This is a genomic window from Lentzea sp. NPDC054927 (assembly GCF_053610285.1).
The window spans coordinates 1-88,143 of the sequence record NZ_JBSGXZ010000041.1; the positions used below are offsets into that span (position 1 = coordinate 1).

An 88,143-nucleotide genomic window follows, 5' to 3' on the forward strand; every position below is an offset into this window, starting at 1 on the left:
GAGACACACCCACAACCTGGCGGGGGTGTCAAACGGACGAAAAGCGTGTCCGTTTGACACCCCTGCCTGGTTGCAGCAAGTGCTGGGCACGACTCGTGACGGGGACCCGCCCGGAGCGCTGTTACAAGCTAAGGACGCCTCGGCTTCGCCATCGGGACTGCTCGCCTGCGGCTTCGCTTGGGGCCTCGCCTGCGGCATCGGCTTGGCTCGCCTGGGCGTCGCGCGGGTTGCGGGGGCCGCTTGGCGCAGGGGGTGGGCCGGTGGTCGTCTGTGCGCCGAAAGAGGAGCCGGAGTTGGTGCTTGGCGTGGGAAAATTGCTCCGATTGAGCGAGTAAAGGTTGTAACGCTGCGAGATGGCTGTACGCCCGTTGGGGGGAATGCCTCCGCGCATTGGGACGGTGTGGTTTGCTGGCGGTAGGCTTCCGCACCGTTGCTCGCCGAGCAGGTCAGGTGGATCGATTGCCGAGCCAGGACGACGCGAGATCGTCGCGCCCGTTGGGACGTGACGAGCTGGCGCGCGACTGGGCGATCAAGGTCAACGGGACTGCTTACATACCGTTGTCGGCTGTTCGGTTGACTGCGGAGCTGCGTGAGTTGCTTGACGTGGTGGCTGAGGCTGTTGCTCAGGATCCTGGTGTTGCTTCCCAGGTTGGGGTGCGGCTCGTTGAGATGCACTGCGTTGGTGCGGAGAGCTTGCGGAAGTCGGTTGAGATTCTTGCGCGGTTCGTGGCGCAGGAAGGGGCTGATGCTGAGCAGGCCGCGTTGGTCATCGGGATGGTTTCGGCGGCTTATACCGGGGCGATTCAGGCGTTTGTGCTGGAGCAGCAGGAGAGTGTCAGTCAGGCTCTGTTGAGGGCCAACCGGGCTGTTCAGTTGGACTTGCAGGCCAGCGAGGAGCGGTTCGAGGACATCTTTGCTCACTCGTCCACGGGTATTGCGATGGTGAGCCTTGGTGGCGAGTTGGAGCGGGCCAACGAGGCGTTGTGCAACATCCTGCGGCGTGAGGATGTCGACGGGATGACGCTCACGGATTTGATTGCGCCTGTGGATTTGCCGCTCATCACGGATGCGCTGGCGAGTCTGGAGCACGGGCGGCTGCGGCGGGTTGAGGAACGGCTTCGGTTGATCGACCGGGATGGTGAACACTTTCGGGTGTTGCTCGCGGCGACTCTGCAGAGGGACCCTGAGGACAATCCCAAGCATTTTGTGGTGATGATTGATGACGACAGCCAGCTCACGTTGCTCGGTGGGCGGTTGCAGTACCAGTCGTTGCACGACGCGTTGACCGGGTTGCCGAACCGGCAGTACCTCACGACGCGGCTGGAGTCGTTGTTGCACAGCGACATCGAGTACGGCGTGACGTTGTATCACCTTGATTTGGATGCTTTTGCGGTGATCACGGACGGGCTCGGGCGCGAGGTCGGCGACAAGGTGTTGAAGCTTGTTGCCGAGCGGTTGTCGACGGTGTTCGCCAGTGAGAAGGCCATGGTCGCGCGGCTCGAGGGTGACGAGTTCGCCGTGCTGATCGAGAACGGGCCGGAGACTCCGGACGTGGACACGACGATCCGGATGATCGAGCACGAGCTGGCTGAGCCGGTTTACTTCGACGGGCACGGGGTTGCGGTGTCCACGTCGATCGGGGTGTTGCCCCGGTTGCATCCTGGGGGCAGTCCGGCGGAGGTTTTACGGGCGTCGGACATGACGTTGCGGCGGGCCAAGCGCAGTGGTCGTCGGCAGTGGGGGTTGCACGACGCCACGCTGGACAAGCGGGAGCAGGAGGAGTTCGCGCTCGCCGCTGTGATGCCCGGGGCTTGGGAGAGCGGCGAGATCGAGGTCGTGTTCAACCCCGTCATGCGGCTCGACGGGGTGGCGCGGGTGTGCGTCGAGGCCGAGTTGAACTGGCGGCATCGGGATGCCGGGCTGATCGCGCACGAGAAGTGCGTGTCGATGGCCGAGCACACCGGGTTGATGTTGCCGCTCGGTGAGTGGATGTTGAGGACGGCTGCCGAGACCGCGTGTCAGCACGACGAGATGCTCGCCGTGTGTCTTACCGCGAGCATGGCGAACAGTCCTGACCTGATTCGGGACGTTCGGCGGGTGCTGTCGGACACCGGGTTGCAGGCGGAGAGGCTATTGCTGGGCTTTCCGGTGCACGTGCTCGCGTCCGAGGACAGCGAGGCGGCCGACAACCTCGATCTGTTGTCCGACATGGGTGTGCACATCGGCGCGCGGGACTTCAAGGGGTCCACCGCGGAGATCGAGCTGGTTCGCTCGCTCGGGGTGAAGGCCGTGCGGGTGAAGGGGCGCGCTCAGAAGCCGGACGAGTTGGTGTCGCACGTGCTCAGCGACCTCGTCGTGTTCGTGCACGAGGCCGGTGGTCTCGTGGTGATCGACGCGATCGAGGACGCTGAGCAGCGGGAGTGGTGGGGTGAGCTGGGCGCCGACGCAGGGGTCGGGCCGGTGTTCTGCCGGGAGCCGACTACTGCGTGGCCCGACGCGGACTGAGGTGCACGAGGATCAGCGCGAAGCCCGCGATGGTCACCATGCGCAGGGCGGCGGTGATGCCGTTCCAGTCCTTCGACTGCCACATGGCGAACCACTCGCCGCCGATCGTGATGAAGCCGCCGAGGAACAGCGCGACGATCATCAGCAGGCCGGCGGACGCGAACTTGCGCGCGCTGTCCTCCCGGTCGCGGAGGTAGGCGATGGTGCCGGCGGTCAGCAGGACCGCGGAGATCGCCTCCCACAGGATGATCGCGACGTAGACGATCGTGACGATCGCGGGACTGGTGATGGCCCGCCACTTCAGGCCCTGTCCGAACGTGGTGTCCATGGCGAGCACGTGCTGCACGAACGCCTCGTTCGTGCCGTAGTCCGTGACGTTGCCGAGCACCACAAGAAGCATGTTGAGAGCGATGAACCCGACGGTCACCGCGACGACCGCGCGCAAGCTGCCGACCCGAGCAAGAAGACGCATGGAGCGGACAGTAATCGATGGGGTGCTGCCGGTAGGCGCGGTTGGCCGGACTCCCAGGGGCTGGGCCTGGTCAGCACGGGTTCTTGAACGTCACCTGGGGCAGGCGGGCCTGCCACAGCTCCTCGGTGAGCGCTCCGCGGGTGGTCGTGCAGATGCGTTCGGCCTCGTGCGCGACGTCGAGGTCCCACAGGCGCAGCACGCCGTCACTCGCGCTGACCATCAGCACACGGCTGTTCGGTCGGAAGTGGACGAACGGCTCGGCTCCCGAGGCGAGCGCCATCGGCTGACCCAGTGCGGTCGCCTCGGCGGGATTGTCGATGTCCCACAGGCGGAACGTCTTGTCCGAGCTGCCGCTCGCGAGCATCTTCCCGTCCTGCGTCACCGAGAGCGAGCTGACCTGCTGGGTCTGCCCGGTGAGCACGCTGAGCGCCACCGGCTTCTCCCGGTCGCGCACGTCGAAGATCCGGATCGCCTTGTCGGCACCTCCGGTGATCAGCGTGCGGCCGTCCGGGGTGAAGACGGCGCGCTGCACGGGCTCGTGGTGGTCCTCCACCGGCTTGCCCAGCAGGCGTGGTTTCGTGACGTCGGTCATGTCCCACAGCCGGAACGTGCGGTCACTGCTGGCCGTCACCATGGTCTTGCCGTCCGGGCTGAACGTCACGTCGTTGATGTACCCGTCGTGTCCCGTCAGCGGATCGCCCAGCTGGACCGGGTGCGCGGGATCGCTGACGTTCCACAGCCGCACCGACTTGTCGTCGTTGCCGGTCACCATGGTCCTGCCGTCGGGCGAGAACGCGAGCGGGTTGGTGAACCGGGTGGGGATCATGATCGACGGTCCGAACGGCACGATGTGCGCGGGATCGCTGGTGTTCCACAGCCGCACCGTCCCCTCGCCGGAGGCGGTGCCGAGCACCTTGTTGTCCTGCGTGAGCTTCGCCTTGACGCCTGACCGGTCCGGGCCGGCCTGCACCGATCCGACGGGCTTGAGAGCGAACGGGTCCGTGTTGTCCCACAGCTGCACCGTCTTGCCGCCGTTGCCGCTCACGAGCAGCTTGCCGTCCGAGCTGAACGCGGGAGGCCCCACGTTCGTGGGGGCGATCGGCACCATGTTCTGCGGCAACGACCACAGCCGCACCGAGTTCTCGCCCGCCCCGGTCGCGAGGCTGCGGCCGTCCGGGCTGAAGCCGACCGCGAACACTCCGCCGCTGGGTGCCGCGAGCGGTTTGCCGATCTGGTTCGCGTTGGGCGGGTCGGTGACGTTCCACAAGCGGGCGGTGGCGTCCGAGGCGCCGCTCGCCAGCACATGGCCGTCGGGGCTGAACTTGACCGACCACACGCCGCCGGTGTGGCCGATGAGCGCGTCCCCGACCGGATTCTGCGTGGCCGGGTCCCACAGCCGCACGGTGTTGTCGTCGCTGCCGGACGCGAGGAGCTTGCCGTCGGGGCTGAACGTCACCGAGTGCACGCCGTTGGTGTGGCCGGTCAGCGGCTTGCCGATCATGGTCCTGGTCGCGACGTCCCAGAGCCGGATGTTCTGGTCGTCGCCGGACGTGGCGAGCGTCCTGCCGTCAGGGGTGAAGGCGAGGGTCCTGACCGCCGCGGTGGCGCCCCGCAGCGGTTCGCCGAGCGGTAGCGGGTTCGCGGGATCGCTGACGTTCCACAGCCGTGCGGTCTTGTCCTCGTTCGCCGCCGCGAGCGTCTTGCCGTCGGGGCTGAACTCCAGCAGGTAGCTGGTGCCGTTGCCGGTCTGGACGGTCTTGAGGTGCTTCGGGTTCGCCCGGTCGGTGATGTCCCAGAGCCTGATCGTCTTGTCGTTGCCGGTGGTGGCGAGCACCTTGTCGTCCGGGGAGAACACCGCGGAGGTGAGCCAGTCGGTGTGGCCGGTGATCACCGCGAGCGGTTTCGGGTTCGAGCGGTCGCGCACGTCCCAGAGGCGTGCGGTGCGGTCGTAGCTGGCGGTCGCGAGCACCGTGCCGTCCTTGGTGAACGACGTCAGGTACACCGCGCCGGTGTGCCCCTTCAACGGCACGGCCAGTGGTGTCTGCTGGGTCGCGATCAGCTTGGACGCCACGTCCTGGTCGTCGGGCCGCGTCCGGTGCGCGGCGAGCAGCATCTGGGCGGCCAGCGACGGGTCGGTCTCGGTGATCCGGTCGGCCTCGGCCACGACCTGGCGGAACACCGCGTCGTTGCGCTGCCGCACGGCGATCACCGCGGCGCTGACCGCGATCAGCGCGAACACCACCACGAGCGAGACGGCGCCGCGGCGCAGCCAGACGCTCTTGCGGTGCTGGTGCTCGGAGGCCTGCACGAACTCCTTCGCGAGCGTGGTGACCTGCTGCTGTCGCGCGCCTTCCAGCCGTGCGCCGCGGTAGAGCAGCGACGAGTCGCGTTCGCTCGTGGCCCACGTCGCCGCGTCCTCTTCCAGCCGTTGCCGGGCCAGGTTGCCCGCGCGGTCCTCGTCGATCCAGCTGCGCAACCGGGGCCAGGCGTGCAGCAAAGCCTCGTGCGTGATCTCGACGCTGCCGGCGTCGACCGTGATCAGCCGGGCGCGGGTGAGGACCTCGAGCGCGCGTTCGGTGGCGGGGAGGTTCGTGCTCGCTTCGAGCAGGCTGTGGCGGCTGGACCTGCGGCGGGTGTCCTGGGTGTCGTCGCCGACCCGGACCAGGCGCAGGAGCAGCTGTTTCGCGGCGGCGCGCGCCGGTTCGTCGAGGTCGGACCAGGCGCGTTCAGCCGTGGTGGCGACGGCGCCCTGGATGCCGCCGGCCGCCCGGTAGCCGGTGATCGTGAGACGGCCAGCCTGCCTGCGTTGCCACGTGACCAGCAGGGCGTGGCTGAGCAACGGGAGCGCGCCGGCGTCGTAGGCGTCCTTGCCGCGGCGGTTGTGCGCGCCGAGGTCGCGCAGCAGGAGGTCGACCAGGCCGGGTTCGAGCTGCAGGCCCGCGGCCTTGGCCGGGTTCGTCACCGCGTCGCGCACCTCGGCCGCCGACATCGCGCCGAGCACCATCTGCCTGTTCTGCAAGGCCTCGGCGAGTTCGGGGAAGTCGAGGCAGCGCGCGTAGAAGTCGGCCCGCACGCCCAGCACGACCGCGGTCTTCTCCGCCGCCGCGTGCAGGGCCTGCACGAAGATCCGCAGCCGGTTCTCGTCGCCGCCGAGCGTGAACGCCTCCTCGAACTGGTCGACGACCACCACCCGGCTGCCGACCGCGATCTGCACCTCGTGCGCGAACTCGGTCAGCACGTCCGAGTCGACGGCCGACTCCAGCGTGAGGATCAGCTCCGGCACCTGGAGTGCGAACTCCTTCAGCGGATCCGTGCCGGGGGAAATGACGATGGCGTCATTGCGGAGGCGGGGCAGGACGCCCGCTTTCATCAAACTGGACTTGCCGGCACCGGACGCGCCGACCAGCATTGTGATGCCGTTTTCCGTCAAACGGGCGAGCAGGGCGTTCGTCGCTTTTTCCCGGCCGAAGAACCAATTCGTGTCCTGCGGTCCGAACGCGCTCAGGCCCATGTACGGGCAGACCGCGCCCTCTTCAGGAGGGGGTGTGTCCGTGTCGGTGACCGGGCTGGCCAACGCCTCTTCCCAGAGCCTGCGCCAGACGTCCAGGTCGTACAGGCCGTCGATCGCGGGCTGGGGCTTGCGCTTGCGGGCCTCACCGACGAGGACCTCGAGGACCGCGCTCAACCCGCTGAACTTGGCGGGCACGTTCCGGCCGCGCCGCCAGTCGCTGACGCGTTGGGAGGGGACGCGGACCGGTCTGCCCTGTTCGTCCGTTCGGCGGGCACGGGTGACCGACTCCGTGACCCTCTTCAGAGGAGGGTCGCCTGCCTCCGCGTAGAGCAGCGCGAAGCGCTCCGCGAAGACGCCACGGGGTCCCAAGCGGCCTCCACCTCGTCCGGACCGGAAAACGTGGACCACCCGTCTGAGCTGCGGCGCACGCACCGGAGAGGCGGTCTGAGACCCACCCTAACGAGGTGGTCTGACAACCTCGACTCCACGTCCTTCACAAGACCGGGAGACCGTCACAGTGGCAGTGACCGACTGGGGTAGAACTTCCACGGCTGAGGAGCGCTGGGGGTCTCCTCAGCCGTGGCCTCGCCCAAGCGAATGGCAAGGGGCAGCCTGCTAGGTCAGGCGGCCTGCCAGAGCGCATCCGCTTCTGGTTGCTTGGGCTGAACCCGGTTCGGATCCGGCAGGTAGGACTCGGTCGGCAGCGTCACGTAGGTGATGCTCTCCGGCTTCAACGCGGTGAGTTTGCCCGCGAGGTCGCCCAATTTCGCAATTGACCCGAGTTCGGTGTCCGTGACGATGGACTTCGTCAGGATGTCGGCGAGCTGGAGCGTTTTCTGCGGGCTGGCGAGCCAGTTCTCGTTCGCGAGTTTTTCGCTCAGCGCCCGCATGAACAGCTGCTGGTTCTTGATTCGGTTGAGGTCGCTGCCGTCACCGATGCTGTAGCGCGTCCGCACGAATGCGAGCGCCTGCGTTCCGTCGAGCTTCGTCGGACCGGCCGGCACGTGCAGCCCGCTCTTCTCGTCGTCGATCGCCTCGGGCATCGTGACGTCGATGCCGCCGAGCCGGTCGATGACGTCGCGGAAGCCGTTGAAGTCGATCTGCACGAAGTGGTCGATCCTGATGCCGCTCATCTGCTCGACCGTCGCCACCGTGCACGCCGCGCCACCCGTGGAGAAGGCGCTGTTGAACATGGCGATGGACACGGGCGGGTTGGTCCCGCACTGAGGCCTGGGCACCATCGTGTCGCGCGGGATGCTGACCACGCGCGCCTGGTCGCCGGCCGCGTTGAGCTGCACGACCATGGCGGTGTCGGACCGGCCGTCGTCCTTGCCGATCAGGAGGATGTTGAGCGGGCGGCCAGGCGTCGACGGAGGCCTGGGATGGGTGATCTCCTCGGCCAGATCGACGGTCTTGAGGTTGCTCTCGAGCTTCCAGTAGGAACCCCCGACCACGACGCCCGCCGTGATGACCACGGCGGCCCCCGAGACCGCGAGCCATCGTTTCAAGTGGACGTTCATACCTCTGACGGTCCCGGTCGTTTGTCCGGATCCCGTCGGGGGTTTGTCAGGGTTGTGTCACAGCGTGCCTCAGCTGGTCGAGGAAGACGCCGTTCTGCGCCGTGACGGCGTACTTGGCCTTCGTGCGTTCGGTGGCGACGTCCCGGTCGAACGGGCTGCCTTCCGCCAGGAACCGCAGGTCGGCGACCAGCGCGCCACGGGTGTACCGGCCGGTGAGCTCGATCGCGAACCGGTCCTCGTGGTAGGTCGCGAGCTCGGGCTGGAGCAGGATCGCCGCCGCGAGCGGGTCGTGCGGCACGAACCCCGGCTTGCCCAGGTAGCTCTCGTAGAAGTCCGCGTAGAACCCGAGGAACTGCCGCGCGTAGTTGTCCTGTGGGAGCGCTTCCAGCCACTCGCCGGGCGCGTGGTTCGCCATCGTGACGTCGAGGCCGACGATCGTCAGGTCCTCGAAGCCGGCGCCGAGCACGAGGTCCGCGGCCTCCGGGTCGTGCCAGAAGTTGGCCTCGGCGTACGAGGTGATGTTGCCGGGCACGTTGAGCGCGCCGCCCATGACCACGACCTTGCCGAGCAGCTGCGGCAGCCGTGGCTCGATCTGCACCGCCAGTGCGACGTTGGTGAGCGGGCCGATGGCCAGCAGGTTCAGCTCTCCGGGGTGTGCCCTGGCCAGGCGGGCGATCTGCTCGGCAGCGCTCTCGTCCGTGCAGGTCGTCGTGGGGACGTCGCCGGCGAACCCGCCCAGGCCGTCCTCGCCGTGCACGTTCTCCGCGGTCATGAGGGGCTGTGCCAGCGGTTTCGCGGCCCCCATGGCGACAGGGGTCTTCAGGTTGAGGCGTTCGACGAGCCTCAGGGCGTTGGCGGTGGCCTGCTCGACCGGCACGTTGCCGTGCACCGTGCCGATAGCGACTATTTCGGTGTCCTGTTGCGCGTGCAGGTAGTACAAAGCGAGGGCATCATCGATGCCTGGGTCCGCGTCGACGATGATCCGCATGTGTCCGATCATGCCATTGGGGGATGACATGACAGTCAGGCTCGCAGTTGTTTCCGACGCTGCCGCGGTGGCCTCTGTGCACGTGCGGACCTGGCAGGCCGCGTATCGGGGCCTGGTCCCGGATTCGGTGCTGGACAACCTCTCCGTGGAAGAGCGCACGTCGATGTGGGAACGCAGCATCCCGCACGGCGGAGTGTGGGTGGGTGTCGTCGACGATGTGGTCGTCGGGTTCGCGGCGGCCGGCCCGTCTCGTGAGCCTGATGCCGATTTCCAGCTGTATGCGATCTACGTGCTGCCCTCCGCGTGGGACAGCGGTCTGGGTTTCTCGCTGGCTTCCGCTGCTGTCGGCGACTCGCCGGACGTGATCGTCTGGGTGTTCGACGAGAACCCGCGGGCCCGGCGTTTCTACGAACGGTTCGGCTTCCGCGCCGATGGCCTCTCGAAGACGGAGACCATCGGCGGGGCCACGTTGAACGAGATCCGCTATCGCCGGGTCACGACCGCCGAACGGTGATCTCGTCGATCAACACGCCGTCCTCGTCCAGCGCGCGGACCGTCATCCTGGCCGGTGCGCCGTTCGCCTTCGGGGTGACGTCGACGGCCGTGATGCCGTAGCCCCGGTAGCGCACCCGTGACCAGGTGACCTTGGTGTCCGTGTAGCTCGAGCTGTTCTTCTTGTAGCAGCGCATGGTCGGGGTGCCACTCGTGTTATCGTTGTCCAAATAGGACTCCGGCGCGTTCTGGTACTGCTGACGGCCTTCCCAAGGTGCGGCGAGACCGTGAACAACGTCCCCATCTCCTGCCACGCCAAGTCACTGCTGAGGGCACGAACGTCGGCGGGCAGAGCTTCCCCGTACTCGCCAGGCTTGCCGCCCGAACGGCCTGAGCGTGCCCCCGTTCGCGCTGTCCTACCATCGAGTCACCCGACGTCAGGTGGGAGCTGCCATGGTGTTCCGCCGCAACCTGGAGTCACGCGAAGCCGAGATCGCCCGCGAGGTGTTCGGCGACGCCTTGGACATCAGCGCCCTCCGCTTGGCAGAAGGCGGCCTGCTGGGCAGCTTCGGCGTAGCCCGCACGTTGCCGAGGCTGGTCACCTTCCCCAAGGGAGTCCTGACCGAGCCGCAACACCAGGCGCGCTACGAGCGCTGGCTGGTCCACGAACTGACCCATGCCTACCAGTACCAGCACGGCCGCAGCGTCCTCAGCCTGCTGCCCACCGCCATGGCCGGCTTCTTCGTCAAGGGCCTCTACGACTACGGCGGCGCGGAAGGCCTGCGCGGGAAGACGTTCGCTGACTTCAACACCGAGCAGCAGGCCAACATCGTGGCCGACTACTACTACCTGAGTACCTACGAGCCGCACCGCGACCTGTCGGCTTACGAGCCGTACATCAAACACGTGCGGTCAGGCGCCTGACACCGCACCGCGCCTTGAGCTGCAAGGCGCGGTGCGGCCGGTCTGGGTCAGCTGAGCAGATAGGTCATGGACCTGGCCATCACCTCGTTGCGGATCGCGACGTTGCTGATGCCCTCGAAGCCGAACCCGAAGTACAGGGTGTCGGCGGTCTTCACCACGGCGCCCTCCGGGAAACCGGCGGCGGTGGTGCGGGTGAAGTTGTTGCCGTTCGGTGCACTGCCCGGAGGCGGTCCCGTGACAGCCCAACCGTCCATACCGGACTCGAACGACGTCGAGCCTTCGCCGGTCGTCACGACGACGTCGTCGACGAACACACCGAGACCCTGCGAGGACCAGTCGCTCGCGTAGGCGATGGACACCTCGACCTGGGTGCCCGCGTAGGCGGTCAGATCGACGTTCCACTGCTGCCAGCCGCCGGAGCCCGCCGACGCCGCGTTCCAGGCGCCGGTCGTGCCGGTGGGCGAGCAGGTGCCGTCGGCGTTGAGGGTCTGGTAGTGGTCGAGCTGCGGGTGCAGATCCCGCCAGCCCGCCGGGCAGCTCTGCCCGGTGCTGGTCGTCGTGTGCCCGTTGATGTCGGGCAGCGTCGTCCAGTTGTCGCCACCCGCGGTGCGGGCCTCGACGAACAGGTGGTCCCACTCGGGTTCGGTGTCGTAGGACGTCCAGAACGACAGTTGGGCACCACCCGCGGGGACGCTGATCGTGCGTGTCAGACGCTTGTACGACACGTCACTGATCTGCGAGTACATGTACATCTCGCCGGAGTGCGGCGCGAACGGCCCGCCCGGACGGTCCCACGCCGCGGTGACGTTGCTGGCGAACTGCGGATACTGGTCGACCGGCAGCAGGCCACTCGTCGTCAGGAAGGACGCGGTGTGGTCCTGGTTCTGTGCGCTGTCGAGGCCGTTCAGGCCCCACGCCAGCCCGGTGTGAGGATCCGCGACGCCCTTGACGCCGAAGGTGTCGCCGTTCTCGTCGTGACCGGCGCCCTCGTTGATGATCGACGCACCGAACCAGTACTCGATGACGTCGTTCACGTTGTCGCCGGACCCCGCGAGCGGACGACACCGCAACGCGGCGTCGGCCAGCGTGCTGCACTGCGCGTTCGCGAACGGGTCGTAGAGCTGCGTGCCGTGCCCGGACGCGTACTGGTGCCCCGCGTACTTGCCGGTGTAGAGCACCTTTCCGCCCTCGTTGAGGTAGTCGCGGACCTCGAACAGCTCGGTCTGCGCCAGGCTGGACGCGTTGCCGGGGCCCCAGCCAGGTTCCCGGGTGATGACGTCGTCGCCGGTGTACCAGACGACGGCCCGGTAGTGGCTGAGCACGCCGAGCGCATCGGGTGCCTTGCGGCCGTTGGCATCGACGTCGTACACGTCGTGGCTCAGGCCTGCCGCGGTGAGTGCGTCCGTGTAGTAGGACAGGTACTTCGGTGCCGTCACGCCAGGCATCGCGGGCGAGGCGCCGGTGTAGTCCTCAGCGGCGAGGACGAGCACGTCGTCGCCGGTCTCGGAAACAGCGCGGTAGGTGAACGAACCACTTGTCTGGCCGCCACCCTCGAACCACACCTTGACCTGGTCACCGGGGCTCGTCCCGCTCACCACACCGCGGACGACGTGGTAGTAGTTCGCGTTGCCGGCGCCATAACGTTCGCCGCCGGTCCACTCGCTCGTCGGAGCGCTCTGCACCGGCCCGTTGCCGATCTGCCACTTCGCGGTGACGGCGCCGAGCGACTTCTTGGCCAGCACGCGGACTTCCTGCGGATCGCCGTACGACACGTCGAACGTGAAGTCCAACATGGACAGTGGCGTGTTCTCGACGTCGGCGTCGGCCTGGTCGAGGTAGAACGGCTGGACACCGATGCCGACCGCGGACTTCGGGTTGGCCGGGTCGACCGCGGACCGCGCGAGCGACATCGAGAACGGCAGCGTCTTCTGGAACTCCGCCTCGACGAGCGCCTCGTCGTCGGGGAAGACGAACCCGCAGCCGTCACACCCTTCGCTGAGCTCGGGCGTGAACGACACGGTCCCGTTGCGAGCGTCGGCGTAGTCGGTGGTCTCCCCGTTCGTCACGTACAGCTCGTCGGAGCTGATGCCGGGATCGAACCCGGCGATCGCGGGCTTGGCGTCAGTGCCGGCCAGCGCGACGTAGATCGGGTTGTCGGCCTCGGGGGATCCGGTCTGCCACCCCTGCGGGTAGAGGATCCACTCACCGGCGGAGTGCCAGTTGGACTGGAACTTAGGCTTGATCCGGTCCAGCAACCCCTGCATCGCCTTGGTCTCCGGCTCGGAAGCCTTCGACGGCCCGCGATAGGTGTCACTCGCCGCTGTACTCGACGAACCTTCGTTGTCGTAGTTGAAGTGCTCGTCGAAGTTGCGGTTGGGGTCCACGCCATCGCCAACGCTGATCACGCCGTTGCCGTCGTTGTCGCGCAGGTTCTTGCGCCACAAGCGCTCCGCGTCGAACGAGTACTCGTAGCCGTCCGGGTTGGCGACGAGCACGAACCACAGCTCCGTGCTCTTGAGCAGATCCTTGATCTGCTGGTCGCCGGCCTTGAACCTGTTCACGAAGTGGTGCAACAACCGCCGGTTCACCTCGGTGCTGATCCACTCCCGAGCGTGCTGCGTGGACGAGTAGAGAACCGCGGGCCTGCTCCCGTCCACCTGACCGCTGGCTCCCTGCGTCACCTTGACCGCGATGAGCTCACGCCCCTGCCCGGTCTTCCCGAGCACCTCGAGCTTCACGAGGTTGCGATTCTCCCGCGCCAACGCGTAAAGCTGGTCGCGAATCCCACCGACCTCGTCGAAGGACCGCCAGACGCTGAACCCGTCAACAGCCTGCTCAGCCGCGAGCTGCCGCGCGCTCTTGCCGTCCTTGTTCTTCTTGAGCTTCGCGTCGACCCCACGCTTCGCGAGCTCCTTCTGCTGGCTGGCCGCGAGCACCAGCTCCACTTCGACCTCGTCACCGACAGCTCGGCCGCCAGTGATGTCGAAGCCTTGTCTGGAGAGTTCACCAGCCTGCTCTCCAGTCACCTGGGCGACGTAAACGTCCATCGGATCGTCGCTCGGAACGGCAGCGGCGGGCGACACCACCACACCGCCGAGGACGAGCACCAATGCGGACAGGGCTATCGCGGACCGCTTCATTGCGTTCCTCCGGCACGTGCGTGGTCGACGCAAAGACCAGCCGACGCTACGCCGATCAGCCGTTACGACAACAGGCCTTTCGGCCCTACTCGTTGCCCTGAAAGGCATTGCGCCGTGTAGCCAACCGGACGCACCGCGTAGCTGACGATCTTGTCGGTGCTGCGGTCAGCTACCCACACCATTGCCGCAGCACGGGTATCGCCGACCAACTTCTGCTTCCACTGTTGACTGGGCGAGGATGCTGGCGACGGCCGTCCACTCGGGAACTCTGGAGCGCACCGCCATGAAGTACACCGTCTCGATCGAGATCGCCCTGCCGCGGGACAGGACGGTCCAGCTGCTCGCCGACCCGGCACACATGCCGAAGTGGCTGCGGGGTCTGGTGCTGCACGAGCCGCTGAGCGGCGTGCACGGCCAGGTCGGCACCAAGTCTCGGGTCGTGATGCAGACGGGCAAGCAGAAGTTCGAGGCCACCGAGACCATCACGCGCCGGGAACCGGCAGACCTGCACGAGATCCCGGCAGGAAGCGTCGTTCACTTCGAGCGCGAGATCGTCGGCAAGGGCATGTGGAGCGCCGCGCGCGAACGGCTGACCGAAGCCGGTCCGGACACGACGCTGTGGGTGAGCGAGAACGAATACCGGTTCAGCGGCATCCTGATGCGGCTGGTAGGGGTCCTGATGCCCGGTGCCTTCCGCAAGCAGTCGCTACAGCACATGCAGGACTTCAAGGCATTCGCCGAGCTGGGAAAAGACGTCCGGGACGATGACGGCAAACAGGGGCAGATTCTCGCTGACGGTGACTGACCGAAAAGATCAGGGCCCGACAGCGTTTCAGCATGTCAGGCCCTGATTTCACCCGGCGAAAGGTGGTGCCCCAGGCAGGATTCGAACCTGCGACACACGGTTTAGGAAACCGATGCTCTATCCCCTGAGCTACTAGGGCTGGCGACAGCAGTCTACCGGGGTGCCGCCACCGAGTTGACCAGTGCCCCCGGCTAGCAAGGAGCCGGGTGGTGCTCACGCTCGGTGAGGGGGCGGCGGGGACGACTGCGGCCGTTGGAGGGAAGTGAGGCAGGCCACCTTCTGCCGGGCACAAACGTCAGGTACGCAGGGCGTGTGAGCAGACCCTGGCCCGACTTCCGTCCTGGACCGCTTGGCGCCCTCAAGGCTTGGTGGCGGCGGCGGGTGCCTAGGCGTGCGGACGACATCACGTTCGTGCCGCCGGTGAGCAGTCATCAGCACGAGTTCGAGACGCCGTTGCCCAGTGCGGTGTACGGGTTGGATTTTCAGGTCAAGTTCACGGTTGTGTGGCGGCTTGATCTGGCTACGGGGCTCAGGCACAACTCGCCCAAGAATGCTGCTGTGCACCATGTTTTGCAGCGGGCGAAGGAGATCAGCGGCAAGGCGATGTTGGTTCATCACGCGGCGTTGCAGGTGCAGTTGGGGGATGAGCTCGCCACTGAGCGGCAGGTGCCTGGGACGCATGTGTGGGCTCGGGCTGAGCAGGTGAAGATCAGCACCGATGAGGGCGATCTCGAGATGGCTCGCAAGCACATCGAGCTCCTCAGGAACTCCACGTTCAAGTTGGCCGAGCGGGATGTTGAGCGGGCCGAGATTCGGTACCTGCGGGACGAGGTGCTGACGGACGTCGGTACGGCCACGATCTGGTGGTTGCAGCGCAACGGGTATCAGGTCGAGGAGGCGGTGAAGCTGGCCGGGCATCTGGCTGAGCTGGTGAAGATCGCGCAGCTCGAGCCGACGCGGCATTGGGCCGAGTCGCTGGTCAGCAGTGTTGAGCGGGCCCTGCCTGAGCTCGAGGATCAGCATCGGAAGGACTTGCGGCAGCATCTGGCCAAGGCGTTGAGCGTGTACGGGGGGTCGCGGGTGGCGGCTGAGTTCGCTGATCAGGTTGGGTTGCCTGCGGGCGAACAGCACACGAACGGGCACGTCTAGGCTGGTTCGGGTGTTGACCGAACTTCGCAGTGCCGCGGTGGTTGCCGGGTTGCGGGCGCTGGCCCGGCTCACGCCTTATGCCGAGGCGGAGCTCCTTGGGCTCCGTAAGATCATCAAGCCTGGGGACGTCTGCGTCGACGTCGGTGCGGCTTTGGGGTTGTACACGGTCACGTTGTCCAGACTGGTTGGTCCACTAGGGACTGTGCACAGCGTGGAGCCGTTGGTGTTCGCGCATCCCGCGTTGTCGTATGCGTTGCGGCCGAGGGAGGGGCGCAACATCCAGCGGCACTCGGTGGCGTTGGGGAACAGCCAGGGGCGTGAGGTCATGAGCGTGCCGGTGCGGCACGGGAGCCCCGTGACCGGGCGGTCGTTCCTCACGGTGGGGGCCAAGGGGCTGGGGTCCAACGAGGAGTTCGACCAGCACCTGGACGTGCTGGTCAAGGCGGACACGCTCGACCACTTCGTCGAGGAGCACGGGATCGGCAAGCTCGACTTCGTCAAGGCGGATGTCGAGGGGGCCGAGCTGCGGGTGCTTGAAGGTGCGAAAGAGACCATCGAGCGGCTCAAGCCGGCGTTCCTGCTCGAGATCGAGGAACGGCACGTCGAACGGTTCGGGTACCACGCGAAGGACGTCGCGGACTTCCTCGCCGAGCGCGGGTATCGGATGAGCACCTGGCACAAGGACGAGTGGGTGCCGACGCACAACATCGGTGACGAGACGCGGAACTACCTGTTCAGGGCCTGAAAAAGTAGAGGACGCCGACCCCTGGGGGTGGATCGGCGTCCTCATCTCGAAGGCCTACGAAACGTAGACCTCAAGCTCGTACAGGGAGTATCCGTACTGACCGGCCCGTTGGGTACCCGTCATTCGGAGGTATCTCGCGTCCTGTGGCGTGAACGCTACGACATCATCGCCGCCATCGCCACCACTTGTGGAGAAAACGTTCCGCCAGTTCGCGCCGTCATTGGAAACCTCGATGCGGTAGCCCTTGCCGAAGGCCGATTCCCACCGCAACACAGCGCGACCGATCCGTTGCACTGAGCCAAGGTCCACCTGGATCCATTGGTTGTCGCTCCAGTCGCTGGCCCAGCGGGACAACGGGTTGCCGTCCAGCACGTTCGCCGGCGGGAGGTTGTTCCAGCCCGTTTCGTGGGACGACGCGGAAGCGGTTCCAGCAGCTGCCAGGTTGGTGATGTTCTGGCTGCGCCGGGCCGGGAACTGCACGACCTGCTGGTAGGTCGGGCGGTTCTGCCAGTGGATCTTGTCCTGGGTGACGCCGCCCATGGCCCGGTGGATGATCGTGTCCGCGCACCACTGGTCGCCTGCCGCGCAGTCCGCGTCACCGGGGTAGACCTGGTTGGCGGGCTTCGCGACGGCCGCGGTCAGGGAGTCGACCATGGCGGTTCGGCAGCCTGCCAACGTGCCGCCGCCGCAGTAGGTCTGCGGGAAGGCGCCCTGGACGGGGTCGCCGAGGACCTTGCGCAGGTCCTTGTCCACGTAGCCCCACCAGCCGTACTGGAACGAGGAGCCCTTGTGCGGTGCGGCGCCGTGGGCGTCGGACGGGGCCTCGTCGACCTGGACGGCTCCGACGATGGCGTTGTACAGCTCGGTTCCCAGCGAGGACTGGAACTGGGCCTGCACCAGCAGCGGCCACCAGGCATCCAGAACTCGAATGGCCTCGGCGTGGGCGTAGGTCTTGCTGCCCTTCGCGGTCTCCTTGCGCAACGAACCGGAACGCTGCCAGTCCTTCAGCTTCTGCACGACCGGGGCCAGGGCCGGGTCGATCGCCGAAGACTCGACGACGCGCAGCAGTTCGGGCAGCACCTGCTCGGCGCGCAGGTCGGCCACCGCGGCCTCGGCCATCGCCTTCGTCAACGCAGCGCGCGTGACCTTCTGACCGGACGAAACCAGCGCCCGGACTCGGCCGTCGAGCAGGTCACCGCGGTGCACGGCGCTGTGGCCGAAGCCGCCGAACGTGAAGTCGCGCGCCTGCTTGTTGTTCCAGGAGATGTAGTAGTCCTGGTTGATCGAGTTCGGGTGCCCGGCGAACGGCATGTAGGAGGCGACGTTCTCGTTGCCGTCCCAGCCGACCCACTCGTACTCGGCCCGGCCCCACGTCGGCAGGTTCGGATCCACAGTGGACCGCCGCACCGGGTTCAGGCCCGAGTTGTAGTACGCCGTGTCACGGGAGTCCGCGTAGAACCAGTTGAACGCGTACCCGATCTTCCCGGCCGCGCGCTGGAAGTCGGTCGCCGAACGGATGGCCCCCGGGTCGTTGAGCTCCTGGAACCCGATGATGGAGTCGACCTCGTGCATGTACGTCGAACGCAACGTCGTGTACGCCACGACCTTGCCGCCAACGGTCGCGCGGCTCGTCACCAAGCCGTACTTGGTTCGCCACATCACCAACGTGTAGGAGCCGGCGGGTGTGCCGTCGGCGACCGTCGGCTTCCAGGCGTTCTTGCGCTCCAAGCGTTCCATCGGCAGGCACTGGCCGTGGAACAGGTAGGACGAAGAAGCCTTCGTGGGAGCGGAACCGTCCGGGTTGCACAGCTCGACGGCGTAGGTGTCGACGATGTCCTGGCCAGAGGAGGTCGCGCTCCACGAGTAGTCGACGCCGCGGCCGAGCTGCACGTACATCGAGACACCGGCGAACGAGACGCCGCGCGAACGGACGCCAGGCCCGTTCAGTTCCTGCAGCATCAGCAACTGCGGTGCGAAGTAACCGGTCTGCGGACCCCACACGGCGATCGGGTTCCCGCTGTCCGTGTGCGCACCGGACACCGCCAGCGCGTTGGACATGCCGTGCTTCTTGTTCAGGAGATCGGCAGGCAGGACGCCATCGGCGAAGATCCCGCGAGCCTTGGCAACGTCAGCCGGAGCCGGCACGGAGACAGCGGCTCCCGTGCCGCCCACCTCGTCGTAGTTCATCCGCTCGGGCGTGATGCTGCCGGCATCCGGCAGAGCCACACCTTGGGGCGAAGCGGGAGAAGCCGCGTAGGGGAACGACTGTCCGTTGTGGAGAGTCAGGACGGCTTCGGGGTCGTTCTGCGCCCGGAACGCCTTCCACACCTGCTCGCCGGCGGTCGCGCCGTACTTGTTCTGCGCGGCCAGCTTCACCAGCGCGGACTGCACCTCACCGCCACCACCCGCGCCGAACAGACCGCCGACGACGGAGGCGATCGCCACCATGTCGGTCGACTTGAACGGCTGGATGTCGTTCCAGTTCGTGATCGAGTCCGCGTGCCCGGTCAGCACGTACTCGCCGGGGAAGTTGCGCGCGCCGACGGACTGCGTGATGTAGGCGTTGATCCCGCTGATGTAGTCGTTGACGTCGGCCACCGCCTGCCGCCCGCGCTCACCGCCGTTCGCCGCCGCGGTGTCGATCTGCTTCTGCAGGTCCGCCTCGGTGTACGGGATCTGGTTGTAGAAGCTCTGCTCCAGCACCCGGTTCGAGGGCGAGCCGCCGGCGAACCCGGAGAGCTGACCGCGGCCGAGGTGGCGGAACAGGTCCATCAACCACAACCGGTCCTGACCGGCCGCGAAACCGGCGCCGAACATCGTGCCGGACCGCGTGGTGCCGGTGATGTGCGGCATGCCGATCTTCTTGTCGCGCACGATCGTCACGTCCGCGCGCGGCTTGATCGTGCTCTCGACCTGGTCGGACGGCACCCCGAACGACGCGTCGTTGAAGAAGTTCGTGAGCTGGTCGTTCGTCAGGCCGCTGTAGCCGTTGACCAGGGCGTCGTACTTGCCCAGCTGGTCGGCGGAGTGCGCGGGCCTGGTGCCGAACGCCTTGTGGGTCAGGATCTCGGCGAGCGTCGCGTTGCCGTTGTTGCCGGGCGGCACGATGTCGCCGCACTGCCCGAGGCAGTAGTCGTCGGCGGCGAACGCGGCGGCGCGCGGCTCCTCGGCTTCGGCGGACGGGACGAGAACGAGGGAGGCGGTGACGGCGGCGATGGCCAGCAGGGACGTCACCGGATTGGCTCTCCGCATGGCGCGAAGCTCCTCTCCGTGCAGGGCAGGGTTGCTGTGACGCACGTTACTTTCCGGTAGGGCTATTGCGAAAGACCTTCGCGTTTACGGGTTGGTCACGGTCTGCTGTATCGATCCCGAACCGTCTTGACCGATTTCCGGGGTTGTATCCGTGTTTCTGGTACGACATTCCACTGAGTGGGATTTTCGTGTTTGGTTACTCAGCGTTCTGATGACACCGCTCAGGTCCTGGTGGCATGCCTACGCAGCGAAGTCATCGCGCAATTCCGGTAACTGTGAACGCGGCTCCCGTTCTCGAAAAACCGTTACCACATGATGAGATAACTGAGAATTAACGTGACCTTCGGCGTGCGTACGCGAAGATCACGAACATGAGGGAGCACGGAACGCCAATGCGGGAGGCGTCGTGATCAAGGTTCTGCTGGCCGACGACGAGGACCTCGTCCGTTCAGGCCTTCGCATGATCCTGAGCAGCGTCGGGGACATCGAAGTCGTCGCGGAATGCGATGACGGACACCTGGTGGCCGACCTGGCCCGCCAGCACCGTCCTCACGTGGTCCTGCTCGACATCCGGATGCGCACGTCGGACGGTCTCGTGGCACTGCGGAGATTGCGTTCCATGCCGGACGCACCGCGGGTCTGCATTCTGACCACGTTCGACGTCGACGAATATGTTTCCGAAGCTCTGCGCCTGGGTGCGTCGGGCTTCCTTCTCAAGGACACCGAACCGGAACAGCTCGTCAAAGCCGTGCGTGACCTTGCGCGCGGGGGTGCTGTTCTCGACCCCGGCGTGGCGGCACGGGTTCTTGCGGCCGTCGCGGACGGCGAGCGCATGGCCGAGCCGGCGCGCCGGCTGCTCCAGAGCCTGTCCGAACGTGAGCGCGAGGTGCTCGTGCTGATCGGCCAGGGCATGTCCAACGCGGAGATCGGCGGCACCCTGCACCTGTCGGAGGCGACGGTGAAGGGCTACGTCTCGTCCGTGCTCGGCAAGATCGGCGCGGTCAACCGCGTGCAGGCCGCGCTGGTGGCCTATCGCGGCGGCCTGATCGCCTGAGGCCCGAAAGCCCGTAAAACCTGGAGAACCTCAGTTCCCCGAGACGATCTCGGGGACCTCGTCGACCGACGGTTCGACCTCGACCCTGTTCCGGCCGTGCCGCTTGGCGCGGTACAACGCCATGTCCGCGGCCGCGAACAGCTGGTCCAGCTTGGCCGGTCCCGCCGCGACGCCGATGCTGACGGTGGGCCGGCGGACCGCGCCGAGCACCATCGTCCAGTCGTGGCCGTCGACGGCCGCGCGGATCCGCTCGGCCACGTTCGGGCCGACGTCCATGTTCGGTCCGGTGTCCCCGAGCAGCACCACGAACTCGTCACCGGCCCAGCGCGCCACCAGATCGTCCGACCGGCATTCGCGCCGCAGCAACGCCGCGATCTCGCGCAACGCCGCATCGCCGGTCGCGTGCCCGGCGTCGTCGTTGACGTTCTTGAACCAGTCGACGTCGACCAGCACCAGCCACGGCACCCGGCCGCGCGCCGCCGTCGACTCCAGCAACGCCGCGGCCGCGCGTTCCAGCCCGAGCCGGTTCGCCAGGCCCGTCAACGGGTCGCGTGCCGCTGCTTCCTGTGCCGCCACCGCGAGTCGTTGTGCCTGCACGGCCACCCGGCGCTGTTCCAACGCCTGGCCAAGGCCTTCCTGCAACGTTTCCCGCGCCGTGCGCGACGCCGTCATCGACCTGCGCAACGCCTCGGCCTCGCCCACCGCGTCACCCAGTGCGTGGCAGATGTCCGCCAGCTCCGTGGAGAACCGCAGCAGCAGCGAGATGTCGTTGATGCGTTCGGCGTGTGTCACTGCACGGGACGCGAACGTGCGTGCCTCGTCGAGGTCGTCCTGCTCGCGGCGCACCACGGCGAGCACCCAGTTCCCGACCGAGATGCCCCACATGTCGGTGGCGTCCAACGCCAGCCGCAACGTCTCCTGACCGGTCTCCTCGGCCTTCTCCAACTGGCCGACACCGGCGAGCGAACGGCCCAGGGCGCCCATCAGCGCCCGGCGCATGACCTCGTCCTTGGCCAGCGAGAGACCCTCGTCGAGGTACGCCAGCGCTTCCTCGAAGATCGCCGGCGCGGCCGCGGGAGGTCCGGAGCAGGCGCGGAAGTTCAACGAACCGCCGAGGCGCTGCAGGCAGTGGGCCAACGTGTCGGTGTTGCCCGCACGGCGCGCGACCTGAACCGACAGCCGCAGCATGTCCAGCGCAGCACGACGGTTGCCGATGCCTTCCATCAGATAGCCGAGCGAGCCCATCGTCTGGGCCACGGCAGGGCTGTCCGAGCGGTCGGCGTCGAGGTCCGTCCACCCTTCCGCCGCCAATTCCAGGGCGAGCGGAATACGGCCGAGGCGCCATGCCATCACAGCCCGGTTGACCAGCACCGCTGATCGAACCCAGCGGTCGGCGCCGGGGGACACCTTGGTGACCACCTCGTCGAAAAGACTGTTCGCCTCCGGCAAGCGGCCAGCGTTGAGCAACGCGCGGACCTCTCGGTCCAGCCGCGGAATCTGGCCCGCTACCAGCGGATCGCGCTGCTCCACTCGTTCATCGACTCCGTTCCGACTCGCCGAGCGGCTAGCCAAGGCTACCGGGCCGGTTGCGTGCACATGTGGCGCAGTGCCTGGGCTCGATCGACGATCATTCCGTAGCGCAGCTTCTTGTCAACGGGGTCGTTGTGCACGTTTCCCGCCGTCACCTGCACCCCGTGCTTCCGGTAGAGCATGCTCGGCGTCGCGATGAAGTACCCGGCGGAGACCGTCTGCAGCGCCATCAGCAGTCCGGTGTCCTCTGATCGGGGCAACGCCATCCACCCACCCAGCGCCAGCAGCAGGTCCCGCCGGACGCACATCGTGCCCGGCACGACCGGCAGCCGCCATTCGTTGCTGATGAAAACGTCGAGCATCCAGCCAGGTTGCAACACCCCCTCGCCGGGATCGTCGGACGCCCAGGACACGACCTCCCCGTCCGGCAGGAGATCCTGCGCGGCAGACGTCACCCAGCCGACGTGCGCGTGCTCCACCAGAACGTCGACGTCCCGCCGCAACGCGCCTTCCATCAGCAGATCGTCGGCGTCCAGGTTCCGCACGAACTCGCCGGAGGAGCGGGCGAGGGCCACGTTCCGCGCGCACGCCGCACCTGCAGCGGGAGACGTCGAGAACGTGACGCGCGGGTCGTCGAAGGACGGTTCCGCCTCTGTCTCGCCGTCGTGCTGGATCAACCACTCCCAGCGCCACCCCCGTGGCAGCTCTTGCGCGCGCAGAGACTCATACGCCTCCGGAAGGAAACGCATATGAGCTGAATGAACGGGGGTGATGACAGAGACGGTTCGCATCAGTTCCGCCGACCGTACGAGTCGTAGTGCAGCACGTCCTCCAGGGGAAGCCGGTTGCGCCAGCCGTGCCGTTCCAGATCAGGCGTGTCGGGCAGGGATCGCACCGGTCCGACGCACAGCCACGCCACCGGACGGACCCTCGTGGGGATGTCCAGCAGCCGGCGCAGCACATCTTCTCGGTAGAAGCTCACCCACCCGACACCGAGGCCCTCCTCCGTCGCCGCCAGCCACAGGTTCTGGATGGCGAGGCACACGGAGTACAGGCCGGCGTCCGCGATCGCGTGCCTGCCGAGCACCGCGGGCGAGCCCCGGTCCGGGTCGTACGTGACGACGATGCCGAGCGACGACTCCATGACGCCCTCGACCTTGATGCGGGAGAAGACCTCCGCGCGTTCCCCGTCGAGCCCCGCCGAGAAAACGCTGCGCTCGGCCTGGACGTGATCCCGGAACGAGCGCCGAATCGATTCATCACGCACCAGCACGAAGTCCCACGGCTGGGAAAGACCGACGCTCGGTGCCGCGTGTGCCGCGGTCAGGACCCTCCGCAGGACGTCGGCCGGGATTTCCTCACCGGTGAACTCGGCGCGTGTGTCCCTGCGCCGATGCACTACTTCGTACAGGTTCATTCGTGCGATCGTGCCTCACTCGAAAGCACCAACTTCACGCTGGAGAGGTGGCGCTGATCTCACCTGAGGCGATAGACCGATCGGATGCGAAGAATGAAAGGTGGTTACGGCTCCGCGCTCGGATTCGGCGGCGGAGTCGGCGTGACCACGTTCACCGGTGCCTGGCCGATGGTTGCTCTCGTCCTGCTGGCGGCGGTCGTCGTGATCATCTCCCTGCGCACGACCATCTTCGGCGCCGGGCTTGCCGCACTGCAGTGCTGGGGCCTCTACGCGACCTTCCTGGTCGGTGTTCGTGGCGATCTGACGGTCGACGAACACACGACCTGGGTGCTCGCGTTGCTGGTGCAGCTCGCCGTGCTGGCGTTCGTGGCCAGCACGGCGATCCGCGTCATCGCCCTTGTGACGGGTACGGCAACAAGGCCATCTCCCGTGCGTTTTTGACAGCCGTGGCGACCTGACGCTGCTGTTGCGGCGTCAGGCCGGTCACCCGGCGGGACCGGATCTTGCCCCGGTCCGAGATGAACTTGCGCAGCAGCGTGACGTCCTTCCAGTCGACGGCCGTCACGCCCTCCCTCGCGAGGAGGTTCACCCTGCGCTTGAGCGGCCTCTTCTCGCGCATCACCAGCTCGCCTTCGACACGCCGGGAAGCTCGCCGCGGTGGGCCATCTCCCGCAGCCGGATGCGCGACAACCCGAACGCCCGGTTGTAAGCGCGCGGTCGTCCGTCCACGACGTCCCGGTTCCGCAACCGGGTCGGGGACGCGTCGCGCGGCAGCTTCTGCAGGCCCCGCAACGCTTCTTCGCGGGTCTCCGGATGCCGCAGCATTTCCTTGAGTTGCGCACGTCGTTCCGCGTACCGCGCAACGACCTCCCGCCGCCGCAGGTCCGCGGCGATCTTCGACTTCTTCGCCACGTCAGCGCTCCTCTTTGAACTCGACGTGCTTGCGCGCCACCGGGTCGTACTTGCGCAGCACCAGCCGGTTCGGGTCGTTGCGGCGGTTCTTCCTGGTCACGTACGTGTAGCCGGTGCCGGCGGTCGACCTCATCTTGATGATCGGCCGGATGTCGGTGCTCTTGGCCATCAGACCTTCACCCCCTGGGCGCGCAGCCGGGCCACGACGGCCTCGATGCCGAGCTTGTCGACGGTCTTGATGCCCTTGGCCGACAGCGTCAGCGTGACGTTCCGGTTCAGCGACGGCACCCAGTACCGCTTGCTCTGGACGTTCGGGTTCCACCTGCGCCGCGTCTTGCGCTGCGAGTGCGAGACGCGGTTGCCGAAGCCCGGTTCGCGGCCGGTCAGCTGGCAGTGCATGCCCACCAGGCACCTCCTAGGGGTTGAACAGATTGAAACGACATTCGTTTTCAACTACGGTACCTCAACATGGAAACCGTTGTCGTTATGGTGGCGGGGCTGGTCGACCACGACGTCGCTGTGCGGGTGTGGCGAGACCGGCCCGGTTCGGTGCTCGTGCGGCACGTAGCTGCGGAAACGTGCGTACGGCGGTGGGTCGACGGCATCGCGACCGACGTCGAACTGCTGCACGGCTGCGTGTCCTGCACCGTGCGAGAGGACCTGCGCGGGCTGCTCGGGACGTTCGCCGGACACACGGTCGTGCTGCACCTGGACCCGCTGCTGGAACCGGACGCGGTGCGCCGCAACCTGGGGATCGACGTCGAGTGCGTGATCACCGTCCTCGACGCGGCGACCTGGCTGGACGACGCCCTGGGCGACGCCTCGATGGTCAGTGATCAACGCACGGTGGCGCAGGTCGTCGTCGCCCAGGCCGAGGCCGCGGATGTGCTGGTGCTGCAGGGAGATGCGGACGAACGCACGCTCGCCGTGCTCGACCGGCTGGCTCCCGGCGCACACCGCTGCACGCCGGACGCGATCGTGGTGCGCAAGAGCACGCGGCCGCGACTGGTGCCGCTCACGCCCGAATGCGGTGTCTCGACAGCGGTTTTCACGGCTGACCGGCCGTTCCACCCGGCACGCCTGAACGCGGCGCTCGACTCGTTGCTCGACGGAACGGTCGTGCGCTCGCGCGGCCGGCTGTGGGTCGCGGACGAGCCGGACGTCGCACTGCACCTGGAATCCGCGGGCTGCGGGATGCACGTCGGCGAAGGCGGGCCGCGCGGGGACAGGACCACCCAGATCGTGGCGATCACCCTGGGCGAACCGGACGACATCACCAAAGCGTTCGGCGAGGCATTGCTCACCGACGACGAACTGTCCTTCGTGGACTCGATCCGAAAGCTGGCGATATGAAACCCGGTATCCACCCCGACTACCACCCGGTCGTCTTCCAGGACGCGTCCACCGGCAAGACGTTCCTGACCCGCTCGACGGCCACCTCGAGCCGGACCGTCGAGTGGGAGGACGGCAACTCCTACCCGCTGCTGGTCGTCGACATCACCGCCGACTCGCACCCGTTCTGGACGGGCACTCAACGGCTCGTGGACACCGCCGGCCGGGTCGAGAAGTTCAACCGCCGCTATGGAAAGCGAGAGCGCTGATGGCCGTTCCCAAGCGCAAGACGTCCCGCTCCAACACGCGTCACCGGCGCTCGCAGTGGAAGGCCACGGCGCCCGACCTCGTGCGCGTCAGGACGTTGGACGGCAAGGAGCTGCTCGTTCCCCGTCGACTCGTCGCGGCCTACAAGCGCGGGCTCATCTAGACGGGGTGCTGGACCGTTCCGTCCGGTGAGTCGCGCCACTGGTCGAAGGGGCGGTCCAGCCTCCACCCGGAGCCGTCGTGGTCGAGCACGCGGTTCTCGCAGGTGTCCACGTTGGACAGCGACTCGAACAGGTCGATGCTCCACCCGAACAACCTGCGGCACAGCAACCTGATCGTCAGCCCGTGCGACACGACCAGCACCGTCTTGGGATGTGTCTCGTCCTTGTGCAGGCGGACTTCCAGCCCGTCGAGGAACGCTGCCACCCGGTCGTCCACGTCCGCGCCGGACTCGCCGTTGGGCAGCCGGAAGAAGAAGTGCCCGAACGCGTGCCGCTGGTGCTTGAGCACTTCCTGCTGCACCGGGTCCTGGAGGTTGCCCCAGTCCTGCTCGCGCACCCGCGGTTCGGTGACGATCCGTTCCGCCTCGATGCCGAGCAGGTCGAACGTCCGGCGCGTGCGCTTGTATGGCGAGACGTAGGCCGCGACCGGGCCTTCGCCGACCAGGCCCTTGATCGTCGGACCGGCGGCGCGCGCCTGGTCCTCGCCGGTGGCGGTGAGCGGGAGGGCGTGGTCGGGGATGCGGCAGTAGGCGAGCTCGTCGACGTTGCCGAGGCTCTGTCCGTGGCGCAGCAGGATGATCCGCACCTCACCATCGTGCCTCAGCCCGGCGAGTGCTCCGGGCGTTACAGTGCTCGGCGAGTCGAGGAGGACGGTGTCACATGATCAAGTACATCGCGCTGTACAAGAAGCCCGCGGACCCCGAGGGCTTCGACGAGAAGTACTTCGAAACGCACCTGCCGATCGTCAACTCGGTGCCGGGAGTCGTGCGCGCCGAGGTCGCCAAGGTCCAGCGCGTGTTCCTGGGTGGTTTCCTGGGTGAGACCGAGCTCCACCTGATCGCGGAGATGTACTTCGACTCCGAGGAGTCGTTCAAGGCGGCCATCCAGACGCCGGAGTGGGCCACGTCCGGCGCGAACCTCGCCGAGATCGGTGGGATGGAGCTGGTCGCGATGTTCAGCGCCGAGGTCGTGTCGTGAAGGCTGTCGTCATCGGCGGCGGCACGATGGGCGCGGGCATCGTCCACGTCCTGCTCGCGCACGGTCACGAGGTCACGCTGTCGGAAGCCGATGCCGAGCGCGTCGAACAGGGCAGGCTCGCCGTCAGGCGTTCGCTCGACAAGGCGCAGGAGAAGGGCAAGCTCGCCGACGCGGAGGCGGCGTTCGCGAACCTGAACACCGGTGAGCTGCCCGCGGACGCGGAGCTGGTCGTCGAGGCCGTGCCGGAGAACGTGCCGCTGAAGCAGAAGGTGCTCGGTTTCGCGGCCGAACGGTGCCCGCTGGCGATCCTGGCGTCCAACACGTCGTCGCTGTCGATCGCGGAGATCGCCGCCGGACTGCCTGGCGAACGCGTTCTCGGCATGCACTTCTTCAACCCCGTCCCGGTGCAGCAGCTCGTCGAGCTCGTGCACCACGAGGGTGTCGACCCCGCGAACGTGGCCAAGGCGCGAACCTGGGCCGAACAAATGGGAAAAACCGTCATCGAAGTACGCGATTCCCCTGGTTTCGCGACGTCTCGACTGGGCGTCGCCGTTGGCATGGAAGCGATTCGCATGCTCGAAGAAGGCGTCGCCTCCGCCGCGGACATCGACACCGGGATGAAACTCGGTTACCGCTGGCCGATGGGCCCGCTGGAGCTCACCGACCTGGTCGGACTCGACGTCCGGCTGGCGATCGCCGAGCACCTCGCGTCGCAACTGGGTTCCCGGTTCGATCCCCCGCAGCTGTTGCGGGACAAGGTCGAACGCAATGAGCTGGGAAAGAAGACAGGTCAGGGCTTCTTTTCCTGGTAAATAGTTGTCCGTGCACATCAGGGAGTACACCGAGGACGACCTCGACGCGGTGTTCCGGCTCCGCAAGCTCGCGTTCAACTCGACCGAGCGACCGGAACGGTTGGTGAAGCCGGGTTCGCGCGGACTGGTCGCGGAGCTCGGCGGACGGGTCGCCGGTGTGCTCGGCATCGGTGAGTACGCGCAGTTCTACGGCGGCGCCGCGATCCCGATGGGTGGGATCGGCGGCGTCGCCGTCGATGGAGCCACGCGGGGCCGTGGCGTCGCCGGCGCGCTGCTCGACGCTTCCCTGTCCATCATGCGGGAACACGGTCAGCCCCTGTCGGTCCTCTACGCGACCGTCCCCGCCCTGTACCGGGGACGGGGATGGGAACGCGCCGGCCTGCTCGAATGGATCGAGCTGCCGATGGACAGGTTGCTCTCGGCCCAGCGGCCTACCGAGCCGATACCTTCGCGCCCGGCGGATGGGAGCGATCTCACCGCGCTGCACGACTGCTACCTCGAGGTGGCACGGACGATCGACGGCATGGCAGACCGCCGCCCGCCGCGGATCAACCTCGACAAGGTGCTCGAGATGGACCTGGTGAGCGTGCTGCCCGGCCCGAACGGCCTGCGCGGGTACCTGACGGCGCAACGCGAGCCCGGCGGGGACATGGGCCGGCTCAAGGTCCACGACCTCATCGGCGTCGACGTCGAGGCCCAGCTGAACCTCCTCGCCTCGCTGGCGTCCTGGGCCGGCACGCTCGAAGCGATCGACCTGCGGATCACCGACCCGGCGACGTTGAACTTCCTCGGCGCGACCCCGTTGCGCTACTCGGTGTGGACCTCCACCTGGATGTTGCGCGTCGTCGACCTGCCCGCCGCGGTGGCCGCGAGAGGCTGGCCGAGCCTGGCGAACGCCGCCGTGGACGTGGAGATCATCGACGACCACGCGCCGTGGCACGCGGGCCTGCAGCGGATCGTCGCCGAGGACGGTGCCGTGCGCGTCGAGCCCGGCGGTACCGGTGCCGTGCGGATGCACGCACGGGCGCTGGGTCCGTGGTTCTCCGGCGCGCAGAACACGCATGCCTTGCGGCGCGCGGGTTTGCTGGAGGGCGACCCGGCGGACGCGGCGGTGCTGGACCAGCTCGTCGGCGCGTCCGGCGTCCCCAGGCTGGCGGACTTCTTCTGATGGCCGACGTCTACCACGAGGTCATGCGCACGATCTGGGACCACAACCTGCACTTCGGGCTCTGGACGTCCGATGAGGACGAATCCCCCAACCGCGTCGCCGCCGAACGCATGACGGCCCTGCACATCGACAAGCTCGGCGCCCGCCACGGCTGGCGCGTGCTCGACCTGGGCCGCCGCGTCGGCACGTCCGCGTTCCGGCTGGCCGAGGCCTCGCACGCGGACATCGTCTCGGTGTCCCCCTGCGTCGAACACGTCGAACGGGCCAACACCCGCGCCGAGGCCCTGTTCGTCGACGACCAGGTCCGGTTCGTGCACGGGGATCCGCACTCGCTGCCGTTCGCCGACGACACGTTCGACGCGGCGTGGGCCGTGGAAACGTTGCCGCACTTGGGGGACAGGGTCAGCGTCCTGCGGGAGCTGGCGCGGGTGGTCAAACCTTCTGGTGTCGTGGTGGTGTCGGACTTCGTGCAGCGCAGGCCGGTGTCGCAGAGTCTGCTGGACGAGCTGGAACCGATCCTGACCACCTACGACATCGAGGAGTTGCCGACGTTCGGTGGCTACCCGAAGTTGTTGGCGGCGGCCGGTTTGCGCGTCGCTGAGCTGCTGGACCTGAGCACTGAGGCGCGCAAGACCGTGCCGCGCATGCAGGACGGCGCCCGGCGGCACTACGACGCTCTCGTTGCGGCGTACGGAGATGAGGCGCGGCAGTATCTCGACCAGATCTTGTCACCGTTGGCGATACAACCATCGTTGGGCTATTTGCTGGCCGTTGCGCGCGTCTGAGTTCGTCCGGACCGCCTCGCCAAGTAAGAATGAACGTGTGGCGGGGGACCAGGACGAGGTAAGGCATGCCTACGGCGACAACATGGGTTGGCGCCTGAAGGGCTATGCGAAACGGCGCAGCGGGGCACCGGTCAGCGTGCGGGACGTCTCCCGTGCGCAGTTCCTGGCGATCCGGCCGCTCTTCGACGCCGAGGACAACCCGTGGCTCGTCGACATGCACGAGGTCGGCCAGGAGATCCGGCCGCGCGTCGAACAGGTGCTGGGCGCGCTGGACCCCGAGCAGGACTACTACGTCACCGGACACCCGCTGGACTGGGACAAGGACCCGGTGCAGGTGGCCCGTGACCTGCTGGACGTCCGGTTCCCGCTGGCCACGGCGGCGTTCCTCGGCGGCAGCGTGGCCGCCGGCACGTACACGGCGAACTCGGATCTGGACATGGTCGTGATCGTCGACGACCTGGCCCACGCGTTCCGCGAGACGCTGGAGCACCGCGGCTGGCCGGTCGAGCTGTTCTGTCACACGATCGAGTCGTTCCAGGACTTCGTCATGCGTGACGCCATGGACCGGCGACCTCCGTTGTTGCACATGTGCGCGGAGGGGTTTCTCATGCTCGACGCGGACGGCACGGGTGCACGCATGAGGGCCGAGGCGCGCGCTCTGCTGGACACCGGCCCTCCACTCGCGACCGTCACCGAGCTGGAAGATCGCCGGTACGGGACCACCGACCTGCTCGAAGACCTCATCGGGGCGCGGGACGAGGACGAGCGGTTGTTCGTCGCGGCACGGCTGCTGACCTGCGTGGGAGAGCTGGCGCTGGTCGTGGAGAACCGGTGGCTCGGGCACGGCAAGTGGTTGTTGCGGCGGCTGCGCGACGCCAAGGAGGACGAGCTCGTGGACTCCTACCGCGCGTTGGTGCGGGGCGAGGGTGCCGAGCGGTTCATCGCGGTCGTGGAGCACGTTCTGGCGTCTGCGGGCGGGCGGCTCGAGGCCGGTTACCGCCGGGCAGCGCCACCGCGTTGACCAACTATTCTCTCCGTTCGTGCTGCTCATCGTCCTGGAGCTGATCGGGATCGCCGTGTTCGCCGCCTCCGGGGCGGTGGCCGCGGTCCGTGCTCGCCTCGACGTGTTCGGGGTGACGATCCTGGCGCTCACCACGGCGTTGGGCGGCGGGATCATCCGGGACGTGCTGCTGGGCGTGCACCCGCCGACCAGCCTGCGGAACTGGCCGTACCTGCTGGTCGCCGGCGGCACGGGGCTGATCGTCTTCTGGTTCCACCCGCAGGTCGCCAAGCTGCGCCGTTCGGTGTTGCTGCTGGACGCCGTGGGGCTGGGACTGTTCGTCACGTCGGGCACCACCACCGCGCTGGCTCTCGGCGCGACCCCGTACGCGGCGTGCCTCATCGGGATGACGACGGGCATCGGTGGTGGCGCGCTCCGTGATCTCCTCCTCCGAGAGATCCCGTTGGTCCTGAGGAGAGAGATCTACGCCGTTGCCGCCCTCGCCGGTGCGGTCGTCGTGGCGGTGGGTGAGTGGGCCGGGTTGCCGAAAGGCCTGGTCGCGCTGACTGGTGCGTCAATAATCATCACCATCAGGCTGATTGCGCTCTGGCGGAAGTGGAATGCACCTGTCGCGCGTGGCCTCGAGGGCTAACGCCGAACTCACACCCGCAGTTAGGGCCCTTCTCAGGCGGCTCTCAGATCCCTCGGCAAGACTGCCCCCATGCGCATCCTCGTTGTCGATGACGATCGGGCGGTCAGGGAGTCACTCCGCCGTTCGCTCCAGTTCAACGGCTACCAGGTCGAGACTGCCGGCGACGGCATGCAGGCCCTGGAGTCGGTGACTGCCGCCAGGCCGGACGCCATGGTGCTCGACGTGATGATGCCGCGGCTGGACGGTCTCGAGGTGTGCCGCCGGTTGCGCAGCACCGGTGACGACCTGCCGATCCTCGTGCTCACCGCGCGCGACGCCGTGAGCGATCGCGTGTCCGGGCTGGACGCCGGTGCCGACGACTACCTCCCCAAGCCGTTCGCGCTGGAGGAGTTGCTGGCCAGGCTGCGCGCTCTGCTGCGCCGTGCCGCCCACGACGACGACGCCGCCCAGCAGTCCGCCGCCGTGCTCAAGTTCGCCGACCTGGAGCTGGACCCGTCCACCAGGGACGTCCGCCGGGGCGAACGCGCCATCAGCCTCACCCGCACCGAGTTCGCGCTGCTCGAGCTCCTGCTGGCGCACCCGCGCCAGGTGCTGACTCGCAGCCGCATCCTGGAGGACGTGTGGGGATACGACTTCCCGACCTCGGGCAACGCTCTCGAGGTCTACGTCGGCTACCTGCGCCGCAAGACGGAGCTGGATGGCGAGCCGCGGCTGATCCACACGGTGCGGGGGGTGGGCTACGTCCTGCGGGAGACCCCTCCGTGATCTTCGAACCCCAGGGGCGGCTCCAGAAGGCGTCGCTGCGGGCTCGGGTCACCTGGCTCGCGGCCTTCTGCGTGGCCGGGGCCGTCGCGTTGGTGTCGTTCGGTGCGTACATGATCGTGCGCAAGAGCGTGTACGACGCGCTCGACGAGAGCCTGCGTTCGCGCGCCGCCACGGTGGCGACCGGCGGCAAGGTGACGACGCCGGACGAGGTCGAGAACTTCCCGGCGGCGTTCCTCGCGGCCGGTGACGTGAAGATGGGCCTGCTGCAGGCGACCACCGGGCAGATCCTCTACCCCAAGGGCTCCGACCGGCCGCCGACCGTCGACGAGGCCTGGGACGTCGCGCAGGGTGAGCGCCCCGACTACCTGTGGACCGACCACAAGACCGAGTCGCGGGTGATCGCGGTCAAGTACGCGCCGGGCCAAGCGGTGATCATCGCTCAGTCGATGTCGCCACAACGGACGACGTTGGCCAAGCTCAGCGTCGTTCTGCTGCTCATCGGCGGTGCCGGCGTGCTGCTCGCGGCCATCGCGGGCACGGCCGTGGCGCGCACGGGTCTGCGTCCGGTGCAACGGCTGACAGAGGCCACCGAACGTGTCGCGAACACGGGCGACCTGACGCCGATACCTGTGTCGGGCGACGACGAACTGGCTCGGTTGACGCACAGCTTCAACGCCATGCTCGGCGCGGTCGCGGAGTCGCAGGAACGACAACGCCGCCTGGTCGCCGACGCGGGCCACGAGCTGCGCACACCGTTGACGTCGATGCGCACCAACCTGGAGTTGCTGCTCGCGTCGGAACGTCCGAATTCGCCCACTCTGTCCGAAGAGGACAAGCGGGAGATCCAGTCGGACGTGCGCGCCCAGCTCGACGAACTGACCACCCTGATCGGTGACCTGGTCGAACTGGCCCGTGAGGACGCACCTCAGGTCGTGCACGAACCCGTCGACCTCCACGAGGTGGTAGAACGGTCCCTGGACCGCGCACGCCGACGGGCGTCGAACGTCACGTTCGACGTGCAGATGCAACCGTGGACACTTCTGGGTGATTCGAGTGCTCTCGAGCGCGCGGTGCTGAACCTCCTCGACAACGCGGTGAAGTTCAGCCCCTCGGGCTCAGCGGTGCGGCTGCACCTCCGTCAGGTGGGAGACGGCAGCGCCGTGGTGGAGGTGGCGGACGCGGGCCCAGGTATCGCGGATGCCGATCTACCACACGTTTTCGAGCGGTTCTACCGATCGTCCGAGGCGAGGACCCTGCCGGGTTCCGGCCTGGGTCTCGCCATCGTGAAGCAGGTGGCACAACGGCACGGCGGCACGGCCACGGCGGGCAGAGCTCCCGAAGGTGGTGCCCTGTTCACGTTGCGCCTACCCGGACGTCCGTAAGGTGGGGCGTGTGAGTCATCGCGTGAACGACGATTCTTCGTCGACCTGGGAGACGACCCCTCCCACTGGAGACGGCCCCGCCGAACCCACGTCGCGCTTCTCGACGTCCGGTTCGACCGCTTCGTCGTACGAGGACCGCTCGTCGCGTTCCTCCGCGTACGAGGACGACCCGGCGCCCAGGTTCTCCAAGAAGAAGGCGAAGAAGAAGCAGCCCTTCTGGAAAGAGCTGCTGGTCATCTTCAGCGTGGCGCTGCTGCTGACCGTCGTCATCCAGACGTTCGTCGCGCGCGTGTTCGTCATCCCGTCGGCCTCGATGGAGACGACGCTGCACGGCTGCACGGGCTGCGTGAACGACAAGGTGCTGGTCGAGAAGATCACGTACCTGTTCGGCGACCCCCGCCCCGGCGACGTCGTCGTGTTCCGCGGCCCGCCGAACTGGACGGGCGGCAAGGAGCCCCCGAACTTCTTCGTCGGCACCCTGCAGGACCTCGGCTCGATGGTGAACCTGTCCGAGCCCAGCGGCACGGACTTCATCAAGCGCGTCATCGCCGTCGGCGGCCAGACCGTCGAGTGCTGCGACGAAGAGGGCCGCGTGCTCGTGGACGGCAAGCCGCTGGACGAGCCGTACCTGAACTTCGGCGGCGGCCCGCGCCAGCAGGACTCGTTCGAGAAGGTCACCGTCCCCGCGGGCAAGCTGTGGGTGATGGGCGACAACCGCAACAACTCGGCCGACTCGCGCAAGCACGGCGACCCGACTCCCGCCGACGGCGCGATCCCGATCGACAACGTCGTGGGCAAGGCCCGCGTGATCGTGATCCCGGTGGGGCGCTGGGGTTCGATCTCGGACTACAACCCGCAGACCGGCGGCAAGTAGTTCGCTTCAGACCAGGTGAAAGCGCCCCGAGCCAGCCGGCTTGGGGCGCTTTCACGTTCCGCGATCACCTGAAGCCGCAAGCGTTTGAGACGTCTGCAAGTACCACCAACCCATGATCGAACCGCCTGTAACTACACCCAACCTGTTCGGCGTTCGCCGAACAGGTTGGGTGTAGTTGTGAGCTTGTTGATGTTGAGTTGGTGGTACTTGCAGATGCCGCGAGGCAACGTGGGCCGGTCAGCCCTTCGTCGCACCCAGCGTGAGTCCGCCGACGAAGTGCCGCTGCAGCACGAAGAACACGACCAACGTCGGCAACGCGACCAGCAGCGATCCCGCCGCGATCAGGTTGTTGTCGGTGAAGAACGTGCCCTTGAGGTTCTGCAACGCCGAGGTGACCGGCATCTTGTCGCCGTCCTGGATCAGCACCAACGCCCAGAGGAAGTCGTTGTAGATCCAGGTGAACTCCAACGTGGCCAGCGCGGCCAGCACCGGGCGGCACAGCGGCAACGTCAGCTGCCAGTACTGCCGCAGCACCGACGCGCCGTCCACGCGGGCGGCCTCGGTCAGCTCGTACGGGATCGTCTTCATGTAGTTCGACAGCACGAACGTGCAGAAGCCGGACTGGAAGGCGATGTGGATCAGCACGACGCCGATCGGCGAGTCGATCAGCGATCCGCTCGCACTGATCCACTCCGGGACCTCGATCAACCGGTACAGCCGCCACAACGGCGTCACGATCACCTGTTGCGGCAACAGGTTGCCCGCGGTGAAGACCATGAGCAGCAGCAGGTTGAACTTGAAGCTGAACCGGGACACGCCGAACGCGATCATCGAGCTGAGCAGCAGGGTGATGATCAGCGCGGGGACCGTGATGAGGAACGTGTTCCAGTAGAAGTGCGGCAGCTGGCCGACTTCCCACGCCTTCGCGAAGTTCTCGAACGTGAGCGACTTCGCGACGGAGAAGTAGCCGTTGACCGACGTGTCCTCGTACGTGCGCAGCGATGCGTAGACCGCCCACAAGAGGGGCGCCAGCGTCATCAGGCACGTGAGGATCAGGAAGGTGTGCAGCGCGACCCGCGCCGGGGTCACCGTCCGCTTCTTCTCAGCCGGCACCGCGGGCCGTTCCAGCGTGGCCGTCACGTCCGGTTCTCCTTGCTGAACGTCTGGTACAGGTACGGAATGATGACGCCGAGCGAGATCGTCAGCAGGATCACCGCGACCGCGGAACCCCGGCCGATGCGCGAAGCCTCACCGATGATGTTGTCGGTCACCAGCACCGACAACAGCTCCAGACCGTTGCGTCCCTTGTTGATGACGTACACGATGTCGAACGCGCGCAGCGCCTCGATCACCGTCACGACGGCCACCACGATGTTGACCGGCTTCATGACCGGGAAGGTGACGCGGAAGAACGTCTGCGTCGCCGAGGCGCCGTCCAGTGCCGCCGCTTCCTTCAACGCCGGGTCGACCGACTTCAAGCCCGCCAAGTACAGCAGCATGATGTAGCCGGTGTGCCGCCACGCCGCCGCGATGAGCACGGCGTAGAGGTTGATGTCCGAGTCGCCGATCCAGTCGACCGGGTTGTCGTTCAGGCCCAGCACCGAGTTCAGCAGGCCGCCGTCCGGCGTGTAGATCAGCTGCCAGATGAAGCCGACCAGCGCGAGCGACAGCACCATCGGCATGTACAGCGCGCTCTGGTAGATCCGGCTGAACCTGATCTCGCGGTCCAGCAGCACGGCGAGCAGCAGGCCCGCCGCCGTGGGCACGACGAGCAGGAACGCCAGCCAGATCAGGTTGTGCTGCACCGCCGGCCAGAACCGCGGGTACTCGGTGAAGATCTCGACGTAGTTCCCGACACCGATCCACTCGATGTCCTCGAAGCCGCCGATGCCGTTCCACCTGCTGAACGACAACGCGACCGAGCCCAGCGTCGGGATCCACACGAACAACACGTGCACGATCGTGGGGATGCCGAGCATGAGCGCCAGCACGAGCTTGTCCGTGCCGGCGAGGGCGGTGGCACGTTTTCCACGCCGACGAGGCGGCGGCCCGCTGGGGGCCACCGCCTTCGGCTTCTCCTGCAATGCGGTCACTTGAAGATGTTCTTCGCCTGATCAGCCATGCCCTTGAGCACGGAGTCGATGTCGTCGGGGTTCTTGATGAACGCGATGAGGCCGTTCGTCGCCGCCTCGCTCGCGAAACCGGGGTCGGTGTCGCGGTCGAGGAATTGCGTGATGTGCTTGGCGTTCTTGATGACCTCGGCCGACTTCTTCTGCAGCGCGCTGTAGCCGGAGGTGTCTGCCTTCTGGTTGGTCGCGATCGAGTTCGGGTCGGCCTTGAGGTACGTGAGCTGCGGCTCGGCCGTCGACAGGTACTCGAGCAGCTTGAGCGCACCCTCGGGGTTGGCAGGCTTCTTCGCCATCATGTAGCCGTCGATCGGCGCTTCGACCGTGTCGGTGCCGTGCTCCGGGTTGATCTCCGGGAACGGGAAGAAGTCGAGGTCGTCCTTGTCCGCGTCCGGGAACTGCTGGCCGACGAACGAGCCGAGCAGGTACATACCGGACTTCTTCTGCTGCAACGTCTGCGCGGCTTCCTGCCATTCGCGGCCGAGCGCGTTCTCCTGGTGGAACGGCAGCAGCCGCTTCCAGGTGTCGAAGACGTCCTTGACCTTCTTGCCCTGCCAGTCTTCCTTGCCGGCCAGCAGGTCGACGTGGAACTGGTAGCCGTTGATGCGGAAGTTCAGCTGGTCGAACGTGCCCATGCCCGGCCAGCCCTGCTTCTGGGCGAAGGCGATCGGGATCAGGCCGTCGGCCTTCATCTTCGTCGAGACAGCGACGAGCTCGTCGAGCGTCTTCGGGACCGCGTAACCGCGCTCCTGCCAGACGCTCTTGCGGTAGAACATGCCCCACGGGTACTGGATGAACGGCACGAAGTACTGCTTCTTGTCCGAGCCGGTGGACGCCTGCTTGAGCGCGTCCGAGTAGTTGCCGCCGACCTTGCCCCACAGGTCGGTGAGGTCGCCGGCGAGACCCTGGTCGGCGAAGAACCGCATGCGGTAGCCCGCGAACCAGGCGAGCACGTCGTCCGGCTTGCCCTGCAGGTAGTTGTTGATCTGCTCCTGGTACTGCTCGTGCTGCTTGGTGTTGATCGTGACCGTCAGCCCGCCCGAATTGGCCTCGAAGGCCTTCACCGCGGCCGTGATCGCGTCCTTCGGCACCTGGTCTGACAGGTTGTTGCCGAACGTGACCAGCTTGGACTCGGTGCCCGAGCTCGAGCCACCGCTGCCGCACGCCGCGAGACCACCGGTCGCGGCCACACCCGCGCCGGCCAGCATGATCCGCAACAGGGTCCGCCGGTCGAGGTGAGGTAACGGAGAGGAACCAGGCGTGTACCGAACCATCATCGCTCCTACAGGTGACACTCGCTCGTGCGAACCGAACAGGACTCAAACAAAGTTGCGCACAATGTGGTCCCAGTCATACATCCTGTCAAGTCTCGTTACGCAGCTGTTAAACCCGTGCACAGCCGGTGGACGCCACCATTTGGCCGCTTTCCCGGTCTGTGTCCCGGTCAACCGCCGAACAGACCCAAACGTGAAGTTGTGTTTGCTTGTGTTGACGTTGGGGGTTGTTGTCGGCCACGCTTGCCGCCGTGACGACTTGGCCGACGGGTATGCAGGGGCTCGCCTGGGGTGCGGACTACAACCCCGAACAGTGGCCTGAGCACGTCTGGGCCGAGGACGTCGAGCTCATGCAACGGGCCGGTGTGAACCTGGTCAGCGTCGGGATCTTCAGCTGGGCGAAGATCGAGGTCAGCAAAGGTGAGTACCGGTTCGAGTGGCTCGACCGGGTGCTCGATCTGCTGGACGCCGGCGGCATCCGGGCCGACCTCGCGACCGCGACCGCCTCGCCCCCGCCGTGGCTGACCGCCCAGTACCCCGAGATGTTGCCCGTCCGCGCTGACGGTGTGCGGCTCTCACACGGCTCGAGGCAGGCCTACTGCCCGTCGTCGCCGATCTACCGCGACCGGGCAACCGCGCTCGCGGCCGAGATGGCCTCGCACTACCGCGACCACCCCGCGCTCGCCGCGTGGCACGTCGGCAACGAGTACGGATGCCATGTGTCGCGCTGCTACTGCGACACGTGCGCCGAGTCGTTCCGCGAGTGGCTGTCCGCCCGCTACACGCTCGACCAGCTCAACGACGCGTGGTCGACCGCGTTCTGGAGCCAGGGCTACACGGACTTCTCGCAGATCCTGCCTCCGCGCGCCACGCCCACGTTCGCGAATCCGGGGCAGGTGCTCGACTTCGACCGGTTCAGCGACGACGCGTTGCTGGAGCAGTACAAGGCCGAGCGCGACGTGCTGCGGATGATCACGCCGGACGTGCCGGTCACCACGAACTTCATGGTCACCTGGACGATGGAGGCGCTGGACTACTGGAAGTGGGCCCGCGAGGTCGACTTCGTGTCCAACGACCACTACACCGAGGCCCAGTCCCCTGATCGGCACGTCGAGCTCGCGATGTCCGCGGACCTCACCCGCGGCCTTGCGGGCGGCAGGCCGTGGCTGCTGATGGAGCACTCGACGTCCGCGGTGAACTGGCAGCAGCGCAACATCGCCAAACTGCCGGGGGAGATGCGGCGGAACTCGTTCCAGCACATCGCCCGCGGCGCGGACGGCACGCTGTTCTTCCAGTGGCGGCAGTCGCGCGGTGGCGGCGAGCGATTCCACTCGGCGATGGTTCCGCACGCGGGCACCGACACGAAGGTGTACCGCGAGGTGTGCCAGGTCGGGGCCGAGTACGCCGCGCTGTCCGAAGTTGTCGGATCCACTGTGGACGCACCGGTGGCGATCCTGTTCGACTGGCAGTCCGGCTGGGCGTTGCGGCAGGACGCGCATCCGACCTCGGACTTCGAGTACCGCAAGCACGTCTACGGCTACTACAAGGCGTTGTGGCAGGCCGGTGTGACGGTCGACTTCGTGGCGCCGGGCACGAACCTGTCGGCGTACTCGATGGTGGTCGTGCCGGCGTTCTACGCCGTGTCCGACGCGCACGCCGCGGTGATCGCCGACTACGTGGCCGGCGGCGGTCATGCTGTGGTCACGTACTTGTCTGGTGTTGCCGACGAGCACACGCGAGTGCGACTGGGCGGGTACCCCGGCGCGTTCCGGGACGTGCTGGGCGTGTGGTCGGAGGAGTTCTACCCGCTGCGGCAGGACGAAACCGTCACGTTGACCGACGGATCAACGGCCTCGCTGTGGACCGAGCACCTGCACGTGCGCGGCGCTGACATCGTTGCCTCCTATGCGGACGGCCCGTTGCCCGGAGTGCCCGCGGTGACGCGAAACGCGTTCGGCAGCGGTGTCGCCTGGTACGTGGCGTGCGACCTCGATGAGAGCGGTCTCGGCCGAACCGTGGAAAACGCGCTTTCCAGTGCGGGCGTGGCGGTGCTGCCCAAATCGGTCGAACACGGCCAGATCGAGCTTGTGAGGCGCAAGGGCGACGTATCGTGGCTCTTCGCCGTCAACCACTCCGACACCGACGCGCAGATCGAGGCGTCCGGTGTCGACGTGTTGTCCGGCGAGCAGGTCTCCGGACGCCTCACCGTGCGAGCCGGGGACGTCGTGGTCCTCAGGGAAGAGGTGTGAGGTGCTGGCACGTCAACGGCAAGCGGTGATCATCGAGGAAGTCCGGCGGACCGGCGCGGTGCGCGTGAGCGACCTGGTCGTCCGGCTCGGCGTCTCGGACATGACCGTGCGCCGCGACCTCGACGTGCTCGCCTCGCGCGGCCTGGTGGAGAAGGTCTACGGCGGCGCGACCTCCGTCGTCGGGCGCTCCACCGACGAACCCGGCTTCGAGGCCAAGTCGGTCCGGCAGCTCCCGGAGAAGGAAGCGATCGCGGCGCTGGCCGCGAACCTCGTGCGCCCCGGCACGGCCATCGGCCTGTCCGCGGGCACCACGACGTGGACGTTAGCCCGCTTCCTGGACGACATCCCGGACCTGACCGTGGTCACGAACTCCATCCGCGTCGCGGACGTGCTGCAACAGAGCGGGCGCACCGACCGCACGGTCGTGCTGACCGGTGGGGTGCGCACGCCGTCCGACGCGTTGGTCGGCCCTGTTGCCGTGCAGGCGTTGCGATCCCTGCACCTGGACGTGGTGTTCCTGGGCGTGCACGGCATGGCCGAGCGTTCCGGCTTCACCACCCCGAACCTCAACGAGAGCGAAACCGACCGGGCGCTCGTCGACGCCGCCGGACGCGTGGTCGTGGTCGCTGACCACACGAAGTGGGGCACCGTGGGCATTTCCACGATCGCCGACCTCGACGAAGCACACGTGCTGGTGACCGACGAAGGTCTGCCGGACGACGCACGCGCGATCCTCACCGAGCAGGTCGGCGAGTTGGTGTTGGCACATGTACCAGGAAGTGGCGAGGAGTTGGCGTGAGGCGTACCGCGGGGAAGCTGGCGGACGGCCGGGAGATCATCTACTTCGACGACAGCGCTGAGGCACCACCGCGAGTCGCGGTGGACACCCGGGATCTTCCCGAGTCCCAGCCGATGTCCGAAGTCCGGCTGGACCCGTTGACCCGCGAGTGGGTCGCCATGGCGGCACACCGCCAGACACGCACTTACAAACCACCGGCGGATCTCTGCCCGTTATGCCCGTCGACGCCTGGCCGGCCCACGGAGATTCCCGAGGCCGACTACGACGTCGTGGTGTTCGAGAACCGGTTCCCCTCGCTGGCGCAGAACGTGCCGGACGTGCCGTCCACTGTGGATGGTGAAGCGCTGTTCGCGCGCGCGCCGGGACGTGGGCGCTGCGAGGTCGTGTGCTTCACGTCGGACCACAACACGTCCTTCGGCGAGCTTTCCGAGTCGCGGGTGCGGACCGTTGTCGACGCCTGGGCGGACCGGGTTGCCTTCTTGTCAACGTTGCCAGGGGTCGAGCAGGTTTTTCCGTTCGAGAACCGTGGCGAAGAAATCGGTGTGACGCTGTCGCACCCGCACGGCCAGATCTACGCGTACCCGTTCGTGACGCCGCGGACCGAACGGATGCTCGAAGCCGCCCTGGAGTACTACGCGGCGCACGGGCGTCCGTTGTTCGGTGACGTGCTGGAGGCCGAGCTCCGCGCGGGCGCGCGTGTGGTGGAGGAGTCCCCGCACTGGGTGGCCTTCGTGCCCGCCGCCGCGCGCTGGCCCGTCGAGGTCGTGCTGGCGCCACGCCGTCAGGTCGCGGACCTCGCCGGTCTGTCCTCTGTGGAGCGTGACGACTTCGCGTCGTTGTACCTGAAGGTGTTGCACCGGCTGGACGCCCTGTACGACCGCCCGCTGCCGTACATCGCGGCGTGGCACCAGGCGCCGGTGAACGTCGGGCGGGATGAGCTCTGGCTGCACCTGCAGGTCTTCTCGGTGCTGCGGACGAAGGACAAGTTGAAGTACCTCGCCGGTTCGGAGTCGGGCGAGGCCGTGTGGATCAACGACGTGACGCCGGAACAGATCGCGGAGCGTCTTCGGGCGTCCCTGGGAACGCACAACTGACTCCCAGGCTGGTTTAAGGGTTCTCTCAGGACGGGCCGAGAGACTATGGCCATGACCGAGAGCAACCAGCCAGCGCAGCAGCCGGAAGAGCCCAACTCCGTGCCGACCGCCGGTCAGACAGACTCCGGCGCGCGGGAGCAGGGCCCGTCGCTGCCGGAACCCGGCCAGCCGGATCCTTTGCAGGGGGGATCCGGCCAGGCCGGGGCTCACAGCGCTCCCGCGGGCCTCGGTGACGTGCCCGCCTCGTTCTCTTCGGCCCAGCCGCAGGTGCCCGCACCTGACGCGGGCCAGGCGCAGCTCGGCGGGTCCGGACCCGGCCAGCAGCTTCCTCCTCCTGGGTCCGGCCAACTTCCCCCAGGCCACCCCCTCGGCCTGGGGGCCACCACCTCCCAGTTCGGCGCCGAGGCCCCCACAGGGCCTCAGCCGACCGGTCAGTACTACCTCCCACCCGGTTACCAGCCCTCGCCCGTTCCACCGCGTCCCAAGGGCCGTGGGAAGGTCGTGGCGGGTGTCGCAGCGCTCGTGCTGCTCGTGGGCGGCCTCTCCGGTGGCCTCGGCGGCTACCTGGGCTACACGTTCGCCAACGAGTCGTCCTCGGTCAGCTCGCTCGACTCGCCCCGCCCGGCCTCGCAGACCAGCAACGCTCCCGCGGGTTCGGTCGAGGACGTGGCGAACAAGATGCTGCCGTCCGTCGTCCAGATCCAGGTCGTGACGCGGACCGGCGCCGGTGAGGGCTCTGGTTTCATCATCTCCGGCAACGGCCAGATCGTGACGAACAACCACGTCATCGAGGGCGCGGCGGCCGGCGGCGAGATCAAGGTGGTCTTCCAGGACGGCAAGACCGCCACCGCCAAGATCCTCGGTCGCGACCCCAGCTCGGACATCGCCGTCATCCAGGCGGACGGCGTCTCCAACCTGCCGGTCGTGCAGCTCGGCAACTCCGGTGACATGAAGATCGGCCAGGGCGTCGTCGCGATCGGTTCGCCGTTCGAACTGTCCGGCACCGTGACCTCCGGCATCGTCAGCTCGGTGAACCGCCCGGTCTCCGCCGGTGGCGACGCCCGCAACTCGCAGGCGACCGTCCTGAACGCGATCCAGACCGACGCGGCGATCAACCCCGGCAACTCCGGTGGTCCGCTGGTGAACATGCAGGGCCAGGTCGTGGGCATCAACTCCGCGATCTACAGCCCGAACTCCTCCGGCGGCCAGGCGGGTTCGGTCGGCATCGGCTTCGCGATCCCGATGGACCAGGCGCGCCGCACGATCGACGAGATCGTGAAGACCGGCAAGCCCAAGCAGACGGTGCTCGGCGTCGAGGTGAAGGAGTCCCCTGACGGCGGTGCCGTGATCAGCAAGATCACCGCGGGTGGTGCCGCGGAGAAGGCGGGCCTGAAGGAGAACGACGTGATCACCAAGTTCGGTGACCGTCGCATCGAGAGCTCGGACACCCTCGTCGCGGCCGTCCGCTCCAAGGCGCCCGGCGACAAGGTGACCATCACGCTGTCCGACAACCGGACCGTGGAAGCCACCCTCGGCGGTGTCGAGGTGGGATAGGTGGGGGGACGCGCCTGGTTCTGGCATCCGCCGCCCGCCAGAACCAGGCGTGACGACCTCCGAGACCGGCCCCCGCGCACCTGCCCCGCGCGGGGGTCGGTCTCTTTTCGTTTTCTTACGGATGCGAGCCGGTCCGGTGTTCGTGGCTTAGCGTTGGTGACGTGGTGGAACGGGTGTTGGTCGTCGACGACGACACGACGGTGCGGGACGTGGTGCGCCGGTACCTCGAACACGCCGGGTACGAGGTCGAACTCGCCGGGGACGGGGAGCAGGCGCTGCGGTTGATGGCGTCGCACGAGCCGGACATCGTCGTGCTGGACCTGATGCTGCCGGGCATCGACGGGCTCGAGGTGTGCCGGCGGATCCGGGAACGCGGCAGCACGCCGGTGGTCATGCTGACGGCGTTGGGCGAGGAAGAAGACCGCATCGCCGGGTTGCAGATCGGGGCGGACGACTACGTCACGAAGCCGTTCAGCCCGCGCGAGCTGGCGTTGCGCGTGTCGTCGGTGTTGCGGCGGGCCAGCAAGGCCTACGAGCCGCGGGTGGTGCGCGACGGCGACCTGGTGCTCGACGTGGCCGCCCACACGGCGACGTTGGACGGCATGCCGTTGCAGTTGACCACTCGCGAGTTCGACCTGCTGGCGTTCTTCATCGCGAACGCCGGCCGGGCGTTCGGACGTTCGGAGCTGCTGGAGCGGGTGTGGGGCTGGCAGTTCGGCGACCAGTCGACCGTGACCGTCCACGTGCGACGGTTGCGGGAGAAGATCGAGAAGGATCCGGCCAAGCCGATGCGGCTCAGCACCGTGTGGGGCGTGGGTTACCGGTACGACAGAAGTTCGCTGTGAACATCTTCGACCGGCTGAGCCGGGTGTCGCTCACGACCGCGATGACCGTGATGGTGATCGTGCCGGTGGTGGCGACTATCAGCGGAGTGCTCGCGGTCAGCGGGTTCATGTTCACGCCGATGCTCACGGCCGCCCTGACGGTGTGCGCGGTGGTCGGCGTGATCACCGTGCCGTTCTCGATCATGCTGGGACGCGCGATCGCGCGGCGCAGCGTGTGGGAGCGGGAAGCGGAGGCGGCGCGGCGGCAGCTGGTGGCGTGGATCAGTCACGACCTGCGGACACCGCTGGCCGGCATCCGGGCGATGACCGAGGCGCTGGAGGACGGCGTCGTCTCCGAGCCGGGCGAGGTCGCCGTCTACGCGAAGCAGATCGCCCAGGAGGCCGACCACCTTTCGAAACTGGTCGACGATCTGTTCCAGCTGTCCCGGATCACCGCCGGTGCACTGAAGCTGACGTTGCACGACGTGCGGCTGGCGGACGTCGTCAGCGACGTGGTCGCCGCATCCCGCCCGGTCGCTCAGCTCAAGGGTGTGCAGTTGCGCGCGGACGCTCGCGAATGGCCGGTCGTGCGCGGCTCAGATCCGGAACTGATGCGTGTCGTGCGCAACCTTGTGTCCAACGCCATTCGGCACACGCCCGAGGGCGGCACGGTGGCCGTCCAGGTCGATGTGGACGGAGCCGAGGCCGTGGTGCGGGTGGACGACGCGTGCGGCGGCATACCCGATGACGTGCTGCCACAGGTGTTCGACGTGGGATTCCGCGGTTCGTCGAGCCGCAATCCCTCTGGCGCCGGACTGGGCCTGGCGATCGCGCGCGGCCTCGTCGACGCACACCTCGGACGAATCAGCGCGCACAACCACGGTCCTGGCTGCCGCTTCGAAGTCCGACTCCCGCTACGGTGATCGCATGGAACGCAGCGCGCAGCGCCTTGGCCGCGCTTTGGTCGTGATCGTGGACGACCGGGTGGCGCACGGCGAGCAGGACGACAACTCCGGCCCTCTCGTCACCGAACTTCTGGAAGAAGCGGGCTTCATCGTCGACGGCACCGTCGCGGTCGAGGGTGAGGTGGTCGACATCCGGGCCGCCCTCAACACGGCCGTCATCGGTGGCGTCGACCTCGTGGTCACCGTGGGCGGCACAGGCGTGTCACCCCGCGACGTGACCCCCGACGCCACACAAGGCGTGCTGGACCGCCCCATCCACGGCATCGCCGAGGCACTCCGCGCCTCCGGCCTCGCCGCGGGCGCGGTGGACGCGGGCATCTCCCGCGGTCTGGTAGGCGTCTCCGGCAGCACCCTGGTCGTGAACCTCGCGGGCTCGCGCTCCGCGGTCCGCGACGGCATGGCAACGCTGTCGGCTCTGGTGCCCTACGTGATCGAGCAGCTGAGCGGTCTTGACGAAGAGTGATTCTCCGAAGCCGGCCGACGACGACGCCGTAGCGCGTCGTCGCCGGTTGGCTGAGGTGTTCGGGGACGTGCTGCCGGAGACCACGTCGGATGAGCGTGGTTCGGCTTCTGGTGACGGTTCGGGGGACCGTGAGGCCTGGTACCGCGAGAACAGGCCGCCGCACCACGGGGGCTGAGGACCTTTGGACGGGTCGGCTTGCGTTGGCGAGCGGCGGTTGGCACCGTGCGGGTCGGCTTGCGGGCGGATGGTCACGTTCCAGCGGGGTGGTCGCCTGCCGTGCGAGTGGTCGCGTTCCAGCGTGGTCCGTCAGGCATTGACGAGGCGTGGGAGTCCATCGCCGCTGCGCGACGATTGCGATTGGGGCTTGACCTTGAGCCTCTGGCGGGATGCTGGACGGCCTCCAAAAGCCGGGGTGAAAAGCGCCCCGGCCGAACCCGAACAGCGAAGCATCCCGCCCCCTCAAGATAAAGCCCCAATCGCAAGGCGTGGGGCTACACCGCTACCCAGCCGTCCACCGGCAGCGGGCTCACCCAGCGCGGCAATACCGACAGAGTCCCCAGCGTGGCAATACCGACAGAGCACCCAGCGCGGCATCACACGCGGCTTACCCATCGAGGCATCGGGCCTTGGGTGTGCCTGGCGTGGCAACACCACGTGGCGTGCTCATCTCGGCATCGCCACGCGGTGCTGCTGGAGCGGACCTCGCTAGATCTTCGGGCCGCGCACGTCGGTGGTCGTCGACGCCGGCGGCTGCTGGCCCTGCTGAGCCGCGAGCAGGTCGCGGATCTCGATCAGCAGCTCGACGTCGGTGGGCTCGGACGGGCCCGCCTCCTCGCCGCGCTTGCGGCGTTCCTGGATCTTCTGGATCGGCAGGACGAGCACGAAGTACACGACTGCCGCGACGATCACGAAGTTGATCGCCGCGTTGATCACGTTGCTGAAGTCGAGGTACGTGTCCTCCTTGCCTTCTCGGAGTTGGATGCCGAGGCCCTTCGTCTCGGTGCTGCCGAGCGAGGCGATGAGCGGTTTGATGAGGCTCGTGGTGAATGCGGTGACGATCGCGGTGAACGCCGTGCCGATGACCACGGCCACAGCCAGGTCGACGACGTTTCCGCGCATCAAAAAGTCCTTGAAACCCTTCAGCATCAGCGGAGAGTAACGGCTAACGCATGCTCCAGTGACATCGCGGCCACACGAGTTGCATTAAGTCTCGGCAACGTGAGCACAACGACTTGTCCCCGTGTCTCACGCACGGATGCGTTCTCCGCGAGCACTTCTGCCGATGGCGACACCACGTCGACGCGGTCGCCCATCCGCACCACGTCGGCCAGGCCCTGGTCAGCCACTCGCACAGCCACCGAGACCTGATCTCCTGACGTGGCAGCAAGATCGAAGTCCGTCAGCGGGGTGCCCTCACGTGCCGCGTCGCGCAAGGGTCGGCCCACCACGGCGTGGACTTCTGGGAAGGAACCGGAAATCGGCGCGGTCAGCGACACCAGGCGGACGTCGGCTGCCGACAGCGGCACGCCGGCCGGTAGATCGCGGGAGGCGACGACGGCGGGATGGCCCACGTCGGGCCAGAAGGTCGTCAACGCGGCTATGAGGGCCAGGCCCAGAGCCAGAAACCTGCGCCACGCAACGGAAGGACGGCGGCGCGTCAGGGAGCGGAGTCGGTCGAGGGCGGTGACGGAAAGAGTCATGCCCCCGACGGTAGGACCACCGGGGACATGTCAAAGGGGGCTCAGCCGCAAGTTGTGGACAACTCGCGATCTTCAGCTGGCAGCGGCCGCCGGCGCGCTGCTCGCGGGCTTCGAGTCCGACGACTTCTTGTCCGACGATTTCTTGTCGGAGGACTTCGTCTCCGAGGTGGAAGCAGACGTCGTGGACGCGCCGGACGTGCTCTTGGCTGCGCCCGAGCGGCTGTCCGTGCGGTAGAAACCGCTGCCCTTGAAGACGACACCGACGGCGCCGAAGAGCTTGCGCAGCTTGCCCGAGCACTCGGGGCACTCGGTGAGGGAGGCGTCGCTGAACGACTGCACAGCCTCGAACCGGTGCTCACACGCGGTGCAGGCGTACTGGTACGTAGGCACTGGGTTCGCTCCTAGATCTGGCACTCGGGCGTTGTGAGTGCCAACACGATTTTCGCTCAGGACCTTCCCGGAGCGCAAACACACCCGCTCAAAGTCACAGCCACCGCAGGCCCACCGAGGGTGTCAAAACGCCGTTCATCCGCACGTCGTGGGGTTCCGCAGGCACCTCGGAAAGCACCTCCGCGTCCCGGACCACGGCTACCAAAGGCGCCTTGACCAGCGGCAACGACCGATCGTAGTGCCCCTGCCCCTTCCCGAGCCGCACCCCGGACACCGACACCGCCAGCGCGGGCACCAGCACCAGCGAGGCTCCAGCGATCGCCGAGGCACCGAGCCGGGGTCCGGTGGGTTCCAGCAACCGGAACGCGGCTGGAGCGAGTCCAGAAGATCCGGTGTGGACCGCCCAGTCGAGCGGTGAGTCGCCCGTCACGATCGGCAGCAGCACCCGGCAGCGCAGGCCGTCGAGCCACGACACGTCACCCGGCTCCGAGCCGACGGGCAGGAACGCGCACACCGTCTGATCAGGCTGAACGTCCAAAGCTGCCACGTGTGCCGCCAGCGCCGCGGCCTCCACGGCGCGGTCCTCGGCAGAAACCGCACGCCGCGCGGCCAGCAACCGTGAACGCAGCGTGGCCTTCCGGTCACGAAGATCGGACGTCATGGTGGGTACTCCCGGTTATGTCGTTAGCATCGCTGCCCATGAGCAGCGCCTTCCACACCGCTATCGTGCCCGCGGCCGGTCTGGGCACCCGTTTCCTCCCCACGACCAAGTCCGTGCCGAAGGAGTTGCTGCCGCTGGTCGACACCCCGGCCATCGAGTACGTGGCCAGGGAAGCGGCGGAGGCCGGCGCGACGAAGCTGGTCATCGTCACCTCGCCCACGAAGGCGTCGGTCGCCGACTACTTCGACGCCAACCCCGAGCTCGAGGAGTCGCTGGCCGCGCGCGGCAAGGCCGACCTGGTCGAGAAGATCCAGCGGGCGCCGAAGCTGATCAAGGCCGAGACCGCGATCCAGGAGCAGGCGCTCGGCCTCGGGCACGCCGTCGGCTGCGCCGAGGGCAACCTGACCGGCGACGACGAGGCCGTCGCGGTGCTGCTGCCGGACGACATCATCCTGCCCACCGACGCGCTCAAGAAGATGGCGAAGGTCCGCGAGGAGAAGGGCGGCAGCGTCCTGCTGGCGTTCGACATCCCGCGCGAGCAGATCTCCGCGTACGGCGTGTTCGACGTCCGCGACACCGGCAACGACGACGTCAAGCAGGTCGTCGGCATGGTCGAGAAGCCCAAGCCGGAGGACGCTCCGTCGACCTTCGCCGCCGCCGGGCGCTACCTGCTCGACCGCGCGATCTTCGACGCCCTCAAGCGCATCACGCCTGGTGCGGGTGGCGAACTGCAGCTCACCGACGCCATCGCGCTGCTGATCGCGGAGGGTCACCCCGTGCACGTCGTCGTCCACCGCGGCGGGCGACACGACCTCGGCAATCCCGCCGGATTCCTGCGGGCTGCGGTTGACTTCGCACTCAAGACCCCTGAGTACGGACCCGATCTGCGTGAGTGGTTGCGGGAACGCCTCGACAACTCCTGAGCGCGAGGACCAATCACATGAGGTCAGTTGACGAGCAGCTCGCTCGGGTGATCGCGGCCGCGGTGCGGCCCGCACCCGTGCGCGTGGCGATCTCGGAGTCGCAGGGCCTGCTCTGCGCCGAGGAGGTCGTCGCGGAACGCGCGTTGCCCGGCTTCGACCAGGCCGCCGTGGACGGCTACGCGGTGCGCAGCGTCGACGTGTCCGGTGCGAACGCGGGCCCCGTGCAGCTGCCGGTCGTGGGCGAGATCCCGGCCGGCTCCCGGCAGCCGCGCCGGCTCCAGCCCGGCCAGGCGGTGCGGGTCGCGACGGGTGCGCCGCTGCCCACGCTGGCCGACGCCGTCGTGCCGCTCGGCTACACCGACGGTCACCACGCCAAGGTCACGGTGAACCGCAGCGTGCCGTCCGCCGGGTTCGTCCGCCGCACCGGCGAGGACGTGCAGACGGGCGACGTCGCTGTTCGCCGCGGCGCGTCCATCGGTGCTGCTCAGGTGGGGTTGCTGGCCGCCGTCGGACGCAACAAGGTGCTCGTGCACCCACGCCCGCGCGTGTCCGTCATCTCGCTCGGTGAGGAGCTCGTCGACGTCGACCGCACGCCCGGTCAGGGCCAGGTCTACGACGTGAACTCGTACGCGCTGTCCGCCGCCGCACGGGACGCGGGAGCCGAGGTCAGCCGGGTCGGCATCATGTCCGCGGACCCGCGCAGGCTGCGCGAGGTCGTCGAGGGACGGCTGCTGCTCTCCGAGATCGTCGTCATCGCCGGTGGCGTGGGCGGCGCGATCGGCGACGAGGTCAGGGCGGCGATCGCGGACCTCGGCGACATGGACGTCACCCGCATCGGCATGCACCCCGGCTCGGCGCAGGGCTTCGGGCGCCTCGGTCCGGACGCCGTGCCGACGTTCCTGCTGCCGGCGAACCCGATGAGCGCGCTCGTGGTGTTCGAAGTGCTGGTCAGGCCCCTGATCAGGGCCGCGCTCGGCAAGAAGAACCCGTACCGCCGCGCCGTGTCGGCCCGGCTGTTGTCGCCGCTGTCGTCGACGAAGGGCCGCCGCGGTTTCCTGCGTGGCCAGCTGCTGCGCGACGCGGACAACGGCGAGTACCTGGTGCAGCCGCTCGGCACGTCCGGCTCGCACCTGCTCGCGTCGTTGGCGGAGGCCAACTGCCTGATCATGGTCGACGAGGACGTCACCGAGGTCTCGGTCGGCGAAGAGGTGCTCGTCAGCTTCCTGGCCCAACGCGGTTGACGAACGGCGGGGGATGAGCGCTTTCTCCGACTTGGGACGTCACCCCGGCTGGCCGGTCCGGCTGGGGCCCGTCGAGGTGCGCGCGGGAACCGTGACCCTGCGCGGACCCAAGCTGTTCGACGGCGGCAAGTGGTCCCGGCTGCGCATCCGCGACCGCGACTACCTGGAGCGATGGGAACCCACGGCCCAAGAAGGCTGGAACGAGCGCAACGCGACGCTCTCCTGGCCCGCGCAGTGGTCGTCGCTGCGTGCCATGGCCCGGCGCGGCTCCACGCTGCCGTTCATGATCCTGGTGGACGGCGAGGTGGCCGGTCAGATCACCGTCGGCAACATCGTGCGCGGCTCGCTGCTTTCCGCATGGATCGGCTACTGGGTAGCCGCTGATCGGGCGGGCGGCGGCGTCGCAACGGCCGCCGTGGCGTTGCTCACCGATCACGCTTTCCGCGACGCTGGTCTGCACCGGCTCGAAGCCACCGTGCGACCCGAGAACGGCGCCTCGATCCGCGTGCTCACGAAATCCGGATATCGCGAGGAAGGCCTCTTCAAGCGTTATCTGGATGTTGCCGGACAGTGGCGCGACCACCTCTGCTTCGCGCTCACCTCCGAAGAGGTCCCGGATGGCCTAGTACGCCGTTTGGTCGCACGCGGAGAGGCCCGTCTTCCCTGACGTTTGCGTCCGTTTGTTCTAATCGCTTCACCCAAAAGTGGGTGATACACCACACTTTGGTACGCACCGAGTTCGGCGAGCCTCCGACACAGGTGTGACTGTTGTGACTAGCGTGGTGAAAGCACCACGCGTGGGCCGGGGGAGGTGAACGGGGAATGCCGAGTTCGCTGATCATCGTTGCGCTGGTCGTCGCATGGCTGGTCGTCCTCGTCCCCATGATGGCCCGCAAGCGCCAGGAGAGTGCGCGCAGCGTGGGGGAGGAGTACGACGCCATGCCCGATGCCGAGTACGACGACATCCACGACCTCGACGACGACTACTTCGACGAGGAGGAGTACGTCGAACGCCCCTTCCGGCGTGGCCGCGGTGGCTACGACCCGGAGAGCGCGGCCCTGGTCGCGCAGGCGAAGTACGCGTTCCGTCGCAGAGTCATCGCCTTCCTGCTGGTCGCCGCAGTGGCATCGGCCGTCGTGGCGGGCGTGTTCTACACCCCGCTCTGGTACGGCCACGCCGCGCTCGACCTGCTGATCGTGGGCTACCTGACCTACCTGCGCCGGCAGGTGCGGATCGAGGAGGAGATCCGCGCACGCCGGCTCGCGCGCCTGCAGCAGGTCCGCCGCCGCCGAGCGACGGGTCCGCAGCCGCAACAGGCCGAGGACGCGCCGGCCGTGCCGGCCCAGGCTGTGGCGGCCGACGTCGAGACGACGCAGGTCGAGGTCGTCGAGGACAGGCCGGCGCTGCCACCGCTGCCGCGCTTCGAACACCACGTGCGACCGGGCACCATTCCGGTCGACTCCGACGACGAAGACCCGGTCTTCGTCGAGTTAGAGGGACTGGAGTCGCTGCGGTACCGAGGTGCCGTCGGAGCGTAGGAGGGGGTGGTGAAACACCCCTTCCGGCCCTGCTATAGTTCTCTCGTAACAACGCAAGGGGCTGTAGCACAGTTGGTAGCGCGTCTCGTTCGCATCGAGAAGGTCAGGGGTTCGATTCCCCTCAGCTCCACGTAACGAAGAGGACCGGCAGTCACAACGACTGCCGGTCCTCTTCGTTTTGCTGCTCCGTCCGATGTGGACGGCTGTGACTTCACCGCGCGCTGACCACTCGAACTGGTGACGTATCCGCGAACACCCGGCGGCCATGTGAACAAATCGGTTGGCTGAGGGAACCGGTACCAAGGGATTTCCCTCATATCGGTGCACCGGGTCCACATGGCACGGTCGCAACGAATCCGTCCGCCGCTGCAGAAGGCTGTTCCATGCGCATCTCTCTGGCCGTGACCACCCTGGCCCTGCTGGCCGCCGGCTGCGGCAGTTCCGGCCAGCCCGCCGCGGAGAACCAGCAGCCGACCGAGACCTCCACTCCGACCTCGGAGACGTCGAAGAACGTCCTCGTCGGCGACTGGAAGGAGAGCGCGGGCCAGTCGGACAAGGTGCAGGACACGCTGTCGAAGGCGGGATTCGACTGCTCCCGCAGCTCCATGGACTACGTGGACCTGCGCATGTGCGTGAAGTCCGTGCCACCGCCCAGCCCGGACAAGCCGGGTTACAGCATCCGGTTGAAACTCCTCGCCGACGGCAAGGGCACGGTCGTGCGCGCCGCGATCGACGGTGCCGACGACAAGCAGGGCACGATGCGCAACGCGGCGCTCAAGGCTTTGCTGCCAGAGCAGGACGTCGCCGTGGTGGAGGCCGGTGGCCAGACGCTCACCTGGGGCACCATGAAGGAACAGCAGAACACCGTGCACCTCGTCGTCAAGGGCGGCGAACAGGCCCCGCGCGTGCTCAACCCGATCAGCCTCGGCACCACCAAGGAACAGGCGCTGCCGAAGATGCAGGCCGGTGGCTACAAGTGCGAGTTCAAGGCGCCGATCGGCTCGGAGCAGCAGACCAGCCTCGAGTGCTTCATGACCGGCGGCGGCTTCGAGGACATCTCCCGCACCGCGACGCTGACCGACGCGGGCAACGGCCTGAGCGCCATCACCCTCAAGGCGTGGCAGGGCAAGACGCCGGAGCAGAACGTCGCGGCGCTCAAGTCCATGGTGAAGCCCGCGTTCGAGGTGAGCGACGAACTGAAGGACGTCAGGGAGTACGTCGAGAAGAACCTCGACGTCAAGGAGCACTCCGCCTACGTCGGGAAGTACATCGTGACGATCCAGGTCACCAAGAACCTGATGCTCGGCGACTCGGTGGCGATCAACGTGACGCACGAGACGAACGAGTTCGGCGCCACGAAGAAGTAGCAGGGCTGCCAGCGCAGGTCCCCAACGGGTTGAGGTGTTGGGGGCCTGTCCTATGTGGATGTGCTGGCTATCAGCGTGTGCGGCACGGAGGTGCCCACGCGTCTCGCTGCTTCCGCGTCTTCGACCGTGACGACGACCACCACCACTGCGACGGCATCTCCGCCGCTAGTGACCGTGGCGTCGATCGTGGACGGTCGCACGGTGAACCTGTCCAACGGCACCAATGTTCTGCTCTCCGGGCTGGCTCAAGCCGGCGCGTGCTGGACGGCCGCATCGGTCGAGTTCGCCACGAAGACGTTGGTGGACAAGACGGTCAAGGTCGTGAGCGCGCAACTGCTCCTGGCTGACGGTCAGAACGACGCGGTTCTCGCGGCGGGCAAGGGTGTCAGGTGGGCCGAATCCGGGACGGATGAGGAACCCCAAGCGGCAGAGGCGGCGGCCTGGCGGGCGTCGGCTGAGTTCTCAGGTCCGTCGTGCAGCAGGCTCGACGTGAAGGTCGCACCGCAGTCCGTTGCGCCACAGCCCGTGGTGCCGCAGCCTCGGCCGCAAACCTGAGCCCGCACCGCCGACGTCCGCGTACTACGTGAACTGTGCGGCGGCGAATGCAGCTGGAGCGGCATCGTTGCAACGCGGTCAGTGTGAACAGGCCCTCTGCGTAAACGCATTCGGTCGCCGCAGTGCAGCCGGATACCTTGTGCGCGTGAACAACTTTGGGGGATTCAAAGCGGTATTCGCAGTCGCGGTGGCACTCGTCGCCGTCAGCTGCACGCCGTCGGGGGACCAGCAGTCGTCCGCGCAGGAGAAGTACTTCGACGTGACGGGCTGGGGAAAGCTGAAGCCCGGCATGTCCAAGCAGGAAGCGCTCGCCACCGGTGATCTCGCCGCCACGGGCGCCGGCACGTTCAGCACGTGTGAGGACTACCGGTACCAGGGCGCGCCGGCGCCGGATGCGACGCAGCTCGCGACGGACGCGGAGGCCGAGAAGCAGTACGAGGCCGCGCAGAAGGCTGCGGACGAGGCGGAGGCCGCGGTTGGGCCGGCGCCTGGGGCCAACGCGGGTGCCGCGGAGTACGCCGCCCACGCGGAGAAGCTCGCGGCTTCGGCTGAGGTGGGTGCCAAGGCGGCTCAGCTGACTGCGGAGTCCACGCAGCGCATCGCCAAGCGGGCTGAGGCGCGGGAGGCCAACGGCGGTGTGCTGTTCGCCGGGGACAAGATCCGGATGATCGTGCCGCCGCCCGGTGTCGCGGTGGCCAAGGGTGTGGGCAAGGGCGCCACGATCGACCAGGTCAAGGCGGCTTACCCGAACGCCACCGGGAAGGACGACAAAGCCTTGGAGGTGCCGGTGCCCGGTCAGCAGGGCGCGGTGCTGAGCTTCCACTTCACCGACGGGAAGCTCGAGACGTTCCTGTTGTTCAACGGCGAGGCCAAGTGCAGCTGACCTGATCGGGCCGTCCGCCGTAATGCGGGCGGCCCTTTCGTCTATACATGGGCCGTAAGCCACCGCTTCCGAAAGGCTGTGCCCATGAGCGACGCGCCGCAGGACAAAGTGACGGTCCTGTCTGCTGAGGCCCTTGCCCAGTTGAAGTCGTTTCCGCTGCACGGCGATGAACGGCTGCAGAACAAGCTGCTGTGGAAGTCCCCCAACGGCGACACGATCGTCGGCCTGATCCAGATGGCGCCCGGTGCGCGCGACGTCGGCCACAACCACCCGTCGGCGACGCAGCACACGTGGGTCATCAACGGCACGGTGAGCATCGGTGGCGTTGGGGCCGGCGAGGGTTCTTACGCGTTCGTGCCGCCGGGTGTCGACCACGAGACCGTTGCGGGTGATGAGCCGGTGACGATGTTCTACATCTACCAGCCGTTCGGGCCGGAGCACGACCACGATCACCGCGACCACTGACAGGTGCCGGCCAGGAGCCCGACGGCACTCGAAGCGCGGTCCAGGCGGAAGTCCAGGGGAATTCCCAGTTGCACGGACTGGATCTGTCACGCTGTGAATAACTGAGCACGCTCGGTCACCGCCCACGTCGCCATCATCGGCCCATGCAGTTCTGGCGCAGGGCAGTGGCGTTGATGGCGATCGGGGTGTTCCTGGGCAGCGGTGTCGCGCACGCGGACTCCCCGTTCTTCGAGGTCCAGAGTCTTGACGGGCGCGGCAACAACCGCGCCCACCCCGAGTGGGGGATCGTCGGCGAGGGCTACTCCCGGCTCGCTCCCCCGAGGTACGCGGACGGGGCCGGGCAGCCGGTGGCCGGGCCGAACGCGCGGTACGTCAGCAACCGGATCTTCGCGGAGGGCGGGGAGCGGTACCTCTCCGAAAGGCACGTCAGCCAGTGGGCCCAGGTGTGGGCGCAGTTCATGGATCACACCTTCGGGCTGCGCGAGGACACGAACGTCGACGCCTCGATCTCTTGGGACAACGAGGCTCCGCTGGAGACGGTGCGCAACGACCTGCTGTCCACGCCCATGCGGCGCAGCGGCGAGGTGCCGGGGTCGAACCCGCGCGAGCAGAAGAACATCGTCAGCTCCTACCTCGACGGCTGGGCGGTCTACGGCGGCACCGAGGAACGGCTCGCGTGGCTGCGCGACGGCGCGAAACTGCTGCTGCCCAACAACCTTCTGCCGCGCCGTGACGCGCGCGGCAACTCGGAGACCGTACCGGCGATGACCGGTCCGTTCGGTGCGATCACCAGCGGCCCCGGTGTCGTCACCGGCGACATGCGCGGCATGGAGAACGGCACCATCACGGCGGTGCAGACCCTGTTCGCCCGCGAGCACAACAGGATCGTCGACAGGCTGCCCGCGCACCTGTCCGACGAGGAGAAGTTCCAGATCGCGCGCAAGGTCGTGAGCGCCGAGCAGCAGTGGATCACCTACCAGGAGTTCCTGCCGGCGATGGGCGTGCGGCTCGCGCCCTACCGCGGCTACAACTCCTCTGTGCGAACGAGCCTGGCGAACGAGTTCGCGACCATCGGCTACCGCTCGCACAGCATGGTGCGCGGTGACCTGTCCGTCGTCACGCAGGCGAGCCGCTACTCAGAAGCGCAGCTGAAGACGTTGCGCGACAAGGGGTTCACCGTGACGATCACCGGTGCGCAGGCGAAGATCGAGGTGCCGCCGCAGTTGTTGCCGTTCAACCCCGACCTGGTCGACGACGTGCAGCTCGGCCCGCTGTTGCAGAGCTTCGGCCGGCAGGACGAGGGCCTCAACGACGAGCTGATCGACGAGACCACGTTGCGCAGCATCGTCTTCGTCATTCCCGGCTGCCAGCCGCGCTGCCTGACCGCGGTGATCGACGTGTCCGCGCTGGACGTGCAACGCGGCCGCGACCACGGCATCGCCTCGTACAACGACGTGCGCCGTGCGTACGGGTTGGCGCCGAAGCCGTCGTTCAAGGCGATCTCCGGTGAGGCCACCGAGTCGTTCCCCGTCGACCCGGAGCTCACGCCCGGCGCCGAGATCGACGACCCGGACAGCCTCGACTGGCTCAGCCCCGGCCGGCGCCGCACGACCGTCGCGGCCAGGATGAAGGCGATCTACGGCGACATCGGCGGCCTGGACGCGATCGTCGGCATGATGGCGGAGCCGCGCCTGCCCGGCAGCGAGTTCGGCGAGCTCCAGCAGGCCATCTGGAAGAAGCAGTTCGAGGCGCTGCGCGACGGCGACCGCTTCTTCCACGCCAACGACCCGGCGCTGCGGACGATCAAGGCGCGCTACGGCATCGACCACCGCCGAACCCTCGGTGACGTCATCGCCGCCAACACCGACGTGCGCCGCGGCGACCTGGCGTACAACGTGTTTCGTACTCACCCATCTGTGGGGTGAAGTTGGGTGAGGAACGCCGCGACCACACATAACTTTTCGGCATGAGATCTGTGGTCGCCGCGTTATTACTCGTGGCCGTCACCTCCGGTGGGGCAGCGGCGTCGACCGCGCCCCCAACCGTGAGGTGCGCGGCCGCCCGCCCCGTCGTCTCCACCACGGAGACAGCTGTAGAAGCGCGCGTTCTCACCGGCTGCTCGGCCGGTGAGCTCGTCGTCTTCCGCGCCACCTTCGTCGCCCGCGCCCACGGCACCTCCTGCACCGCGATCTCCTCGGAACTGGAAGCGGACCCCGCGGACGTCCCGCAGTGGATCCGCGCCCGCTTGGAACTGGCCTGCGCACCCGGCGAGAAGGGCCTGCTCGGCTCGCAGATCACGGTCGAGATGTACGACGCCAAGAACGCCCGCGTCGGCGCGTACAGCCTCGGTGACTCCGTCAAGGAGCAGAACCCGGCCGCGCGGCACCTGTGGACCGTCGACTTCCTCGCGGGCCTCGGTGACCTGCCGGTGGCCGTCGATCCTGCGGCGAAGTCGTCGAGCGGGTCGGCGAGCGAGGGCAGCTCGCGGGCGCAGGCTGACCACGAGGTCTACGACGGCTGAACGCGCGTGCGGCATGATGCGCCGATGCGTCCCGATGTGTTCGTTGTCTGGGCACACACGAGTCCTGGTTGGGACGCCGCGCGCACTCAGGCGTGGCGGAACACCGTGCACAGCTTCGCCGGACTGCTGCACCAGGTCGGTGTGGACGCCGACATCGACCTGTACCACCAGCACGAACCCGTTGACTGGTCGACGTTCTGCTTGCAGCGCATGGAGGACGCCGACCGGATCGTGGTCGCAGTGTCGTCCGGCTGGGCGCTGGCGTTCAGCGGCCGGAACCGGCGCAGCCTGGGCGTGGAGTACGAGCTCAAGTACCTGCGTGGGTTGCTCATGCGGAAGCCGGAGCTGTTCCAGCGCAAGGTGGTCGTCGCCGTGCTGCCCGGCGCGACCAGGGACGACGTCCCGCCGTCGCTGCACTGCGTGCCGCACTTCGTGGTCGATCCGGACGATCCCGCGTCCGTTGTGGACCTGAAGCACCAGCTGCACGGGCAGCCGAGGTACGCGAAGCCGGAGCCGCGGTTGCGGGAGCTGGCGCGTGCCGGTGACCCCGAGGTCGTCACCGAGCTGCTCAACACCACCGTCTACCTGCCTGACGCCGGTGAGCCGGGGCTGGTGGCCACCGAGGTCGCGGGGCACGAGCAGGCGGTGCTCGTGTTCACCGGGCTGGACCGGCTCGTCGCCTACCGGCGGCTCAAGGGTTTCACCTGGGACGACCGGTGGCTCGAGGTCGAGGGTGCCGAGCTGCTGCCGTTCGTGGCACCGCTCGGCGTCGGGGTCGTGGTCGACGCGGGTGCGCCGGCCGAGGAGATGGTCTTCGTGTCGGCGGCCGATATTCGCGCGCTCACCGGCTGACGGCCCTGTATCGTTCCTCACCAAACTTTCTCCGGTGGGAGGTGCTATGAGCGGGTTCACCGTGGATCCCGCTGAGCTGCGGGCACTCGCTGGGCCCCTGGTGCGGGCCGCCGAGGACGTCACCGCTCTCGCCCGCCACCCCGAACATCCGGATCCCTCGCGCGGCGAGCTGTTCGCCGCCCTCGCGCGGTTCCGCGCCGCCGCCGAGCATGCGACCGGCGAGCTGACGCGTGACGTCGGCGCGACCGCGGACCGGCTGATCGACACCGCACGTCACTACGAACAGGCGGACACCTTCCCGCTGTGAACCTCTCCGGCGACTTCCACTCCCTCCGGAACGTCCAGGAGTGGCTGAGGCGGATGCGCGACGAGTGCGCATCCGTCGCGTTCGCATATGCCAAGGCGACTTCGCCGGAGTGGACCGGGAGAGCCAGCACGAGGTTCGACGAGTACCGGCACCGCGCCCGGATGCGGTGGCTGGACGTGCGGGACGCGTTCGGATCCGCGCACGACGCGGTGGACACCTACCTCTACACGCAGGTCGAGGTGCACCGGCTCGTCCAGTACGCGGATCCCGAGCAGGCCGACCGGCTCTGGCGGCAGCTCGCGGACGAGGAACACCTCGCGGTGCGGGCCGTCGGCAACGCGGCCGAGGAACTCTGGCAGGTGCGGTCCGAGTTGCCGGAACAGGCCGTGATGGCTCCCGTACCGCCGCCGGCCCCGCGGCCGGTGCTGTCCCGTGCGGAGGATTTTCTGGCGAAGCCGCACGTCGAGACCGTGCTCACGACCGTCGCGATCACCGCGCGGTATCCGCGTTGGCAACGGTGGTCAACGGGGCAAGGTTCTGCCGCGTTGTAGTGAGTGACGGCGCTCGCACTACTGCGAACGCGTGATGTGCGGAGGTGCAACGCGGTGATCATGCAACAGGTTGCTGTGGCGTCAACCGCAGACCAATTACGCACCGTAGGCTGTCGGGACGCCTAGGCTGGGGGTGATCGCGGAAGGGGTGGTGTGGGTCGTGGGGCTCGCGGAGTCCTTGCTCACGTGGCTGCACGGCTTCGTGGGCGCGAGTGTCTGCCCCGGTGACTGGGTGTGGACCACCACAGCGCTCGGCGCGGTGCTCGGGTTGTTCCCCACGATCGGGGCGCTGCTGTCCATCGCGGTGCGCCGGATCGTCGGCAACTCCTACGGCGCGGTGACGGGTGCCATCTTCGCCGTGCTCGGCGTGGCGAGCTGTCTCGTGCTGCCCTGGCTGATCATGCGCGGCACCGTGCAGGGGCTGGCCCGGCGCAGCATTCCCGGGTCGGGTTCGCTGGACGAGGCCACCTGCTTCGGTCAGCTGCGGCAGGGCGACTACCTGGTGGACGGCACGCCGTCGATCATCGGTGTGGTTCAGCGGCCGGGTGGTGTTTCGCCCGTGTTCCTGGTCGTCGCCGCCATCACCGTCGTGCTGGCGCTGCTGTGCCTGCTGTTCGTGATGCTGCAGTCGGGATCGGCGTTCCGGCTCGGGCCGAACTGGCCGCGCCGCGTGTTCTGGCTGCCGTTCCTGGTGCTGCTCGCAGCGACGTCGGCACAGCCAGTGACGCTGGTGGGCCATGTGCTGCTCGGGTTTCTGCCAATTGCGGTAATCGGCTCAATCGTCGTGCGGATTTTCGGGTTGACTACCGCCATGCTGAACCGCCCCGGCCGCGACCGGTCCCAGGACCGGAACTCGCAGAACCCGCCGCCACCGCAGCCGGTGGCGCGCACGCCGCAGCCTCAGGTGCCCCAGAAGGCACCTCAGAAGAAGGCGCCGACCAAGCCGATCACGGCGGCTCAGCACCAGCCTCCGCCGCAGAACCCGCCGCCGTACCAGCCGGCGCAGGTGCCGAAGTACCAGCCGGCGCCGATGAACCGCCCGATGCGCCCGGTCAACCAGCCGCCGCCGGGGCAGTACCCGCCGACCCGCGTCGCCGAGGTCCTGCCGCAGCCGTCGGCGCACCCCAAGCCTCCGCAGCCGTCCCAGCCTGCCGTCCTCGCCGACACGCCGGGCCCGCTGCCGTTCGGTCCGGGCGCCGCGAACGCCGACTCGCCCGCGCCGGTGCAGAAGTCGGGCAAGGTCTGGAACCCCGGCAACGGCCGGTTCCGCCGCGTCCGCCAGCTCGGTTCCGGCGGCTTCGGCACGGTCTGGCTCGCCGTCGACGAACAGCTCGACCGCACGGTGGCGGTGAAGCTCGCGCACGCCCCGGACAACGAGACCGAGGCGCGCATGCTCCGCGAGGCCCGCGCGCTGGCCGCGGTCCGGCACCCCAACTGCGTGCGGGTGTTCGACATCGTCCAGGACCCGGACGGCCTGGCCCTGGTCATGGAGTACATCGAGGGCGCCTCGTTGTCCGAGACGGTCCTGAAGAACGGCCTGATCGACGACAAACTCGCCGCCCGCCTGTGGCTGAACATGGCCGACGCACTGGCCGCCGCCCACGACCGCGGTGTCCTGCACCGCGACGTGAAGCCGTCCAACGTGATCGTCGACAACCAGGGCACCGCCCACCTGATCGACTTCGGCATCGCCCGCTCCAAGGGCGACAGCACCCTCACGGCCACCGGCATGATGGTCGGCACCCCGGACTTCCTAGCCCCGGAAACAGCCCGCGGCGAAACGGCGTCCCCGGCGTCCGACTCCTGGCAGCTGGCCGCGACGGTCTCCTACGCGCTGACCGGCCACCCGCCGCGCGGCTCGCGGGAGAACCCGATCTCGTCGCTGATGGCCGCCGCCCAGGGCGAACCGATCACCAAGCTGCCGCAGAACAGCCAGCACGCCAGGCTTCTGCTCGCGGCGATGGACCCGGAACCGGGCCGCCGCCCGACGCTCGCCCAGGTGCGCGGTCAGCTGTCGCAGTACCTCGACCAGGCCGGGATGAGCAAGGAAGGCCCGGTCACGAAGATGATCACCAAGCCCACGCCGCCTCCCACGAGGCACATGCCGATGTAGGCGATCCGGGTGAACGACGGACAGGGGCGTAACGGTGGTCAAGCCGTTGACGACCTAAGCCGTGGTTCACCCGAAAGCCTCGGCATCGCAGGGATGCCTCGCGAGGGGTGGTGAGGCGGTTTCCGCCGATCGCCTCACCACTTCGTCTTCCGGGCAAAGGGGCGCAACCGCTTGCGCAGCACCACGAACAGTCCGGCTGCCCCCACCACCACGAGCCCGACGAGCCACACCGGCACCGGTTGGCCAGCAGGCTCCGCGGGCGTCACTGCGGCTGCCGGCGCAGGCGTCGCGTCGGCTGGCTTGGCGAGTGGTGGCGCGATCTCCTGCCACGGCGACGGGCCCTCCACGGTTCCCTGGACCATCTGCGGGTCCGGCGGCTTGATCAGGAACGTGCCCGGCACGGTCAGCGACCCCAGCGAGTGGTCCTGGAACATCCCCTGCACGCCGAACACCTCGTACGAGCCGGCCGGCAGCGTGAACGTCACGGCGTAGTGCGCGGGCTGGCCGAGCGGCACGCCGACGAAGATCCGGTCGTCGGAGCCGGCGCGGAACCGCAGCCCGGTCTTGCCGAGGTCGCCGGCGAACGGGTGGGTGCCGTGCTGGAGCACCCAGTAGCCGACCGTGTGGGTTGTCGACGGCTGGATCGACGGCACCGGGTCGAGGTACGTGACCGCCCAGCCGCCCGCGACCGCGGAAGGCGCGCTGATCAGCAGGAAAGCGCATATCAAGGCGAGAATTCTCATGGCACGGATACACCGGGAACCGAATCGAGGTTCCCGGTGTAGGAAGGGCATCACGGACGAAGCGGTGGCACGGGCGATCGCAGGCGACCAGGCGGCCTATGGCGAGCTGGTCGCCCGGTACACCGCGCTCGCGCATCGGACTGCCTACCTGCTCGGGGCTGGTGCGGACGCCGGTGACGTGGTGCAGGAGGCGTTCGTGAAGGCGTATCGGAAGCTCGACACGTTCAGGACGGACGCCGACTTCAAGCCGTGGTTGCTCAAGATCGTGGCCAACGAGACCAAGAACCTGCACCGCAGCAGACGCCGCCGCAACCTGATGGAGCTCAAGCTCGCCACCATCACGGAGACGGTCGACCACGACGATCCCGGCACGCTCGTGGACGACTCCCGCGCCAAACTGCTGAAAGCCGTGCAAAGCCTGCCGGAGCACGACCGTCAGATCGTCACGTGCCGGTACCTGCTGGATCTGAGCGAGGCCGAGACCGCGCAGACCCTGAACCTGGCCAAGGGAACCGTGAAGTCGCGGCTGTCCCGCGCGCTGGCCAAACTGCGCCCGATGCTGGAGGAGGTGGCCCATGATCGATGACCAGACGGAGGCCGCCCTCCGCGACCTCGGCCGGCAGATCCACGTGCCGGAGCCGCCGGACCTCGCCGCGGCAGTCCTGACCCGGATCAACGCTCCGCGCCGCAAAAACCGTTGGCTCGCAGCAGTAGTAGCGGCCGTCACGGCGTTCGCGATCGCCTTCGCGGTGTCCCCCACGGTACGGGCAGGTGTGCAGAACCTGCTGGAGTTCGCCGGCGTCGAGTTCCGCACCGAAGCACCGCAGAGCGTCGCGCCTCCGTTGCCCAGCCAGGAGGTCTCGCTCGACGAAGCCAAGAAGCAGATGCTGTTCGAGATCCACCTGCCACAGGAACTCGGCGAACCGGACAAGATCACCGTCCACGAAGGACGGTTCGTCACGCTGCACTACGGAAACCTGCGGCTCGACCAGTTCGACGGCACGATCCAGTCGACGCTCGGCAAGCTCATCCACGGCGAGGGCGTCGAGCAGATCAACGACAAGATCTGGATCCCGTACCCGCACGTGTTCTTCTACATCGACCGCAACGGCCAGTGGCACACCGAGGAACCGCACGGCCAAGCCGGGCAAACCCTGCTCTGGCAACGAGATCAGGTCACCATGCGGCTCGAGGGCGAACTCACGAAAGACAGAGCGCTGAAGATCAGCGAGAGCTGAGCGCCTTCTCGACCATCGGCGTCAACGTGCGGCTGTAGTCGCTGTTGACGTGGTCACCGTCGTAGTACACCGCCACGTTCCCGATCACGCCGTAACAGAGCTTCTCGTCGCAGAAGTAGTCGGTGAGATCGATCAACGACACCTTGGAATTGCGCGTCGACTTCACCACCTCGCCCAACGGGTCCGGTGGCTGCGCGCGGCCACGGGGAATCGCGCACGTCTGCGGGTTCGACCGGTTCAGCAGCACGCAACTCGTCGACCGGACGTCCCGGTTGTACGGCGGGTCGGCGAACACGAACACCCGAGTGCCGGCGTCGGTCCACTGCTGCCACCACGGTTCGATGCCCTCGCGGTACTGCTCGGTCTGGGTGCGGCCGCTGCCGTCGTCCACGAACTCCTGGCGCGAGAAGAACGACATCAGCACCATCGACGGCTTGTCGTTGGTGATCGCGGGGAACATCTGCGTCGTCCAGTCCCGGCAGCGCAGGATGTCGCGGGGGCCGGCCGCGCTGCGGTAGCCGGTGAACTTGACGTCGGCGAACGGGCAGCCGCCCAGGATGCCGATCTTGAGCAGCCACTTCTCCTTGCGCGCGACCTCGAACACCGGTGTCTGCCACTGCTCGGCGTGCGAGTCACCCAGCAGCCACACGGTCTGGGTGGGCTCGGCGTCGCCGCTGAAGTCGCACACCTTCACCGTGGCCTTGTTGTCCACCTTGAAGTAGTCGGTCTCCTCGCACTCCCGCGCGAGCCGCCAGTACTCGTTCGCGGGGCCCATCTCGGGGACGCGGGCCGGGCCGAACGGGTCGGGGCAGCCGTTGGAGCCGACCATCGCGCCGGCACCGTGGCAGGCGTCGCCCTTGCCCTGCTGGACGTTCTGCTCGGCCAGCGCTACCTGCTTGTAGTAGTTCGCCTGCAGACCGCCCGCGAGCAGTTCGACGACCAGCAGGCCGGCGATCATGGCCCCGAACGTCAGCTTCGTGTTGCGGACCAGAGGTGCGAACGTGCGAGCGCGGTCCTCGACGAGCACCTTCGTCAACCAGGCCAACGCGAACGACAGCGCCAGTAGCCACAGCAACCAGGCCGTGGTGAGCTCGCCCTTGTCCAACGCTTCGCCCAACGCGAACGGCGCGAGGATCACGATCGGCCAGTGCCACAGATACAGCGAATAGCTGATGTTGCCCACGAACTGCACGGGCTCTGAGGCCGTCACGACGGTGTGCCACTGCGGACCGGGACGCAGGCCGGAGGTGATCACCAGGGCTGTGCCGACGGTCGGGGCCAGCGCGAGGGAACCGGGGAACGGAGTGGTGTGGTCGAAGACGAACGCCGGCACGAGGATCATCGCGAAGCCCAGTCCGGACGCCACCTCGGCGGCCACGCGCGGCAGCACCAGCTTCGACGCGGTCAGCGCCACGAACGCACCCAGGGCGAACTCCCACACCCTGACGAAGGTGTTGAAGTACGCCGCGCTGGGGGAGAGCGCCGTGAAGACGACGCTGAACACCAGCGACAGCAGGCCGACCCCCGCGACGCCCGGGACCAGCCAGCGCCGGTTGCCGCCCAGACCGACCAGACCGATCAACAGCAGCGGCCAGAACAGGTAGAACTGCTCCTCGACCGACAACGACCAGTAGTGCTGGACCACGCTCGCGGCCTCGTTCGCCGCGGAGTAGTTCACGGACTTGGCCGCGAGCAGCCAGTTCTCCCAGTAGAACGCGGAGGCGAACGTCTCCCACGCGGTGGCCGTCCAGCGCGGGTACGGCAGCAGCGCGCCCGCCATCAGGACCGTCACGGCGAGCACGAGGAACGCCGCGGGCAGCAGTCGCCGGATACGCCGCGCGTAGAACGTGCCGAGCCGGACCTTGCCGGTGCGGGCGATCTCGCGGCCCAGGTGCGAGGTGATCAGGTAGCCGGAGATGACGAAGAAGACGTCGACCCCGATGTAACCGCCGGTCATCGCGTTCGGCCAGAAGTGGTTCACCACGACGGCGAGCACGGCGATCGCCCGCAGGGCCTGGACGTCCGGGCGGAAACCAGGGGATCTGGGGGTCCGGTTCCTCGCCGCGAACAGTCGTTTGGCCTGCTCGACGCGTGACTGGACGGTAGTGCTCATGCTTCGGTCGATCCCCCCGTCAGGACACGGGAATCGTAACTCAGCGTCTGCGCCAAATGGCCTGATGTGGTGAAGGCTGCGTCACCACCCAGGTCAGCGCCAGCTGGGCAACCAGAGCTGCTGCTGCCACATCTCCGGCGTGATCGGGTTGCCGTTCAGGATCGGCCACAGCCACACGAAGTTCGCCACCACGATGCCGACGTACAGCGCCACGACCAGCAGTCCGGTGCCGCGGCGTTCGGAGCCCGCGGTCCGGCGGCCCAGGATCTCGCCGAGCGCCAGCACGATCATCAGCACCAGGAACGGCGCCATCGGCGTGACGTAGAAGAAGTACATCTGCCGGTCGAGGTTGAGGAACCACGGCAGCAGGCCCGCCAGGTACGCGACCAGCACGCCGGCGTAGCGCCAGTCCAGCCGGCCGACCGAACGCCAGACCGCCCAGCCGATCACCGGGAACGCGAGCCACCACAGCGCGGGCGTGCCGATCAGCATGATCGCGCCGAGACACGACGCGGCGCCGCAGCCCGTCACGCCGTTGTCGTAGTAGTAGAGCATCGGACGCAGGCCCATCGGCCACGTCCACGGCTTCGACTCCCACGGGTGCCGGTTGGTCTCCGAGGTGACCAGCTCGACGTGGAACTTGTAGACGTTCTTCGCGTTGTACCAAAGCGACTGCAGGACGTCCGGGATGTACGAGATGTCCTGGACCTTGCCGCCGACCACGTGCCGGTCGATGCCGGTCTCGCTGGCCATCCACGGGAACCAGGTTGTGATGTACACCAGCACGGGGATCGCGACCAGGCCGCCGAGCGACGGCAAGATGTCTTTCGCGATCGCGCCGAGCCACGGCTCCTCGACCCCGGCCGCCCGCCGGTCCAGCGCGGTCCAGATGACTGTTAGCAGGCCGAACGCGCCGATGTACCAGATGCCGGACCACTTGATGCCGCACGCCAGACCGAGCGACACGCCCGCACCGAAGCGCCACCAGCGGAAGCCCAGCCACGGCCCGAACGCCGAGTTGTTGATGAAGCCCTCGCGCACGGCAACGGCCAGTCGTGCGCGCACTTGTTCACGGTCGACGACCAGGCAACCGAACGCGGCGACGACGAAGAACGCCAGGAAGATGTCGAGCATGCCCATCCGCGACTGGACGTGCGAGACGCCGTCCGCGATGAGCAGCACACCGGCCAGCGCGCCCAGCAGGTCCGACCGGGTCAGGCGGCGCGCGATCCGGACGATCAGCAGGATCGTGATCGCGCCCGCGAGTGCGGAGGCGAACCGCCAGCCGATGCCGTCGTAGCCGAAGAGCTCCTGGCCGATCGCCATCAGCTGCTTGGCCAGCGGCGGGTGGACGATCAGTTCGTAGCCGGGGTTGTCCTCGTAGCCGCCGTTGCGCAGCACCTGTGCCGTCTGCGGCACGTAGTGCTTCTCGTCGAAGATCGGCGTGCCCTTGTCCGTCGGATACCCGAGGTTCCAGAACCGGACGAAGGCGCCGACGAGCGTCACGACGATCGTGACGAGCCACCCGCGCATGCGGTCTCCGGACGGCGGCGGGTCGAGTGCCGCGGCACGATCCGTGCGTGGCTCCTCGACGACGACGGGCGCCTCTCCTGGCTGCACGAGGACTGTCACGCCGCCGATCGTAGGGTGAAGCTTGTGAGTCCTGTATCCGGTTCAGGCCGTCTGGTCCTGGCAGCTACCCCACTTGGGGACATCCGCGACGCTTCCGCGCGCCTGATCGAGGCACTGGAGACCGCCGACGTGATCGCCGCCGAGGACACCCGGCGGCTGCACAGCCTCGCGAACGCGTTGCAGGTCAAACCGTCCGGGCGGGTGATCAGCTTCTACGACCAGAACGAGATCGGGCGCCTGCCGGGACTGCTCGAATCGATGCACAACGGCCAGACCGTGCTGCTCGTGACGGACGCCGGCATGCCCAGCGTGTCCGACCCCGGCTACCGGCTCGTCGCCGCGTGTGTCGAGCAGGACCTCAAGGTCACCTGCCTGCCCGGCCCGTCCGCCGTGACGACCGCACTCGCGCTGTCCGGGCTGCCGAGCGACAGGTTCGCGTTCGACGGCTTCCCGCCGCGCAAGTCCGGTGAGCGCAAGCGCTGGTTCGCACCTTTGGCCACAGAACAGCGCACGGTCGTGTTCTTCGAGGCACCCCACCGGCTCGCGGAGACGCTCGCGGACGCCGTCGAGGTGCTCGGGCCGGACCGCGGCGCCGCCGTGTGCCGTGAGCTGACCAAGAAGTACGAAGAGGTCGTGCGCGGGACGTTGGCGGAACTCGCCGAGTGGGCCGTGGAAGGCGCACGCGGCGAGATCACCGTCGTCCTCGGTCCCGCACCCGTTCCGGACACGCCGGACCTCGACACGCTGGTCGCCGAGGTGAAGCAGCGCGTCGCCGACGGGGAGCGGATGAAGTCGGCCGCCGCCGAGGTCGCGGAGGCGGCCGGCATCAGCAAGAAGACGCTCTACGACGCCGCGATCAAATCAAGCTGACTCGCGGTTGAAGGTGCGGACGCCGTAGAACACGCCGACCAGCACCAGGCCGGACACCGAGATCAGGCCGAGCACCAGCGAACCCGTGTTGAAGATCGACCGCTCGGCGTCGACGACGTGCGCCAGCGGGTTGATCCGCGACAGCCAGTAGAGCCACTGCGGGCCGTTCGACATCGGCAGCAGCACGCCGGAGAGCAGCATCACCGGCACGATCGTCGACGACAGCACGGACGCGAAGACGTACTCCAGCTTCACCTTCAACGCGATCGCGTACGACAGCGAGCCGATGGCGACCCCCAGCAACGCCACCAGCCCGAGCCCGAGCAGGATCTCGCCGGGGTTCGCCCGGAACCCGAACAGCATCGCGGCCAGCACGATCAGCAGGCTCTGCACGACGAGCAGCACCACGTCCTTGCCGACCCTGCCGACGAGCAGCGCGACCCGGCTGACCGGCGTGACCCGCAGCCGTTCCATCACGCCCGTCCGCACCTCGGGCAGCAGCGAGAAGCCCGCGTAGGCCGTGCCGAACAACGCCATCTGCACCAGCAGACCCGGCACGAACCACTGCCAGCCGGTGTCGCCCAGCAACGGGCCGAACAGGCCGAGGTAGAGCAACGGCTGGGCGAGCCCGAACACGATCGCGACCGGGTTGCGCAGCACCGGGAGCATTACCCGGACGAAGACGAGCCAGGTGTCACGCAGCATTGGACTCCTCCCGGAGTGAACGGCCGGTCATGGTCAGGAAGACGTCGTCCAGCGTCGGCCGGTGCACCTGCACGGAATGCAGCTCGACGCCGATGTTGTCGAGGTCGCGGAGCAGGCCCGGCAGCGCGCGGTCGCCGTTCGGGATCCGGAAGCTGACCTTCTCCCCGTCGACCACGGCGTTCTCGAACTTGCCCGCGACCAGCGAGGCCTGCGGCGTGCCGAGCACGACCAGGTCGCCGGAGACGCGGTGCTTCAGCTCGTCCGGTGAGCCCTCGCCCACGATCGAGCCGTGGTCGATCACCAGCAGCCGGTCGCTGAGGAAGTCGGCCTCGTCCAGGTAGTGCGTGGTCAGGAAGACCGTGACGCCGTCGGCCTTGAGCTGCTTGATGTGGTCCCACAGGTTGCGGCGGCTCTGCGGGTCGAGCGCGGTCGACGGTTCGTCCAGGAACAGCAGCCGCGGGTCGTGCAGCATGCCCATCGCGATGTCGAGCCGGCGCTGCTGGCCGCCCGACAGCGTGACGACCCCGCGCTTCTCGAGGCCCTGCAGATCGAACCGTGCGAGCAGGTCGCCGATCTTCTTGCGGGCGTCGTGTTTGGACAGGCCGTAGAAGCGGGCCTGGAACTCCAGCTCGTCGCCGACCCGCTGATCCAGGCCGGCGCCGTTCTTCTGCCCGACGTACCCGATGTTCCTGCGCACGCCGGCCGGGTCGGTGAGCAGGTCGTGCCCGGCGATGACCGCCTCGCCCGCCGTCGGCTGGAGCAGCGTCGTGAGCATGCGCAACGTCGTGGACTTGCCTGCGCCGTTCGGGCCGAGGAACCCGACCAGTTCCCCCTCGGCAACGTCGATGTCGACCCCGCGTACCGCTTCCACCGGGCCTGACTTCGTCGTGAACCGGCGCGCGAGGCCGCGTGCCTTGATCATGACTGAATCCCCTCTAGTCAAGTTTGACTTGAGGCTAGCGGGACTAATCAAATTTGACTAGTCGGTTAGCTCGTAGGCGCCGGCCTCCAGGCGTTCGATCAGCTCCCGAGTCCAGCGCACCTGGCCTTCGAGATGGACGAGCCACAGTCGAAACAGCTCGCTGACGTGCGCGGGCTTGCCCATCTCCGGCATCGACTCGATGCCGTGCCGCGTCGGCGTGAGCTGTCCTTCGAGACCGGCCAGCCGGTTCTTCAGCATCACGACCGCCTGCTTGCGGGGGACCAGGTTGAGCATCGCCACGCCCGCGGAGACCTCGTCGTTGCCGGCGGCCGGGTCGGCCAGCGCGTGCGCGAGCAGGTCCCGCAGCTCGTGCTCACCGGCCGCGGTGATCTTGTAGGTGGTCCTGGCGGGGCCTTCCTCGGACTCCACGGTGCCCACCGGCTCCAGCAGGCCGTCCTTGGCCAGCGACTTCAGCGCGTGGTAGATCGAGCCCGGCTGCACGTTCGCCCAGGAGTCCGCCGACCACGACTTGAGCTCCCGGCGCACCACGTAACCGTGCGCCTCGCCGACGAGCTTGACCACGCCGAGCACCAGCATCCTGGTCGCGGACAAACCGACCTCCCACTCGGTGAAAACACCCTGGCACCGCCTCCGTAGGCTATGTGCATGAGTGCCTCCGTACTGACCGCGGTGGCCTGGCCTTACGCCAATGGCCCCAGGCACATCGGTCACGTCTCCGGTTTCGGTGTCCCGTCCGACGTCTTCTCCCGCTACATGCGAATGTCCGGACACCGGGTGCTCATGGTCAGCGGCACGGACGAACACGGCACACCGATCCAGGTGCAGGCCGAGAAGGAAGGGCTCACGGCTCGTGAGCTCGCCGACAAGTACAACCGTGTGATCGCGTCTGACCTGCAGGGCCTCGGCCTCTCCTACGACCTCTTCACCCGCACGACGACCGGCAACCACTACCAGGTGGTGCAGGACCTGTTCCTCGCGTTGTGGAAGAACGGCTACGTCGTCCCCAAGACGGAGATGGGCGCGATCAGCCCGTCGACCGGCAGGACGCTGCCCGACCGGTTCATCGAGGGCACCTGCCCCATCTGCGGGTACGACGGCGCGCGCGGCGACCAGTGCGACAACTGCGGCAACCAGCTCGACCCGATCGACCTGAAGAACCCGCGTTCGCGGATCAACGGTGAGACGCCGAAGTTCGTCGAGACCGAGCACCTGTTCCTCGACCTGTCGGCGTTCATCAACTCGCTGAGCGGCTGGATGGGCACGCGGGCCGACTGGCGGCCGAACGTGCTCAAGTTCTCGCAGAACCTGATCAAGGACCTGCGGCCGCGCGCGATCACCCGTGACCTCGACTGGGGCATTCCCATCCCGCTCGACGGGTGGAGCGACCAGCCGATGAAGCGGTTCTACGTGTGGTTCGACGCGGTGATCGGCTACTTGAGCGCGTCCGTGGAGTGGGCCCGTCGTTCCGGCAACCCGGACGCCTGGCAGGAGTTCTGGACGGGTGACGCCCAGGGCTACTACTTCATGGGCAAGGACAACATCGTCTTCCACTCGCTCATCTGGCCGTCGCTGCTGCTCGGGCAGAACGGCGCGGGCGACAAGGGCGGCGAGCCCGGCCGGTTCGGCACGCTGAACCTGCCGACCGAGGTCGTGTCGTCGGAGTACCTGACGATGAGCGGTTCGAAGTTCTCGACGTCGCGCGGCACCGTGATCTACGTCGGCGACTTCCTCAAGGAGTTCGGGCCGGACGCGCTGCGGTACTTCATCTCCGTCGCGGGTCCCGAGAACCAGGACACCGACTTCACCTGGGAGGAGTTCGTCCGCCGGACGAACTTCGAGCTGGCGAACGAGTGGGGCAACCTGGTCAACCGCTCGATCTCGATGGCGCACAAGAACGTCGGCGCGATCCCGAAGGCCACCGCGCTGACGCCCGCCGACCACGAGCTGCTCGCGCAGTCCAAGGCGGCGTTCGACACGGTCGGTGCGCACCTGCGTCGCTCGCGGTTCAAGCAGGCCTCCAGCGAGGCCATGCGCGTGATCTCCGCGGCGAACAAGTACCTGTCCGACCAGGAGCCGTGGAAGCTCAAGGACGACCCGGACCGCCGTGACTCGGTGCTGCACACCGCGCTGCAGGTGGTTCAGGACGCGAACACGCTGATGACGCCGTTCCTGCCGCACTCGGCGCAGAAGGTGCACGAGGCGTTGGGTGGCACGGGCGTGTGGGCCGCACAGCCTCAGATGACCGAGGTTGACGACCTGGACGTGCCGGACCGCTCCTACCCGGTGCTGAGCGGTGACTACGCGGGTGAGCAGGCTCGCTGGGAGTCGACGCCGATCGAGGCCGGCCGGCCGCTGGGCAAGCCGTCGCCGTTGTTCGCGAAGCTCGACCCGGAGCTGGGCGAGACCGGGCCTGAGTGGGCTCCGATCGTCAAGTGACGGACAAGCGTGAACGACCGCCGGTGCCGGAAGCTCTTCCGGCACCGGTGATCGACGCTCACACGCATCTCGACGCGTGTGGCGCTGTCGACGCCGCTGACGTGGCGGTGCTGCTGGACCGCGCCGAGGCCGCCGGGGTCTCGCACGTGATCACCGTGGCGGATGATCTCGCCGCCGCCCAATGGGCCGCCGAAGCGTCCACTTGGGACCCGCGGGTCTACGCGGCGGTGGCCGTGCACCCGACGCGCACCTCTTCGTTCGGCGATGTCGAGAAGGCCGAACTGGAGCGGCTGGCCGTGCTGCCGCGCGTGGTCGCGATCGGCGAGACCGGTCTGGACTATTACTGGGACTACTCGCCGCCAGCCGCTCAGCACGAGGCTTTCCGTTGGCACATCGACCTTTCCAAGCGCGTCGGGAAGCCGTTGATGATCCACGACCGGGACGCGCACGAGGACATCCTCAAGGTGCTCGACGCCGAGGGTGCACCGTCCACTGTGGTGTTCCACTGCTTCTCCGGTGACGCGGACTTCGCCCGGCGGTGCGTCGACGCGGGGTACGTGCTGTCGTTCGCGGGGCCGGTGACGTTCAAGAACGCCCGCGCGCTGCGGGAAGCGGCCCAACTGGTGCCGCAAGAACAGCTTCTGGTCGAGACGGACGCGCCGTTCCTGACGCCCCATCCGTACCGGGGGCGACCGAATGAACCCTATTGTGTGAATTACACAGTTCGGGATTTGGCCACTCTCCGTGGCGAAGATCTTTCTGAACTCTGCTCCGCAGTCACCCGTACTGCTCAACGAGTGTTCGGGCTTGGCTACTGAAATGCGTTGTAAGACGAACGGAGCAAAGGGTTACTACCCCCATGGGGTGACTGAGGTCACAACATTGGCGGGGGTGTTTGCGCAACGTCCGCGACCCCGTTACTGTCCCGTGACCGTGCCACCTGGACCGACCCAGTCGGTTCGGAGCACGCCCGCAGTCGGGGCGGGACCCAAGCCAGAAGCGCGAAGAAGCGAGACCACGTAGGAGGAGTTGCCGGGAACCTTCGAGCTCCAAAACTCGAATGATCTTGTCAACGCCAACTGTGCGGTGGCCTCGGCGCTTCCGCAATGGAGGTATCGACCCTGTGTCTGGAAGCGACAGAAGTGCCGCTCCGTACGACTTCAACGACGACACCGACTGGTTCACGCCGGTCGGGACTACCGCGGTAGGCGTCGCCGATCCCCACCCGAGCTTCCCCGCCGGTGCGCTGACGATCTCGCCCGCGGACGTGCTCGAGGTGCTGGGCCCGGACGCCGACGAGCTGCTCGCCACCGCGAACGTCGACGTCGACGAGCTGATCCGGCTCATCAACGCCGAGACGACGATCATGCCGCCCCTCGTCCTCCCGTCGGAGGAAGAGGAGAAGAACGACCCTCAGCTGCTCGTCACGGCCGCCACGTCCTGGAAGCGCCGCTTCCTCAAGGGCGCGGTCGCCGCGGTGCTGGTGTCGATCTCCGGCGGCGGCGTGACCGCCATGGCGATGGACAAGTCGCTGACCGTCGAGGTCGACGGTGCACTGCAGACCGTCCACTCCTACGAGGGCACGGTCGGCGAGGTCCTGGCGGAGGAAGGCATCGTCGTCGGTGAGCACGACGCCCTGTCGCCCTCGCTGAACGCCCCGGTCTCCGACGGCGGCAAGATCAGCCTCGACCGCGGCCGCCTGCTGAAGATGAGCGTCGACGGCCAGGCCCGCGAGGACTGGGTCCGCTCGGTCACCGTCGAGGAAGCCGCCAAGCAGATGGGCGTGCCGCTCGAAGGCGCCTGGATGTCGGCCCCCGGCTCGCAGGACGTGCCTCTCGAAGGCATGAACGTCGAGGTCAAGACCCGCAAGAACATCAAGCTCTTCGACGGCGCGAACCCGGTCCGCGAGGTCCAGACGACCGCCCTCACCGTCGACGAACTGCTCAAGGGCGAGAACCTCACCCTCGGCCCCGAGGACGCCGTCGCGTCCGGCATGGACGTCAAGCTCGCCACCGGCGCCGAGGTCTACATCTCCCGCACCGGCGTCACGGTCATCAACGTGAACGAGCCGGTCGCCCCGCCCGTCGAGAAGACCAACGACCCCAACATGACCGCGGGTCAGCAGACCGTCACCGACCCCGGCGTGCCGGGCGAGCAGACCTCCACGTACCGCGTGACGGTGAAGAACGGCAAGGAGATCAGCCGCGAGAAGATCGGCGGCAAGGTCACCAAGGAGCCGAAGCCGAAGAAGGTCACGGTCGGCACGAAGCCGCTGCCTGATGGTGAGGTGTGGGACCGCCTGGCCAAGTGTGAGGCCGGTGGGAACTGGGCCATCAACACTGGTAACGGGTACTACGGTGGGTTGCAGTTCTCGGCCAGCACTTGGGCTTCTAACGGTGGCACTGCGTTTGCTCAGCTGCCGCATCAGGCCACGCGTGAGCAGCAGATCGCTATCGCGACGAAGCTGCGGGATCGGGCTGGTGGCACTTATGGGGCTTGGCCGGGGTGCCGGGCCAAGTTGGGTCTGCCGTAGACCTGCAACTCTTTGTTGGCATGCTTCGCTTAGGCCGCTCCTGGTTCGCTGGGGGCGGCCTTTGCCGTGTGCGGGACCTTGGGGGTGCGGTGGTCACCTTGCTCAGGGATGGTCCCGTTTAGGGATTTCGGGGCTCCGCCCCGGACCCCGCCAATCTGATCAAAGACCTGCCCACGCCGCACGCGGGTTGATGGCACGCCTGTTGCGTTGGGCGGAGGCGCGTTGCGTAGGTGGTGCGGTTCGGGTGGGTGGTCCCGTCACAAGTCGAGCCAGAGCGCGCAGCAAGAGCTGAGGCACGACTCGTGACGGGACCACCCACCGGAACCTCGCGTTTCAAGCGTAAGGACGCCTCGGCTTCGCCATCGGGTCGCCTCGCCTGCGGCATCGGGCCGGGAGGGCGGTGCCTGATACGCGCTGGGCACGCCCACGTGCGATTCGCGGACGGGTAGCGGTGCAGCCCCATGTTTTGCGATTGGGGCTTTACCTTGAGGGGGCGGGATGCTTCCCTGGTTGGGCTCGGCCGGGGCGCTTTTAATCCCCGGCTTTTGAGGCCGTCTCAGCATCCCGCTAGAGGCTCAAGGTCAAGCCCCAATCGCAATCGTCGCGCAGCGGCGATGGACTCCCACGCTTCGTCCATGCCTGCGCAACCACCCGCGCAAGGTGAGATGCGCACGCCAGGCGACCCCTCCGCTGGTACGCGACCATCCGCCCTTCGGGCCCACCTGCGAGAATGCTCCGGTGAGCCTGCTGGGACCTGTCGAAGTTCGCCGTCTAGCTGAAGAGCTGGGCATTCGCCCGACCAAGAAGCTCGGCCAGAACTTCGTGCACGACCCCAACACGGTCCGCAAGATCGTTGCCGCCGCCGACCTCACCGAGGACGACGTGGTGCTTGAGGTTGGGCCGGGGCTGGGCTCGCTGACGCTCGCGCTCCTTCCCGTGGCCAGGCAGGTCGTGGCTGTGGAGATCGACCCGCCGCTGGCTGAGCGGTTGCCGCAGACCGTTGGTGAGATGGACGCGGAGAACGCCGGGAAGCTTCATGTGGTCCTCATGGACGCGATGAAGGTGACTGCGGCGGACCTGCCTGTGCAGCCGACGGCGATCGTTGCCAACCTGCCGTACAACGTGGCGGTGCCGGTGGTGCTGCACCTGTTGAGTGAGCTGCCCTCCCTCGAGAAGGGGCTCGTGATGGTGCAGGCCGAGGTGGCGGACCGGATGGCGGCGAAGCCTGGCAACAAGATTTACGGCGTGCCCAGTGTGAAGCTTGCCTGGTACGCGGAGGCTCGGAAGGCCGGGGCGATCGGCAAGAACGTGTTCTGGCCGGCGCCCAATGTCGATTCTGGGCTGGTTTCCTTTCAGCGGCGGGAAAAGCCGTTGTCCACTGTGGATCGGAAGCGGCTGTTCGGGGTGGTTGACGCCGCGTTTGCGCAGCGGCGGAAGACGCTCAGGGCTGCGCTCAAGGGGTGGGCTGGCAACACGCAGAACATCGACGAGCTGCTACAGAAGGCCGGGGTGGATCCTCAGGCTCGGGGTGAGCAGTTGAGCGTGATCGACTTCATCCGGATTGCCGAGGCCTAGGCCGGGGATCCTTCGGCCATCAGTGTGATCTGTCGAACGAATCGGAATCTGGCTTGCGCAACCGGACGTCTGTCCGGTTGACTGCTAAGTGCCATCCGGAGCGACTGAGAGACCTGGCTCTACGACGTCGCAGCAACCACCCGCTGGATGCGGGCAGGTGCTAACGCCAGGACCGATGGAGGATCACATGGGTACCACGCGAATGCTGACGCGCCGTCGAGTTGTCGACCAGTGCCGTCGCACCGCATCTGCATGTCGTCGCCACCTCGTCTAAGGCGCCTTCTAAAAGTCCTTTGACGCGCACTCAGTCATCGAGTGGCGCACACCTGAGCAGACCCCGACAGCGCACGTCCGTCACAAACGGGCTGTGTGTCGTCGCGCGCAGCCGTGGAGCAGATGTGATCACTGTCGAAAACCTCACCAAGTCCTTCCAGGGTGTCAACGCCCTGAACGGCGTGACCCTCGATGTCGAAGCGGGCACCGTGCTCGGTGTCGTCGGCCCGAGCGGGGCCGGCAAGTCGACGCTCGCGCGCTGCGTTGCGTTGCTGGAGCGTCCCGACTCCGGGGCGATCCGCGTCGACGGCACGGACATCACCAGCCTGGACGGGTCCGCCCTGCGGGCTGCTCGTCGGCAGATCGGCGTTGTGCCGCAAGGGGATTCGCTCCTCAGGCAGCGCACGGCGGCGGGCAACATCGCGTTGCCGCTGGAGTCCGCGGGCGTGCCCGGACCGCAGCGCCGCACCCGTGTGGGCGAGCTGCTGGACCTCGTCGGGCTGACCGACAAGGCCGCCTCCTACCCCGACCAGCTGTCCGGTGGGCAGCGTCAGCGCATCGCTGTGGCGCGTGCGCTCGCCGCGAACCCGTCGGTGTTGCTCGCTGACGAGCCCACGTCCGCGCTGGACCCGGAGACCACCGGTTCCGTGTTGACGGTGCTCGACCGTGCGCGCGCTGAGCTGGGTGTGACCGTTCTCGTCGTCACGCACGACATGGGCGTGGTCCGCAAGATCTGCGATGACGTCGCTGTGCTGGAGCAGGGCCGCGTCGTCGAGCATGGCAAGGTGCTCGACCTGGTCAACGACGCCGCGAGCCGCACGAGCAGTGCGCTGCTGCCCGCCGTCGACCTGAACCCGATCAACGAGAGCAGCTACGACCGCGTCGCGGACGTCGTGCTCGTCGGGTTCGCCGCGGTCGGCGCGTTGCTGCCCGAGGCTGCGCACCGGTTCGGCGTCGAGCTGAACATCGTCGGCGGTGGCCTCACGCGGCTGGGCGAGACGCCGGTCGCGCGGTTCCGCCTCGGCCTGAACGGCGAGCGCTCGGACTCCGCTCTGGAGTGGATCGGCGAGGCCGGCGGCTCGGTGCAGAGGTCCCTGAAGGGCCCGCAGGGAGTAGCTGCGTGAGGTCTGCAACACCCTGGTCCGACGTCGTCAGCTTCCTCGTCGAGGCCACCGGCGAAACGCTGTACATGGTCGGCGTTTCCACCGTCATCGCCACTGTTTTCGGAGTTCCCGTAGGTGTTTGGCTGCAGCTCACCGCCAAGGGTGGGTTGCGGCCGAACGTCGCGGTGCACCGCGTTCTGAGCTTCGTCACGGACCTGGGTCGCTCGATGCCGTTCATCGTGCTGCTCGTCGCGCTCACGTCCGTCACCCGCCTGCTCGTCGGCGGCTCCATCGGCAGCACGGCGGTGATCGTGCCGCTGGCCGTGGGCGCTATCCCGTTCGTGGGGCGGCTCGTGCAGAACATCCTGTCCGAGGTGCACGTGACCGTGGTCGAGGCCGCGATCACCACCGGCGCCTCGACGCTGAGGATCGTGCGCAGCGTGCTCATCCGCGAGTCGTTGCCCGCGCTGATCAACGCCATCGGCGTCACCGTGATCGCCCTGATCGGGTACTCGGCGATGGCGGGCGTGATCGGTGGTGGCGGCCTCGGTGACCTCGCGATCCGCGAGGGCTACCAGCGCTTCAACGACCGGATCCTGTGGAGCACCGTCGCCTGGCTGGCCGTGCTCACCACGGTGATCCAACTCGGTTTCACCCGTGCCGCCCGTGCGTCCGACCGGCGCCGGCACGCGTCTGTCTAGTTTCCGCCGCAAAATTCTCAAAAGGAACGCAATGCGTATTCGTGCTGCCCTGATCGCAGTCGCTTTGTCCGCTGTGACCGCTTTGTCCGCCTGCTCGTCCGGCGGCGCGTCCGCTTCGGACACGCTCAAGGTCGGCGTCTCGCCGGTCCCGCACGCCCAGATCCTCAAGTACGTGGCCGACAACCTCGCCGCGTCGAAGGGCCTGAAGATCGAGGTCGTCGAGTTCACCGACTACGTCCAGCCGAACACCGCGCTGGTCGACGGTTCGCTCGACGCCAACTACTTCCAGACCGTCCCGTACCTGGAGACGTTCACCAAGGAGAGCGGCGCCAAGGTCGAGTGGGTCCAGCCCGTCCACGTCGAGCCGCTGGGCCTGTACTCGAAGAAGGCCAAGAAGCTCGACGAGCTCGCGAACGGCGCCAAGATCGCGGTGGCCAACGACGCCACGAACGAGGCGCGCGGCCTGAAGCTGCTGGAGGCGAACGGCCTGATCAAGCTCAAGGCCGTGGACCAGCCGACCGTCCGCGACATCGCGGAGAACCCCAAGAACCTGCAGTTCGTGCCGCTGGAGGCCGCTCAGCTGCCGCGGTCGCTGGAGGACACCGACGCGTCCGTGATCAACGGCAACTACGCGATCGACGCGGGCCTCAAGCCCGCCACCGACTCGCTCGCGCTGGAGAAGGCCGAGGGCAATCCGAACGCGAACGGCCTGGTCACCCGCACGGAGCTCAAGGACGACAAGCGCGTCCGCGAGCTGGCGGAGCTGCTCGGATCGCAGCAGGTCAAGGACTACATCAAGCAGACCTTCAACGGTTCCGTCATCCCGGTGTGACGTCCGCAGTGACCGGGGGAGGAGTCCGGGACTCCAGAACGCCCGTAGGCTGACATGGTGCTCGCAGTCGTTCCACCCCCGGTCACAGTTCGCGTCCCGGCCAAGGTCAACCTGCACCTGGCCGTCGGTGACGTGCGCCCGGACGGCTACCACGACCTGGTGACCATCTTCCAGGCGCTTTCGCTGGTCGACGAGGTCACCGTCGCGGTGGCCGACGAACCCGGCGTCGAAGTCCACGGCGAGGGTGCCGACCAGGTGCCCACCGGAGCCTCGAACCTGGCCTGGCGCGCCGTCCGGCTGCTGGCCACGCACGTCGGCAAGGACCCGGACGACCCGAAGGTCCGCGTCGTCATCCGCAAGGCCATCCCCGTCGCGGGCGGCATGGCGGGCGGCAGCGCGGACGCGGCGGCGGCGCTCGTGGGCCTGTCGTCGTTGTGGCGGCTGGAGATCAGCCGCGACGAGCTGGCAGAACTGGCGGGGAAGCTCGGCGCCGACGTCCCCTTCGCCCTGTACGGCGCGACCGCCCTGGGCACCGGCCGCGGCGAGCGGATCGTGCCGGTGCTGGGCCGCCACCAGTTCCACTGGGTGCTGGCGTTCGACCGGCGTGGACTGTCCACTCCGGACGTGTTCGACGAGCTGGACCGCCTGCGCGGCGAGGGTGATCCGCCGCGCGTGGGTGCGGTCGAGGCGGTGCTGGAAGGTCTGTCCTCCGGTGACCCCCGGCAGCTCGCTCTGCTGCTGGGCAACGACCTCCAGGCCGCGGCGGTTTCATTGCGCCCGAACCTGCGGCGCACTTTGCGCGCGGGTGTCGACGCGGGCGCGCTGGCCGGCATCGTGTCCGGTTCCGGCCCCACGACGGCGTTCCTGTGCGAGGACGCGGACACGGCGGTGCGCGTGGCCGCCGAGCTGGCCGGCGCGGGGGTGTGCCGGACGGTGCGGGTGGCGCACGGCCCGGTGCCCGGAGCTCGTGTGATCGCGACTGAAGAGCCCAAACCGACGCCCCCCGAGGTGCACGCGTAGCCGAGGGCTTCGGTCCTGCTGGGTAGCCTGCATCGGGCAGTTTCTTACTAGTCGTGAGGTTTTGATGGCCAACCTGGTCAACCTGGAGTCCGTGCAGAAGTCGTTCGGCGTCCGGCCGCTGCTCGACGGCGTGTCGCTCGGCGTCAACGAGGGCGACCGGATCGGTGTCGTCGGCCTGAACGGTGGCGGCAAGACGACGCTGCTCGAGGTGCTGGCCGGGGTGGAGCCCGCCGACGACGGCCGCGTGTCGCGGTCGCGCGATCTGCGGATGGCGGTCGTGACGCAGCGGACCGAACTGCCCCACGGTTCGACCGTGCGCAACGCGGTGATCGACCCGCTCGGGTTCGACGCCGAGCACGAGTGGGCCGCCGACGCCCGCGTCCGGTCCATTTTGGACGGACTCGGGATCACCGCGCTGGGGCTGGACTCCGTGGTCTCCACGATGTCCGGTGGTGAGCGGCGCCGCGTCGTGCTGGCGGCCGCGCTGATCCAGGACCTCGAGCTGATCGTGCTGGACGAGCCGACGAACCACCTGGACGTCGAGGGTGTGCGGTGGCTCGCGGAGCACCTGCTGGCCCGCAAGTGCGCGCTCGTGGTCGTGACACACGACCGGTGGTTCCTCGACACGGTCTGCAACCGCACGTGGGAAGTGGTGAACGGCAAGGTCGAGCAGTACGAGGGCGGCTACGCCGACTGGATCTACGCCCGCGCCGAGCGGACCCGGCTGGCGGACGTGCTGGAGGAGAAGCGGCAGAACCTGGCGCGCAAGGAACTCGCGTGGCTGCGCCGTGGCGCGCCCGCGCGGACCTCGAAGCCGCGCTACCGGATCGAGGCCGCCGAGGCGTTGATCGCGGACGTGCCGCCGTTGCGGGACAACGTCGAGCTGCTCGCGTTCGCCAAGAAGCGCCTGGGCCGCACGGTGATCGAGATCGAGGACGCCACACTGTCCATTCCGGACCGGGTGCTGGTCCGCGACCTGACGTGGCGCATCGGACCCGGCGAGCGGATCGGTCTGGTCGGCGTCAACGGGTCCGGCAAGACGACGTTGCTCAAGCTGCTGGCAGGGGAACGCGAACCCGAGACGGGCAAGCGGATCCAGGGCCAGACGGTGAAGATCGCGCACCTCTCGCAGGAGCTGCTCGACCTCGACGGGTCGATGCGCGTGCTGGAGGCGATCGAGGAGATCGCGCGGCGCGTCGTGCTCGGGAAGTACGAGATGTCGGCCTCGCAGCTGGGCGAGCGGTTCGGGTTCTCGTCGCAGAAGCAGTGGACGCCGGTCTCGGACCTGTCCGGTGGCGAACGGCGGCGGCTGCAGCTGTGCCGGTTGCTGATGGCAGAGCCGAACGTGCTGCTGCTCGACGAGCCCACGAACGACCTGGACATCGACACGTTGCAGCAGCTGGAAGACCTGCTCGACTCGTGGGCGGGCACGCTCGTCGTGATCTCGCACGACCGGTACCTCGTCGAGCGCGTGTGCGACAAGGTCGTGGCGTTGTTCGGCGATGGCGGGCTGACCGAGCTGCCCGGCGGCATCGAGGAGTACCTCAAGCGCCGGGACTCGTTGCGCGACAGGGAGAACGCCGCCGCGCCCGCCGCCGGCAAGGCACCGTCGAACGCCGCCGACCAGCGCGCCGCCCGCAAGGAGCTGGCGCGGCTGGAGCGACGCCTCGAGGTGCTGCACAAGAAGGAAGCCGAGCTGCACGCCGCGCTGGCGGAGGCCTCGACCGATCCCGACCGGTTGCTGAAGCTCGACGCCGAGCTCCGTGCCGTCCTGGCGGAGGAGACCGACGTCGAGGCAGCCTGGATGGTCGCGGCGGAGGTCGTGGAGGGCTGAGAGGGCTCTGAGGGGCCTTTGACGGGCCCCTCTAGCGGCCCCGGCGGCGCAGTTCGGCGGCGAGCTGGGGCAGCAGCTCGTCGATGAACGACGTGTCGTAGCCCTGGCCGGAGAGCAGTGCGTAGCTGAAGCGTGCCTTCAGGACCTCTTCGGAGTTCGCGCCGAGCATGCCGTCGAGCGCGACGCCGATCTCCTCCAGCATCCGGTCGACCTGCGCGGTGCGGTAGCCGCGCTGGCCGGCCGCTGCCTGCGGGATCCGCAGCTGCCGGAGGTCCTTCCACGACCTGACCTGCGGCATGCTGCGCATCGGTCCGGCGAGCTGCTGTTCGATCTGGCCGAGGAACGCGTCCACCTCGGTCTCGTCGTAGCCGCGCCGGCCGATCAGCGGGCGCGAGAACCGAACGTCCCGGATGTCCTTGCCGGTCAGGTTGTCCTGGCCGAGCAGGGTCGCCTCGATCCGGTCGAGGAACGCGTCCACCTGGGACTCCTGGTAGCCGCGGCGGCCGCGGGGAGGGCGGTGGAACGCGATCTTGCGGATGTCCGCTGCGGTGATCTTCGGCTCGTCGACGGACTTGGGCGTCGCGGGCTGCTGCACCGGTTGCTGCGGCTGCGGCCGCTGAGGGCGCTGCGGCGGTTGCGGACTGCGCTGCTGGGGCCGTTGCTGCTGCTGCGGCAGCTGCGTCGTCGGCGGCAGGGGCCTGACCGGCGGTGGCGCGGTTTCGAACATCAGCACGACGAGGTCGAGGAACGTGTCGACGTCCTCTTCGTCGTACCCGAACGTGCCAGGGGCGGTCTCGCCGAACACCGCGTCCTGGACCTGTTGCGCGGTCAGGTTGTCCCTGCCGCGCAGGGTGTTCTCGATGCGGTCGAGGAAAGCGTCGATCTGGCCTTCGTGGTACCCGCGGGTCCCCGGTCTTGGCTTGTGGAAGCGCACGGCGGCAACGTCGTCAGGAGACAGCCGTACGGCCGGTCTGAGTGCCTGCGACGTGGCGTGCGCGCCCTGCGCGGGTGCGGCGGCCTGTTGCCGTTGCGGAGTGGACCGCAACGTGTCGGCGACGAGCTCCATGAAAACGTTGACCTCGTTCACGTCATAGCCCGGATCCCGGGTCGCATTGCTGAACTTGATGCCCAGCACGTCCTCACGCGTGAGGATGTCCCTGCTGCGCATGGTGTCCTCGACGCGGTCGAGAAATGCGTCCACCTCAGCCGCGTCGTACCCCCGGTGTCCTTTCGGGGGACGGTGGAACGCGACCAGAGCCACGTCCTGTGCGGAGAGCAGAGGTGCCGGATGCGCGGGCAGACGATGCTGCGCTCCGGGGCCGCCCCGATCCACCAATGACCTCCTCCTGTGTACCTGTACTGGGGAGTATCGCGTTTCGCGTGGCATAACGTTTCGTCCTGATGGACCAAACGGCGCCACTACGATCGCGAACATGAGTCAGTTCGTGGATGTGATGCTGGCGACGGCGGCAAACGGCGGGGACAGGGGCATGACGACGGGTGAACCCGCCGAGCCCGTCCGCCGGACGTGGGCCGAGGTGCACGAACGCGCCCGGCGGATGGCCGGTGCGCTCGATCTGGCGCCGGGCACCGCGGTAGCCGTGCTCGCCGCCGAACCTGCCGTGATCGCTCCAGCCGTGCAGGCAGCCTGGCTGTGTGGCGGGAGCGTCACGATGTTGCATCAACCCACACCTCGCACCGACCTGGCCGAATGGGCCGAGGACACGTTGCGGGTGCTCGCCATGATCGACTCTCGTCTGGTCCTGCTAGGCAGCCCATTCGACGCCCTGGCTCCCGTGCTGGACCAACACGGAGTTCCGTACCGGAAGCTCTCCGAACTCGACGCTGAGCCGATCGCTGCTCCTGTTCCCACCCCCGAGGATGCCACGGCACTGCTGCAGTTGACGAGTGGATCGACCGCCGATCCGAAAGCGGTGCGAATCACGCACCGCAATCTGATGGCCAACGCCGAGGGCATGCGCATCGCCGCGGCCCTGGATCCGTCGTCCGACGTCATGGTTTCGTGGCTGCCGCTGTTCCACGACATGGGGATGGTCGGGTTCCTGACCGTGCCGATGCTGTTCGGCCTGGAATTGGTGAAGGTCACCCCCGTCGACTTCCTGTCGCGCCCGACCCTGTGGGCAGACCTGATCACCCGTTACCGCGGCACGATCACCGCCGCGCCGAACTTCGCCTACGCGATCGTGGCGCGCCGCCTGGCTTCGTCCTCCGATTCGTTCGACCTGTCTTCTCTGCGGCTCGCTCTGAACGGCGCCGAGCCGATCGACCCGGCGGCTGTTCAGGCCTTTGTCGACGCTGGTGCCCGGTTCGGGCTGCGGCCGGAGTCGATCCTGGCCGCCTACGGCATGGCGGAGACCACGCTGGGCGTCGCCTTCGCGCCGCTGTTCACCGGGCTGTCGGTGGACGTGGTGGACGCGGACGCCGTCGAGGCGGACAAGAAGGCGATGCCGGCCGCGGGCGGGCGCGCGTTCCCATTGCTGGGGCCGCCGCTGCCGGGGCTGGAGCTCCGGGTCGTCGATGACGAGGGCAAGGTGCTCGGCGTTCGGGACGTTGGTGAGCTGCAGATCCGGGGCGAGGCCGTGACGCCCGGCTACCTGACGGTGAACGGGCCTCTGGCCACTCAGGACGATGAGGGATGGCTGTCCACTGGGGACCTCGGGTACGTCGTCGAGGACGGTCAGGTGGTCGTCTGCGGGCGGCGCAAGGACGTCATCATCATGGGCGGGCGGAACATCTATCCGACCGATGTGGAGCGTGCCGCCTGCTCGGTGGACGGCGTGCGGGCCGGCAACGCGGTGGCGGTGCGGTTGGACGCCGGGACGCAGCGGGAGCGGTTCGCCGTCGTGGTCGAGTCGAAGCTGGCCGGGGATGCCGAGGCGGAGAAGTCCCTGGTCAAGGAAGTGACAGCGCGGGTGGTGGACGCCGTTGGGTTGCGGCCGTTCGCCGTGGTGGTGCAGCCGCCGGGGACTTTGCCGAAGACGCCGTCTGGGAAGCTTCGCCGGTCGGCGGCGGCTGCGTTGGTTTAGCGGCGGCTGCGTTGGTTTAGTGGAGCGCGTCTAGTTCGTCGAGTCGTTTGCGCAGCTCCCTCGCGCTCCTGCGGGGGAGTGCGCAGGCGACGGCGGCGAGGAGTTCGCGGGCTCTGAACGGATCCTCCTCGGGGTAGTACTCCCACTCCCACGGCGTCTGGTCCATCCACCATTTCCGTGACGGAGAGCGTGCCCACGCGGCCCATACGTCGAGTGCAAGCTTGACGGCGCCTGGCCAGAGGTAGTTGCGGCTTCGTTCAAGCCGATCCACACCTGCTTGTAGATGTGGAGATGCCCCGGAGATCTGCGGGGGCTTCGGGCGTTTAGGCGGCATGGCCCTTTCGGTTGGTCATGCCGTCCATTGTGCCCGCTAGTGGAAGGCGTTTTGGGCGGCTTCGAGGCCCTTGGTGACGAGGGCCTCGGCCGCGTCCGCCGCCCGGTCGATCTCCAGGGCGAGTTGCTTGCGTTCGACGGTGGAGAAGTCCTTCAGGACGTAGTCGGCGGGGTCCTGGCGGCCCGACGGGCGGTCGACGCCGAAGCGGACGCGGTGGTAGTCCTTGGTGCCCAGGGACTTCGTGATGGAGCGGAGTCCGTTGTGGCCGTTGTCGCCGCCGCCCAGCTTCATGCGGATTGAGGAGAAGGGCAGGTCCAGCTCGTCGTGGATCACGACGATGGTGGTGGGCTTGAAGAACTTCACGGCGCTGGCCACTGGGCCGCCGGAGAGGTTCATGAAGCTGCGTGGCTTGGCGAGCACCACGCGGTGGCCGGAGAGGCGGCCTTCGACGATCTCGGCGCCGGACTTGTGGGCCTTGAACTTGCCGCCGGTGCGGGCTGCCAGTTCGTCGAGGATCAGGAAGCCGATGTTGTGGCGGTTGCCCTCGTACTTCGGGCCCGGGTTGCCCAGGCCGACAATGAGGGCGAGGTCATCGTCCACGGAAGCGCAACTCCTGCTCGAGGTCGTCCAGCAACGCGTCCACGGCCTGCACCTGGTACCCCTTGCCCAGCAGGCCGGACGTGGTGCTGAACCGGGTGTTGCGGACCTCGGTGGAGGTCATGCCACCCCGGCCGTCCAGGTTGGCCGCGGCGCGGGCGATGAAGGCGTCGACTTCGGTGCGATCGTATCCGGTGCTGGACTTCGGCAGCTTGCGCGCGTTCAGGTCCTCACCGGTGGCCAGGCCCGTGGGCGGCACGATGCCGTTGCGGACCTGGAACTCCAGCAGGTGCAGGACGCCGTCGACGCTGAGCGGGTCGTAGCCGTTGGGGACCGTGGCGAACCTGACGGTGCGCACGTGGTCCGGGTCCAGGCGGAGACGGCCTGCCAGGGCGTCGGCGATGATCAGCAGGAACTCGTTGACCTGCTCCGGGTTGTAACCCTGCCGCTTGCGGCGGAAGGTCTTGGCCCGGATCTCGGCCGGTCCCAGGTACTGCAACGGCGCGCCTCCCCCCTCGTGAGGGGGTGGCGCGCCGTCTGTCCTGCCCGACGTGATGGGGCTCAGCTTTCCTCGGTGGTCTCGGCCGGAGCTGCGGCCTCTTCACCCTCGAGCTGCGCGGCGGACGGTGCCTCGTTGACGGCGACGACGAGCGCGTCGGCGTCACCGGCGAGCGTGGCGCCCTCGGGGAGGGTCAGGTCGCTGGCGTGGATCTGGGTGCCGGCGGCAACGCCCGCGATCGACAGCTCGATCTGGTCCGGGATGTTCAGCGCGTCGGCCTCGATGGTGATGGTGCTGAGGTCCTGCGTGACCAGCGTGCCGGAGGCGGGCTCGCCCGAGATGACCAGCGGCACCTCGACCGTGACCTTCTCGCCCCGCTGGACGAGCAGCAGGTCGACGTGCTCGATGTAGTTCTTGATCGGGTGGGTGGTGACGGTCTTGGTCAGAGCCAGCTCACTCGCGCCGTCGAGGGCGAGGGTGAGGACTGCGTTCTGACCGTGCTCACGGACGACACGGGCGAACTCGAGCGCCGGCAGGGCCAGGTGCTTCGGGTCGGAACCGTGGCCGTAGAGCACCGCGGGGATCTTGCCGGCGCGACGGGTACGGCGGGCGGCGCCCTTGCCGAATTCAGTGCGCTGCTCAGCGGCGAGACGGACCTCGGACACGGTGGGGTACTCCTTACAAGTCTGGCCTTGTACGTCGGGGCGGTGCACAAGTTTCAGGCGTTGGATCGAGCTCTGGGGTGGTGGCCTGCGGCGGCGAGCAACACGCGGATAACGTCAACACGCGCGGCATCAAGCCACCGCGTCGATCACGCCGGACCGTGGAAGGCCCGCCCTCGCCGAGGCAACCCGACCAGTGTAGGTGAGGGGGTGGTGGGGGTGCTAATCGGGGGGTGGGTCGCGACTTTTGGTGGTGGTCACCTTGGCGGGCGCGAGCTTTGAGGGTGGTCACCTTGCGGGCGGCGAGTCCTGTTGCGTGCGTTTCCTGGGGGCTCCGCCCCCAGACCCCCGCCAATCTGATCAGGGGGTCCGCGCCACTCGCGGG

At 67.8% G+C, this 88,143-nt stretch carries 87 protein-coding genes, 2 tRNA genes, 1 pseudogene and 1 riboswitch; of the genes and pseudogenes, 57 read left to right on the top strand and 33 right to left on the bottom strand.

All coding sequences use genetic code 11. The features are described 5' to 3' along the window. Positions 1-774 precede the first annotated feature (774 nt). Together ACWGE0_RS36395 and ACWGE0_RS36400 are read left to right on the top strand one after the other, a co-directional pair. Positions 775-1,212 (top strand): annotated as a pseudogene (locus ACWGE0_RS36395) (PAS domain S-box protein); the annotation flags it as partial. Beyond that, complete coding sequence (locus ACWGE0_RS36400; RefSeq protein WP_452265501.1) at positions 1,213-2,505, top strand: diguanylate cyclase domain-containing protein; 1,293 nt, start codon at positions 1,213-1,215, stop codon at positions 2,503-2,505. Here the strand turns inward: ACWGE0_RS36400 and ACWGE0_RS36405 are convergent. The 4 genes from ACWGE0_RS36405 to ACWGE0_RS36420 all read right to left on the bottom strand — a co-directional run bounded on the left by ACWGE0_RS36405 (position 2,480) and on the right by ACWGE0_RS36420 (position 8,996). Beyond that, positions 2,480-2,977: a DUF2165 domain-containing protein gene (locus tag ACWGE0_RS36405; protein WP_452265425.1), complete on the bottom strand. Its 498-nt coding sequence runs from the start codon at positions 2,975-2,977 to the stop codon at positions 2,480-2,482. The genes ACWGE0_RS36400 and ACWGE0_RS36405 overlap by 26 nt on opposite strands. A gap of 70 nt (positions 2,978-3,047) precedes the next feature. Further along, positions 3,048-6,857 carry an nSTAND1 domain-containing NTPase gene (locus ACWGE0_RS36410; RefSeq protein ID WP_452265426.1) on the bottom strand — a complete coding sequence of 1,270 codons (3,810 nt, stop codon included), beginning with the start codon at positions 6,855-6,857 and terminating at the stop codon, positions 3,048-3,050. Positions 6,858-7,108: 251 nt separating this feature from the next. Next, entirely contained in the window at positions 7,109-8,008 is a 900-nt protein-coding gene (locus ACWGE0_RS36415; RefSeq protein WP_452265427.1) for an LCP family protein, read from the bottom strand. A 46-nt stretch (positions 8,009-8,054) separates the two neighbouring features. Then, the gene (locus ACWGE0_RS36420) at positions 8,055-8,996 is read right to left on the bottom strand and encodes a nucleoside hydrolase (protein ID WP_452265428.1); all 942 of its coding nucleotides are present in this window, start codon (positions 8,994-8,996) and stop codon (positions 8,055-8,057) included. A gap of 28 nt (positions 8,997-9,024) precedes the next feature. On the opposite strand from ACWGE0_RS36420, the gene ACWGE0_RS36425 reads away from it, so the two are divergent. After that, on the top strand, positions 9,025-9,510 hold the full coding sequence (locus ACWGE0_RS36425; RefSeq protein WP_452265429.1) for an N-acetyltransferase family protein: 486 nt from the start codon (positions 9,025-9,027) through the stop codon (positions 9,508-9,510). On the opposite strand, the gene ACWGE0_RS36430 is transcribed toward ACWGE0_RS36425, so the two are convergent. Beyond that, positions 9,491-9,718, bottom strand: coding sequence for a hypothetical protein (locus tag ACWGE0_RS36430; protein WP_452265430.1), 228 nt, complete (start codon positions 9,716-9,718; stop codon positions 9,491-9,493). The genes ACWGE0_RS36425 and ACWGE0_RS36430 overlap by 20 nt on opposite strands. A gap of 223 nt (positions 9,719-9,941) precedes the next feature. On the opposite strand from ACWGE0_RS36430, the gene ACWGE0_RS36435 reads away from it, so the two are divergent. Beyond that, entirely contained in the window at positions 9,942-10,412 is a 471-nt protein-coding gene (locus ACWGE0_RS36435; protein ID WP_452265431.1) for a hypothetical protein, read from the top strand. A 47-nt stretch (positions 10,413-10,459) separates the two neighbouring features. Here the strand turns inward: ACWGE0_RS36435 and ACWGE0_RS36440 are convergent, their stop codons facing one another. Next, on the bottom strand, positions 10,460-13,552 hold the full coding sequence (locus tag ACWGE0_RS36440) for a M14 family zinc carboxypeptidase (RefSeq protein WP_452265432.1): 3,093 nt from the start codon (positions 13,550-13,552) through the stop codon (positions 10,460-10,462). Positions 13,553-13,790: 238 nt separating this feature from the next. Here ACWGE0_RS36440 and ACWGE0_RS36445 point away from each other — a divergent pair, with 238 nt between their 5' ends. After that, positions 13,791-14,357 carry an SRPBCC family protein gene (locus tag ACWGE0_RS36445; RefSeq protein ID WP_452265433.1) on the top strand — a complete coding sequence of 189 codons (567 nt, stop codon included), beginning with the start codon at positions 13,791-13,793 and terminating at the stop codon, positions 14,355-14,357. A 63-nt stretch (positions 14,358-14,420) separates the two neighbouring features. Here ACWGE0_RS36445 and ACWGE0_RS36450 read toward each other — a convergent pair. Continuing rightward, a tRNA-Arg gene (locus ACWGE0_RS36450) sits at positions 14,421-14,496 on the bottom strand. 272 nt (positions 14,497-14,768) lie between these two features. Here ACWGE0_RS36450 and ACWGE0_RS36455 point away from each other — a divergent pair. Further along, positions 14,769-15,506: a hypothetical protein gene (locus ACWGE0_RS36455; protein ID WP_452265434.1), complete on the top strand. Its 738-nt coding sequence runs from the start codon at positions 14,769-14,771 to the stop codon at positions 15,504-15,506. A 10-nt stretch (positions 15,507-15,516) separates the two neighbouring features. Beyond that, a complete protein-coding gene (locus tag ACWGE0_RS36460; RefSeq protein ID WP_452265435.1) occupies positions 15,517-16,251 on the top strand; it encodes an FkbM family methyltransferase in 735 nt (244 codons plus the stop codon). A gap of 54 nt (positions 16,252-16,305) precedes the next feature. Here the strand turns inward: ACWGE0_RS36460 and ACWGE0_RS36465 are convergent, their stop codons facing one another. Continuing rightward, positions 16,306-19,503 (bottom strand): penicillin acylase family protein, encoded by a 3,198-nt coding sequence (locus ACWGE0_RS36465; protein ID WP_452265436.1) that lies wholly within the window; start codon positions 19,501-19,503, stop codon positions 16,306-16,308. A 406-nt stretch (positions 19,504-19,909) separates the two neighbouring features. Between ACWGE0_RS36465 and ACWGE0_RS36470 the strand changes: the two genes are divergently transcribed. Further along, positions 19,910-20,557, top strand: a complete 648-nt coding sequence (locus ACWGE0_RS36470; RefSeq protein WP_319969720.1) for a response regulator transcription factor — start codon at positions 19,910-19,912, stop codon at positions 20,555-20,557. A 30-nt stretch (positions 20,558-20,587) separates the two neighbouring features. Here the strand turns inward: ACWGE0_RS36470 and ACWGE0_RS36475 are convergent, their stop codons facing one another. From ACWGE0_RS36475 to bluB, 3 genes are read right to left on the bottom strand one after another with little or no spacing between them, the layout of a single operon-like run. After that, complete coding sequence (locus ACWGE0_RS36475; RefSeq protein ID WP_452265437.1) at positions 20,588-22,087, bottom strand: diguanylate cyclase; 1,500 nt, start codon at positions 22,085-22,087, stop codon at positions 20,588-20,590. A 44-nt stretch (positions 22,088-22,131) separates the two neighbouring features. Continuing rightward, positions 22,132-22,878, bottom strand: a complete 747-nt coding sequence (locus ACWGE0_RS36480) for a glycosyltransferase (RefSeq protein ID WP_452265438.1) — start codon at positions 22,876-22,878, stop codon at positions 22,132-22,134. Then, positions 22,878-23,504: a 5,6-dimethylbenzimidazole synthase gene (bluB, locus tag ACWGE0_RS36485; RefSeq protein ID WP_452265439.1), complete on the bottom strand. Its 627-nt coding sequence runs from the start codon at positions 23,502-23,504 to the stop codon at positions 22,878-22,880. The genes ACWGE0_RS36480 and bluB overlap by 1 nt, the downstream gene beginning before the upstream one ends. A gap of 84 nt (positions 23,505-23,588) precedes the next feature. Between bluB and ACWGE0_RS36490 the strand changes: the two genes are divergently transcribed. After that, positions 23,589-23,945: a hypothetical protein gene (locus ACWGE0_RS36490; RefSeq protein ID WP_452265440.1), complete on the top strand. Its 357-nt coding sequence runs from the start codon at positions 23,589-23,591 to the stop codon at positions 23,943-23,945. Here the strand turns inward: ACWGE0_RS36490 and rpsR are convergent. From rpsR to rpmB, 4 genes are read right to left on the bottom strand one after another with little or no spacing between them, the layout of a single operon-like run. After that, positions 23,893-24,123 carry a 30S ribosomal protein S18 gene (rpsR, locus tag ACWGE0_RS36495; protein WP_452265441.1) on the bottom strand — a complete coding sequence of 77 codons (231 nt, stop codon included), beginning with the start codon at positions 24,121-24,123 and terminating at the stop codon, positions 23,893-23,895. The genes ACWGE0_RS36490 and rpsR overlap by 53 nt on opposite strands. Continuing rightward, positions 24,123-24,416 (bottom strand): 30S ribosomal protein S14, encoded by a 294-nt coding sequence (gene rpsN, locus ACWGE0_RS36500; RefSeq protein ID WP_452265442.1) that lies wholly within the window; start codon positions 24,414-24,416, stop codon positions 24,123-24,125. Before rpsN ends, rpsR begins: the two co-directional genes overlap by 1 nt. Position 24,417: 1 nt before the next feature. Next, complete coding sequence (rpmG, locus tag ACWGE0_RS36505) at positions 24,418-24,585, bottom strand: 50S ribosomal protein L33 (protein WP_452265443.1); 168 nt, start codon at positions 24,583-24,585, stop codon at positions 24,418-24,420. Then, positions 24,585-24,815, bottom strand: coding sequence for a 50S ribosomal protein L28 (rpmB, locus tag ACWGE0_RS36510; protein ID WP_406601612.1), 231 nt, complete (start codon positions 24,813-24,815; stop codon positions 24,585-24,587). Before rpmB ends, rpmG begins: the two co-directional genes overlap by 1 nt. Positions 24,816-24,884: 69 nt before the next feature. Here rpmB and ACWGE0_RS36515 point away from each other — a divergent pair, with 69 nt between their 5' ends. From ACWGE0_RS36515 to rpmF, 3 genes are read left to right on the top strand one after another with little or no spacing between them, the layout of a single operon-like run. Then, positions 24,885-25,769 (top strand): GTP-binding protein, encoded by an 885-nt coding sequence (locus tag ACWGE0_RS36515; RefSeq protein WP_452265444.1) that lies wholly within the window; start codon positions 24,885-24,887, stop codon positions 25,767-25,769. Continuing rightward, a complete protein-coding gene (locus tag ACWGE0_RS36520; RefSeq protein WP_089949824.1) occupies positions 25,766-26,017 on the top strand; it encodes a type B 50S ribosomal protein L31 in 252 nt (83 codons plus the stop codon). Before ACWGE0_RS36515 ends, ACWGE0_RS36520 begins: the two co-directional genes overlap by 4 nt. Next, a complete protein-coding gene (gene rpmF, locus ACWGE0_RS36525; protein ID WP_030481357.1) occupies positions 26,017-26,178 on the top strand; it encodes a 50S ribosomal protein L32 in 162 nt (53 codons plus the stop codon). Before ACWGE0_RS36520 ends, rpmF begins: the two co-directional genes overlap by 1 nt. Here rpmF and ACWGE0_RS36530 read toward each other — a convergent pair. Next, on the bottom strand, positions 26,175-26,822 hold the full coding sequence (locus ACWGE0_RS36530) for a histidine phosphatase family protein (RefSeq protein WP_452265445.1): 648 nt from the start codon (positions 26,820-26,822) through the stop codon (positions 26,175-26,177). The genes rpmF and ACWGE0_RS36530 overlap by 4 nt on opposite strands. Positions 26,823-26,896: 74 nt before the next feature. Between ACWGE0_RS36530 and ACWGE0_RS36535 the strand changes: the two genes are divergently transcribed. From ACWGE0_RS36535 to lepB, 9 genes are all read left to right on the top strand, one after another. After that, positions 26,897-27,214, top strand: coding sequence for an EthD family reductase (locus tag ACWGE0_RS36535; RefSeq protein ID WP_452265446.1), 318 nt, complete (start codon positions 26,897-26,899; stop codon positions 27,212-27,214). Further along, positions 27,211-28,026, top strand: coding sequence for a 3-hydroxyacyl-CoA dehydrogenase family protein (locus ACWGE0_RS36540; protein ID WP_452265447.1), 816 nt, complete (start codon positions 27,211-27,213; stop codon positions 28,024-28,026). The genes ACWGE0_RS36535 and ACWGE0_RS36540 overlap by 4 nt, the downstream gene beginning before the upstream one ends. 10 nt (positions 28,027-28,036) lie before the next feature. Further along, the gene (locus tag ACWGE0_RS36545) at positions 28,037-29,194 is read left to right on the top strand and encodes a GNAT family N-acetyltransferase (RefSeq protein WP_452265448.1); all 1,158 of its coding nucleotides are present in this window, start codon (positions 28,037-28,039) and stop codon (positions 29,192-29,194) included. Beyond that, a complete protein-coding gene (locus ACWGE0_RS36550) occupies positions 29,194-29,979 on the top strand; it encodes an SAM-dependent methyltransferase (protein ID WP_452265449.1) in 786 nt (261 codons plus the stop codon). Before ACWGE0_RS36545 ends, ACWGE0_RS36550 begins: the two co-directional genes overlap by 1 nt. Before the next feature lie 82 nt (positions 29,980-30,061). Next, positions 30,062-31,000 carry a nucleotidyltransferase domain-containing protein gene (locus ACWGE0_RS36555; RefSeq protein ID WP_452265450.1) on the top strand — a complete coding sequence of 313 codons (939 nt, stop codon included), beginning with the start codon at positions 30,062-30,064 and terminating at the stop codon, positions 30,998-31,000. Between the two features lie 19 nt (positions 31,001-31,019). Next, on the top strand, positions 31,020-31,631 hold the full coding sequence (locus ACWGE0_RS36560; protein ID WP_452265451.1) for a trimeric intracellular cation channel family protein: 612 nt from the start codon (positions 31,020-31,022) through the stop codon (positions 31,629-31,631). A gap of 69 nt (positions 31,632-31,700) precedes the next feature. Further along, the gene (locus ACWGE0_RS36565; RefSeq protein ID WP_319969738.1) at positions 31,701-32,396 is read left to right on the top strand and encodes a response regulator transcription factor; all 696 of its coding nucleotides are present in this window, start codon (positions 31,701-31,703) and stop codon (positions 32,394-32,396) included. Then, positions 32,393-33,778 (top strand): ATP-binding protein, encoded by a 1,386-nt coding sequence (locus tag ACWGE0_RS36570; protein ID WP_452265452.1) that lies wholly within the window; start codon positions 32,393-32,395, stop codon positions 33,776-33,778. Before ACWGE0_RS36565 ends, ACWGE0_RS36570 begins: the two co-directional genes overlap by 4 nt. 10 nt (positions 33,779-33,788) lie before the next feature. Beyond that, positions 33,789-34,652, top strand: coding sequence for a signal peptidase I (gene lepB / locus ACWGE0_RS36575; RefSeq protein ID WP_452265453.1), 864 nt, complete (start codon positions 33,789-33,791; stop codon positions 34,650-34,652). A gap of 237 nt (positions 34,653-34,889) precedes the next feature. Here lepB and ACWGE0_RS36580 read toward each other — a convergent pair whose 3' ends face one another. Genes ACWGE0_RS36580 through ACWGE0_RS36590 form a run of 3 tightly spaced genes read right to left on the bottom strand, consistent with a single transcriptional unit; the run spans position 34,890 to position 38,055 of the window. Further along, positions 34,890-35,792 carry a carbohydrate ABC transporter permease gene (locus tag ACWGE0_RS36580; RefSeq protein ID WP_452265454.1) on the bottom strand — a complete coding sequence of 301 codons (903 nt, stop codon included), beginning with the start codon at positions 35,790-35,792 and terminating at the stop codon, positions 34,890-34,892. Beyond that, entirely contained in the window at positions 35,789-36,745 is a 957-nt protein-coding gene (locus tag ACWGE0_RS36585; protein ID WP_452265455.1) for a carbohydrate ABC transporter permease, read from the bottom strand. Before ACWGE0_RS36585 ends, ACWGE0_RS36580 begins: the two co-directional genes overlap by 4 nt. Then, positions 36,742-38,055, bottom strand: a complete 1,314-nt coding sequence (locus ACWGE0_RS36590) for an ABC transporter substrate-binding protein (RefSeq protein ID WP_452265456.1) — start codon at positions 38,053-38,055, stop codon at positions 36,742-36,744. Before ACWGE0_RS36590 ends, ACWGE0_RS36585 begins: the two co-directional genes overlap by 4 nt. A gap of 248 nt (positions 38,056-38,303) precedes the next feature. On the opposite strand from ACWGE0_RS36590, the gene ACWGE0_RS36595 reads away from it, so the two are divergent. From ACWGE0_RS36595 to ACWGE0_RS36630, 8 genes are all read left to right on the top strand, one after another. Continuing rightward, positions 38,304-40,301, top strand: coding sequence for a beta-galactosidase (locus ACWGE0_RS36595; RefSeq protein WP_452265457.1), 1,998 nt, complete (start codon positions 38,304-38,306; stop codon positions 40,299-40,301). A 1-nt stretch (position 40,302) separates the two neighbouring features. After that, entirely contained in the window at positions 40,303-41,100 is a 798-nt protein-coding gene (locus ACWGE0_RS36600; RefSeq protein ID WP_452265458.1) for a DeoR/GlpR family DNA-binding transcription regulator, read from the top strand. Beyond that, positions 41,097-42,194, top strand: a complete 1,098-nt coding sequence (gene galT / locus ACWGE0_RS36605) for a galactose-1-phosphate uridylyltransferase (protein WP_452265459.1) — start codon at positions 41,097-41,099, stop codon at positions 42,192-42,194. The genes ACWGE0_RS36600 and galT overlap by 4 nt, the downstream gene beginning before the upstream one ends. A 51-nt stretch (positions 42,195-42,245) precedes the next feature. Continuing rightward, positions 42,246-43,748: a trypsin-like peptidase domain-containing protein gene (locus ACWGE0_RS36610; RefSeq protein WP_452265460.1), complete on the top strand. Its 1,503-nt coding sequence runs from the start codon at positions 42,246-42,248 to the stop codon at positions 43,746-43,748. A 161-nt stretch (positions 43,749-43,909) separates the two neighbouring features. After that, a complete protein-coding gene (locus ACWGE0_RS36615; RefSeq protein WP_452265461.1) occupies positions 43,910-44,593 on the top strand; it encodes a response regulator transcription factor in 684 nt (227 codons plus the stop codon). A 41-nt stretch (positions 44,594-44,634) separates the two neighbouring features. Continuing rightward, positions 44,635-45,495, top strand: coding sequence for a sensor histidine kinase (locus ACWGE0_RS36620; protein ID WP_452265502.1), 861 nt, complete (start codon positions 44,635-44,637; stop codon positions 45,493-45,495). A gap of 4 nt (positions 45,496-45,499) precedes the next feature. Next, positions 45,500-46,000: a MogA/MoaB family molybdenum cofactor biosynthesis protein gene (locus tag ACWGE0_RS36625; RefSeq protein WP_045311897.1), complete on the top strand. Its 501-nt coding sequence runs from the start codon at positions 45,500-45,502 to the stop codon at positions 45,998-46,000. Further along, a complete protein-coding gene (locus tag ACWGE0_RS36630) occupies positions 45,987-46,175 on the top strand; it encodes a hypothetical protein (RefSeq protein ID WP_452265462.1) in 189 nt (62 codons plus the stop codon). The genes ACWGE0_RS36625 and ACWGE0_RS36630 overlap by 14 nt, the downstream gene beginning before the upstream one ends. Positions 46,176-46,705: 530 nt before the next feature. On the opposite strand, the gene mscL is transcribed toward ACWGE0_RS36630, so the two are convergent. The 4 genes from mscL to ACWGE0_RS36650 all read right to left on the bottom strand — a co-directional run bounded on the left by mscL (position 46,706) and on the right by ACWGE0_RS36650 (position 48,751). Next, on the bottom strand, positions 46,706-47,146 hold the full coding sequence (gene mscL, locus ACWGE0_RS36635) for a large-conductance mechanosensitive channel protein MscL (protein ID WP_452265463.1): 441 nt from the start codon (positions 47,144-47,146) through the stop codon (positions 46,706-46,708). Continuing rightward, positions 47,146-47,700: an SAF domain-containing protein gene (locus ACWGE0_RS36640; RefSeq protein ID WP_452265464.1), complete on the bottom strand. Its 555-nt coding sequence runs from the start codon at positions 47,698-47,700 to the stop codon at positions 47,146-47,148. The genes mscL and ACWGE0_RS36640 overlap by 1 nt, the downstream gene beginning before the upstream one ends. A gap of 72 nt (positions 47,701-47,772) precedes the next feature. After that, positions 47,773-48,090, bottom strand: coding sequence for an FmdB family zinc ribbon protein (locus ACWGE0_RS36645; protein WP_452265465.1), 318 nt, complete (start codon positions 48,088-48,090; stop codon positions 47,773-47,775). Positions 48,091-48,184: 94 nt separating this feature from the next. Next, positions 48,185-48,751, bottom strand: a complete 567-nt coding sequence (locus tag ACWGE0_RS36650) for a 5-formyltetrahydrofolate cyclo-ligase (RefSeq protein WP_452265466.1) — start codon at positions 48,749-48,751, stop codon at positions 48,185-48,187. 38 nt (positions 48,752-48,789) lie between these two features. On the opposite strand from ACWGE0_RS36650, the gene ACWGE0_RS36655 reads away from it, so the two are divergent. The 15 genes from ACWGE0_RS36655 to ACWGE0_RS36725 all read left to right on the top strand — a co-directional run bounded on the left by ACWGE0_RS36655 (position 48,790) and on the right by ACWGE0_RS36725 (position 62,068). Then, positions 48,790-49,674, top strand: a complete 885-nt coding sequence (locus tag ACWGE0_RS36655; RefSeq protein WP_452265467.1) for a UTP--glucose-1-phosphate uridylyltransferase — start codon at positions 48,790-48,792, stop codon at positions 49,672-49,674. A gap of 17 nt (positions 49,675-49,691) precedes the next feature. Next, the gene (glp, locus tag ACWGE0_RS36660; RefSeq protein WP_452265468.1) at positions 49,692-50,915 is read left to right on the top strand and encodes a molybdotransferase-like divisome protein Glp; all 1,224 of its coding nucleotides are present in this window, start codon (positions 49,692-49,694) and stop codon (positions 50,913-50,915) included. A 13-nt stretch (positions 50,916-50,928) separates the two neighbouring features. Continuing rightward, the gene (locus tag ACWGE0_RS36665) at positions 50,929-51,582 is read left to right on the top strand and encodes a GNAT family N-acetyltransferase (RefSeq protein WP_452265469.1); all 654 of its coding nucleotides are present in this window, start codon (positions 50,929-50,931) and stop codon (positions 51,580-51,582) included. Between the two features lie 155 nt (positions 51,583-51,737). Continuing rightward, positions 51,738-52,454, top strand: a complete 717-nt coding sequence (gene sepX, locus ACWGE0_RS36670; RefSeq protein WP_452265470.1) for a divisome protein SepX/GlpR — start codon at positions 51,738-51,740, stop codon at positions 52,452-52,454. A 57-nt stretch (positions 52,455-52,511) separates the two neighbouring features. Beyond that, a tRNA-Ala gene (locus tag ACWGE0_RS36675) sits at positions 52,512-52,584 on the top strand. 253 nt (positions 52,585-52,837) lie between these two features. Further along, a complete protein-coding gene (locus ACWGE0_RS36680) occupies positions 52,838-53,821 on the top strand; it encodes a hypothetical protein (RefSeq protein WP_452265471.1) in 984 nt (327 codons plus the stop codon). 174 nt (positions 53,822-53,995) lie between these two features. Beyond that, positions 53,996-54,376, top strand: coding sequence for a hypothetical protein (locus ACWGE0_RS36685; RefSeq protein ID WP_452265472.1), 381 nt, complete (start codon positions 53,996-53,998; stop codon positions 54,374-54,376). A 145-nt stretch (positions 54,377-54,521) separates the two neighbouring features. Continuing rightward, entirely contained in the window at positions 54,522-55,259 is a 738-nt protein-coding gene (locus tag ACWGE0_RS36690; protein WP_452265473.1) for a hypothetical protein, read from the top strand. A gap of 84 nt (positions 55,260-55,343) precedes the next feature. Beyond that, entirely contained in the window at positions 55,344-55,724 is a 381-nt protein-coding gene (locus ACWGE0_RS36695; RefSeq protein ID WP_452265474.1) for a cupin domain-containing protein, read from the top strand. A 143-nt stretch (positions 55,725-55,867) separates the two neighbouring features. After that, entirely contained in the window at positions 55,868-57,649 is a 1,782-nt protein-coding gene (locus tag ACWGE0_RS36700; protein WP_452265475.1) for a peroxidase family protein, read from the top strand. Positions 57,650-57,690: 41 nt separating this feature from the next. Continuing rightward, positions 57,691-58,245, top strand: a complete 555-nt coding sequence (locus tag ACWGE0_RS36705; protein ID WP_452265476.1) for a hypothetical protein — start codon at positions 57,691-57,693, stop codon at positions 58,243-58,245. Between the two features lie 24 nt (positions 58,246-58,269). Next, the gene (locus tag ACWGE0_RS36710) at positions 58,270-59,097 is read left to right on the top strand and encodes a hypothetical protein (protein WP_452265477.1); all 828 of its coding nucleotides are present in this window, start codon (positions 58,270-58,272) and stop codon (positions 59,095-59,097) included. Between the two features lie 46 nt (positions 59,098-59,143). Further along, positions 59,144-59,404 carry a hypothetical protein gene (locus ACWGE0_RS36715; protein WP_452265478.1) on the top strand — a complete coding sequence of 87 codons (261 nt, stop codon included), beginning with the start codon at positions 59,144-59,146 and terminating at the stop codon, positions 59,402-59,404. Then, complete coding sequence (locus ACWGE0_RS36720; RefSeq protein WP_452265479.1) at positions 59,401-59,955, top strand: putative T7SS-secreted protein; 555 nt, start codon at positions 59,401-59,403, stop codon at positions 59,953-59,955. Before ACWGE0_RS36715 ends, ACWGE0_RS36720 begins: the two co-directional genes overlap by 4 nt. 133 nt (positions 59,956-60,088) lie before the next feature. Continuing rightward, the gene (locus tag ACWGE0_RS36725) at positions 60,089-62,068 is read left to right on the top strand and encodes a protein kinase domain-containing protein (RefSeq protein WP_452265480.1); all 1,980 of its coding nucleotides are present in this window, start codon (positions 60,089-60,091) and stop codon (positions 62,066-62,068) included. A 134-nt stretch (positions 62,069-62,202) separates the two neighbouring features. On the opposite strand, the gene ACWGE0_RS36730 is transcribed toward ACWGE0_RS36725, so the two are convergent. Continuing rightward, positions 62,203-62,811: a hypothetical protein gene (locus ACWGE0_RS36730; RefSeq protein ID WP_452265481.1), complete on the bottom strand. Its 609-nt coding sequence runs from the start codon at positions 62,809-62,811 to the stop codon at positions 62,203-62,205. Positions 62,812-62,875: 64 nt separating this feature from the next. On the opposite strand from ACWGE0_RS36730, the gene ACWGE0_RS36735 reads away from it, so the two are divergent. Then, positions 62,876-63,397: an RNA polymerase sigma factor gene (locus ACWGE0_RS36735; protein WP_452265482.1), complete on the top strand. Its 522-nt coding sequence runs from the start codon at positions 62,876-62,878 to the stop codon at positions 63,395-63,397. Further along, positions 63,387-64,049 carry a hypothetical protein gene (locus tag ACWGE0_RS36740; protein WP_452265483.1) on the top strand — a complete coding sequence of 221 codons (663 nt, stop codon included), beginning with the start codon at positions 63,387-63,389 and terminating at the stop codon, positions 64,047-64,049. The genes ACWGE0_RS36735 and ACWGE0_RS36740 overlap by 11 nt, the downstream gene beginning before the upstream one ends. Here the strand turns inward: ACWGE0_RS36740 and ACWGE0_RS36745 are convergent. Together ACWGE0_RS36745 and ACWGE0_RS36750 are read right to left on the bottom strand one after the other, a co-directional pair. Continuing rightward, the gene (locus tag ACWGE0_RS36745) at positions 64,036-66,162 is read right to left on the bottom strand and encodes an acyltransferase family protein (RefSeq protein WP_452265484.1); all 2,127 of its coding nucleotides are present in this window, start codon (positions 66,160-66,162) and stop codon (positions 64,036-64,038) included. The two genes, ACWGE0_RS36740 and ACWGE0_RS36745, sit on opposite strands and share 14 nt — an antisense overlap. A gap of 93 nt (positions 66,163-66,255) precedes the next feature. Next, a complete protein-coding gene (locus ACWGE0_RS36750; RefSeq protein ID WP_452265485.1) occupies positions 66,256-67,794 on the bottom strand; it encodes a dolichyl-phosphate-mannose--protein mannosyltransferase in 1,539 nt (512 codons plus the stop codon). A 24-nt stretch (positions 67,795-67,818) separates the two neighbouring features. Here ACWGE0_RS36750 and rsmI point away from each other — a divergent pair, with 24 nt between their 5' ends. After that, entirely contained in the window at positions 67,819-68,664 is an 846-nt protein-coding gene (gene rsmI / locus ACWGE0_RS36755) for a 16S rRNA (cytidine(1402)-2'-O)-methyltransferase (RefSeq protein ID WP_452265486.1), read from the top strand. Here rsmI and ACWGE0_RS36760 read toward each other — a convergent pair. From ACWGE0_RS36760 to ACWGE0_RS36770, 3 genes are read right to left on the bottom strand one after another with little or no spacing between them, the layout of a single operon-like run. Then, on the bottom strand, positions 68,656-69,369 hold the full coding sequence (locus ACWGE0_RS36760) for an ABC transporter permease (RefSeq protein WP_452265487.1): 714 nt from the start codon (positions 69,367-69,369) through the stop codon (positions 68,656-68,658). The two genes, rsmI and ACWGE0_RS36760, sit on opposite strands and share 9 nt — an antisense overlap. Beyond that, positions 69,359-70,291 carry an ATP-binding cassette domain-containing protein gene (locus tag ACWGE0_RS36765; RefSeq protein WP_452265488.1) on the bottom strand — a complete coding sequence of 311 codons (933 nt, stop codon included), beginning with the start codon at positions 70,289-70,291 and terminating at the stop codon, positions 69,359-69,361. The genes ACWGE0_RS36760 and ACWGE0_RS36765 overlap by 11 nt, the downstream gene beginning before the upstream one ends. Before the next feature lie 57 nt (positions 70,292-70,348). Then, on the bottom strand, positions 70,349-70,903 hold the full coding sequence (locus ACWGE0_RS36770; RefSeq protein ID WP_452265489.1) for a PadR family transcriptional regulator: 555 nt from the start codon (positions 70,901-70,903) through the stop codon (positions 70,349-70,351). Positions 70,904-70,957: 54 nt separating this feature from the next. Between ACWGE0_RS36770 and metG the strand changes: the two genes are divergently transcribed. The 9 genes from metG to ACWGE0_RS36815 all read left to right on the top strand — a co-directional run bounded on the left by metG (position 70,958) and on the right by ACWGE0_RS36815 (position 82,619). Then, a complete protein-coding gene (metG, locus tag ACWGE0_RS36775) occupies positions 70,958-72,748 on the top strand; it encodes a methionine--tRNA ligase (RefSeq protein WP_452265490.1) in 1,791 nt (596 codons plus the stop codon). Beyond that, complete coding sequence (locus ACWGE0_RS36780) at positions 72,745-73,566, top strand: TatD family hydrolase (protein ID WP_452265491.1); 822 nt, start codon at positions 72,745-72,747, stop codon at positions 73,564-73,566. The genes metG and ACWGE0_RS36780 overlap by 4 nt, the downstream gene beginning before the upstream one ends. A gap of 305 nt (positions 73,567-73,871) precedes the next feature. Beyond that, complete coding sequence (locus tag ACWGE0_RS36785; protein ID WP_452265492.1) at positions 73,872-75,281, top strand: transglycosylase family protein; 1,410 nt, start codon at positions 73,872-73,874, stop codon at positions 75,279-75,281. Between the two features lie 744 nt (positions 75,282-76,025). After that, entirely contained in the window at positions 76,026-76,856 is an 831-nt protein-coding gene (gene rsmA / locus ACWGE0_RS36790; protein WP_452265503.1) for a 16S rRNA (adenine(1518)-N(6)/adenine(1519)-N(6))-dimethyltransferase RsmA, read from the top strand. A gap of 88 nt (positions 76,857-76,944) precedes the next feature. Continuing rightward, positions 76,945-77,038, top strand: a riboswitch (SAM riboswitch). 216 nt (positions 77,039-77,254) lie between these two features. Next, on the top strand, positions 77,255-78,253 hold the full coding sequence (locus ACWGE0_RS36795) for a methionine ABC transporter ATP-binding protein (protein WP_319969778.1): 999 nt from the start codon (positions 77,255-77,257) through the stop codon (positions 78,251-78,253). Further along, positions 78,250-78,933: a methionine ABC transporter permease gene (locus ACWGE0_RS36800; RefSeq protein ID WP_319969779.1), complete on the top strand. Its 684-nt coding sequence runs from the start codon at positions 78,250-78,252 to the stop codon at positions 78,931-78,933. The genes ACWGE0_RS36795 and ACWGE0_RS36800 overlap by 4 nt, the downstream gene beginning before the upstream one ends. A gap of 31 nt (positions 78,934-78,964) precedes the next feature. Next, positions 78,965-79,765, top strand: a complete 801-nt coding sequence (locus ACWGE0_RS36805) for a MetQ/NlpA family ABC transporter substrate-binding protein (protein ID WP_452265493.1) — start codon at positions 78,965-78,967, stop codon at positions 79,763-79,765. Positions 79,766-79,819: 54 nt separating this feature from the next. Then, entirely contained in the window at positions 79,820-80,785 is a 966-nt protein-coding gene (locus tag ACWGE0_RS36810; RefSeq protein WP_452265494.1) for a 4-(cytidine 5'-diphospho)-2-C-methyl-D-erythritol kinase, read from the top strand. Between the two features lie 64 nt (positions 80,786-80,849). Next, complete coding sequence (locus ACWGE0_RS36815) at positions 80,850-82,619, top strand: ABC-F family ATP-binding cassette domain-containing protein (RefSeq protein ID WP_452265495.1); 1,770 nt, start codon at positions 80,850-80,852, stop codon at positions 82,617-82,619. 31 nt (positions 82,620-82,650) lie between these two features. Here ACWGE0_RS36815 and ACWGE0_RS36820 read toward each other — a convergent pair whose 3' ends face one another. Next, positions 82,651-83,952 carry a DivIVA domain-containing protein gene (locus ACWGE0_RS36820; RefSeq protein WP_452265496.1) on the bottom strand — a complete coding sequence of 434 codons (1,302 nt, stop codon included), beginning with the start codon at positions 83,950-83,952 and terminating at the stop codon, positions 82,651-82,653. 100 nt (positions 83,953-84,052) lie between these two features. Between ACWGE0_RS36820 and ACWGE0_RS36825 the strand changes: the two genes are divergently transcribed. Further along, a complete protein-coding gene (locus tag ACWGE0_RS36825) occupies positions 84,053-85,666 on the top strand; it encodes a fatty acyl-AMP ligase (protein ID WP_452265497.1) in 1,614 nt (537 codons plus the stop codon). 370 nt (positions 85,667-86,036) lie between these two features. Here the strand turns inward: ACWGE0_RS36825 and pth are convergent, their stop codons facing one another. The 3 genes from pth to ACWGE0_RS36840 form a co-directional block, all read right to left on the bottom strand. Beyond that, entirely contained in the window at positions 86,037-86,600 is a 564-nt protein-coding gene (pth, locus tag ACWGE0_RS36830) for an aminoacyl-tRNA hydrolase (protein WP_452265498.1), read from the bottom strand. Next, on the bottom strand, positions 86,590-87,096 hold the full coding sequence (locus tag ACWGE0_RS36835; RefSeq protein WP_452265499.1) for a DivIVA domain-containing protein: 507 nt from the start codon (positions 87,094-87,096) through the stop codon (positions 86,590-86,592). Before ACWGE0_RS36835 ends, pth begins: the two co-directional genes overlap by 11 nt. 62 nt (positions 87,097-87,158) lie before the next feature. Continuing rightward, positions 87,159-87,761 (bottom strand): 50S ribosomal protein L25/general stress protein Ctc, encoded by a 603-nt coding sequence (locus ACWGE0_RS36840; RefSeq protein WP_452265500.1) that lies wholly within the window; start codon positions 87,759-87,761, stop codon positions 87,159-87,161. Positions 87,762-88,143: the final 382 nt, after the last annotated feature.

Bases quoted from the DNA above. Each gene is read 5' to 3' on its own strand.
- ACWGE0_RS36400 (WP_452265501.1), top strand. From the start codon at position 1,213: ATGATTGATGACGACAGCCAGCTCACGTTGCTCGGTGGGCGGTTGCAG.
- ACWGE0_RS36405 (WP_452265425.1), bottom strand. From the start codon at position 2,977: ATGCGTCTTCTTGCTCGGGTCGGCAGCTTGCGCGCGGTCGTCGCGGTG.
- ACWGE0_RS36415 (WP_452265427.1), bottom strand. From the start codon at position 8,008: ATGAACGTCCACTTGAAACGATGGCTCGCGGTCTCGGGGGCCGCCGTG.
- ACWGE0_RS36420 (WP_452265428.1), bottom strand. From the start codon at position 8,996: ATGCGGATCATCGTCGACGCGGACCCAGGCATCGATGATGCCCTCGCT.
- ACWGE0_RS36425 (WP_452265429.1), top strand. From the start codon at position 9,025: ATGACAGTCAGGCTCGCAGTTGTTTCCGACGCTGCCGCGGTGGCCTCT.
- ACWGE0_RS36435 (WP_452265431.1), top strand. From the start codon at position 9,942: ATGGTGTTCCGCCGCAACCTGGAGTCACGCGAAGCCGAGATCGCCCGC.
- ACWGE0_RS36440 (WP_452265432.1), bottom strand. From the start codon at position 13,552: ATGAAGCGGTCCGCGATAGCCCTGTCCGCATTGGTGCTCGTCCTCGGC.
- ACWGE0_RS36445 (WP_452265433.1), top strand. From the start codon at position 13,791: ATGCTGGCGACGGCCGTCCACTCGGGAACTCTGGAGCGCACCGCCATG.
- ACWGE0_RS36465 (WP_452265436.1), bottom strand. From the start codon at position 19,503: ATGCGGAGAGCCAATCCGGTGACGTCCCTGCTGGCCATCGCCGCCGTC.
- ACWGE0_RS36480 (WP_452265438.1), bottom strand. From the start codon at position 22,878: ATGCGAACCGTCTCTGTCATCACCCCCGTTCATTCAGCTCATATGCGT.
- bluB (WP_452265439.1), bottom strand. From the start codon at position 23,504: ATGAACCTGTACGAAGTAGTGCATCGGCGCAGGGACACACGCGCCGAG.
- ACWGE0_RS36490 (WP_452265440.1), top strand. From the start codon at position 23,589: ATGCGAAGAATGAAAGGTGGTTACGGCTCCGCGCTCGGATTCGGCGGC.
- rpsR (WP_452265441.1), bottom strand. From the start codon at position 24,123: ATGCGCGAGAAGAGGCCGCTCAAGCGCAGGGTGAACCTCCTCGCGAGG.
- rpmG (WP_452265443.1), bottom strand. From the start codon at position 24,585: ATGGCCAAGAGCACCGACATCCGGCCGATCATCAAGATGAGGTCGACC.
- rpmB (WP_406601612.1), bottom strand. From the start codon at position 24,815: ATGCACTGCCAGCTGACCGGCCGCGAACCGGGCTTCGGCAACCGCGTC.
- ACWGE0_RS36515 (WP_452265444.1), top strand. From the start codon at position 24,885: ATGGAAACCGTTGTCGTTATGGTGGCGGGGCTGGTCGACCACGACGTC.
- ACWGE0_RS36520 (WP_089949824.1), top strand. From the start codon at position 25,766: ATGAAACCCGGTATCCACCCCGACTACCACCCGGTCGTCTTCCAGGAC.
- rpmF (WP_030481357.1), top strand. From the start codon at position 26,017: ATGGCCGTTCCCAAGCGCAAGACGTCCCGCTCCAACACGCGTCACCGG.
- ACWGE0_RS36535 (WP_452265446.1), top strand. From the start codon at position 26,897: ATGATCAAGTACATCGCGCTGTACAAGAAGCCCGCGGACCCCGAGGGC.
- ACWGE0_RS36550 (WP_452265449.1), top strand. From the start codon at position 29,194: ATGGCCGACGTCTACCACGAGGTCATGCGCACGATCTGGGACCACAAC.
- ACWGE0_RS36555 (WP_452265450.1), top strand. From the start codon at position 30,062: ATGGGTTGGCGCCTGAAGGGCTATGCGAAACGGCGCAGCGGGGCACCG.
- ACWGE0_RS36565 (WP_319969738.1), top strand. From the start codon at position 31,701: ATGCGCATCCTCGTTGTCGATGACGATCGGGCGGTCAGGGAGTCACTC.
- ACWGE0_RS36590 (WP_452265456.1), bottom strand. From the start codon at position 38,055: ATGATGGTTCGGTACACGCCTGGTTCCTCTCCGTTACCTCACCTCGAC.
- ACWGE0_RS36610 (WP_452265460.1), top strand. From the start codon at position 42,246: ATGACCGAGAGCAACCAGCCAGCGCAGCAGCCGGAAGAGCCCAACTCC.
- ACWGE0_RS36620 (WP_452265502.1), top strand. From the start codon at position 44,635: ATGACCGTGATGGTGATCGTGCCGGTGGTGGCGACTATCAGCGGAGTG.
- ACWGE0_RS36625 (WP_045311897.1), top strand. From the start codon at position 45,500: ATGGAACGCAGCGCGCAGCGCCTTGGCCGCGCTTTGGTCGTGATCGTG.
- mscL (WP_452265463.1), bottom strand. From the start codon at position 47,146: ATGCTGAAGGGTTTCAAGGACTTTTTGATGCGCGGAAACGTCGTCGAC.
- ACWGE0_RS36640 (WP_452265464.1), bottom strand. From the start codon at position 47,700: ATGACTCTTTCCGTCACCGCCCTCGACCGACTCCGCTCCCTGACGCGC.
- ACWGE0_RS36650 (WP_452265466.1), bottom strand. From the start codon at position 48,751: ATGACGTCCGATCTTCGTGACCGGAAGGCCACGCTGCGTTCACGGTTG.
- ACWGE0_RS36655 (WP_452265467.1), top strand. From the start codon at position 48,790: ATGAGCAGCGCCTTCCACACCGCTATCGTGCCCGCGGCCGGTCTGGGC.
- glp (WP_452265468.1), top strand. From the start codon at position 49,692: ATGAGGTCAGTTGACGAGCAGCTCGCTCGGGTGATCGCGGCCGCGGTG.
- ACWGE0_RS36665 (WP_452265469.1), top strand. From the start codon at position 50,929: ATGAGCGCTTTCTCCGACTTGGGACGTCACCCCGGCTGGCCGGTCCGG.
- sepX (WP_452265470.1), top strand. From the start codon at position 51,738: ATGCCGAGTTCGCTGATCATCGTTGCGCTGGTCGTCGCATGGCTGGTC.
- ACWGE0_RS36680 (WP_452265471.1), top strand. From the start codon at position 52,838: ATGCGCATCTCTCTGGCCGTGACCACCCTGGCCCTGCTGGCCGCCGGC.
- ACWGE0_RS36695 (WP_452265474.1), top strand. From the start codon at position 55,344: ATGAGCGACGCGCCGCAGGACAAAGTGACGGTCCTGTCTGCTGAGGCC.
- ACWGE0_RS36700 (WP_452265475.1), top strand. From the start codon at position 55,868: ATGCAGTTCTGGCGCAGGGCAGTGGCGTTGATGGCGATCGGGGTGTTC.
- ACWGE0_RS36705 (WP_452265476.1), top strand. From the start codon at position 57,691: ATGAGATCTGTGGTCGCCGCGTTATTACTCGTGGCCGTCACCTCCGGT.
- ACWGE0_RS36710 (WP_452265477.1), top strand. From the start codon at position 58,270: ATGCGTCCCGATGTGTTCGTTGTCTGGGCACACACGAGTCCTGGTTGG.
- ACWGE0_RS36715 (WP_452265478.1), top strand. From the start codon at position 59,144: ATGAGCGGGTTCACCGTGGATCCCGCTGAGCTGCGGGCACTCGCTGGG.
- ACWGE0_RS36730 (WP_452265481.1), bottom strand. From the start codon at position 62,811: ATGAGAATTCTCGCCTTGATATGCGCTTTCCTGCTGATCAGCGCGCCT.
- ACWGE0_RS36740 (WP_452265483.1), top strand. From the start codon at position 63,387: ATGATCGATGACCAGACGGAGGCCGCCCTCCGCGACCTCGGCCGGCAG.
- ACWGE0_RS36745 (WP_452265484.1), bottom strand. From the start codon at position 66,162: ATGAGCACTACCGTCCAGTCACGCGTCGAGCAGGCCAAACGACTGTTC.
- ACWGE0_RS36760 (WP_452265487.1), bottom strand. From the start codon at position 69,369: ATGCTGCGTGACACCTGGCTCGTCTTCGTCCGGGTAATGCTCCCGGTG.
- ACWGE0_RS36765 (WP_452265488.1), bottom strand. From the start codon at position 70,291: ATGATCAAGGCACGCGGCCTCGCGCGCCGGTTCACGACGAAGTCAGGC.
- metG (WP_452265490.1), top strand. From the start codon at position 70,958: ATGAGTGCCTCCGTACTGACCGCGGTGGCCTGGCCTTACGCCAATGGC.
- ACWGE0_RS36805 (WP_452265493.1), top strand. From the start codon at position 78,965: ATGCGTATTCGTGCTGCCCTGATCGCAGTCGCTTTGTCCGCTGTGACC.
- ACWGE0_RS36810 (WP_452265494.1), top strand. From the start codon at position 79,820: ATGGTGCTCGCAGTCGTTCCACCCCCGGTCACAGTTCGCGTCCCGGCC.
- ACWGE0_RS36815 (WP_452265495.1), top strand. From the start codon at position 80,850: ATGGCCAACCTGGTCAACCTGGAGTCCGTGCAGAAGTCGTTCGGCGTC.
- ACWGE0_RS36825 (WP_452265497.1), top strand. From the start codon at position 84,053: ATGAGTCAGTTCGTGGATGTGATGCTGGCGACGGCGGCAAACGGCGGG.